The following is a 115,343-nucleotide window of genomic DNA, read 5'->3' as shown; positions in this document are numbered from 1 at the left end:
CCCGTACCCAGAGAACGAATCGAACCGTTCACAGGATCGCTCGAACGCGATTTCACCTGTAAGTTAGGAAAGAATCACCGACTTTCCAAGCACCGTTTCCGTGTCGTGATTCTGAAAGATCCGCAAGGAAATCCGGTGATTCTCGCTACGAATTTGCACTGGCATTCCGCCGAGCGAATTGCGGAAATCTACAAGAAACGGTGGCAGATAGAGGTGTTTTTTCGTTGGATTAAGCAACACTTGAACATCCCTACCTTATTTGGGACGACGCCAAATGCCGTGTATGGACAGCTCTATACCGCCTTGCTTGTTTACGTGTTACTGAAGTTCCTGTTTGATCAAGGAAATGCGATGGTGCATTGGAGCGCAAAATTGACATTTGCTGATTTTGATCGCTTATTTACGTTGCAACTCTTACCCGTGGAATGGATAACCTTTTTAGCTAATGATCTCACGTTTCCATAATTTAGCTAATCAACAGGCGTGTATTTCGTGCAATAGATTCCCGAGGAATCGACGAAAAAGAGGGCTTTGCACTGTTTTGATTGTACAAAGTGTAATCAAATAAGCATTCGCTCTCTTTAAGTAGCGTTTTATTGCACAAAACACAACCGAAACCCTAGTTAGTGAGGTTCATCAACTAACACACACATACAGCACTACTTCTGCCCAAGCGCCTGCAAAGCTTCAGAAAGATCAATATTGCCCGTGTACAACGCCTTGCCAACAATAGCACCGCCCACACCACTGCCGCTATGCACGTTCAGACGCAGCAGATCATCAAGACTGGTAACTCCGCCGGAGGCGATCACGGTTTTGCCGCTGGCCTGCGCCATGGACAGAATTCCTTCCACGTTCGGCCCCTGCATCATTCCGTCGCGGGAAATGTCGGTGTAAATGAACGTTTCGGCTCCTTTTGCAGTCAATTCCTTAGCCAAATCTTCAGCACGTACTTCAGAGGTATTCAACCAGCCATGTGTCGCAACATAGCCGTTACGGGCATCAATGCCGATAGCTACTTTATCACCGTATTTAGCCAATACCGCTTCGGTAAAAGCATGATCGTTAATCGCAGCAGTGCCGATAATAACGCGGCTAACGCCAAGTCCGAGCAATTTTTCCACGTCCGCAAGATTACGAAGGCCACCGCCCACCTGAACAGGCACGTTAGCATTAGCAGCAATAGCACCGATAATCGCATCATTCACAGGATGACCTGCTTTCGCACCGTCTAAGTCCACCAAATGAATGAATTTTCCGCCTTGCTCTTCCCATGATTTTGCCACCTTCAGTGGACTATCATTGTATATCGTTTCCTGACTGTAATCCCCTTGCTGCAGCCTGACGCATTTTCCATCCCGGATATCAATCGCCGGATATACAATAAAAGAAGACATTTGGCGCTCCCCACTTTCGTTACATTATATTTATAGCGTGGCTTACGCCCGCTCTCCCTTAAGCTTCAAGAAATTGCCCAGCAGCTTGATTCCAAGCTCCCCGCTCTTCTCCGGGTGGAACTGCATACCGAATACATTGCCTTGCCCAACAATAGCCGTTACTGGGTAACCATAATCCGTGACAGCCAGTAGATCACTTTCTTTCGCTACAAGCGCGTGATAAGAGTGTACAAAATACACATGTCCCTCATCGAGTCCTTCGAACAGCGGGCTTTGCGGTTGCTTAAAGCTCAGCTTGTTCCACCCCATATGCGGCACCTTATAGCCATCTCTAGGAGCGAAACGCACCACCGAACCTGAGAGAATATCAAGTCCTTCATGGCTGCCATGCTCTTCACTGCTGCTAAACAGCAGCTGCATACCAAGGCAAATCCCAAGCAGCGGCTGCGTTCCGGCAGCTACCTGTTTGACTACAAGATCCAAACCATTTTCCCGCAAATGCCCCATCGCATCGCCAAATGCACCGACACCAGGCAGAATGACACTATCAGCAGCAAGAATTTGCTCAGCTTCACCCGTCACCACACACTCATAACCGAGACGTTCTACCGCCTTGCTCACACTGTGCAGGTTGCCCATGCCATAATCGACGATCGCAACAGTCATGCTACAGCACTCCCTTCGTGGAAGGCACGCCCTTCACACGTGGATCAATCAGTGTCGCCTCATCCAGCGCACGTCCGAGCGCCTTGAATACAGCCTCAATCATGTGATGTGTATTAGAACCGTAGTGTACGATAACATGCAGCGTAATCCGAGCTTCCAGCGCAAACTTCCATAAGAACTCTTGAACAAGCTCCGTCGAGAAGCTGCCCACCTGTTGTGAAGGATACGTCGCGCGATATTCAAAGTGAGGACGATTGCTGATATCGATCACAACTTGTGCCAAAGCCTCATCCATCGGTACAAAAACACTCGCATACCGTTTGATCCCTTTTTTATCACCCAGTGCTTCGTGCAGCGCCTGACCTAGGCAGATCCCAATGTCTTCAACCGTGTGGTGGTCATCAATCTCGATATCGCCACGCGCCTGTACTGACAGGTCAAACTGGCCGTGCTTCGTAAACAGATCCAGCATATGATTCAAAAAAGGAACATCCGTCTCCAGCTCGGAAACTCCACTTCCATCTACGTTAAGAGACAGCTTAATATCCGTCTCGTTTGTTTTGCGACTTAATCCAGCTTGGCGCAAGGCCTGTTCGTTATTGTTCTCCATATCCGTCTCCACCTTTTCCTTCGTTCTCCAATCGAATCTCAATGGCTCGTGCGTGGCCTTCTAACCCTTCGCGACGTGCCAGCTCTATAATGGTCTTCCCATCACGTAGAAGTGCTTCCTTGCTGTAATAGATCAGACTTGATTTTTTTATAAAATCATCCACATCCACTGGCGACGAGAACCGGGCCGTACCATTGGTCGGAATAATATGATTGGGTCCGGCAAAATAGTCGCCCACGGGCTCGGAGCTATACGCTCCCAGGAAGATCGCTCCAGCATTCTCGATGCTACCCACAAGGCCCATTGGATCCTCGACAACAATCTCTAGATGCTCTGGTGCCAATCTATTCACTACGGAGATTCCTTCCTCCATAGATTCCACAACAATGATCGCGCCGTAATTCTCTACGGAAGAACGGGCGATCGCCTGACGCGGCAGTTCTTGTAGCTGACGCTCCACCTCAGCCGCCACGCTATCCGCCAAGCTCTGCGATGGCGTGACCAGAATCGCCGAGGCCATCTCGTCATGCTCGGCCTGTGAGAGCAGGTCCGCTGCGACATAAGCCGGCTCAGCGGTCTCATCTGCCAGCACGACAATTTCGCTTGGACCCGCGATACTGTCGATGTCCACGGCACCATATACCTCGCGTTTAGCCAGCGCAACGTATATATTGCCGGGTCCACATATTTTATCTACCGGCGCTATGCTCTCCGTACCAAAAGCCAAAGCAGCTACCGCCTGCGCTCCGCCCACACGGTAGATTTCATTCACGCCTGCTTCTGCGGCAGCAACCAGGATATAAGGATCAATACCTTCTTTGCCACCAGTGGATGGCGGAGTTACCATTACGATCTCCGGCACGCCCGCGATCTGCGCAGGGATCACGTTCATCAGCACCGAGGAAGGATAAGCTGCCTTTCCACCAGGAACGTATACGCCTACCCGCTTCAGCGGACGAATAATCTGCCCCAGAATCGTTCCATCGGGCTGCAAGTCCATCCACGAATTGCGTTTCTGTCTGGCATGAAACGCTCGGATATTGGCCGCAGCCGCTTGAATAGCGGATACGAAAGATTCCTCTACTCGGCCATATGCGGCCTGAAGCTCTTCCGGAGTAACTCGCAGCTGATTCGGCGTAAGCGTGACCCGGTCAAATTGCTCCGTGTAGCGAAGAAGCGCCGTGTCTCCTTCTTTTTTAATCGCGGTCACAATTTCCTTTACCGCCTTATTTTGCTCCGGTGTTCCATACTCGACTTCTCGCTCTAGCTTAAATTCCTTGCTCGATACAACCTTCACCGCTGGTTCCTCCCTTACCCTTTAACGTCTGTTCCCACCTACCGCAAATTGGGTTCTACTATAACCGCCTGCAGTCTGTCACACAGCTGCTGTATTTCTTCATTCTTCATCCGGTAGCTCACACGATTCGCCACAAGACGGCTCGTAATTTCGAATATACTCTTCATCTCAACCAATCCGTTGTCCCGCAGTGTTTGCCCGGTTTCTACCATATCTACGATACGATCAGCCAGACCAATCAGCGGCGCAAGCTCGATCGAACCATTCAGCTTCACGACCTCGACCTGCTGTCCCTGCTCCCGGAAATACTTAGAAGCTACATTCGGATATTTCGTTGCTACACGTTGCTGGATCCCCGGCTGCCAGTTCGGCAATCCAATGATCGACATCCGGCACCGAGCGATGCCAAGATCAAGCAGCTCGTATACATCACGATCTTCCTCCAGCAATACGTCTTTGCCCACGATCCCAATGTCCGCCACACCATATTCTACATATGTAGGTACATCTACTGGTTTCGCCAATATAAACTCCATCCCTGCCTCAGGCAGCGGAATAACAAGCTTGCGGGATACCTCACCATCCGGTGGAATCGGGAGACCTGCCTGGCGGAACAGCTCAGCAGCCTTTTCATAAATCCGACCTTTTGGCATAGCGACCTTCAAAATCTGTGCCATCGTTAAGTTGCCTCCTTTTCCATCTCCATGCAAAATTTATCTTAACCGCTCTTTTTCAAATTATAAGAAAGTATAAGTTTCACGCTATGCTTTATCCTTATAATTCTCGCATAAACGCTACCGTCCTTATAAGGACACCGAAGGCGTTTTAGCTTGCTAGCGATCTCTCAGCCATGCTCACTTACAAAAGATACGAAAGTGTAGATTTCGCCGTACCGCACACCCTCTGCTTCTACCGTGTCCGTATCCAAACGCTTCACCGTTTCAAGCTCTTCTGGACCTGCTGCCAGTCTAGTCACTACCGCGTGACCTTCCGTCCGCAAGCGTGTTGCCTCTTCCAGACCTTCTTTTCTGCGAACTGCATCATATTGGATCAATATAGGCAGCTCTTCATCTTCGCTTGATCCGGTTACACCGTCCAGTATGCGATTCGTTTTTAAGGAAAAACCTGTGGAAGGGATCGGACGTCCGAACTGCTGCAACAGATTATCATATCTGCCTCCACTGCATACCGGAAATCCTAATTCCGCTGCATAGCCTTCAAAAGTCATGCCTGTATAATAGGAAAAGTCCCCGATCATCGTCAGATCGATCAGCACATGCTGTGATACACCGTAAGAGACCAGCACCTCCCATACCTTGCACAAATGATCTATTGAATTACGGGCAAGCGGATGGCTACTAAGCTCCAGCGCCTGTCCACAAATCTCCTTGCCTCCGCGTAGACGCAGCAGTCCATCCAATTCATTTTTCTGTGCATCCGTCAGATCCAGCCGTCGTAAGGTCTCCCGGAAAGAGACATAGTCACGGCCCAGCAAATGACTTTTCAGTTCCTCCTGAGCATCAGGCAATTCTGGGAGTGCCTCCTCAAATAAACCGTTCAGAAAACCGACATGCCCCATAGCAATTTTAAAAGACTTCACACCCGCAGCCTGCAACGAAGAAATCGCAAGCGCCACTACCTCAGCATCCGCCTCAGGTGAATCATCACCTACCAGCTCTACTCCTGTCTGGAAAAACTCCGCTTCCCGCCCCGCCTCTTCCTCAATGGCACGGAAGACATTAGCGTGATATGACAGACGCAATGGCAGTGGCTCATCCTTCAATAGGGATGCGACAACACGGGCGACCGGAGCAGTCATTTCTGACCGAAGCACCAAAGCCTGACCACGGTTGTTAAGCAATTTATAAAGCTTTTGGTCGGACGTAGAGCTAGCCACACCAACCGTATCGTAATATTCTAGCGTCGGAGTCATCATTTGCTGATAACCCCAGCGACTCATGCAATGCAGTACATCGTTCTCAATTTTGCGCAATTTCGTTACGGCCCGGGGCAGATAGTCCCGAACGCCAGACGGCTTCTCAAATCCCTTTGGTTTGGACATCTTCATTGTTCACCTCGTCAGTTATCATTAAGTACTGTTTATGTTTGCTTTACTATGGTAAAGTGGTAGCAAATTAAAGTATTTTTAGTATCGTATCATGTATACCACTTTTTCGTCAATCCAACGGGGTAAAGCTATAATTTCATGTGAAATACCTTTATGCTTAGAGCTTGTCCATCTGGGTTAAATTCTTCGCAATGAGAATCCTATTCTGAAATAAATACTTATGTACTTCGAATGAAAACTTGGTAATCCCTTTATTTTGCCTCCACGTTTATCCAATACTATAATGAGCTAATATGATTGTACTTCATAATTATGTAATTAGTGTTCTAAAAATCTACTTTCAACTAGAAAGAAGGGCTAACGCGTGACTAAATCCTATATGATTGGTGTTGATATTGGAACTACAAGTACAAAAGCAGTTCTCTTCGAGGAAAAAGGAGCCATAGCTGCACAAGCTAATGTAGGATATCCTTTGCATCAGCCCTCACCTTCTATAGCGGAGCAGGACCCGGAGCAAATCCTAAGTGCAGTCTTCCATACTATTTCTAATGTTATGCGGCAAAGCGGTGTATCTGCGGATAAAATCCTATTTGTCTCCTTCAGTTCAGCCATGCACAGTGTCATTGCAGTTGATAAACTGGGTAAGGCCCTAACTGCCTGCATCACATGGGCTGATAATCGCAGTGCCGGTTGCGCACTTCGTTTGAAGGATGAGCTAAACGGTCATGAATTGTATTTGCGCACAGGAACACCTATTCACCCAATGTCTCCGATCACCAAATTAATGTGGCTTCGTGAAGAGCAACCTGACTTGTTCCAGCAAACCTATAAGTTCATTTCCATAAAAGAATACATATTCGCAAGACTGTTTGGCGAATACATCATCGATCATTCCATTGCCTCTTCCACAGGCATGCTCAATCTAGAGAATCTAGAATGGGATAAAGAAGCTTTGGAGATTGCCCACATTACAACGGATCAACTCTCGCAGCTTGTTCCCACCACGCAGATCATGCAAGGGCTACTCCCTGGTCTGGCAGAGGAGCTTTTTCTGCTCCCTACAACTCCATTTGTTGTTGGCGCCAGTGATGGTGTCCTGTCCAACCTCGGCGTAGGCGCAATTGAGCCCGGTGTAGTTGCCGCTACGATTGGAACCAGCGGAGCAATTCGTACCGTAGTGGATCACCCGCTCACCGATCCCAAAGGACGGACCTTCTGTTATAACTTAACCCCAAAACATTGGGTGATCGGAGGACCCGTTAATAATGGCGGTATGCTGTTCCGCTGGGTACGGGATGAGTTCGCGGCCTCTGAAGTCGAAACCGCCAAACGTCTCGGCATTGACCCATACGAGGTTCTAACTCGCATCGCGGAGCAAGTTCCTGCGGGGAGCGGCGGACTTTTATTCCATCCCTACTTGACCGGGGAACGAGCGCCGCTGTGGAATCCAGATGCCCGCGGCTCCTTCTTTGGCCTTTCTATGAATCACCATAAGGAGCATATGATTCGGTCGGTCTTAGAAGGCGTGATCTTTAACATGTATACGGTCCTGCTCGCGATGGAGGAGCAAATCGGACGTCCCAGCAAAATCCTAGCCACAGGCGGCTTCGCCCACTCCTCATTATGGCGGCAGATGATGGCTGATATCTTTGATCAGGAGGTTGTCATTCCGGAGAGTATCGAGAGCTCTTGCCTCGGTGCGGTTGTACTTGGCCTTTATGCAACAGGTCGAGTCGAGTCCTTTGATGTCGTGTTTGACATGATTGGTTCAACCCATAAGCATACTCCAATTGATGAACATACCAAAATATACAAGCAGCTACTACCGATCTATATTTCTGTCTACCGTAGTCTCGAAAGCCAGTATCAAGCCATTGCAGAATTCCAGCGGCAAGCATAAATGCCTTCGGCGTCCTTATAAGGACTGTAAGCTTTTATGCGAGAAATATAAGGATAATGTATAACGTGAAACTTATACTTTCTTTTATTTGAACAAGCTGGAGAATAAAGGCATAAAAAATCAAAAAGCGCCGGTCAACCCACCCTATGGTGGAAGACCGACGCTTTCTTTGTTGCCATTAGCACGTAAACTAAGTTAGGCGCCTTTAGAATTCGTTTTCGCTTTCTGTGGACCCGATCCGAAGATGATCCAAGTAGATTTGATGTATCGGAAGGATAGAGCCACTATCAGCCATGAACCTAACAACGCAAAGAGCCAACCCCCAGCAATCGCTGCTGTATATGCAAGAGAACCTCCGTGAAACGGTAATTTTCTATAGAAAAATAGCAGTAACGGATGCAGTAAATAGATTCCGAAAGAGCAGGCTCCGGCAGATAACAACAGTCTTGTGAGTAAGCTACGGCCCGCTCCGTACAGTAAGAAGGACACTTGAAGCAATACAATACAAGAGAGCAGCGCATGAAGGTTAGAGAATCCCTCATACCATAAACTATTGATTACTGTTTTCTTCGTATAGTTGTTAAACCACAGTTCCACATGGACAATCCCCGCCACAAGCCATAATAGCCACAGCGTAATCCATACCGGACCTTTACCGGCGCGCCAGCCTTCACGTGAGAGAACTAGCCATTTTTTTAAAGAAGGGTAATACACCGCAATCCCAGCGCCAAGCAAGAAATATGAGAAATAAGTGATCGCCAGACTACCCTTGGACAACTGCCAGTACCCGTGATTAGTCATGTATTTATTCAGCAGCACAAAACCCCACTGTAGCAGCAGCCCGATTAGTGGCGCCCAAGCCGCCAGACGACGAACCTTTTGCAAGCACCACAGAATGAGCGGAAACAACACATAAAACTGAATAATGATAACAATATAATACAGATGCGTGTATGCAGTTCCCGTCCATAAATACTTCCAAAGCTTAGAAGCCATCTCCCCTGGAGGTAAGCTCCATGTATGACCTGCCGTCATTTTTAATGCGAAATATAGCAGCGAAAATAGTACATAAGGCACGATAATATAAAGCAGCCTTCTACTGTAGAACTTCCCTAGCGTTTTCCCACCAAGTGGACGGTCAATATAGTTATAGAACAGCACGAACCCGCTCAAAAATATGAAGGAAGGTACGGCGAACTGACTGAATTTATTAATAAACAAGAACGGATGAAACATGTTCGTACCTAGTGTCTCCGCCAACGTTCGCGAGCTAGCATGAATAGCCAGCACCGCAAAAATAGCAATCGCCCGAAAAATATCAAGCTGCGGAATTCTTTCTTTTTGTCTCATAATCTTTCCTCCTGTTAAACTCCACATCGAAGTGATGCCTTAATCAAGTATTAACTTTCCCCATCTCATCAGAGGCATGTCCCGACTTCAACTTCGGACTAGACTCCAGAGACCGAGGCACGCTCCCCAAGACGATCCATGACTTAGGAACTCGGCGGAATGTAAACTGCACAATGAACCAGCTGCCTCCCAGCGCAAATACAAGTCCACCGTATACTAAGAAAACATAAATCAGCGATTCCGGTGCAATATGATTACTGAACCTGCGGTATATCGCTAGTAAGAGTGGATGAATCAAATAAATCGCAAACGAAAGCTCACCCAGACGAGTCAAAAAGGCAACAATCCTGCGTGGAGCCCTACGATGGATCAAAAATGCAGCATACAGCAGCACCAACGCTGACAATATCGTATGGACATTCCACAGCAGCTCGTACCACAGCGAATCCGTCCACACCCCATAATGGCGGGCCATATACCATAGCTGCACATGGATAAAGGCGGCAATTAACCACAAGGACACCAGTAAAGTGGTCCATCCTTTTTGCCTAGCAGGCTGCTCCCTCCATGGCTTTATCAGCCACAGCTTCACCTTTTCAAAGTGAATGGCAATGTAAGCACCCATCATATAATAAGCCAGGTAGGAGATCGCCAAGCTCCCTTTTTCAACAATGTGCAACTCATATTTATTCCAGAAAATAAAGCCCCACTGAAGTGCAAAGCCGAGCGGAATCGTCCATTTAACTAAGAAGCGGGAACTCTGCAGTAGCTTAAGAAGCACTGGAAAAAGTAAATAAAACTGAATGCTAATAAAGACAAAATACAAATGCGCATATGCGGAACCCGAGAATAACGCTCTAGAAAAGCTTAACAAGTTGTCTCCAAGGTTCTGTGTCAATCGTCCGTTCACATATAGGGTTAAAGCGTAATAGCCCATAGAAACTAGCAAATAGGGCAGTAAGATATACTTTAATCGCCGACGGTAGAAATTAATGACCAAGCTGCGTATCACAGGACGCCCATAATAATTATAAAACAATACGAAGCTGCTAAGGAAAATAAATGAGGGCGTGCCGAATTTAAAGAAAATGTTAATCCAGTTCAGCCAGTAATAATAAGGAGAATGCAGTGCCTGCTCTCCAGCAGCAAAAGATGAGGCATGCACATGCAGCACTCCTAAAATAGCTAGAGCTCTGAAAATATCCAGCTGGGGCAGCCTTTCCTGTCTCACAGTATTCATATGATATTCCTCTTCTCTACTATGATGGTTGTTCATAGAGACGCTAAGCGGAATGTGGAAACTGAATATACCAGGAAGTCTGCACTTGCTGAATTTACGTTCTGATATTTGACGCTGAATGCCTAGCGTGGGATTCGCGTTATCACTAAGGCTAATTATATCGCTTGCATCCGTATAAAAAACTTAAGAAGAACTTAAAGTTTCCTTAATAAGCTTCTCCAAGACGCAAGAAACCCTGCAGATCCTGCGCTAAAAAAACGCAATATGAAACTGCAGGGTTTACAAAGCATCCTTTAAACTTGTTCCGAATGTTCGTCCGTTGAAGCAGGGCGCAGCTCTCGCAGTGGATTGCCTCCCACAAAAGAGCCCGCCGCCACGTTCTTGTGTACTACTGAGCCAGCGGCTATAACTGCCCAATCACCGATGGTCACACCGGGAAGAATCGTTGTATTCGCGCCGATCAATACATTTTCACCAATCACTACTTCGCCCAGGCGATATTCTTTGATTAGATACTCATGAGCCAGAATCGTCGTGTTATAACCGATAATTGAGTTCTCACCAACCGTTATTTTTTCCGGAAAAAACACATCTACCATCGCCATCAGACCGAAGGAGGTATGCTTGCCTACCTTCATCCCGAGAATCCGCCGATAGATCCAGTTCTTTAACGGGAGAACCGGGCAATAACGGGCGATTTGAATAAAAATAAAGTTGCGGACACCCTTCCACGGGCTAACCGTACGGTAAATGTACCAAAGTGAGTTATGACCTTCTACAGGATATCGGGTTACGTTTCTCACGATTCACTCGTTCCTCGCTCCACAATTTCTATAATATCCTTCATGTTATGGATGATATAGTCGGGATGATACTTGCCGAGAGTGTCTTCGCCTTTTAATGACCACGATACTCCAGCCGCATATACACCGGCAGCCTTTGCCGATTGAATATCAACCGTGCTGTCCCCTACCATAAGGGTTTTACGAGGATCAACACCAAGGTTACGGACAGCTGTCAGAACAGGCTCCGGATGTGGCTTTGGTTCAGTAACATCGTTCACTGTCACAATCGTATCCATGTACTTCAGCAAATCAAACATCTCAAGCGATTTAATCGTTGTAGGACGAATTTTGGTGGTTACAATCCCCATTTTAATCCCACGACGTAAGAGCTCTTCCATTGTCTCATTCACCTGAGGAAAGGGACGTACTAACTCATCATGATGTTCATAATTATAAGAACGGTAGGATCTTTCTAGCGCACCACTTACATCCTCAAGTCCAGAGAAGACTCTCATCTGTTGCTGAAGGGTCGTGCCCATATGCGGAATAATCTCTTCCCTAGTGAGTGGAGTAAGACCATTCTCCTTCAGCGCGTACATAAACGAACTAATAATTAGCTCATTCGTATCGACAATCGTTCCATCTAGATCAAAAAGAACGCATTCTATCATAAGTTTTACTGCTCCTTCTTATCTCCATCCGCTGGCTGTCCTTGCCCAGGTTGTGCCCCTTGACGAGCTTTCTGCGGTGTATTTGCTGCACTTTCCGGCACTACGCTATCTGCATGGATCGGTTTAGTGCACACGATGGGATCAGAATAATGTGCTTTAGGCTCACCGGTTACCCGACGAATAATGATAAGAAGTATAGCTACGACGATGATCAGTAGAGAAAGTAGCTGAGAAATACGGATATTTCCATAGCTTGGGTCCAAGTATCCTTGTTCAAAGCCTAACCATTCCATCGGTTTCCACAATCCGTTGATAAAGGATGCCACGCCTGCACTTCCATTAAACGCTAAGCTGTCCGTACGCACGGCTTCGATGAAGAAACGACCGATCGAATACCATATAAAGTAAGACATGAAGATCTCACCGGCACGCACAAATTTCTGGCGACGAAGGACCATAAGTAGCGCGATGCCTAGTAAGCTCCAAAGAGATTCATACAAGAAGGTCGGATGATGAAAAGCATCCCCTATGTACATTTGGTTCACAATGAAGTCAGGTAAATGCAGTTTATCCCGTAAAAAAGACTCTTCAACCACGCTGCCGTATGCCTCTTGGTTTACAAAGTTTCCCCAGCGTCCAATCATTTGGCCCGCAAGTAGTCCGGGTGCACAAATATCAATGATACGCCAGAATGGGTAGCCTTTATAGCGGAAATAAATAATCCCACAAATAATGGCTCCAATTAACGCACCGTAAATAGCGATACCACCGTTCCAGATCTTAAAGATATCTATTAAATTATCCTTATAATCCTCCCATTTAAACGCTACAAAATAAATCCGTGCCCCAATAATGGCCGAAGGCACACCTAGTAGCAGCATATCCATAAAGAATTCTTGTGGTATACCAAACCGTTTGCCCTCGCGGATCGCAAGAAATAAACCTACGAGTGCACCGAAGCCTAGTATTAATCCGTACCAGTGTACTTGTAGTGATCCAATGGAGAAGAAAATAGGATCTAGTGCTAATGGGAACATTCTCTCACACTCCTAATCGAGATCATCCATATCTTCAGATATGGTCGCAGTTAACTTATTCGTGAACTGCAGGGCTGCATTAAAGCCCATTTGTTTCAGGCGATAGTTCATCGCTGCAACCTCAATAATAACTGCAAGGTTACGTCCTGGGCGTACAGGAATCGTTACAAGTGGAACATCTGTATCTATAATCCGTGTCGTTTCCTCGTCGAGTCCAAGTCGGTCATACTGCTTGTCTTGCTGCCAAGCTTCTAATCTAACAACAAGTGTAATCCGTTTATGATTACGAATGGCACCCGCACCAAAAAGTGTCATTACATTAATGATACCTACTCCACGGATCTCCAGTAAATGACGGATTAACTCAGGTGCTGTGCCATGCAGCTGGTTATCTGAAGTCTGACGGATTTCCACCGCATCATCAGCAATCAATCGATGTCCGCGTTTTACAAGTTCAAGGGCTGTTTCACTTTTACCAATACCACTACTACCCGTAATTAGCATACCAACACCATATACATCACAGAGTACGCCATGAATCGTCGCCGTAGGGGCTAATTTCCCCTCTAAGAAGCTAGTCAAACGGCTGGAGAAAATAGTCGTAGCCATAGAGCTACGAAGCACAGGAAGGGCTTTTTCATTACTTATATCAATTAACTCCTGAGGCACATCCAAACCACGCGTAATTACGATACAAGGTGTATTGTCATTACAAATTCCACGAAGTCGACTTTTCCGCTCAGCTTCAGGCAGCATGGAGAAAAAAGCGAGTTCTGTTTTGCCTAGCAATTGAACACGTTCTTCCGGATAATATTCAAAATAACCAGCAATCTCTAGTCCAGGGCGATTCAGGTCATCAACCGTAATAGGTCTCTTTAGACCTTCCTGGCCGGAAATAACCTCTAATTGAAAATGCTGTACCAATTCAGATACTTTTACTTTCTTAGCCATGTAAGTTCGTCCTTTCGTCACCTGCGGTATTTGTCCGCTTACTGCGTCCGGTTGGCAGCGATCTCATTACATTCCGGAGGTAATTCTCCTGCTATCTTAATTGATAACGCTTATGAATGCAATCTTAGCGCCTAACCAAACAGGGTCCATCTAAACAATAAAGCCACCCTTTCGGGTGGCTTTATCAAAAGAGAAAAGATCCAATAATCTTATCCCAACAAAATGTTAGCTTCGGATTCTTTATCAAAGAAGTGAATTTTGTTCATATCGATAGCCAATTTTGGCTTGCTGCCTTCGCGAGTAGTGGAACGTCCATCTACACGAGCGATTACAGTAGATTTACCAAGGCCGCTCAAGTAAAGGAGCATTTCATGACCAAGGTTTTCAGTAACATCAACCAATGAAGTAAAGATTGTGTTCGGGGAAGCTTCCAAGAATACTGGCTCTTCATGGATATCTTCTGGACGAACGCCCATGATTACTTCTTTACCGATGTAACCTTTGTTGCGGATGATTTGAGCTTTTCCGCCTGGTACTTCAACATCAAGGTTCTCAGCACGGAAACGGATAGAACCGCTCACTTCAGACAAAGTACCATTGATAAAGTTCATTGTAGGGGATCCGATAAATCCAGCTACGAATAGGTTTGTAGGTTCATTGTACAACTCTTCAGGAGAAGCAGCTTGTTGAATGATACCATCATACATAACTACGATGCGATCACCCATTGTCATAGCTTCTGTTTGGTCATGCGTTACGTAGATACAAGTGGTTTCAAGGCGTTTCACAAGTTTAGTGATTTCAGCACGCATTTGACCACGAAGTTTAGCATCCAAGTTGGAAAGAGGCTCATCCATCAAGAAGACTTGTGGATCACGTACGATAGCGCGTCCCAAAGCGACACGTTGGCGTTGACCACCGGAAAGCGCTTTTGGTTTACGATCAAGCAAATGCTCAATATCGAGAATTCTAGCAGCTTCGCGAACTTTCTTGTCGATTTCATCCTTCTTCACTTTACGAAGTTTCAAACCGAAAGCCATGTTTTGGTATACGCTCATGTGCGGATACAAAGCGTAGGATTGGAATACCATCGCGATATCGCGGTCTTTAGGTGCAACGTCGTTAACTACACGATCGCCAATGTACATTTTACCTTCGGAGATTTCTTCCAAACCAGCGATCATACGCAAAGTTGTGGATTTACCGCAACCGGAAGGTCCAACCAATACTAGAAATTCCTTATCTTTAATATCAAGATTGATATCGATTACTGTTGCTTTATCTGAACCCGGGTATTTTTTGAAAATATGCTCTAAACGTACGCCTGCCATTGTATTTCCCCCTCGAGTTAATTATTAATTAGTTAAAATAAAAATTCTGTTTCCTTGTACATTTATATTAACCCAGTCGGGACACGATGGCTATTTGTAAGGTTCACAAAAAACCTATTTCCTTTTCGTCACTTTATACAAAAGCATAGTAAGCTTCACAATAGCTGCGTCCCCAAAGCTTCGTACATCTGCTCCAGTCTCTTGTTTTATCTTATCCAGACGGTATAGCAGTGTATTACGATGGATATATAACTTCTTGGCTGTTTCACTTACATTACAGTCCATCTCAAAAAAAGTTTCCAAAGTCAGCAGCATTTCTTTATCAGATAGTACAGAGGAATAGTCACCAATTTGTCCAAGCAACTGTTTGCGGCGTACATCAGGAATACTGTTAACCAAACGTTCCAAATGTAGTTCCCAAGGTAAATGAATATACTCACCTACTTGGAAGATACGACCGAGTACAATCGTCTCCCTGAGCAAAGCCACAGATCCTGTCAATCCCTTAACAGGGACAATAGCCGGAGCTACCGCCAAATGGAATACTCCTACCCACTCACTGGCTATCAGCTCATGTAAACCCATACTAGTCTGTGCTAGAAGATCATCTACGCTCTCTTCTTCATCATCCTTATCATCCCCGCCCGTAAGCAATTCTTTGCGAGCTAAAATTAGCCACTCCTTCTCTTGAAGCGGAATAAGCAGGATTTCGTTCTCAAAATAGCTACGCAGCAATTTCATCAGTGAACGATAAGAGATCTGCGGACTATGTGCAATCTCACTACTAAGGAGGAATGGAATCATGTCTCCGAACAGACGTCCCTTTAGGGTCATCTCATCGGGAATCTCAGAGTCATTTTTTTCTTTCTCTAGCTCCGTGTTCAACCAGGCCCCAAGCTGCCGTGCCTCCACTTCACCTTCTTCTCTAAGCCCTGTAGCTTTAAGTGCAATAGCAAAATTTCGAACTGCATAATTGACCAGTTGTACTTCCAGAGAGGTAAGCCCCTCCATTTCCACCCAAACAGCGGTTACACGTCCATCATTCTCATACAAAGGTGCCCAGAGATGACCCTCATGGATTACCAGCTGATCCTGTACTTCTAATCCCATGCTAAAAAGAGAAGCTGAATGCTGCCTCCCTAACTGCTTGATTCCGGTTCTCTTTCCGGTGAGCTGCTCTAATTTTTTCCGCAATGTCTCACTATCCATAGTCACCATGCTCCACCACTTTTGCTCTTTTCGCCTATTTTAGCATATTCTCTTATATTATGTTAATCGCTACAGTAGCGCGCTACTATAATACAACCATAAAACACAAAAAAAGCCACCACCATAAGGTGATGACTTTCTGTTTGGGATGAGCCATGAAGGACTCGAACCTTCGACACCCTGATTAAAAGTCAGGTGCTCTACCAACTGAGCTAATGGCTCATAAATGGTGGGGGATGATGGATTCGAACCACCGAACACGTACGTGAGCAGATTTACAGTCTGATGCGTTTGGCCACTTCGCTAATCCCCCAGGGAAAAGTGGCTCGAGACGGATTCGAACCGCCGACACGAGGATTTTCAGTCCTCTGCTCTACCGACTGAGCTATCGAGCCATATTAAATTGACATAAAAATAAAGTGGTAGTCTTAAACTTCCCACTCTAATCTTGTGGAAAAAAATGGCGGAACCGACGAGATTCGAACTCGCGATCTCCTGCGTGACAGGCAGGCATGTTAGGCCAACTACACCACGGTTCCGCATTGATAAAAAATGGTGCCGGCGAGAGGACTTGAACCCCCAACCTACTGATTACAAGTCAGTTGCTCTACCAGTTGAGCTACACCGGCACGGTGTGAAATAAATCTTAAAGAGATGAAAATGGTGGAGGCTGAGGGGATCGAACCCCCGACCCTCTGCTTGTAAGGCAGATGCTCTCCCAGCTGAGCTAAGCCTCCAGGTATTATGGTAGCGGCGAAGGGGATCGAACCCCCGACCTCACGGGTATGAACCGTACGCTCTAGCCAGCTGAGCTACACCGCCACAATAATTAGTAATGCTATGGATTGAAAATGGCGGAGAGAGTGGGATTCGAACCCACGCACCGCTTACGCAGTCTAACCCCTTAGCAGAGGGTCCCCTTATAGCCACTTGGGTATCTCTCCAAACGATATCAGTACCACAGCAATCCAAACAGGAATTTGACTCCCTGAAAACTGAATCCGAATTGAATTTGCGTTTTAAGTATAGGATAAGCCCTCGACCGATTAGTATTGGTCAGCTCCATGCATTACTGCACTTCCACCTCCAACCTATCTACCTCGTCGTCTTCAAGGGGTCTTACTAATTGGGAAATCTCATCTTGAGGGGGGCTTCACGCTTAGATGCTTTCAGCGCTTATCCCGTCCGTACGTAGCTACCCAGCCATGCTTCTGGCGAAACAACTGGTGCACCAGCGGTACGTCCATCCCGGTCCTCTCGTACTAAGGACAGCTCCTCTCAAATTTCCTGCGCCCACGACAGATAGGGACCGAACTGTCTCACGACGTTCTGAACCCAGCTCGCGTACCGCTTTAATGGGCGAACAGCCCAACCCTTGGGACCTACTTCAGCCCCAGGATGCGATGAGCCGACATCGAGGTGCCAAACCTCCCCGTCGATGTGGACTCTTGGGGGAGATAAGCCTGTTATCCCCAGGGTAGCTTTTATCCGTTGAGCGATGGCCCTTCCATGCGGTACCACCGGATCACTAAGTCCGACTTTCGTCCCTGCTCGACTTGTAGGTCTCGCAGTCAAGCTCCCTTATGCCTTTGCACTCTTCGAATGATTTCCAACCATTCTGAGGGAACCTTGGAACGCCTCCGTTACTCTTTAGGAGGCGACCGCCCCAGTCAAACTGCCCGCCTGACACGGTCCCCGTACCCGGTAAGGGTACTAGGTTAGAACCTAGATACGATCAGGGTGGTATCCCAACGGCGCCTCCACCGAAGCTTGCGCTCCGATTTCTACGGCTCCCACCTATCCTGTACAGATCGTACCCAAATTCAATATCAAGCTGCAGTAAAGCTCCATGGGGTCTTTCCGTCTTGTCGCGGGTAACCTGCATCTTCACAGGTATTAAAATTTCACCGGATCTCTCGTTGAGACAGCGCCCAAGTCGTTACGCCATTCGTGCGGGTCAGAATTTACCTGACAAGGAATTTCGCTACCTTAGGACCGTTATAGTTACGGCCGCCGTTTACTGGGGCTTCGGTTCATAGCTTCGGGTTACCCCTAACCACTCCCCTTAACCTTCCAGCACCGGGCAGGCGTCAGCCCGTATACTTCGCCTTGCGGCTTCGCACAGACCTGTGTTTTTGCTAAACAGTCGCTTGGGCCTTTTCACTGCGGCCCCCTCGTGCTATTCACACTACCGGGGCACCCCTTCTCCCGAAGTTACGGGGTCATTTTGCCGAGTTCCTTAACGAGAGTTCTTCCGCGCGCCTTAGAATTCTCTTCTCGCCTACCTGTGTCGGTTTGCGGTACGGGCACCTTCTCCTGGCTAGAGGCTTTTCTTGGCAGTGTGAGATCATGACCTTCGCTACTATAATTTTCGCTCCCCATCACAGCCCAGCCTTAATGATGTGCGGATTTGCCTACACATCAGCCTCACTGCTTAGACGGACATATCCATCAGTCCGCGTCACTACCCTCCTGCGTCACCCCATCGCTCATAGCGGATTACGGTGGTACAGTAATTTCAAACTGTTGTCCTTCGACTACGCCTTTCGGCCTCGCCTTAGGTCCCGACTTACCCTGAGCGGACGAGCCTTCCTCAGGAAACCTTGGGCTTTCGGCGGATCAGATTCTCACTGATCTTTTCGTTACTCATACCGGCATTCTCACTTGTATGCTGTCCAGCGCTCCTTACGGTACACCTTCAACCCACATACAACGCTCCCCTACCCCAGATACATACGTATCTAGCCATAGCTTCGGTGGTGTGTTTAGCCCCGTTACATTTTCGGCGCAGAGTCACTCGACCAGTGAGCTATTACGCACTCTTTCAATGGTGGCTGCTTCTAAGCCAACATCCTGGTTGTCTGTGCAACTCCACATCCTTTCCCACTTAACACACACTTGGGGACCTTAGCTGATGGTCTGGGCTGTTTCCCTTTTGACAATGGATCTTAGCACTCACTGTCTGACTCCCGGCAATAAGTATATGGCATTCGGAGTTTGACTGATCTTGGTAACCCTTGCGGGCCCCGCAACCAATCAGTGCTCTACCTCCACTACTCTTATACCGAGGCTAGCCCTAAAGCTATTTCGGGGAGAACCAGCTATCTCCGAGTTCGATTGGAATTTCTCCGCTACCCCCACCTCATCCCCGCATTTTTCAACATGCGTGGGTTCGGGCCTCCAGTGCGTGTTACCGCACCTTCACCCTGGACAGGGGTAGATCACACGGTTTCGGGTCTACGTCCACATACTAAATCGCCCTATTCAGACTCGCTTTCGCTGCGGCTCCGTCTTCTCGACTTAACCTTGCATGTTAAACGTAACTCGCCGGTTCATTCTACAAAAGGCACGCCATCACCCATAGATAGGGCTCTGACTTTTTGTAAGCACACGGTTTCAGGTTCTATTTCACTCCCCTTCCGGGGTGCTTTTCACCTTTCCCTCACGGTACTGTTTCACTATCGGTCGCCAGGTAGTATTTAGCCTTAGCAGATGGTCCTGCTGGATTCATACGGGGTTTCACGTGCCCCGCACTACTCGGGATCCGTCTCGGAGAGAACACAGTTTAGGCTACAGGGCTTTTACCTCTATCGCGGGCCTTTCCAGACCTCTTCACCTACCATATTCCTTTGTAACTCCATGTGAGACGTCCCACAACCCCTAAGAGCAAGCTCTTAGGTTTAGGCTGTTCCGCGTTCGCTCGCCGCTACTGACGGAATCACTATTGTTTTCTCTTCCTCAGGGTACTTAGATGTTTCAGTTCCCCTGGTCTGCCTCTACATCTCCTATGTGTTCAGAGATGAGTAACTGCGAATTACCACAGCTGGGTTTCCCCATTCGGACACCCCCGGATCAAAGCTTGCTTACAGCTCCCCGAGGCAGTTTCGTTGTTCGCCACGTCCTTCGTCGGCTCCTGGCGCCTAGGCATCCTCCGTGTGCTCTTATTAGCTTAACCTTGATTTTTCCGCAGGAAAATATCATACAATGACATTTCTTTTGGAATCATCTCACTAATAACATTTACTTGTTTACACAAGTTGCTAAAAGATGTTCTAAAACGCAAATTCGTTTCGGTATCCAGTTTTCAAGGATCAAGATAAAAAAGTTATTCGTTTTAAAAAGTTATGGTGGAGCCAAGCGGGATCGAACCGCTGACCTCCTGCTTGCAAGGCAGGCGCTCTCCCAGCTGAGCTATGGCCCCATAAAATCCACTCCAAAAAGTGAAGTGTAGCTTTGAAGCTAATTCCGATTACTTTTCGGAGGCCTCATACTTTATAAAGTTATATGGTGGGCCTTGGTGGACTCGAACCACCGACCTCACCCTTATCAGAGGTGCGCTCTAACCAACTGAGCTAAAAGCCCATATAACATTGTGAATCAACCAAATAATTGATTGTTCGCTTGGCGGCGTCCTACTCTCCCAGGACCCTTCGGTCCAAGTACCATCGGCGCTGGAGGGCTTAACGGTCGTGTTCGGGATGGGTACGTGTGGAACCCCTCCGCTATCGCCACCAAACGCATACGAAAGAGACTTGCTCTTTCAAAACTGAACACGAGTGAGTGTTCGAACCCGAGGGTTCTATTGTGGAAGTTAAACTTCCGATTTGAATGTCTTCATTGCAGAAGACGATTCTCCATAGAAAGGAGGTGATCCAGCCGCACCTTCCGATACGGCTACCTTGTTACGACTTCACCCCAATCATCTACCCCACCTTCGGCGGCTGGCTCCCTTGCGGGTTACCCCACCGACTTCGGGTGTTGTAAACTCTCGTGGTGTGACGGGCGGTGTGTACAAGACCCGGGAACGTATTCACCGCGGCATGCTGATCCGCGATTACTAGCAATTCCGACTTCATGCAGGCGAGTTGCAGCCTGCAATCCGAACTGAGACCGGCTTTGATGGGATTGGCTTCACCTCGCGGTTTCGCTTCCCGTTGTACCGGCCATTGTAGTACGTGTGTAGCCCAGGTCATAAGGGGCATGATGATTTGACGTCATCCCCACCTTCCTCCGGTTTGTCACCGGCAGTCACTCTAGAGTGCCCAACATTACTTGCTGGCAACTAAAGTTAAGGGTTGCGCTCGTTGCGGGACTTAACCCAACATCTCACGACACGAGCTGACGACAACCATGCACCACCTGTCTCCTCTGTCCCGAAGGCCGCCACTATCTCTAGTGGATTCAGAGGGATGTCAAGACCTGGTAAGGTTCTTCGCGTTGCTTCGAATTAAACCACATACTCCACTGCTTGTGCGGGTCCCCGTCAATTCCTTTGAGTTTCAGTCTTGCGACCGTACTCCCCAGGCGGAGTGCTTACTGTGTTAACTTCGGCACCAAGGGTATCGAAACCCCTAACACCTAGCACTCATCGTTTACGGCGTGGACTACCAGGGTATCTAATCCTGTTTGCTCCCCACGCTTTCGCGCCTCAGCGTCAGTTACAGCCCAGAAAGTCGCCTTCGCCACTGGTGTTCCTCCACATATCTACGCATTTCACCGCTACACGTGGAATTCCACTTTCCTCTTCTGTACTCAAGCCACCCAGTTTCCAGTGCGACCTTAGGTTGAGCCCAAGGTTTAAACACCAGACTTAAATAGCCGCCTGCGCGCGCTTTACGCCCAATAATTCCGGACAACGCTTGCCCCCTACGTATTACCGCGGCTGCTGGCACGTAGTTAGCCGGGGCTTTCTTCTCAGGTACCGTCACTCCGATAGCAGTTACTCTACCGGACGTTCTTCCCTGGCAACAGAGCTTTACGATCCGAAAACCTTCATCACTCACGCGGCGTTGCTCCGTCAGGCTTTCGCCCATTGCGGAAGATTCCCTACTGCTGCCTCCCGTAGGAGTCTGGGCCGTGTCTCAGTCCCAGTGTGGCCGTTCACCCTCTCAGGTCGGCTACGCATCGTCGCCTTGGTGGGCCGTTACCCCACCAACTAGCTAATGCGCCGCAGGCCCATCCCTCAGTGACAGATTGCTCCGTCTTTCATTCTTTCTTCAGGAGAAAAAAGAAATTATCCGGTATTAGCTACCGTTTCCGGTAGTTATCCCAGTCTAAGGGGCAGGTTGCCTACGTGTTACTCACCCGTCCGCCGCTAAGTTATTTTGAAAGCAAGCTTTCAAAATAACTCCGCTCGACTTGCATGTATTAGGCACGCCGCCAGCGTTCGTCCTGAGCCAGGATCAAACTCTCCAATTAGTATTGAAAAGAGCGATTGCTCATTTTGAAACATCTGACGAGAAAATTAATTCTCTAATTTTGGATTTCACTTTCGTGATTTCCCACTCACTCGTTGTTCAGTTTTCAAAGATCAATGTCTCATCTTTCGTTGTCGTTGCTTGTCAGCAGCGACCTTTATAATATATCACAGCACCTTTGTTTTCGTCAAGCGTTTTTTTAATTTCTTTTTTCGCTTTACCGTTTCAGCAAGTTGTTAATCAACATCTTGTCCAAAGGGGCGAGACTTAATGTATCATATTTTTTAAACCCACGTCAAGCATTAAAACAAAATTATTCTTAATCCTATTAACATTATCACCCCCGGAAGACCAAGAACCGTTACTGCGCCTATAGTTGCGGGGTTCAAGGGAATATGGACCTGTGTGATCAAACCTGAGAAGTTCACTACGTATATCGCGAGCGCAGCTAGTACCAAATGAGTCCCGAACAGACTAAGCCATCCAAAGCCAAGTTTTTTTCTGAATACAATTAGACTCAGTGACACAACCGATAAGACCAATACTCCCATAGCTATCATTCTAAGCATGTTAATCCCCCTTATATTCTTTTGATTAACGTCTACATCTGACTGCTATTTAATCCCATGCTTTTTGCATGCTTGAGATGTATCTGATATTTGCGCTCTGCCGCCTCCAAAATATATATAGCGTAATCAATCTGATCTTGTCCCAACGCTTCATCAAACATTAGGTATGCTCTCTCCCACTCCAAATGTGCCTTACGTACCTCCAACAATGTTTCCCAGCTCTCAGTATCTTTTTGCCCCTGTTCTTTATCTACTCCCCGCCACAACGAGCTCCACCATCCCATTCCAATTCCTCCTCAGAATAATTTCGATGCAAAATCACATCTCGTTATTCTCATTCATATCGGGATAGGGACAAACTTAGAACAAAAAAAGGAAGCCCAAAGGGCCTCCTTTTGAAAAACACAACTTTAGAGCTACTAGAATAGCTCACGACGGCCTTCCAACGCTTTGGACAAGGTAACCTCGTCGGCATATTCAAGATCGCCACCAACAGGCAAGCCATGGGCTATTCTGGTGATTTTAATCTCAAACGGCCGAACTAGACGAGAGATGTACATCGCCGTTGCCTCACCCTCAATGTTGGGATTGGTCGCCATAATCAGTTCGCTCACTCTTTCATCACTCAGACGAGTCAATAATTCCTTCAAGCGAATATCATCAGGACCTATACCTTCCATAGGCGAAATTGCACCCTGAAGAACGTGGTAATATCCATTAAACTCTTTGGTTCGTTCTATTGCCACCAAATCCTTGGAGTCTTGAATCACACAGATCACTGAAGGATCTCTAGTTTTGTCCTGACATATCTTACATGGGTCCGTATCTGTAATATTACAGCAGACGGAGCAATAATGGAGATTACGTTTGACGCTTACTAGCGCTTTTGCAAAATCAATGACGTCATCCTCTTTCATGTTAAGCACATGAAAAGCTAACCGGGCGGCTGTCTTCGGCCCAATCCCGGGCAAACGAGTAAAAGCATCGATCAGCTTGGCTAGCGGTTCGGGATAATACAAATTAATAATTCTCCTTTAGACTAAAGTGGAGTGTTCGATTAGAACAAGCCTGGGATCTTCATTCCACCTGTGAATTTGCCCATATCATTATTCGCAAGATCTTCAGCCTGGGTCAAAGCATCATTTACTGCAGTGATTACTAAATCCTGCAACATTTCAACATCTTCCGGATCAACAGCTTCTGGTTTAATTTGTATAGACAGCAGTTTTTTGTGGCCATTCACTTGAACTGTAACTACACCGCCACCTGATGAACCCTCAATAACCTTGCCACCGAGCTCTTCTTGAGCTTTAAGCATTTGCTCCTGCATTTTCTTAACTTGCTTCATCATTTGGTTCATATTATTCATACATCGTCTCTCCTTTGGAATGCGCAATTAGCGCTAGTATGCTTACATTACTCTTTTATGACAACAAGGTCTTCTCCAAAGAGCTGGATAGCCTCATCAATCCAAGGTTCAGATTTCGCGTCTGCAGTGTCGTGTTCATGCTCTAACCGCAGTTCTTCTTTGCTGGGCTGTCCCACTGACTTCTGGGCTGCTTCGTTCCAATCGCGTAGCATTATGGTTACCAGTCGGTAAGGTTTACCAAGACGTGCTGCAAGCACATTCTCGATGACCTGTCTGTTTGCCGGTTTCTCAGTAGTATCGCGATGGATCGTATTCTTGAATGCAACAAGCACTGCATCATCCATTACTGATACAGGCTCACCGTCTACAAACCACGCATGGACCGTTACCTTCTCCTCTTTTACCCCTTGCAGGACAAGACTCCACTGTTTATAGATAGCTACAAAATCAGGACTATCCTTACCAGCAATAAACTTATCTACATTTGGAGGCATTTTGGAGGTCGACGAGATTCTTGGCGCAGAGCTTGGAGCCGGATGCGATTTCGCAGAAGAAGCACCATCACGCCCACCTCCGGAAATACCACCTGACTGCAATGCCTGTTCCAGCTTTTTCTCCAGTGCAGCAATCTGTCTCTTGAGCAGATCTAGTTCACCAGAGTCGGCCGCAGGAATATTTACACCTGACCCAGCATTCAATGCACCTAACGGAGCAACAGATGCAGTCTCACTTTCCTGTTGCTGCAAGCTACAAAGCTTCATCAGCGCGACTTCAAACAATGTCTGCGGATGAGTAGCATACTTCATTTCACCTAGGTACTTATTAAGTGTATCTACAATCTGAAACAGACGATCCCGAGAAAATGCGGTGGCCATATCTCTAAATTCGGCGGGATTAAGCACTCGCTCTGTTAGTTGATCGGCCCCGGGTACCATCTTAATCATCAATAAATCACGGAAATAATACATAAGGTTCTCTAGACACTTATCAGCACTCTTACCTTCATGCATAAGCTGTTCAACAAGTTCCAGAAGAAGACCCATATCACCTTCCAAAATGGCAGTCGCAAGACGTGCAAATTGCTCAGAGGGTATCCCTCCGGTCATCCCTAGCACTTGTTCGTACGTAACCTTACCATCTGTAAAAGATGAAATCTGATCCAGCAAACTCACTGCATCGCGCATCCCCCCATCAGAAAGACGGGCAATATACTGCAATGCGTTGACATCGGCTGTAATCCCTTCCTTCTCACAAATAGCGTTTAGATGTGCTGTCTGCTCTTCTAACGCTACTCTTCGGAAGTCAAAACGCTGACAACGAGAGATTATCGTCGCCGGTAATTTATGAGGTTCCGTGGTTGCAAGGATAAACATTGCATGTGACGGTGGTTCCTCCAATGTCTTTAATAGCGCATTAAATGCTTCTGTTGTCAGCATATGCACTTCATCAATAATATACACTTTACGGCGCACCTCGGTAGGTGCATATTTGACCTTATCCCGGAGATCACGAATCTCTTCTACGCCCCGGTTTGATGCCGCGTCTATTTCCTGCACATCCATCACATTACCCGCAGTGATCCGCAGGCAGGAAGGACACTCGTTGCAAGGCTCCGGACCTGGACCTCGTTCACAATTGACCGCCTTAGCTAAGACTTTAGCAGCACTTGTCTTACCAGTTCCCCGCGGACCACTGAACAGATAGGCATGCGAAACCCGCTGTTCACGAATTGCGTTCTGCAGCGTTTGGATAATGTGCTGTTGTCCAACCATGTCTTGAAACGACTGCGGCCGCCAAGCACGGTACAGCGCGATATGTTCCACTATGCATTACCCTCTCTTAGGCTGCCTCTTTCCCGGCATTTGTCGCAAATTTATTATACTATATTCATCGGCTATTGACCAAAAACAAAAAGCATCTTTGCTTGTGGCAAAGATGCTGTTATAAACAGAATTATAAACCGTGCACCTGTTATTGATGGCTACGATCCAAGCGGCAACCCTACATGACTGCTCGGGCTAGGCCACCCTCCGGCACAAGAGTAACTTACTTATGGCTGCTTCCTTCCGGACCTGACCAGGTTCATAAGCACTCATTGCGGAGGACCCAACCGTCAACACAGCCCGTAGGAACCAAGGCCTCACATCGATAGCACCTCTAACAGGAATTCAACCTCGCTACAGCGGATTGCGAGTTACAGGGCACCGCTACCTCCCCGTCTAGCACGGCGTAGATAAGTATAGCTCACGCTCGGACAAAAATCAACTATCACGAAGAAACGACGTTGTCGTCCTATAAATGATGACAAACGTTTCTCGTACAAATATAAGGATTAAGTATAGTGTGAAACCATATATTTGGACATAAAATGAGCCCCTCAGCTATAAAGCTGGGGGCTCGATCTAACCATTAAGCCGCTATGCGACTATTCCAATTAGATACCATATTTCTTCTTGAATTTATCAACGCGACCGCCGGCATCCAGGAACTTCTGCTTGCCAGTGAAGAAAGGGTGGCAGCTGGAGCAAATTTCAACACGAAGCTCTTGTTTAACAGAGCCAGCTTCGAAAGAGTTGCCACACGCGCAGGTTACCTTAGTTAAGTTATACTTTGGTTGAATTGCTGCTTGCATTTTGAATTTCACCTCTCATGCCCTAGGCCTCATGCGGACCCAGAGTTATATGATTACACTGTGGTATTTTAGCACGAAAAATTCAATTGGGCAATATGTTTCATTGGTAATTCGTTGGTACATATACTCTGTTATATATTGAGTTGCCGTTGCTTTGCCCGAGCCAAATCCGCTGGTGGTACATGCGTGTAAGAGCCAATAACAACATCCGGCAATTCGTCCCGGAAAATTTCTAGCATAGTCTTCATGCCGAGAATTTCACCCTTAGCAGGGGGAATCAATTCCAAATAACTCTCTGGATCAATGTTCAGATTACGCATCTGAATAAGCTTCAGATCCGTTCGTCTTACGAACTCCACCATCGCTTCAATCTCTTCCTCGCGATCTGTCACTCCAGGGAATATCAGGTAATTAATCGATGTATAGACACCCTTCGAGGCGGCATATATCAAAGATTTCTCTACATTAGCCAATGTGTAACCGCGGGGTTTGTAATATGCATTATAGTGGTCATCAAGAGCACTTATTGTGCTGACACGCATCAAATCAAGCCCAGCATCAACGATCCCACGAATATGATCACTTAATCCGGCATTGGTATTAATGTTGATGTAACCCATGTCGGTAATTGAACGAACTTCTCGAATAGCTTCTATAATAAGCTTAGCCTGCGTAGAAGGCTCCCCTTCACAACCTTGTCCAAAGCTGATGATCGATTCAGGTGTCTTCAAATGTTCCAGCATAACTTGTGAAATTTCATTGACCGTAGGCCGGAAATTCATCCGAGTCTGTGGAGAGACAAAGCCACTATCATCTGGTTGTTCAGATATACATCCAAAACATCCGGCATTACATGAATAAGAGACAGGTACACCACCCTCCCAACGTCCTAAAAACGTATTAGAGGAAGTGAGGCATTCATAGCCAAGCGCACAATTAGAAAGATGCTCATAGAGACGGTTATCAGGATATTTGGCTGTTAGTTCACCAACACTGACTTCTAGGTCTTCTTTATCACAGTTCAGCGGGTTCCATTTCTCCGGATTATCCGTGGGATCTGCTGCAACATAGAATCCCCCATCCTTCCACACTACAGCCGAATAACCAAACAGAGGAAGCTTATAAGACTTGTCCGTCTTAACATAACCAGGAAGACACAGACGAGTGTAACCCTGAGGCAGTAGCGCCCCTACAGCCTGCGAGCCTTCTGGCATCGACATCATTTCACCCGTCTCAGGATCCATTCCCACCGCCCGCGTATTAGGCAAACCCACGAGTGTAGCGCCTTCAGGTAGCGGAATTAACTCTTCCTCCAGCATTTCAACGATCATATCCCCACTACGGGCTAGCCCGTACAGCTCAGAATGATCATATACGTTTCCTTGCCCGTCGGCATATACCAAATACATGTTAGTCTCCTCTTATTATCAATTCTCAAGTTGTAGGTACTGAAGAAGTCTTCGCCCGTGTTGTGCGACGAGCAGCCGTACCACTGTTGGAAGTGCCACCGCTACTTGCGGTTCCATTTGGCGATTGTTTAGCTCCCGCAACGTCAAACGATGCCAAGAATTCAGCATTAGTCTTCGTATCACGCAGCTTTTTAATGAATCCCTCCACGAAATCGTAGGATTCATTCATGTTTTTGCGAATCGCCCAGATCGTATCGAGCTCTTCTTTGCTCAAGAGCACTTCTTCTCGACGTGTACCTGAACGACGAATATCAATAGCAGGAAATATACGACGTTCCGCCAATTTGCGGTCCAAATGAAGCTCCATATTACCTGTACCCTTAAACTCTTCATAAATAATATCATCCATACGCGATCCGGTATCAATTAATGCAGTTGCCAAAATAGTCAGTGAGCCGCCTTCTTCCACATTCCGCGCAGAGCCAAAAAACCGTTTCGGCCGGTGAAAGGCTGCTGGGTCAATCCCCCCACTAAGTGTGCGTCCAGATGGCGGAACCACAAGATTATACGCACGTGCCAGACGGGTAATGCTATCTAAAAGAATAACTACATCCTTCTTGTGCTCAACTAAACGAAGAGCCCTTTGCAACACAAGTTCGGCCACTTTAATATGATTCTCTGGAAGCTCATCAAACGTCGATGCAACCACTTCGCCTTTTACAGAACGCTGCATATCGGTTACTTCTTCGGGACGTTCATCTATCAGCAATACAAAGAGCTCAATCTCAGGATTATTAGTGGAAATACTATTGGCAATTTCTTTCAAGAGGAGCGTTTTTCCTGCTTTAGGAGGTGCTACAATCAAACCCCGCTGCCCCAAACCTACAGGAGCGAGCAAATCCATTATTCGGGTAGACAAATGAGTAGGGGATGTTTCAAGCGGTAGCTTGTCTTGCGGATAAAGTGGTGTTAATGCTGGAAAATGAAGACGTTCCGCTGCGCTAGCAGGGTTCTCACCATTAACGGCATTGACTTGAAGCAGGCCAAAATATCGTTCATTTTCTTTCGGGGTCCGGCATTTCCCAGACACAAGATCTCCGCTTCTGAGATCAAATTTCCGAATTTGTGAGGCTGAGATATAAATATCTTCAGCGCTGGGCAAATAGTTAATCGGCCTTAGAAATCCATAGCCCTCAGGTAGAATTTCCAGTACGCCTTCCATAAACATGAGACCGCTCTGCTCTGCCTGTGCCCGAAGGATCGCAAAGATCAGTTCCCGTTTCTTCAGCTGTCCGTAATAAGGGATCTGGTATTTCTTGGCCAGCTTATACAGCTCGGTCAGCTTCATTTCTTCCAAATCGGAAATTTGAAGATCCATGTAATAACCACCTATTCAATTTTTAAATGAGTTCGCCCTAGTCTATCTACTAGGCAAATTAATGAGTCTATTAAAATGCTCATTAGGATATTAATACCCAATTTGGAAGGAAATATGCGGTAAATTAGCAAATAAAAACTCCTTCCAAACGGGATATCCTAATTTATTCGTTCTCACGCCAAACATGAGCACCAAGTTGACGAAGGTTGCTAACTAAATTATCATACCCACGATCAATATACTCTACACCGGTCACCTCGGTAATTCCATCCTCTACCGTCAACCCAGCAATGACAAGGGCAGCACCTGCCCGCAAATCAGTCGCTTTCACTTTTGCAGCATTAAGCTTACCACCCTCAATAATTGCAGAACGGCCTTCAACGCGAATTTTCGCGCCCATTCGTACCAATTCTGGCACATGCTTAAAGCGGTTGCTGTAGACAAAATCGCTAAGCACACTAACACCTTCTGCCTGCGTCAACATACTTGTCATGGGAGATTGTAAATCTGTAGGGAAGCCAGGATAGGTCAGCGCTTTGACATCTGCGCGCTCATATTTGGTTCTACCTATAACGCGGATACTTTCGTCAAGCTCTTCAATATCAACGCCCATCTCTAAAAGCTTGGCCGTTAAAGCTTCCAAGTGCTTAGGAATAACGTTATCTATTAACACATTACCACGCGTAGCCGCAGCGGCAATCATATATGTTCCTGCTTGAATCCGATCGGGAATAATGGAGTGACGGCAACCGTGCATCTCCGAGACCCCTTCGATTCTAATGGTTTCTGTACCAGCGCCTTTAATAACAGCGCCCATAGAGTTCAATAGGGTTGCTACATCTATAATCTCAGGCTCTTTAGCCGCATTTTCAATAATTGTGGAGCCTTTGGCACGTGATGCCGCCAGCATGATGTTAATAGTGGCACCTACGCTTGATACGTCTAAATAAATCTTCGCACCGCGTAGCTCTTTTGCATATAAGTGAATAGAACCATGTTCGTTGGTAACTGTTGCTCCCAGTGCCTCGAATCCCTTGATATGCTGATCGATTGGACGAGGTTCGAAATTACAACCACCAGGAAGACCTATTGTCGCTTCTTTGAATCTTCCAAGCAGAGCTCCCATCATATAATATGAAGCTCGAAGTTTCTTAACCGGACCATTAGGCATGGGTATAGAGACAATACGCGAAGGGTCAATTCTCATCTGGTTGCCTGACCAAGATACACTTGCGCCAAGCTCTTGCAAGATGTCGGAGTAAACGGCTACATCACTAAGGGACGGTAAATTATCCAGAACAACTTCAGATTCGGCCAAAATCGCCGCAGGAATAAGTGCAATAGCACTATTCTTTGCTCCACTGATGGTTACAACGCCCTCCAGCGGACGTCCACCGCCAATCATTAATTTTTCCATAGATTTATCAATTTCCCCCTACGTGTATTGCAGCTGGGTGGGCAATACGTGCTGTGGACTTTTAGTGATGAAAATGGAAAGACACCGGCTAAGCGGTGTGCTTTCCTCATCAAACTATTCAACTGGGCAGAGCTACACCCTGCCCTTTTACAAATTGCTTGTCCACCTATGGCGGAAGCTAACAATGATTAGGCTTTGTTGTTGGATCCAAATTCGCGAATTTTACCGATAACGGTTTCTTTGATCGCATCGCGACCTGGTACGATAAATGTACGTGGATCGTAAGCATCAGGTTTAGCAGCTAGAACTTCACGAACAACTTTTGCAAACACGATTTGGTTCTCAGTGTTTACGTTGATTTTGGAAGTACCCAGAGAGATAGCTTTCTTGATGTCATGTTCAGGAATACCTGTACCACCATGAAGAACCATTGGGATGTTAGTAGCGTCACGGATTTCTTCCATTTCTTTGAATCCGAGGTTAGGCTCGCCAAGGTAAGGTCCGTGAACGGAACCAAGTGCAGGAGCCAAAGTGTCGATACCTGTTTCTTTAACAATACGTACGCACTCATCAAGCTTAGCATACATGATGCCGCCGATAACGTCGTCTTCTTGTCCACCAACAGTACCTACTTCTGCTTCTACAGAAACACCTTTAGCGTGAGCATATTCAACGACTTTTTTAGTCATTTCAATGTTCTCATCAATTGGGTGGTGGGAACCGTCGATCATTACGGATGTAAATCCAGCATCAATTGCTGCTTTACATTTATCAAAGCTAGATCCATGGTCAAGATGGATAGCTACAGGAACTGTGATATTCATGTCAATAATTAGACCTTCTACCATCTTAACAACAGTAGTGAAGCCGCCCATGTGACGTGCTGCGCCTTCGGATACACCAAGGATTACTGGTGATTTTTCTTGTTCAGCGGCACCAAGAATAGCTTGTGTCCACTCCAAGTTGTTAATGTTGTACTGACCTACTGCATATTTTCCTTCAAGTGCTTTGTTCAACATGTCTGTCATAGATACTAATGGCATGGTTTCATCCTCCTAAGAATGTTGGTTGGCTATGTTTTTAAACCGACATCACATACAGGCTTATTATAACACATCCTGAGTCAAATACTAAATAGGGTAAACAAAAAAATGTCCCGGTGGGACGATTTTCACCCAGCCCATATAGCAATTAACTCAGCCTATTTATAATCACCATCACCAAATAGGATCGATACAGAAATCGTCTCTTTAACTACACTGATCTACAGACTTATTGTGAAGATGCATATTGACCGCTACCCGCATTTCGTCTATGTCAAATGGCTTTGTAAAATGCATCAATGCGCCTAGCTTGGTTGCTTCCTTAATCATATCCAGCTCCCCGTAAGCCGTCATCATGATAACTTTAATGGACGGATTCAACTCTTTCAGATGCTTCAGAATCTCGAGTCCATCCATTCCCGGAATTTTCATATCGAGCAGGACCAAGTCGGGAGACTCGCAGCGAACAATGTCTAATGCCAATTTTCCGTTAGCTGCTTGAAATGTTGTATATCCTTCGCTATTGAACACTTCCATAAGAAGAATCCGGATCCCATTCTGATCATCGACAATTAACACTTTCTTTTTATCCATATAACACCCTCCCAGAGATTAAGGCAGATTGACTATACCGCGCTCTACACAGCTAACGGCCCCTTCAGAAACTAACTCCATACGAAACCTATTATTCGTGCTTCACTGCCCAAATCCTTCTAATTGGATAAAATGGGTAAATAAAGAGTCAAACTGCAGTTATGTCAGTTACAAAACTCTTCAAATGGATAAACAAGCATAAACGCCTTCGGCGTCCTTATAAGGACGGTAAGCGTTTAAGCGAGAAATATTAGACATAAAGGATAGGTGAACAACTTATACTTTCTAATAGTTTAAAAAAAGAGCCTCCAACAGGAGGCTCTTCAGGTTTGTCAAGAACCCATAGGTTCTGATTATGTTTACAAAATTACTGCTGTTCGGAATGATTCAAAGAAGCTTTGACAAATTCGCGGAACAACGGTTGTGGACGGTTCGGACGTGAAGTGAATTCCGGATGGAATTGAACCGACAAGAACCAAGGATGTCCCGGAAGTTCTACAATCTCAACTAAACGGCCATCTGGAGAGGATCCGGAAATGACCAGACCTGCTTTTTCAATCTCATCGCGGTACGTATTGTTGAACTCATACCGGTGACGGTGACGCTCGTATACCAGTTCATCATCGTAGCAAGACATTGCCAGGGAACCCGGAAGAATCTTACAAGGATACAAACCAAGACGCATGGTGCCACCCATATCTTCAATATCTTTCTGCTCAGGAAGCAGATCGATCAGTGGATATGGTGTGTTTGGATCGATTTCGGAGCTATTCGCGCCTTGTAGACCAAGAATAGAGCGACCATATTCGATTACGGAAACTTGCATACCTAGGCAAATTCCGAAGAAAGGTATCAATTTCTCACGGGCATAACGAATTGCGGAGATTTTACCTTCAATTCCCCGATCACCGAAACCACCAGGAACTAGAATACCGCCAACACCACGCAGCATTTCGTCCACGTTCTCATCTGTTATTTCCTCTGCATTCACCCAGCGAAGTTTAACTTCTGCATTGGAAGCAAAACCTGCGTGTGAAAGTGATTCTACAACACTCAAATAAGCGTCATGCAGGGCTACATACTTACCTACAATCGCTATTTCCACTGTCTTCTCTAGCTTCTGAATCCGCTCAAGCATACTTTCCCATTCACGCATATCTGGCGCAGGTGTTGTAAGCTTCAAATGATTGACAACGATCTCGTCCAATCCTTCATCACGAAGATTCAACGGAACTTCATATAACGTTGAAGCATCGCGGCATTCCACAACAGCATTAGCATCAATATCGCAAAAGAGTGCTATCTTCGCTTTCATATCTGCGGAAAGCTCATATTCCGTACGGCACACGATGACATTTGGTTGAATACCGATACTGCGCAGCTCTTTAACGCTGTGTTGTGTCGGCTTCGTCTTCACTTCTCCAGCAGCCTTGATATAAGGAATCAAGGTTACGTGGATATACATCACATTTTCCCGTCCAATATCACTCTTGATTTGGCGAATGGCTTCTAGGAACGGAAGACTTTCAATATCACCTACGGTTCCACCAATCTCTGTGATTACAACATCAGAGTTGGTCTCGCGGCCTGCGCGGAACACGCGTTCTTTGATCTCATTCGTAATGTGTGGGATAACTTGTACAGTTCCGCCCAAGTACTCTCCACGACGTTCCTTGCTAATTACGGATGAATAGATCTTACCTGTCGTCACATTGTTGTTCTTTGACAGATTAATATCAATAAACCGTTCATAGTGCCCAAGGTCAAGGTCAGTCTCCGCACCGTCATCTGTTACGAATACTTCACCGTGCTGATAAGGACTCATCGTTCCAGGGTCTACGTTAAGATACGGATCAAATTTCTGAATCGTTACCTTTAGACCTCTGTTCTTGAGCAGCCTGCCCAGCGAAGCGGCGGTAATGCCTTTGCCCAGGGAAGACACAACGCCACCCGTTACAAAAATATACTTTGTCACTGTAAAACCCTCCTAAATAAAGTCCAGACATAAAAGCGGCGCATGGTGTTTATCGTAACCCGTTTTACTATCATCAAAACAGGGGAAATCAAAAGTTTGATCCACCGAGGAAAACATAAAGCGTCGTCCCTCGAATTACATAAAACTACAGCTACTTTGCATCTAAAAAAACAAAAAAGTGACACCCGTAGAACCGGGGCACTTTTTATTTTAAAAAACGCGTTTATTAACTTACATGATAAGCCCATGCAATAGTTTACTCTGACGATCCCCCACTGTCAAGGGAGGAATTATACCATTGGCAAGACTCTTTGAAATTATTTATCTTACTCGTCAGCCTCGGCATCTTCATCAGAGTCATCTTCTGCATCATCTTCGTCTGTGTCATCTTCGTCTATGTCATCTTCATCGATCACGACATCTTCGTCGACTTCTTCTTCGCTGTCGTCGTCGGAATAGAGGTCATCGCGATCTTCGTCGATAGCGTCGAAATCCTCTTCTTCAGCAGCGTAGTTTTCTTCTTCTTCAGCAAAGTCGTCATCTTCCAAATCATCGTCTTCATCGTTGATGATACGCACGCGTTTGGTGTTACCAACCGGATCATCAGAGCGCTCTAGAGGATACCAGCGTTTCAATCCCCAAAGGTTGGTTCCGACACAGGCAAAACGCCCGTCAATGTTAATCTCGGTATATAACTGGGCAATAGTATCTTGGCTTTGTTGATCAGTCATGCCGCGTAGCTTGGCTACCTCGACCATCAGATCACGGTAATAATACGGCGTATTGGCCGCCTTAAGCACTAGAAAAGCCAAATCCACCATCGGCATTTCTTTAACTTTCTCAGGGTCCAGCTTTAAATTGAGTGGCGTACTCACTAAAGGACACTTCCTCTCACGCATTGTTCACATTACGGTTTATTTCAATAATATCCATTAACAAAACTAAGTAAAACCTATTTGACAACAAATTGCAAGTCAAAAGCAGTAACAGCCCAGCAGAAATAGCCTCTAGGCTGTTATCCATACCAGAAACCTGTCTCCATCTCTGAAGAAAGATAAAATTCAAAGCATATGTAGAGTATGAAACTTATACTTACTTTTTTATAAAAAAAGGCGGAGGAAATCCTCCGCGCATGACTGTATCCACGCCAAGGATCGGCTCCTTACGTGATGTTACAAAGAGAGTGTTAATCTCTTCTGTCTATTTTATGTAAAGCGCCGTCTTTTGACACGATGGGCAGCCCATTTCGTTAAAAAAGGGCAAGTTCCCATTCGGACCCCCTCTTCCACTCATACAATATGGCAGCAGTGCACCGAGGAGGGGACAGCGAAACCTATGGACTATCACAAATTTTGGCACATGCTTCTTGAAGAAATATCGCTTGCCCCCAACAATGGTGAGCGGCGTATTCTTACCTTCAATGATCCCCGCCAGTATGCCGGAGCATTAACACAATGGAAGGCTCTGAAAGCGAAGCAGCCCGAGCTGCGGCAAGTGCAAGTATCTACGCTGATTCGGGCCTTCTTTGTGCCTGCTGCCGGAGCTGGAAAACTAATGAGCCGATTTGCAGACCTCCTAAATGTCGAAGAGGATCTACAAATACAAATCCATTCCATAGCTAACGAAAAGAGCGGAACGGCCACACTCCCTTGGGGGGTGAAAGCCATTCATGCTCCTCAGGCATGGTCCAAATCAACCGGAGTTCATGTCAAAATCGGCGTAATTGACACAGGTGCTGATTACCGCCATCCCGATCTGAAGCATTCATTAGCCACTGGGGTCAACCTACTACACCGCGGAATGTTACCGCTGGATGATAATGGACACGGGACTCACATCGCCGGCACTCTAGCTGCGGCAGGAGGCACACGCGGTATGATGGGGGTGGCGCCGCGAGCGCTGCTATATCCAGTTAAGGCCTTTGATCATAGCGGATCTGCATATGTATCAGATATTGTGCTGGGCATTGATTGGTGCGTACAGAACAGAATCGATATCATCAATATGAGCTTCGGAATGAAGACTAGAAGCAAGGCGCTTCACAATGTGGTTATAAAAGCGTACCGAGCCGGAATCGCTATCATCGCCTCCTCCGGCAATGATGGTAAACGTGGCGGGGACTACCCGGCACGTTATCCTGAGACGATTGCCGTGGGCGCCATCGATAAAAGACATCGTGTTGCTGGATTCAGCAACCGCGGTTCTTATATCGATGTATACGGCCCCGGCGAAGGCGTGCACTCCTGTTGGCTGAAGGAGGGCTACAAAGAGATGAGCGGCACCTCCATGGCGACCTCGCATGTCACGGGAGCCGCTGCACTGCTGCTCGCGCTGCGACCGGGCCTCTCGCCAAGGGAGCTGAAGCTGCTCTTGCGCCGCACCGCGTCCCCGGTGCGGCTACGTAAGGGGCAGCGGCGCGCATCCCTTGGCGGCGGCGCTGCCGATGCCCTACGCCTGCTGAAAGCAGGAGCAAGGGCCAAGCGGGCGGTCTCCGCGAACGTGTAGACCCCACCCGGGCACCGGGTGGGTCACTCTGACGTGAGCGCAGCTTGTGCCGGTGCGAAGAACGGCACAAAATAGAATCCGCCTTCCAGGAAACCGGAAGGCGGATTTTTTGTCGTATGGTGTTGAATTACATGCGATCCGGTGCAGAAACACCGACAAGACGTAGGACATTAGCAATGGTGGTACGCGCAGCTCCAAGCAGCGCAAGACGTGCCACGGTTTGAGCGGCATCCTCAGTGATTACACGTTCAGCTTTGTAATAACTGTGGAAAATAGCAGCCAGCTCATATACATAACGGATAAGGCGATGTGGAGCATAACCTTCAGCCGTAACAGCGATTTCTGCTGGGAGCTCACCAATTTTGCGCAGCAGATCATATTCATGCACTGCTGTCAGCTTGGTGAAGTCAATCTCAGCGTAATCAGGAATGGAGATCCCTTGCTCCTCTGCCTGACGGAAGATACTGCAAATACGCGCATGCGCATATTGAACGTAGAATACAGGATTCTCGTTAGAAGTAGAGATCGCCAAATCCATATCGAAATCAAGATGAGAATCCATGCTACGCATGGTGAAGAAATAACGAATCGCATCGATTCCTACTTCCTCCATCAAATCTTCCATCGTAATCGCTTTGCCGGTACGCTTGGACATTTTAACCTTTTCACCATTCTGGAACAGACTGACCATCTGAGCAATTAGAACCACTAACTTCTCAGGATCATTGCCAAGTGCTGACATCGCCGCTTTCATCCGCGGAATATAGCCATGGTGATCAGCACCCCAAATGTTAATCATTTTATCATAGCCGCGGCCATACTTATCGCTGTGATAAGCAATGTCCGGCGTAAGGTAGGTGTATGTGCCATCGTTCTTAATCAGAACGCGGTCTTTATCATCGCCATACTTAGTCGTTTGCAGCCAGGTTGCCCCATCCTGCTCATATACTTCTCCACGATCACGAAGCTCGTCTAGCGAGCGCAGCACTTCGCCATTCTCATACAGCGAAGTCTCACTGTACCAGATATCAAAGTTTACGCGGAATAGACCCAGATCGCGTTTGATTTTATCGAGTTCTTTATTAAGTCCATAGGTACGGAAAAAAGCTGCACGCTCACTAGGGCTCATCTCGAGCAGTGTGTCGCCTTTTTCAGCCACAAGTTCTTTGGCAAATCCCTTAATATCCTCGCCATGGTAACCGTCTTCAGGCATCTCTGCTTCTTGACCCAGCTCCTGCAGGTACCGAGTCTCAATGGATTTACACAGATTAGCCACTTGGTTACCCGCATCATTAATGTAATATTCGCGTGTGACCTGATAGCCTGCATAATCGAGCACGTTGCAAAGCGCGTCGCCGACAGCAGCACCACGAGCATGTCCTAAATGAAGGCTACCCGTTGGATTGGCGCTGACGAACTCCACTTCAACCTTCTGTCCTTGACCGACGTTAATACGACCATAATCATCACCCTGCTCAGCAACAAGGCTGATGATTGGGTACAAATAGTTCTTGGACAACGTAAAGTTAATAAATCCTGGTCCGGCAATCTCAGCTTTCTCAATAGAAGCGCTGCTAGTATCCAGATGCGCTATAATTGCCTCAGCAATCTGGCGCGGGTTACGCTTTGCAATTTTGGTCAGCTGCATAGCAGCGTTCGTAGCCAAATCACCATGCGCCTTATCTCTTGGTACTTCCAGTACGATATCAGGAACCTCTTCCGGTGCAACAATCCCTGCATTCACAATTGCATCAGCAATGGCTTCTTTTACCCGTTCATTTACAAGCTCCAACGGATTCTTTCTCTGTGTCATAATTTCGGTTCCTCCTGTATATGCAAACTAATAGCAAACTTTCCTGACAATTCCTCGTAAACGTACAAATCATATTCCCATGCAACCGTTAGGGAACGCCCTTCGCGCACCACGTCCAGCTTGTTCGTTTCTGTAGAAAGATTAAACTGTGTATATGGCGAACGATAAAATCCCGGCAGACGCCGTCCGGATTGAAAGCTCTGTTCCGACTGTATCCCACCGTGGCGGATTAGCTTTAGCTGATTGCCTGCAATCTTTATCGTTGTACGAACAGAAATTTCCTCTCCTCGAGGGCCCTGCTCTAACTCTTCATATTGAATATATAGATGCGGTCCTTTGGATACTACCTCTCCATTCGCTTTCATAACATTTCGCTGACCATCTTGAAGGCTCACGAGCGTGATAGAGACGTCATATTTGTCAGACTGTAGTTCGGGCATCACACGTTCCTCCATTCTGCAAGCCTCTGCATTCTGCATAAGAAAAACGTCTATCGTGAAACTTAAACATTTTTATATTTAATCAAAGGCCTATTCGCTTTCCCATTGTACACTATATCCAGTTCAAAGAAGCATTTCAATCTCAGAATCCATTAGATCTAGCTTAGCTCATAAAATTTTACCATATTGATGGATAAAAGCACACTTGGAACATGTAGTAAAACTGTACACAAGTGCAACCAACTTCATAGTCACAAAAAACGGTTCCCTTAGGAACCGTTTAGAGGACTAAACGCTATGCTCACTACCTTTTCTAACTCACCAATTACAAGGACAAAATTTTCAACGAGAATCTAAGTTGCCAAGAAGCACCGCCATCTTTAGTTACATATAACGATGAATAATCGCGTTCGCGAACGGCTAGCCAACCTTCTTTATTACTAGTGAACGAGATTACCCCATCATACCCAGCAATCGCCGGAAGATTGGTCCACTGCTTGCCATCGTTATATGATCGCCCTACCGCTACTTTTTCCGCTGCGTCGGAATACCCCACCAAGAAGGCCGTATTGTTCCCTACCAGCTCCAAATTTCCCGGTCTGCCAGACGCAGGCCCTTTATTTACTACAGCTTTTCCGCTACCCGGAGCAGGCCCTCCCCCAGCAGTTTCCTGAGCAATCACTCTATTCCAGCTTTTACCCTTATTCGTACTTGTATATAAGGAGTATGAGGTTTGACTCATCCCTGAGCCGCCATAGAGAACCACATCAACTTGATCTCCCTTTGCAGTGATTTGCCCATACTCAGGATCGGAAAAGGCTGCCTTCAACGATAAGCTCCAAGTTTTTCCACCATCTATAGTCTTCATTACCCGGTAGCCGGTTCTAGGCACAGTCACAACGGCCCAGCCGGTATTACGATCACTGAAATAAGTACCGCGTGTATTGGATGGGGTTGAAATCTTAATCCAGCTAAGTCCCCCGTCCTTGGTGTAATACGTTGATGCCCTGTTATACCCGAAACCAATCTTACTATCGATAAAATCGATTCTTTCAAAGCTAACAGCTTTATTCGAAAGTCTTTTCCATTCTGAACCGCCATTAGAGGTCCCGATTAAATATCGGGCTTGACCCTCTTCTACAGAAGCAAGGGCAAAACCATGCACGTTATCGGGAAAATCAAACTGCTTAAAGCTCCATTGGCCTTCATAAATCTCTTGAAAATTGCAGCCTCCATTAGAAGTGCCAATCATAAATCCATTGCCTGCTGCTCGTCCGATATCTCCATTCAAAAACTGAACATCAGAAAAGGTAAGCGGTGTGGATACATCTCCTGAATGCTTGTTTTGAAGAGACTGTAGTAGCCCATGATCTCCAGTGCCACAAGCCGTTGGTGTAGCCGATGCCGCAGCATGTACAGAAGAAGCTGATGCTCCCCAGCCTGAAACCATTATTAGCGTCGCCGAAAGGGCGGTTATTGTCGTTCTGTGAATCTTTTTCGTCCAGTTCATAGTGATCCCTCCTAATGTATATATACCCTCACTTTCAATCTCTACTCTTTTATACCGCCTGAAGCGCGCATGATCCACCATTCAATAGTCACAAAATGGAAACAGTTTGTCATCTTCAATTTAAATCACCTTTGGCGATAGTCCCTTTAACAGGTCACCTAGTTATACAATGAATATCCTTCCAGTTCCTTTCCCATAATACAAGGAGAAGGGAGTCTGGTGCCATGACACGTGAATCAACGAATCCACCCAAACGAAAAAGCCGCTTCCGCCGTTTATTCCGGCTGCTGGTAGCCATGATTATATTGTTTCTACTGACCGCGGGAGCTCTGCTCGGTTACCTATACCAAAAGGATCTCCCCCCCATAGGCGATGATGTGCGCTCCAAGCTATATGACTCCAGAGACAATATTCTTGCCACCTTTACCTCAGACGGTCGTAGCCGTGATCCAGTAAAGTTAAATCAAATTTCTCCCCTGCTTATTGAAGCTACACTGGCCGTCGAGGACCGTAAGTTTTATGAGCACACCGGATTCGATATGAAGGGGATGGCGCGGGCCGTGCTCGTCAATTTGGAAGAGGGAAACCGAACACAAGGGGCTAGTACGCTAACTCAGCAGCTCGCGAGAAATCTCTATCTATCCCACGAGAAGACATGGACGCGCAAGGCTAAAGAAGCCTTGTATACGATGCAGCTCGAGATGAAATACAGCAAAGATGAAATCTTGAACATGTATTTAAATAACATCTACTATGGTCATGGTGCCTATGGCATTGAAGCAGCCTCTCAGATGTATTTTGGTAAATCTGCAGCAGATTTAGACTTGGCAGAGAGTACCATGCTAGCTGGGATTCCAAAAGGACCGACCTATTATTCGCCGTACAATCATTTAAACAACGCTAAAAAACGGCAAAAAATCATTTTGACCGTCATGACTAATTTAGGAGAAATCACACAAGAAGAAGCGGGACAGGCTGTTCAGAAGGATTTGAACTTAAAACCACAAGGCCAGAAGGATACCACTGTGGCTGCACCTTATTTCAGGGATTATATCCGCAATCTGGCCACAGAATCTCTTCACATCAGCAGTGATGAGTTAGAACAAGGCGGACTAAATGTTTACACTACCCTTGACCCTGACATGCAGCATGCCGCAGAACATGCGGTCGACCAGGAGATGGATCAAAAGAGTGATCTGGAGACTGCTCTTGTATCTATCGATCCTCGCACTGGCTACATTAAAGCAATGGTCGGCGGAAAAAATTATCGTACCAACCAATACAATCATGCTCTGGCCACCACACGCCAGCCTGGCTCGTCCTTTAAGCCGATCATGTATTTAGCCGCCCTCTCCTCCAAAGAGATGACTGGCCTTTCCGTTTTCAAAAGCCAGCCAACGATGTTCCATTATGATAACAATCGCAAAACCTACCAGCCTCGGAACTTCGGAGATAAGTATCTGGGCGAGATCAACATGCGGCAAGCTATTGCAGCATCCGACAATATCTATGCTGTGAATACGATCATGAAGATCGGCGCGGATAAAGTGAGCGAGATGGCAGCCAAGATGGGTATTGACAGTCCGCTTCAAAGCGTGCCATCACTGGCACTCGGCACCTCACCGATCAGTCCCCTAGAAATGGCTTCAGCTTTCGCTGTTATTGGAAACAGTGGTCAGAAAATGCCAACCACAGCCATTCTAAAAATAACGGATTCAAATGGTATGGTGCTGTACGAAGCACCACAGCCAAAGGGTGAAGCCGTTGTAGATCCATCTGCAGCCTATGTATTGACCCGTTTAATGGAGGGGGTATTTGAGACTGGGGGGACAGGAAATCGCGTAGCTTCTATAATCAAACGTCCGGTAGCCGGCAAGACCGGAACTACGGATACAGACGGTTGGATGGTAGGTTTCACCCCCGAGTTATCCACTGCCGTTTGGGTTGGATATGACAAGGGGCGCGATATCGCAACTACCGACGGTCGACGCGCAGCTCCAATTTTCGCAGAGTTTACTGAAAAAGCGCTGGAAAATATCCCGCCTAAGATTTTTCCCATTCCAGATGGCGTGGTCAGCGTATACATCAATCCGCAGTCCGGCAAGCTAGCTACAGCAGCCTGTCCCGAAAAAGAACTAGAGACTTTCATTAGTGGAACTGAGCCTACCAAATACTGTGATCAACACGGTAAAGGTCCCGCCGTCGATGATGCACAAAGCAAAGTAGATCCTGCTGAAGAAAGTCGTTCCCTGTGGAACAATATTAAACGCTGGTGGTTGAATTAACCTCTTCATTTATTGAAGAGGTTTTTCTTTTTTATTACTTATTTATTGTAGAATCCATAGGATGGGCAAACTCGATTTTCACTTCTCCTGCAAAGGTTGTAACCGCTTTATTTTATGTATTCACCCCATTCTCTTAACTCACAATTACTGCTATAATAGTTAGTAGCAACCAAAATATAAAGATGTAAATGAGGGACATGGGATGAAGGATACAGGCATGATCCGGAGTTTAGACAGTCTTGGGAGAATTGTGGTTCCCGCAGAAATCCGTATGACTCGTAATATCGACATTGGTGATCCTATCGAATTTTTTATATTAAACGATAACACCATCATACTCAGGAAGTACACCTCGACAGAATGTACGTTTTGCAGAAGCCACGACCATGTCACCTACTATAAAGAGCAATTTATTTGCAGTAGCTGTCTAAAAGAAATTGCCGATCCTGAACGCATGTCTCAAGTGCCGGAGGCGCGCCAAGATTTTGCAGGCGAAGTGTCAGAGCACAGTAGCACGATCCGGAAGACGAAGACAGAGGATATGTGCCAACGCCTGGAGCAGGCCATAGAAGATCATCCATATGCCAATCAGAAAGAGCTTGCTGAAATCCTCGGGATCAGTCAAGCCAGAGTAAGTCAACTCAAACGCAAACTTAGTACTGCAGGCAAATCGTAAACTAATTCGATGTATATCCTGTTCAATCAAGAAGAAAGGCTTCGACTCTCCTATTTCAGGATGTCGAAGCCTTTTTTCTGTATCAGGTAATCTTGATCGGGTGATTTGTTCCTACTCGGTCAGCGCAGCCTTAAGCTCATCGGAGGACGCAGTCCACCATACCTCATTATGAGAGATCAAGAGGGATTTCAGGGCAGCTTTTTCAACTGCGCCAAGCCCTCCCACATCGATTTTGCGTTTTAGAGCAGCATCCAACTTATTGACATGCTCGGCGAGAATTTTCCAACCGCGACGCGCTTCCGTATCGATCCACATTTCACAGGCCGTTATTCCACCATAGAATTGACTTTCCTGGGTACGGTCCACTGCTACCCATACCACCCAAACCTGTCTTCCATTAGGTACATCTTCACGGTTCATGGAGAATTTAATACCCTTTTCAACCTTACTCTTGGCATGCATGGCACCGATATCAATGACTGCTTCACCGCCATCAATAATGACAGGCGATACGTTATTGAGCTCTATAGAGCCTGCTCCAAAGCCTTTATGTTTACTTTTGGCATTCACAATATTTAAGGCAATCTGTTTCTTGCCCTCCGGTTGTATGTTGTCCACGAGTGCACACCCTTCCTCTTACGAATAATTTAATTTTAGCTAATAATACGGCGATTGCAAACATATACATCCCGTAGATGCTTGTCACGGGAGGAATCACAGTATGAAGTCACTGTCATTAAGGTACATCATCATCTTTGCGACCCTGGCCGCCCTCGTGCTACTAGGAGGAATATGGGTCTATTCGGGAGATAACTCTACATCTTCTGTTACTAGCTTTGCTTCAAAAGAGGCCAAGTCCTCAAGCGGCACAGCCCCTGCAGCTGCACCACAGCAGATTCTGCCGGATAGCGCCCCCGTTCCTGCAGAGGAGGCATTAAGCCATCGAGTTGTCGAGTATCACATCGATGTTCAGCTTGTTCCTGATACAGAAACCTTAATCGCTTCTGAGACGGTAACCTGGACACACCCCGGATCAAAACCAGTAAGTGATCTATATTTTCATATGTATCCAAATGCTTTCGCTTCACCAGATACTACCTTTATGAAGGAGTCCGGAGGAACTCTCAGAGGGGACACCATGCCAGAGAACGGCTTCGGAAGTATGACTTTAACCGATCTTCGCACGACAGAAGGAACATCTCTAATGCAAAGAGTGCAATTTGTACAGCCCGATGATGGTAACGTCAACGATAAGACACTCCTAAAGGTACATCTCCCACAGCCTGTTAATGGCGGAGAGAGTGTCACACTTAGACTCCAGTTCGAGGTCCAGCTCCCCAAAATATTTGCCCGTATGGGTGCATCAGGGAATTTCGTGATGGCTGGGCAATGGTTCCCTAAGCTTAGTGTATACGAGCCTATGGGCACGCGTGGGGTTAAGGAAGAAGGCTGGGACCTGCATCAGTATCACGGGACCTCTGAGTTTTACAGCGATTTTGGCATCTTTAATGTAACGATTGCCGTTCCTTCCAACTATACGGTGGCTGCGACCGGATTTCCTGTAAAGAATGCCAAGCTGAAACAAGATCAAAAAATATATCAGTTCTATGCTGACGATGTTCACGACTTCGCCTGGGCTGCTTCCCCTGATTTTACAGTAGCAGAAGAAGCCTTCTCTACGCCAGAAGTGCCGGGTGTACGGATTAAGGTGTATCTCGATCCATTGCACAAAGACTTAAAGGAACGGTACCTTCAGGCCGCTAAGGCTGCCCTGACCTACTTCAGCAAATGGTATGGTCCTTATCCCTACTCGACTCTGTCAATTATTGTTCCGCCTAAGGAAGGCAACGGCGCTGGAGGAATGGAATATCCTACACTCATTACAGCCTTTGGGGCAACGGATTCTTCCCCCGACACCTCACTTGAAAGAACCGTCATTCATGAAATTGGCCATCAATACTTCTACGGCATGGTAGCCAGCAATGAATTCGAGGAGGCTTGGCTGGACGAAAGCTTCACTTCCTATGCCGAGGACAGACTCATGGAGCAAGAATACGGCAGCAAGGCTAATCTCCCTCTGCAGTCCAGCTTGGTGACCAAATCAGAGCCGCTAAACTTAGAAACATGGAAATATGCTGGGGCAGATTCCTATAGCCGAAATGTGTATATCCGCGGAAAGCTGGTGCTTAAAGATATTGAACGCCAAGTAGGTACTAAAGCAATGAACAGCATCATGTCCACTTACACACGTAAATTCCGTTTCCAGCATCCCACTACGTCTGATTTTCAGAAGGTCGTTGAGAAGGTAACCAAAAAATCGTGGCAGCCTTATTTCGAAGATTATATTTATGGCGGTGGTGCTCCTGATTTCTCAGTAGATACGATTACCTCTAAAAAGAACGGCAGCAGTGATGCTCAAAGCTACGAATCATTAGTGAAGATTACAAACAAAGGGAGCCATTACGTTGACGTTCCCATTAAATTCACATTATCGGACGGCTCTTCTGTGCAGCGGGTCTGGAACGGCGAAGGGGCAGAGACTATGTTTCAGTTGTTAACTGATAAGCCTCTACTCTCTGCTGAGATTGATCCTGAGCATTCCATTCTTTTGGAGAGCAAACATCTCAACAACTTCAGACTAGCGGAAATAGAGCCTAAAGCGCTCTCTCGATGGACATTAAGCGTGACAAAACTGCTTGAAACCGTGCTCGGAACTCTTGTCTGGTGAGGTGAATGATTGTGAGAACATCGATAACCCGCGGCTGGCAAAGCATGAAGGAGCAATTTTATATTCTAATTCTGCTCTTCATTTACCGGCTGCTCTGGGGCTACTTTTTGTACGGTTTTGTCCGGTCTGCTATCGTTCCAATCCTACTACGCTATCCCGATAAAAATGCCGGAGGCAGCGGAATGGGCAGACTACTCTATTATGTCGAAGGGCAGTTCAGCTTGAACACAGATCCTGCGATACGTACTTGGTTATGGATGTTCCTAGGGCTTGTTGTCTTGCGACTGCTACTCTCCCCCTTCATAAGAGCTGGATTGTTGCATGAACTCCATCAGGAGCGAAAGGGAGAGCGTGGCCTCTTCTTTTTTCCCGGTATGAAGCTTTATGGATTTCCAGTGTTGATCTTCAGTCTAATCGAATGGGTGCTGGCTCTACTGCCGTTATACTGGCTTGCTCCAAAAATGTACGGGCTGTTCTTATCCTCCTTTATGAACTACTCTTTGTTACTTCATCTAGTTCCATACGTATTGGCATGGCTTATATACATTTTTATCGTGCGTCTGTTCCTTCTATATATGCAGTTTGGTTATACCAGTGGTACGGGGATGTTCTCCTCACTGTTCATCTGCTTGAAGTCGCTGATTCCTGCTATAGGCATTTCAATCGTACTTGGTGCAGGAGGCCTGGTCCTTCTGCTGGTGTGCGGACTAACCGGTATCTTCTGTCCTGGCCTGCCGGCACTTCTTATTCGTCAAATCTCATCACTCCCCTCAACACTCTTCAAAATGTGGGAGATCTCCGCTCAATATCATCTATGGCGCAGTAAAGCATTTCCACAATAATTTAAAGCCTCACAGAACATAATATAAGAGTCCCGGTTCCTGAATCAGGAGCTGGGACTCTTTCGCGTTATAGATAAATTATGAGGATTTGCAAAATCGTAAAGACTTTGTTACAATAGGTCCTGTTCCATTAGTAACAAGTTTGTAATCATTTGAAACGATTTCTACATAACTTCATGTATTTGTCGTAGTCTTGTCGACAAGTCACTATCTGGTGCATAAAACGCCGAATTCCTTGCACCGGGAAGTGGGGGAACCATATTTTGGGTGAATTGATCTCGCTTTGCAGTGATCATAGGGGAACCTTCTACCGAATCCTTAAGCTAACCTCACAGGCATTGGAAGGGGTACATTTTTTTGAAGAACTTAAGAAAAGCATGCGTCGCTGCGGCGCTAGGACTAGTGATGGCATTCTCTATTGGTGGAGGAAGTGCCTTTGCAGACTCTAAAATGGACAGTGTTATCTCAAAGACTATTGGAGTTGCCTATAAAACCGGAGGCACTAGCACTGCCGGATTTGACTGTTCTGGATTTACTACGTATGTATTCAAGAATATGGGTCTTTCTTTGCCCCGCACCTCAAAAGCTCAATATAATATCGGAACTCCTGTAGCCAAAAGCAAACTGCGTTCAGGTGATCTGGTTTTCTTTAACACATTGGGCAGCGGCGTATCCCATGTCGGGATTTATGTTGGAAACGGTAAATTTGCACAATCTTCTTCTTCGCGTGGTGTGAACATCTCTTCACTTAGCCAGTCCTACTGGAACAATCGCTACGTTGGCGCTAAAAGAGTAATGAGTACTTCATCATATCAAGCAGTAGCCTACGATTAATACTTCCCCACAACTATAACCTCACAATTAACTATATAGGCCTGGATTTGATTATTGCCGTAATCGAATCCAGGTTTTCTTTTGCCTTATTATATTCTTTACACCACTAGAACAGGATCGAAACATATTTATTCGATAAATATTTCAATAAATAGAAAAAATAGGTCATTATTAGCGCTTACATATGCGTTTTGTCCTTAAAAATGCCAATTATTCTGCATTAATATGTTAAAAACGATTGCCAAGCGGCTCACTGTTTGTTACAATTAGCGCAGTGAGATTTTAGTAACATTTTTGTAATCATTAAGTTGTTATTTACAAAGGTTTTGTCATGTATTGATTACGAGCTATTCCTAATCAACAGTCTGAGCCGAGTTTCCTAACTATTAGGGAAACGGGGGAACCAACTTTGGGTGAATTGACCTCCATTCTTAGAGGGGTCATAGGGGACCTTCAACCGAACCCTTAAGCTAACCTCGTAGGCATCTGGAAGGGGTATAAACTTTTGAAGAAGAAGTTAGCAGCAGCAGTACTTAGCTTTTCCATTATCTTCACCATCGGAGCAGGAAGCGCTTTCGCGGATTCCAAAATGGATAAAGTGATCGATAAGACCATCGGAACTAAGTACGTATCCGGCGGCATCTCCACAAATGGATTTGATTGCTCCGGATTTACAATGTATGTGTTTGATAAAATTGGTATCAACCTACCACACCAATCAGGTTCCCAGTATCAAATGGGTACAGCTATCTCCCAAGATGATTTAAGATCTGGAGATCTTGTATTCTTCAATACAAGTGGTAAGGGTGTCTCCCATGTCGGCATTTATGTCGGTGAAGGCAAGTTTGCACACGCCTCCTCCTCACGCGGTGTAACGATTAGCGCCCTGAGTGATAGCTACTACGTGAAACGCTACATCGGTGCTAAACGGATTATGAGCACAGATGCTTATCATTCTGTTGCTTCTGAGACAGAAGATAATGATGATGTTCAATAAGTAAATCGTACATAAGCTCTTTTCCAAGATGTTAATTCTTGGGGAGGGGCTTGTTTTTTTGTCTTATTTATTACTTCCCCCTCTCGGAATTTGTAAAACAATAATCCTCATAAAGTTTCTGAGTCCAACATCCCTCTTATTGTATATAATTAGTTACAAGCATAAATGCCTTCGGCGTCCTTATAAGGACGGTAAGCGTTTTAAGCGAGAAATATAACACATATAGTATTGTGTGAAACTTATACTTTCTTATATTTTAAAGTATGACCCTCGTGAAAGGAGGTCGTTGACCTTATGATAAATCCCTCGGTTACTTTTCATGTTGCTCTTATGGAGACTACTCATGCGGAAGATATTTGCAAGTGGAACTACACACCCCCTTATAATATTTACGGCTGGATGCCGTGGGAGCAAATGCAGGCTCTTGGAATCGAGTTCGGTGACCCTCAGCTACGGAATGAGCAATATATCTCCATATTAAATGGGCAAGGGACTTTATGCGGATTCGCGCAGCTGTTCCCAATGGAAGGTGTCGTTCGTTTGGGAATTGGCATGCGCCCCGATCTATGCGGCCAAGGTCTAGGGAAATTATTCGTAGATGCAATCGTGCAAGCAGCCTTGATTCGTTATCCTGAGCGTGAGATTGATCTAGAGGTATTGACCTGGAACCAGCGAGCCATCCGAACATACCAAAAGTGTGGATTTACGATTACGGATACGTATGAGCGCCTAACCCCCACAGGAAACAAACCATTTTATTGCATGGTCTATGACAAATGATATTATATTCCATATATTTCTATGGATTGATTGTATTATCGTTCATTTTTTTGTCACAAACCCTATGATAACGCTTCACATTGAGCTATAATGTAGGGAGCAGCTTACATAGAAGGGACGAACTGGGATGCAGAAATGGATCATGAGCGGTTTGTTTTTTGCCGCCTGTGCCTTTGCGGTAGTACTTATGTTTACACTTCCAGGTAAAGAAGAGGTAGCTGAACAGAATAAGCCCACGATGCCAGTAGTTCAATTAGATGCGGCAAAGGCGGAGGCAACCGTGAAAGCCAGCTGTATTACCTGTCACGGCGATCAGCTTCAAGGTGGAGTTGGACCAAGTCTTCAAAATGAAGGTAGTCAGCATGACGCTGAAGGAATCTACAGCATCGTCACTAAAGGACGCGGTCAAATGCCTTCCTTTAAGGAGAAGCTGGCCCCTGAAGAGATTGCTAACGTCGCCCTCTGGCTCTCGGAAAAAAAGTGATCTACCTAAGCAACTAAAAACGCCCGTGCCAGAAGATAGGTTACTATCTGCGCACGGGCGTTTATTCATGAGCTTGGGTTACACTAATGATTTTTCTCAAAGGCTTCATTAAATTCATGTGCCTCTCGAATATCAAGAGCCGTAATACCGTCTTCCTCATTTGATTTCAGTCGTAGGGTAACTGTCTTATAATCAATCGTAATATGTGGATGATGATCAAAGGCTTCTGAAATGGTGGCTACTTCATCAACGAAAGCAATACCTTGCATATATTGGCTGAACATATATTTTCGCACCATGATATTCTCTTCCAGTTTCCAACCTTCCAGCTTACTGATCTGCTCACGCAGTTCTTCTTCCGTAAATAACAATTCGTTTCCTCCCTTACTAAAAATTGCAGTAAATTCCGCAGGCCCTTTACTTGTCTTATTCGTTAAACAAAACATCCCTTAGCTTCTGAGGTCCAAGGGATGTGCCAGGATAAAGGCAATATTTTCGATTAAATGTATTCAAGAATCCCAGCGATTATAACTCGGCTATACCAATTTTACCACGGGCTACTAACTACGGGCAAATTACGTCCCGCCATTCCCTCTTCTTAAATCAAAACAACAGAGGCTAAATCCTCTTCTCCAACTAAAATATTAATGCGGTACGTGTCCTTGTCGTATATGATAACGCCGCTCCCCACCTCAATCATCGGTTCATTACCCAGCGCGAAGAAAAGATCCTCGGCCAGCGCTTCCCATACCTCCAGCTTGGATTCCTGCGGCAATTCTTGCCACTCTACTGGATCCATTTCAAAAAATAAGTACCCATCGGAAATTCGTCCGACAGCCTCGGTCAAATCAGTTAGGATTTCACCGTAATCTCTACCATGCTTTACACCCACATGTATCACTCCGTTTTCTCCACAGATGAATAATTACTTACCTTATCCATTATAGCCGAAAAAATGACTTCACAAAAAACGGAATGATGTCGATAAATAAGAATATACGTTATTCGGTTTCGTACAGAGTGCCCTGCCGCCGTTTCAAGGATGATATACGCGGCTTTGTCGAAACACATCTTATAATCTCATGGACGAGGTGCATAATGGAAATTTCAACAATACTCGGTTTAATTTTTGGTCTAGTTGCAGTAATTTGGGGCATGATCCTCAAGCACGCTCCTCTTCACGCTTTGGCTACACCCGCTGCTTACGTTATTATCTTAGTGGGTACAGCGGCTTCCATCTTCATGGCCTTTCCATTCTCGGAGGTCAAAAAGATTCCAAGTCTGTTTAAAATGATTTTTATCAAAAAGAAATTAATCAGTAAACCCGAATTAATTACTATGTTCATGGAATGGGCTTCTATTACACGGCGTGAAGGTCTGCTGGCTCTTGAGTCTAAAGTCGATGAAATAGAAGATAACTTCCTCAGAAATGGCATGCGGATGATTATTGATGGGAATGATCAGGATTTTGTCCGCGATGTTCTCATGGAGGATATCCACGCCACAGAAGATAGACATAAAGCAGGGGCACTCATTTTCTCACAGGCAGGTATGTACGCTCCTACACTTGGTGTACTCGGGGCAGTTATCGGACTTATCGCCGCTCTGGCTGATATGAGTGATATGAACAAATTGGCTGCAGCAATCGGGGCTGCTTTCATCGCGACACTACTCGGTATCTTTACAGGTTACGTATTATGGCATCCTATTGCCAATAAGCTAAAACGACTTTCCAAACGAGAAATTGAAGTTCGAATGATGATGGTCGAAGGTCTCTTGTCCATACAATCCGGTGTATCCACTATTGCCATCAATCAGAAGCTTGCTGTCTTCCTAACACCTTCGGAACGAGCTAAGTTAAATGATAAGAAGGAGGGTGGATCGGGTGAGCAAAAAGACTAGACGACACGAAGAGCATGAAGAACACGCCGATGAATCGTGGCTACTGCCTTATTCTGACCTTATGACCCTTCTGGTAGCATTGTTTATCGTAATGTATTCTATGAGTGCAACGGATGCCAAAAAATTCGAAGAGATGAGTCAAGCCTTCAGTTCCGCTCTTAATGGCGGTACAGGTATTCTTGAAGAGCGGGCGGCAATGCCATCTAAGAGTCAAGAGGATTTAGGAAAAAATGATCAAATGGATAAATCAGTAACCAAGAAAAACGAAGAAACAGAAATGGCTAAACTGCGGCAAAAGGAACAAGAGGATTTAGAGAAGCTTAAGAAGCAGTTTGATCAATATATCAGCAAGAACGGCCTTACGGATCTGCTCAGTACTAAGCTCAATCAGTCTCAGCTTATGATTACGATAAGTGATAACGCATTGTTCGCTTCCGGACAGGCTGTAGTTAAAGATGATTCTCGGCAATTAGCAAAGTCCATCTCAACCATGCTGCAGCAATTCCCGGATTATGATGTAGTCGTACAAGGACATACCGATAATATTCCTATCTCTAATAGCAACTATTCTTCCAACTGGGACCTGAGCGCGGATCGCGCCCTTCAGTTCATGAAGATTTTGCTAACGAATACGAACCTGAATCCACGGAAATTTAGTGCGATTGGATACGGGGAGTACCACCCCATTTCTGAAAATACTACAGCTGTTGGACGAAGTAAGAACCGCCGTGTTGAAGTATCCATTATTCGTAAATATCAAGAAACCAAAGAGTTCTCAGGTATTGCTCCTTCCGATGAATGATGGTTATCCTATTACAAGCATAAAGAGCTGTCCCAAGGTCTTAGACCGATGGAACAGCTCTTTTTTGATAAATAGTATTCACGCCTAGGCCAGTATCTCTTCTAGACTATAGAAGTTTGTAGTTCAGGGTAGCTCCAAGTTCTTGTTTCTCTTCAGCAGACAACTCACGCCATTCTCCTGTTTGTAATGCTCCTAGACGAATATTCATAATCCGAATGCGTTGCAGCTTTCTAACCTCGTAGCCAAAAGCACTACACATACGACGAATCTGACGATTCTTACCCTCAGTCAAAATAATACGGAATACACGCTCTGTAATACGAGTGACCTCACAAGGCAGCGTCTTCTCACCTAATATCTTTACGCCGCTAGACATGCCGGTAATAAATGATGGCGTAATCGGTCTGTCCACAGTAACTACATACTCTTTTTCATGCCGGCCTTCAGCCCGTAAAATCTTGTTAACGATGTCTCCATCATTGGTAAGCAAAATCAATCCTTCCGAATCCTTATCCAATCGTCCAATCGGGAATATTCGCTCATGATGACCTACAAAATCGACAATATTCCCTTTAATATGCTGCTCTGTGGTTGAAGTAATACCTACTGGCTTGTTTAGCGCAATGTAAACCGTCTGGCTTGATGTTTCAAGTGCTACACCATCTATTCGCACATCATCGCCTGGAACGGCCTGACTGCCAAGCACAGCAGGTTCTCCGTTGATCGTAACTCTACCACCTTCCACCAGCTTGTCTGCTTCACGGCGTGAACAGTAACCTGTCTCACTGATGAATTTATTAATTCTCACGTTGTCCTTCACTCCGTTCATCCTTAATATTAAGCCAAGGGGTAAACGTGCCGGCTGCAGGCAGCTTGATCATAACGGTTGTCCCTTGACCCACTTCACTTTGTATTTCCAAATGCCCCTTATGAGCCTGAATAATACGTTGGCTAATCATTAGCCCTAAGCCTGTTCCCGACTCCTTATTGGTGAAGAAGGGTTCACCTAGCTTAGGCAACATATCCTTAGGAATTCCTTCGCCTTGATCTGAAATAAGAATGAAGACAGAATCCAAGGTATTTCTTAACTCCATTGAAATCACACCACCATCAGGCATAGCTTCAATTGCATTTTTGACGATGTTAATAAACACCTGCTTTAGCTGGTTCACTTCACAATGTACAGTAGATGGATGTTCAGAGAACGCAGCACTAAACTGAATCCCAAACAAATGGGCTTGACTGTCTAATAGAGAAACCACATCGCCAAGGATGTTCCGCACATCTTTTTCCTGGAAATGAACAGCTTGAGGCTTGGCCAAAATCAAAAATTCACTTACGATCAGATTAATCCGCTCGAGCTCGGATAACATCAGCTCAATATGGAGTGGGACCAAAAGCTGCTTCTCTTGTTGAAGTTGCAGAAATCCTTTTAGCGTCGTAAGAGGATTACGAATCTCATGGGCTACTCCCGCGGCCAATTGACCTACTGTAGTCAGCTTCTCAGAGCGTCTAAGCAGTTCTTCCATACGGTTACGTTCCGTCATATCACGTGAAACGTGAATAAAGGAATGTGGATACCCCTCTTCATCACGAATCACCGAGGTACTAACACTAACTTCAACTATTGTTCCGTCACGTTTAAGTCTTACTGTTTCGATCGGCGGCAGAACCGCGCCACTCCTTAACGCATTAAGCCTCTCTTCCTCTTGCTTAAGCGCTGGCGCGGGCACAAGGTATGGCATATTGCCTAGCACCTCTCTAGCACTCCATCCATACAGTTCTTCGAAGGCTCTGTTCGTGCTAGTGATTCGGCCGTCCATATCCATCGTATGAATAGCATCGGAGGTTCCGTTAATCACGGATTCCAGATGCTCCTTAACCGCTCGGTTCTCTTCCAGTGTCTGTTTGAGCCGATTGGTGCGCTGCATAAGGTGAGCGGTCATAGCGTTGATTCGCAGTGCCAATTGGCCTAACTCATCCCGACTAGTTACCTTTAGCGGAGGCTCGAATTTACCTTTGGCTACATCGTTCACTTTAGCAAGTATTGCCTGAATAGGACGAGTAACAAATCCAGACAGTATGTAACTACATAACAAGAATAATGTAAGTAATAACAGTGACGTTATCAGATTATTGATTAGTTGTTCATGAACCACAGATGAAATCACAGAGTAATCCAAAACGACACCGATCACATAAGCTTTCAGTCCAGGAGAATGGATAGGAATGAAGCTTTTGAGTACTCTTGTCCCATGTACTCTCGTCTCCAGTGTAACCGGCTTCTGCTTCTCCTGAGCCAATAGAATCGCCGCTCTATCCTGCTCCACATTACCATAAGTATAGGTGCCATACTTAATGGGGCGGTTACCAAGTTTCTTATTCATTGTGTCACTTCCGTCAGCCTTCATACTTACTGAACCAAATGTTACCGGGTTAAATCCAGTGAGTTCTAAAATCCCAGGATTAGCTTCTTTGGTCCGCGCTACAATTTGATCGGGATTAGTGATTTTGACATAATCGCTGGCTTCCGTGTTGACAATAACAGGATTAATGATGTAGTTACTTGCTTCATCACGATAATAACCCCACTTCTCAATGAAACCGGGATTGTAGGTTGAATATTCAAATGGGCCTGACCAAAAATGGTTCAGGGACTGTCCCTGACCCACGGATACTTCCTGATTATCGAATAACTCCAAAAAGGCTAGATACCAGTACCCCCAGTCTTTTGTGGACATCCCAATATCACTAGGTACCGAAGACCTTGCTACTACGATATCGTTATCAGTCTTTACCAGAATTGAAATATTAGACACGCCCACCTTGGAAGTTAGGGCCCTAAGTTCTTCATTCGTCACATTCTTATAATCTGGATCCAGTTCCTCGGAGGCAAAGATAGCCGCCATCCTTAAATTATGCGCAATTTGATATTCTACATAGTTAGAGCTATAGTTACTTTGTTCTACAGAAACGGCCATTTGCATAGCGGTTAGTTGCATATTATTAATGCTTTCATTCCGTAGATTGTTTTGGGCGGCATAAAGGTTAAATGTCAGGTTCAGTGCTAAAATTAGCAACACCGCCCCAAAAATAATAGCAGATAGTTTTGTCTTTATGGACAAACTGTTTGTTCACCTCTTATCCACTGGTAAATCCTTGCGGGCCCTTCAATAAACATCATACCTTTTGCCCTCACATTTGAAAAGACATTTCAATGAGCATTCCAATTCAAGGAATATTGAAATTCAAAAGGTCTTTCTCTACAATATACAAGTATAAATGCCTTCGGCGTCCTTATAAGGACGGTAAGCGTTTAAGCGCGAAATATAAGGATAAAGCATAGTGTGAAACTTATACTTTCTTATATTTTAAGAAACCATCCACATCTTATGCACATATAAACATTTTATTATAGAGCGATGTGCACAAAAATGTGTATAAGTAGGCTGTTATCCACAGAGTTATACACATTTTGTTAAGAACGAATATTTGTTCGTTGTACAATGGATATAAAGGAAGGGAAGATGATCTTGAATATTAAAGCAGGTGAATCGCTAGATGATATGGGAGCGGTTCATGAACATTGGATGAGGCAGGCGATAGCAGAAGCCCGCAAAGCTGAAGCATTAGGAGAGGTACCTATTGGGGCGGTCATCGTACGGCATGGTGAAATTATCGGACGTGGATACAATTTAAGAGAAACAACAATGGATTCTACAGCTCATGCAGAAATGGTTGCCATTCGCGAGGCCAGCAATGTCATGAACTCATGGCGACTGCTGGATTGCCAGCTGTATGTTACTTTAGAGCCTTGTCCGATGTGTGCGGGAGCGATTGTGCAATCCAGAGTACCCCTCACTGTGTATGGCACTCCTGATCCTAAGGCTGGATGTGCTGGGACCCTCATGAATTTGCTTGAAGAGCCGCGGTTTAACCATCGTACCGAAGTCATTCAGGGGATTCTACAAGAAGAATGTGCAGACCTACTGACCTCATTCTTTCGTCGTTTACGTCAAAAACCATCGAAAGAAGCATAAACGTCTTCGGCGTCCTTATAAGAATGGTAAGCGTTTAAGCGAGAAATATAAAACATAAAGTATAGGTGCTAAACTTATACTTTCTTATATTTTAAAAAAGGAGAACCCTGAAATGACCCTTACTTTATATCATACCTCACAAGGCATCTATATTTCTCCACTAGAGCTAAAGGATGCAGAGAACTTACTGGAGCTACGTTTGAATAATCGGTTGACACATGAACCGTTTGAACCAACACGCGATGAGCAATTCTACACCTTGGAGAGTCAACAACGGATCATCAATCAGCGACTGGAGGATGCCCAGCAGGATAAGGCCTATATGTTCGGCATCTATCTGCTTGATGGACAACTAATAGGTCAAATCACGCTATCTAATGTCTCAAGAGGTGTAGCTCAGTATGCTGATTTAGGATATTTAATGGATCATCGGGTGCAGGCAAAAGGTTACATGACCGCTGCGGTCGGATTAGTTCTCGGCTACGCTTTCCGGGCCTTAGGTCTACATAGGGTTCAGGCAGCCATATTATTGCATAACGAGGCTTCCCGGAGGGTGCTGGAGAAGAGCGGATTTAGGCCTGAAGGCGTCGCCCGCCAGTATCTCAAAATAAATGGACAGTGGCAGGATCATCAAACCTACGCAATATTGGTCGAAGATGTGCTACCGGATGAACATAAATAGCGTTCTTACTCTTCTAATAAAAAGACCCGCATGGGCGTATATCATACGCTACATGCGGGTCTTCTCACGTGACTTCTTATTAATAAGTTCCCAAACTACCGAATTGCTCCTCTAGTTGATCCATTGTAATTACATCATCGCCTTTAGGAATGCCAATCTTAAACTCTGGCTTCTCGTTAATCTTGCCATATTGACCCGTTCCGTTTATAGAGAAGGCTACGTCTATGCCATCTTCCGGATCGTTTACTTTAATGTCCATCAATAAATCCTGATACACAGGGAATCCGTCTTTATTGATCGCCGTATTGTAGTGGAACTTGTTAATCGTAAGATACTTATCAAGATCGGCCAAGCTCTTATCGAATTCAGTTCTAGTTTCACTTGATGTGATCTCTTCTTTAGCCTTAGCCAGATCAGCATCATTAATCTGCAGCATATCCTTGTATTCTTCCTTGCTCACAATATCAATGATTTTAGGTAAGGCATTATTCACAAAGATGGTGATTGCTTCTTTAACATTATCGTTCGTCACTTGGAACTGAACGACCTGTTTAGCATCTACACCCTCTGGTAAATTAGCGTCCTTTAGACTAACCTCATTAAAATACTTTCCTTCATCATATTCAGCTAGTACAGTGTCCACCACTTCATTAGAAAACTTTTGCATTTTCTGTGTATCAAGAGAGCTAGGATTAAACTCAGCACCCTCTTGCTCTGCCAACGCCTTCAGATCAACCTCTACAAACTTATTAACGATGGTCTCCGGAAGTGGTAAGAACGGAATCGATGGAATCTTAACATACAATTTCTCAGTGGTCATCACCATAGGGACATTGAAGCTCATGCTCATATCGCCCTTGAGATTGAGAACCATTGTTAGCTCTGTCTGCATTGGATCAGCCTGATAAACCCCATCAATGGTTATATCAGCGTTCTTAAGCATGCTGAGCACCTGTGTGGTCATTCCAGCAGATACACCTTCAGCGGTCCCGATGGTTAGATCGTTGATCGTAAACTTACTCTTCATCTCATATGAAGACATCGTTGTCGCTTTTGTAGCGGCTGATTTTAAGGCCTCTTTTGGCGCCTCCTGTTTACTTCCACATCCCGGCAGAATTACTGCTGCTGTAAGCAACAGTGCCGCAGCCGATAAACCCCATTTTTTGTTCATTATTTTTCTCCTCTCCCATGTAAAAAAAATTCTCCCCTCCTTATGATAAACGATTTGTAAAAATCAAGAAACACTTCTTTATAATTTTTATTGTTTTTATTTGTTATCCTTGCGGATTATGATGGTTTACATGATTAGCTTGTTTCACCTTTTTAGATCCAGAAAGTGGCTCTGGTGCAGATGAATTATGCTCCTTTCTACGCTCGCCATCCGTGGGCTGCGCCCCAGGAACTGGAATACTTTTTGGCTTTGACATTGTTCATTCCTCCTAAGGATTAGTCATGTTTTGTAGAGCCTGTGCACATTCATGAATTTGCCGTGTATATTGCTGTGCTAATAGCTGCACTGCATCACTACGCTCATCAATATGAATCCCACTTTTCTCCACATCAAGCAGATCAACAGCAACCTCCCTGCTATCTACGTACTTGCAACGAAAATCAAGTGAATAACCTTGACGTCCCGCAGCATTAAAGTGTATAAGCAGACTATTCGGATCGCCTTCATCCGCCAGTACATTGAAGCTGTCCCCTTCCTCCATTAACGTAGGCAGGCGTTCTTGCCAGGCAGAGACAAGATTATGCTGATCTACTTCCAATTGTCTGTCCATGATTATGATCATCCTCCTTCTCTAATACATTGCGGAGAAATCAATCTTTTTATTCTCATTGGAACTAGGTTCATCAAACAATAACTAAAATTGTACTAGTTCAAACACAACAAAAAAACCGCCCCCCCAAAGGAGACGGTTTCTATCTGCTTATTTCTTTAAGTTCATAAAGGAATGGCGGAGAGGATGGGATTCGAACCCATGTGGGCTTGCACCCTAACGGTTTTCAAGACCGCCCCTCGTTGTAAAAGCCCGCCATCCCTTATGCTGATTGACTTTATGGCACTTTATTGTTAAACCGCTACAGCGGTCTGAATTAAAACGTTCAATTCGGTACGTGACCGTTGGATAACTTCATCATATTATTTTCGCATGTATGAGTCAACCTGTAAAAACAAACGATATCTTATATCACCTTATTGATGAATTGGCTATTAGTTAGCTTGCAGTAGCTGATGCTAAATATAAATAGAGTCCCATTGTAGGAGGCACACTCAGAAGCAACATTAAGTTCTTCCACTATTAAATTTAACAAGCTCTTCCCACTCGATTGTTGCAGGTGGTTTCGAATTAATGTCATACACTACGCAGTTTACGTTTTCCACTTCGTTGACGATACGTACGGAGATTTTCTCCAATACGTCCCACGGGATACGTGGGATAAGAGCCATGATTAAGACTTAAATCATTAAAAATCCAACCACTATTACTAGCTTCAAATGCATGAAATTACTATTCAATTATTGCGTTTTTTTGTATATCAATTGAAGCGGGTGAAGTAACTAATATCAACCACTTAAACTACAAAAAATGAGAATCCTCATAATTAGGACTCTCATTAAATATCAATAATAAATAAAACTTTTCCTTAAAACGCATCCATTTTAAAAAGTCTTCCGTCATTTCCTTCATCATGTAAAATTTTAACTATTACGTGGCGTTTCTTTAATTCATCAATTTTTTCTGTTTTTTGAATTGACTCTGGAAGTTCGTCTTGGATGGATGATAAAATACTTTGAATGTTATATTTTTCGCAATATTCTTCAATAATATTATAAAAATTGTTTTTTTGCCTTGAATCTAGTCCATCAAAAATTCCATCGTGGTAAGCAAAATGAATAAACTTTTTATTAGAATACGTTGCTAATAACGCTAAATCCAAGGCACAGCACATCAGCTTTTTATATGTTGTTCCCTTATCTTTACTGCTAACTTGACTTGTGTTCATGTCTATAATTTCTGGAATAAATTCTATATTATTATTTTTATTTAAAGGTGTGCTGATTACTCCCGCATCCCCTAAAATTTCCATGAGTATATAGTTAAAATGCTTTCTGATTGTTTCAATATATGCATTGTGTTCGCCAAAAAAATCTTGCTTTATTGAAACCACAATATTAGAAATTTCGGTTTCAAGTCGGCTTTTCTTTTCAGTAAGTCCAGTTATTATATCAATACTATTTATTTTCACTTTAATACTTTCAATTTGTGTTTTTAATTCAGTTATCTCTTGTTGAAGAAGCTTGAATTTCTCAAATGAATCGGTTGTATTAATATAAGAAAGTAGTTCAGCTTTTTGTACATTTAAATTCTTAATTGTAATTTTGTTTTCCTCATAAATTTTATTATATTCTTTTAACATTTCTTGGACAATTTCGTTTCTCTCACTTAAAATTTCTTTGTTAAACTGTATTAAATCAGAGTAATCTTTATTAAGTTGATTTTCAAAGTAAATACCGATTTCCTTGTAAAATTGTTTAATTTCTTCTAAATCAAAGTTATAATTAATAATTGATTTATTTGCATGTTCAATTTTATTCTTCAAATAATAATTATCTTTTATTAAAACTGAAATTTTCTCGTCAATTTCTGTAGCGAGTATTTCAGGTTTTTCTATATCTGCTTTAGTGAAATCAAAGCTGTCATATTGCTGTTCTTTTTTTTCTACTTCTTCGATTTTGAGCGACAATACAACTTTTAATCTTTCTTCTTGCATACTTGTTTCATACTCATTCTCAACAGACGCACTCAGTTCATTATTAATAGAATCTAATTGTTTATCTTTTTGATATTTAACTATAATATTTTTTGATTTAAATCCAAGTAATTCTGCTACAACAGGTTTCCAATCAACATCGTTTGACTGCAAATACTTTGGTAATCTAAAGACATTACTAAAGCCTTCTGGACTTCTAAGAAAAAAAGCAATTGTATCCCTATAGGTATGATTAGGTAGTATTTCAAAAGATAAAATATCGTTCACGAGTTTTTTGGATTTTTCAAAACCACCAACAAAGTCCCAATCCTTATCTGGTAAATCTCTATAATTTTTTGCTCCAATGGAATGAGTTTTTATGGCTATTTTTGATTTTGCTTTTACTGCTCTTCTAATCGTTACAAATTGAGATTCACTAACCATGATTTCTATATAAAAGATAAAATGGTCAAATAGTTTTGGATTCTTTTTCAAAAAAAATTCTTTTCCTACTTTTTTTAAAAGGCAGAAATCAATCAATGCAGCCAGCATTGATTTCCCCAGACAATGGCTAGATTTTTGTTTATTTTCTGGATTTCTTATTTCTGCAAGAATAATATTTAAACCTTTATTAAAAACAATGTCTTCAAATATCTTTTCCTCAGAACAATAAATTTTACTAATCTTCATTTATAATCATTCCTATTGTATCATTATTTTTAAAATAACGAATTTTACCTAAAACAAATAGTAAGTCTAACGCAAGTATAAAGGTTTTATAATCATTTTCTGAGTTATTGGCATGATACTTTCGATACAATTCATCGAATTTAATATATGGCTCCGATAACATAATTTGAATGATAATTGTTGTCTTAACAAGAACTGACTTTTGTATATTGAAATGTTTATTAGGCGTCAATTTCATCGTTCTCACCTACATCACAAAAGTAGTACATATACGCAATAAGAATAGGTATTAATTCTTTTTTATGAAAATCCAATTCGAATTTTTGACTTGCTTCTGAGGTAAACTTAGTTACTACATGTTCAAAAGTTTCATCAAATGCGCCGAATCTTTTTTTGAATGCTGCAATTTTCCTATTTACATCACGTGCAATAAATCTATATCGCTTGTTTTCCTGTTCATTCGTTGGCTCACTCAAATAATCATCAATTTCATTAAAGTAAACTATATAATCTCTAACAGCGGCTCCGTAGTATTCTTTTGTCATACCATTAATTTGATTCTTCCTTTTAATATTTGTTCTTCTAAGTTTTTCATTAAATGTAGCAGTCGAAATCTCTCTTAGTCCATCTATCTTTGAGAAGAATATGTTAATTAATGCTCCCAATTCATCAGGGTCAATCATAATTGGACTTGAAAAATGATTTATAACCATATTTTCAGATGAATAGATTGGGGAGTTTTCACCATTGGTTTGGAAACTCATGTTTTCACACCTACTTATTAATATTCATGTCTCTTTTTGAAGTATATATTGGTGAATTGGTTCCGCTAGTAGTTTGTGAAATATTATCACTATTTACCTTGTTAATTTGTTTCTTGATATTGAATACACTTTTGGCTGCATATAAAGATAGAAAAAAAGAAATTATTGAAATTACACTTGCCGAAATATTAAAGATATCAAGATTACTCAAATCGTTTCCTCCCTAGTTCTAATTTCCTATATTCCAATATTCTACAATTCTACAATAATCCCTCACTTATATCTATACAAATTCAGGAAGAATTAATACTAGAATTATCAATCTGCTATAAATGTAAATTATTCGTTGCAATTTAGGAGTATCAATCTTCAATGACTCCTCAATGTAGGCAACGAATTTTTGATATGAAAAACTATAGTAAACCACCCACATAAAATTAAAGAAGCATCAAAATGATGCTTCTAATGAAGTCAGCTATACGCTATATCTGTTTCTGATATTCCCTCGCAATTTTATAGAATGTGTTCTTTTTAAGCCCTAACATTTTTATGAACTGCACCGCTGTTATCTCTTTACATTGCCATTTCTGATAATTTGAATCCAGAATCGTTTTTTGTTCTTTGCTTAAAGTATCAATATTCTTTTGCGGTCTGCCTAAGTGCTTACCTTTTGTTTTCGCAACAGAAATGCCTTCCGCTTGTCTTTGTCTAATATTCTCACGCTCTCGTTCGGCAACAAAAGAAAGTACCTGTAATACCAAATCACTTACGAATGTCCCTAATGTATCCTTGTGCTGTGTAGTATCAAGCAAAGGCATATCCAGCACTTTAATATCTGCTTTAATCTCCTGTGTAATGTGTTCCCATTCCTTCTTAATCTCTTTGCTGTTACGTCCAAAGCGGTCTATTGACTTTATGTACAGCAAATCCCCTTGACGTAAGCATTGCTTCAATGCTTGATACTGAGGACGGTCAAAGTCCTTACCGCTCTCTTTATCAATGAATATATCTCGTTCATTTACTCCAAGCTGCTTCATCTCATGTAACTGTCTATCGGGATTCTGGTCTTTTGCAGAAACTCTTATGTAAGCAAATATTTTAACTGTCATTAGTAGAGCATCCCTCTTTTTTTAAAGTGATGACCTAATTATATCATAATTGTTTATAAACGTATCCATGTATTTATAAACGTTTATATAGTCAAATCAACATCTTTACAACCATGAAAATCCACTTTAAATTGTCGTTTACAAAGGTATACGTTTAAAAACAATTGAAACTACTTCAAATATCCAGCCAACCACTGCGGTACATTGTCCTTTTATTACTGTGCTGTCGGGGTACTTTACAGTTTGAAAAGTACTTTTTCTGATTGGAGCGGGGCGAACACTCACACACACGAACTCTACGATTAAAATTTGCGATACGAAAGCCTTTTTTATCAAGTAGGATTGCATCCATACATGAAAATGATTAATGAAATCAAGCTCAGATAAAAATATTGTCCGTCTCTGTGTGTTTTTCCAACCTAGCTGTATAACTATATATGTAGGACTTAACTCATTAATCGCCTGCCAAATTACTAAAAGGCGACCTTCTCTAAAAACTATTAGAAGTGAACCAACTCTCTGAGTCACATCGGGGAGTTTTTATTTTTGCTCATGAAATCACACTTTAGTGAGGAGGTGAAATGAAAAATGAACGATACAGAACTACGACAAGCCGTGAATCAATTCCGCGAAAAATACGGAACATCCATAACATTTATTGCTGCGACAAGCGGCATGTCTCGCGAGCATCTAAGTAGATGGCTACATAATGATTCATATCTACTCTCACAAGAACTAAAAGTTAGCATTAGACAAGTTATTGAAAAATGAATCAACTAAAGGAGATGATAATATCAAATGAATTTACTGGAGCTAAAGGATATGCTTTGTATAGACAGATTACGTGTCCATGATAAACTACCTACTATTTATATGCCAAACGAAATTTTTGAAGATATTACAAACAATGTTACAGGGTCTTCTTTGTTCGTATCAAGTGTGTACGCTTGTTATTATCTTGATACATTTTTATATAGGTATGCAATATACGGAAAAAATGAACTGACACTAAAAGTTCCAATTAGAAAACAATTATTAGGCTTCTCGGGAAAAAGTACATTTCTTGACCCTATTATTAAAAAAGGGGGAATACTGAACTTGATGGGATATACGAAACCCGACTCAAATTATCCTATTCAATGGTACTTAAATGAAGATAGATTGGTAATCTTTGATTACTTGAAAGATAGGAGCATAGACGAAGAAAATAATATTGATTATGGGTATTACTATTCTGAAATCGTAAAGAACACTCCTCCCCGAACCACTATTTCTTATCCAATTAAAGCCTTTGATAGATTACATGTCAGCTCGGATGGCGAAGAGAGTAAATGGGGTACATTTGATGACATTTCACAAACACACGGTATTGAAGTAGAAACCTTCTTGAAGTGTATGTCTAATAAAGAGCTTGGTGTTGAAGGTTTTTATTTGTACTCGTTAATTAAACATAAATATGATTTCTATAAAGGCTATTGGAATATATCACTAGAGAAGTTAATTGAGGTTTCTGGTATGAAGCCTACAAGAATGAAAAAGGTTCTTCATACGCTGCGACAATACGAAATGGTCGATGTCTTACCTATGCCTTGGGTAATCGATAGACCTCATAATGTTTCAACTAAAGCCAACGGGTATCGTGCTTATAAAGCTGAATTTTTCTCTGTCACCAAAAAGCAAGTTGAAAAGCCTATAAAGATTAATTGGGCTACCTGTCAGGAACGTTACTCTTATGCGATTATCGAACCTCAAAGTGAAAAAGTGTCTTTTGACGAATACGAAGACTTGGTATTACCTTTTTAGTCAAAAAACCAAAAACTTGTTTCAGCGTCCTATATAGAATATATAAATATAGAGTATACAAGTTATCTATATAATTATCATTGGGTGTGTATATATTCTATATAGGACGCATAGCGCAGTTTTTGGAAATGCAGCGTAGTTCGCGTCATAAACTCGAAATGAACCTTTAAAATAAATAGTACTTTCTTTAGCATTCTATTACTACTTTTGTGGGTTCTTGATAATTTGAATATATTTCTGTGGATTGCACACTATATAAGCAACTTACAGGCTAAATAGGTGATTCATATGAAAAGAAAAGAAAAAGTAGAAGTAAATTGTTACACCTGCAATGACCCAGTTATTATTCAACCATATCGTTTAAAGAAGACTAAACGATTCTTTTGTAAGAAAGATTGTCAAATCGAATGGCAAAAAAGTACTGAATACAAAAACATACATGCTAGGAAGGAGTGCTACACACAAGTAATATGCAGCTATTGCACAAAAGTAATCAGTAAAAAAAAGTCACTACTTAGAGAACATTATAATTTTTGTAATCATGAGTGTAGAAATGGTTTTATGTCTAAATCTAACGATAAGTATAATCCCAATCCATCTAAACCACATGTTTCCACTAAATGTTTGGATTGCGGCTATTCAATTTCTATACCAATGAGTGTATTTAAGAAAAATATAAACGGACACTTTTGCTCACCTGATTGTTATTGGACTTGGAAGTCCAAAAATCTATCTGGAGAAGCAAGTCCTTATTATAAGAGAACTATAATGGAATGTAGTGAATGCAAAAAAGAATTGGCAGTTACTGATTTCGAACAGGAAAGAAATAATCATCATTTTTGTTCAAGAAATTGTTATTCCATATTTAGAAGTAAGTTTTATGTTGGAGATAAATCGCCTATGTTTGGTAAAAAGCGACCTGAGTTAATTGAACCATCAAGAATAAGAATACTTCAAATGTTACAGAATGGGATTATTAAAAAGGAATCCAATATACAAAAAAATGTAGAGAGGTTTTTAAAGGATTTACATATTGAGTCTGAAGCCGAGAAAACCATGGGATATTACTCTATAGACCACTATTTAATTCTACTTCATTTAGCTATTGAGACTATGGGGGATTACTGGCATGCTAACCCTCAAAAATATCAATTATCTAATGTAAATGCTACTCAATTAAAAGGTATCCATCGTGATAAAAGAAAACAAACATATATTTCAAGACATTTTGGTATCAATATCCTCTATTTATGGGAAAGGGATATTCTAAAAAGGGATATAGTATGTAAAATGCTATTATCTCTTTATGTCAGAAACAACGGAATACTAAAGAATTATCACAGTTTCAATTATAGTATCGTTAATAAATCATTGGAATTAAACAAAGATATCATCAATCCACTTTGGGTTAATAATATCTCTCAATAAAATCTGAGTTTTATTAGATGAACTTTCCCCTTAGAATTTGTAGTGATTGTAGCTAAAGAGAATGAAGAAGATGACTGACAATAACACAAAGAAGACTACTTAGATTCTTATGAAGTAGTCTTCTTTGTGTTATTGCGCAAGTTTTTTTGTTGGTGTCATGCAATAATTAAAGTTAATGATAGTGACACTTACAATCATCCTTGAATTGATATGACCGTTCCAACTTCTAAATACACATTCCTATCACATAACCTTAATAACTAATCAACTTCCACTTTCAGATGCTCAATTTCAGCTTGTATGGCTCCTCTGCGTTCAGGAATAGTGTCTTTGCTGCCATGCTCCTGAGCAAGCTAATAACGCACTCATACCAGTTCTACAAGTTTGGTAGCGCTAACTTTAGCGTCCTTAGCCAACCATACAGTTCGTGTAGTTACCATTGCTCAATTCCTCTTTTCACGAACTTCTCATATTGCTCACGAACATCGGTGGCATCCTGATTAACGTAACGATTGACCATCTCCATTGAGGAATGCCCAAGTAATCTTCGTAATGAAAATGGGTCACCTGTTGCCTTTATATAACGAGTTGCAAACGTATGTCGGAATGTGTGAGGACTTATACGAACTCCCGTAATCTTTGCCTTCTTCCCGATGTAGCTAATACATCTGGTTGCCCAATTCTTATCTAATGGCTGACCATATTCATTTAGGAATAAGTTTGGAGCTTGTCCGTTCATCTCATGCCAAGCGAGATAAATAACCAATAGCTCTTGGGTTCTTACTCCAAAGTAAACTGTCCGCGCTTTTCTAGTTTTAGCTGATTCTGCACGTACGGAAGCAGAGCGATTCTGTAAATCAACTTCCTCTACAAAAATTCTCATACACTCCCCAATACGTACCCCTGTATCAAGCAGAAAAGACATCAATAATGCATCACGCAATCCCAAGAAGGTAGTCAATTCACAGCAATTGAAGAGCTTCCTCTCATGTGCCTTTGAAATTACTTGGAAATCTTCCTCAGGTACCTTCAATAACTCTACATTCTCAAATGGAGATTCTTTTATGATTCTTTCACTTATAGCCCAATTGAACATTGCCTTAACTGTACGTAATCTGATATTTATTGTTGAGGGCTTCAACCTCTGCACCGTCAACATAGATGAAATCCATACACGGATGACATCACGGTTAGGTACAAAGTTATCAAGACCGCTGTACTCCGTTGCTAAGAAACGCCGAAACCAGTTCATATGCTTCCTGTAGTCTTCTAAGGTGCGCTCTGCCGCCCCTGCCGCTTGCCTTGCGGCATAGTAGCGGTTAAACAACTTGTCCAGTGTTAACGTCTCAGAACGAGGTTTCTCGGCTTCTTGAAGTGTGGAGCGAGGCGTTTCCAAGACCGAAGAAGTCAGACGGTCTAACAACCGTTGTGGTAAATCTAAATTATTCTTTCTTCGCCCTCTTTTATGGGCTGTTTTTCCTGTGTTCACATTCATATTGAGTACCTCCCGTTAGATTTTCCTCTAACGGTCATGAACACAAAAAAACGCACTAGACCGCTGTTCAACAGTCAAGTGCGTTTCAATCATAATCGCCATAATATCTTATATAGCGGACATTTAAAAGAATGGCGGAGAGGGTGGGATTCGAACCCACGTGAGCTTGCACTCTAACGGTTTTCAAGACCGCCCCGTTATGACCGCTTCGGTACCTCTCCAAATGCATATAAATTTCACATGCATTAGGAATTGTACCATACAACGCAAAGAAAAAGCAACTATATTCTTAAATATTTTTAGGTTGGATCGATTTTACATTGCGCATATACGGTTGTAGACATTCCGGAATCAGAACACTGCCATTTTCTTGTTGATAATTCTCAAGAATTGCAGCAACAGTGCGTCCAACAGCCAAAGCAGATCCGTTCAGCGTATGAACAAATTCAGGCTTGGATTTTGGGTCCTTACGGAAACGAATATTTGCCCGACGCGCTTGGAAGTCCTCCGTATTTGAGCAAGAAGAGATTTCACGGTACATTCCACTCTCAGGTAGCCATACTTCCAAATCGTACGTCTTAGCCGATGTAAAGCCCATATCAGCCGTACATAGCCCTAGTACACGATAAGGCAATCCCAGAAGCTGCAACACACGTTCAGCATCTGCTGTCATTTTTTCTAACTCCTCGTAAGAGGATTCAGGTGTGGTAAGCTTCACCAGCTCTACCTTGTTGAACTGATGCTGACGAATCAAACCACGAGTATCACGACCCGCAGAGCCCGCCTCAGAACGGAAACAAGAGCTGTATGCAACATGATACTTAGGTAAGTCTGCTGCCGTTAAAATCTCTTCGCGATAGTAGTTCGTTACTGGTACTTCCGCTGTAGGAATCAAATAGTATTCGGTATCACGTAGCTTGAACAGATCTTCTTCAAACTTAGGAAGTTGTCCTGTTCCGTATAAGCTGTCTTTATTCACAATGTAAGGTGGCAGCATTTCCTCGTAGTTATGCTCACCACTGTGAAGATCCATCATAAAGTTAATTAGCGCCCGCTCTAGACGTGCTCCGAGTCCTTTATAGAAAACAAACCGAGATCCCGTAACCTTAGCTGCAGCTTCAAAATCAATAATATCGAGCTGCTGCGCAAGCTCCCAGTGTGATTTCGGAGTAAATCCGAATTCTTTTGGCTCCGACCAGCGACGCAATTCAACATTATCATCCTCGGACTTACCTACTGGAACTGAATCATGAGGAATATTCGGAATACTCATAGTAAGTTCAGCAATCTGAACTTCCAGTTCACGTACTTCGTCATCAAGCTCTTTAATTCGGTCAGATACCGTACGCATTTCTGCAATTAGGTCATCTGCTGGCTCACCATTCTTTTTCTTCTTCGCTACTTCACCCGATACCGTATTGCGACGGTTCTTAAGACCTTCTGTTTCTTGCAGTAATTCACGTCTGCGCAGATCAAGTTGTGGAAAATCAGCAATCAAATCCAGTGATTTACCCCGTTTCTCTAAAGCTTGTTCAACTCGAGCATAATCACTGCGTAATACTTTTACATCTAACACAAAGTTTCCCTCCTGAAAACAGCCTAAACTCTTTCAAATTGCTGCTTACAGCTTTGAAAGAGTCAGGATGTTCTTATATGTGATTCTGTTGTTGCACTTGCCTAGTAGCCTCTACCATATCAGCAAAATATTGATGCAGTCTGAAATCATCGGTCAATTCTGGATGAAAAGAAGACACCAGCAGGTTACCCTCCCGCGCAGTTACAATCTCATCATTATAGACTGTAAGCACATCTACTCCCGGGCCTACCTCGTTGATAAGCGGTGCACGTATAAAAACAGCACGCACTGGCTCATCAATTCCTTTAACATCCAGATCACATTCAAAGCTTTCCCGTTGACGACCGAATGCATTCCGGGCCACTGTAATATCCATTAGCTCCAGATGCCCTGGTTCCCCACCGGCGATTCGTTTGGCCAGAACAATCATACCCGCGCATGTTCCAAAAATCGGCTTTCCCTGATTGGAGAAATCACGTATTGCTTCAATGAAGCCGTATTTTCGCATCAGCTTACCAATCGTTGTACTTTCACCGCCGGGGATAATTAGGCCATCCACCTCCTCAAGCTGCTCTACACGCTTGATAGGCACGCCCTCTGCTCCGGTCTTCTCTATACTAACAATATGCTCCGTAACAGCGCCTTGAAGCGCCAACACTCCTATTTTCATCCGGGCAACCTTCTCTCTATTAACGAACACGCTCCGACATACGTTCAGCCGGGGTTAGAGTTGCAATATCAATCCCCTTCATTGGTGCACCAAGGTTCTTGGATACTTCAGCAATCAGTTTGTAATCAGTATAGTGTGTAGTAGCTTCAACAATCGCACGCGCAAATTTCTCAGGATTGTCCGATTTGAAAATACCCGAGCCTACGAATACACCATCCGCACCTAGATGCATCATCAGGGCAGCATCGGCAGGAGTTGCTACACCACCAGCAGCAAAGTTAACAACCGGCAGCTTACCAAGCTCATGTACTTCAAGCAGCAGCTCGTAAGGAACTCCCAGGTTCTTAGCTTCGTTATAAAGCTCGTCCTTGGACAAATTGGTTACTTTGCGGATTTGACTGTTGATAAAGCGCATATGACGCACTGCTTCAACAATGTTACCTGTTCCTGGTTCACCTTTCGTACGGATCATGGATGCACCTTCATTAATACGTCTCAAGGCTTCTCCCAAGTCTTTTGCTCCACATACGAATGGAACGGTGAACTCACGTTTATTAATATGGAATACTTCATCAGCAGGAGTAAGAACTTCACTCTCATCCAAATAGTCAACACCCAAGGATTCCAGGACCTTCGCTTCTACGTAATGGCCGATACGAGCCTTAGCCATAACAGGGATACTTACCACTTTGATAACCTCTTCTACAATTGTAGGATCGGCCATCCGTGCTACACCGCCAGCTGCTCGAATATCAGAAGGCACGCGTTCCAAAGCCATAACAGCTACTGCACCCGCAGCCTCAGCAATCTTTGCTTGTTCTGCATTCATGACGTCCATAATGACGCCGCCTTTTTGCATTTCCGCCATGCCTCTTTTAACCCGCGATGTTCCTGTTTCCATGTCCTAGCCCCCCGAATGATCTATCTTAATCTAACTTGTAATTTTACCCCAATGAAGGGAAATATACAATCCACTTACTCGTTAAATTCATTAGAACAAGTTTTTGATCCCAGTAAACAAATCGCCGAAGAAATCTCCAATGGCTCTAAGGAATAGCTTAAACCAACCAGCCTTCTCCGCTTCTTCAGCAGTAATCAGATTTACCGTCTTCTGCTGAACATCAGACATGCCTTCAACTTGGTAGGAATAAGTGACCTTACCCACTTTAGCAGATTGTGCTATAGGAGCAACTAAAGTTGCTGGATCATTTATTTCAACAGTTGTTTTAATTTGAGGGGCGGTTGTTCCCTTAGGGACGATAAAAGATACTGCTTCATCCGTAACTACAGGCACCTCTTTATTTTTCCCTTTGAGGACTGGCACAGTTTCGTTGCCGGCTATCACTGCTTTAGGGGCTACAACCTGTTTGATTTCAAAATTATTAAATCCGTAATCTAGTACTTTTTTCGTTTCAGTAAAACGATGTGCCTCAGAGTTAGCGCCCATAACAACACTAATCAATCGCATTCCATCCCGTACAGCGGTTCCTGTAAAGCAGTTACCTGCACTTGAGGTATGACCCGTCTTCAAACCATCCAAGCCTGGATAAGCATAAGCCTTGAAGTTGGCGATGCTCTTGTTAGCTTCCAGCATCCAGTTATAGTTGATGATTGGAGCTTTGTCCCGTTCACGGAATTTATAAGATTGAATCGTAGTAAATCTAGTGAAATCAGGATGCTCAGTAACGATAAATTTAGCAAGGATAGCTGCATCCATTGCTGACATTACAGTTTCTCCATCCTCAGCAGGCTGAAATCCCTTCGGCATATCGGCCTTATCAAGTCCTGTAGAGTTAATAAAGTGAGCAGTCTTCATACCCATCTTCTGCGCTGTCTGATTCATAAGTTTTGCGAATTCGAGTTCTGAGCCGGATACAAGCTCTGCCAGTGCTACTGTCGCATCATTCGCAGATCCAACAGCCATCGCAATATACAATTCTTCTACTGTGTGTACGTCACCTGCTGCTAAATAAATACGCGATCCGGTTTGCTTAGCGGCATTTTCTTGTATTGTCACTTTTTGATCCCATGAGAGTTGTCCGTTTTTCACTGCCTCTGCCACAAGATATTCCGTCATCATCTTGGTCATACTTGCAGGCGGCAAAGGTACATCTGCATTCAAGGACATCAATACCTCACCTGTTGTTGGCTCGATCAACACCGCCGATTTCAATTTCAAACCGAGTGTGTCCACAGAAGGTATCTTCACTGCATTGGTTGCTTTAGTTGCTGTAGCATTAGTTGTAGTACCGGATTCTGTAGTTGTTGGAGTCTTACCTGCCTCAGCCAATGCTGGAATTGCAGGATTCATTAACATATTTAAAAGTAGACCTACTGTGGCTGTCTTAATCATAAATTGCTTACCGTTAAATTTCTGCTTGTGCTTCAATGATTACTACTCTCCTTTAAACCTCATATCAATAGCTTGTTCTATTCTAACACAGGGGTACACGCAAAAAAAGACAGACAGGACGAAATAGTCCTGTCTGTCCAAAAAATAGTCTTTCTAGTCCATTACACGGAATAGTTTGGCGCTTCTTTCGTAATTTGCACATCATGTGGATGGCTTTCGCGAAGTCCAGCACTTGTGATGCGAATGAAAGAAGTGTCATTCCGAAGTTCTTCGAGCGACTTGGTACCACAGTAGCCCATACCCGAACGCAGTCCGCCAATCAATTGATGAACGGTATCCGAAAGAGGCCCTTTAAAAGCGATACGACCCTCAATTCCTTCAGGAACAAGCTTCTTATCGTCATCCTGGAAATAACGATCCTTACTACCTTGTTTCATGGCACTCATACTGCCCATACCACGATATACTTTAAATTTACGGCCTTGATAAAGTTCCGATTCTCCTGGGCTTTCTTCTGTACCCGCAAACATACTTCCCATCATTACTGCATGGGCACCAGCGGAAATAGCCTTGGTAATTTCACCGGAGTACTTGATTCCGCCGTCAGCGATGATAGGAACTCCGTACTCACGAGCAACCGTTGCACAATCATAAATGGCTGTAACCTGCGGAACACCGATACCAGCGATAACTCGTGTTGTACAGATAGATCCCGGTCCAATACCTACTTTAACTACAGAAGCACCAGCTTCAATTAGTTCACGGGTTGCTTCGCCTGTAGCCACGTTACCAGCAACAATCGTAAGATCAGGATACAACTCACGAATTTGGCGAACGGCTTCAATAATATTAATATGGTGACCATGTGCTGAATCAACGACGATCAGATCTACGCCTGATTTCACTAATGCAGCAGTACGCTCGAATGTATCTTTAGAGATACCAATAGCTGCTCCAACTAGCAAACGGCCATGTGCATCTTTCGCTCCGTTAGGGAACTGAATAGCCTTCTCGATATCTTTAATTGTGATTAGGCCCTTAAGAACGTTATTCTCGTCCACCAGCGGCAATTTCTCAATCTTATGACGTTGTAAGATGCCTTCTGCTTCTTGAAGTGTCGTACCTACAGCAGCAGTCACGAGATTCTCATGAGTCATAACTTCTTTAATTGGAATATTAAAGTCATGAATAAAACGTAAATCTCTATTAGTTAGAATGCCGACCAGTTTGTTGTCACTATCTACAATCGGTACTCCGGAAATGCGATATTTACCCATCAGTAGTTCAGCATCAGATACTAAATGTTCTGCCGAAAGAGAGAAGGGGTTAGTAATAACTCCGCTCTCTGAACGCTTCACACGATCCACTTCTTCCGCTTGCTGCTCTACAGGCATATTCTTGTGAATAATCCCGATACCACCCTCACGAGCAATAGCAATGGCCATAGCCGCTTCTGTGACTGTGTCCATACCTGCACTCATAAGCGGGATGTTCAACTTCACATTCTTACTTAGAACTGTAGTCAAATCTACTTCCTTCGGCAGTACCTCAGATTTACGCGGAACCAGTAGCACATCATCAAAAGTTAGACCTTCTTTACCAAACTTATCTTTCCACACCTGGGTCATTCCTCCTCGGTTGATTTTAAATTATACCCGCTTACAAACTTTATAAAAGAAGAACCTTCGACTTTTAGTCCATTCACGACAGACAACTCTGTACATCTGGAAGTAGAACAAGTTCATATCTTCAATTTAGGTTTGTGATGCTTATCCAAAAATATATTATTGCCATCTTAGCAAAGGGTATTTGGACTGTCAAGAACATTACATCATCAGAGTAGGTATTCAAAAAACGACTCCCGAGTAAGCGAATTATTGGACTATTGTCCATATACAGTGGACATTGGTTGGTTAAATTATACATTCTACCATTGTCATCACCTACGCTTACACGCTTACCTCTAATGTAGTATCTCAAAATAAACCCTAATGAATTCTTCAATAATACAACAAAAAAACCACTGTCGATTACTCAACAGTGGTCTTACGTGCTTGGCAACGTCCTACTCTCCCAGGACCCTTCGGTCCAAGTACCATCGGCGCTGGAGGGCTTAACGGTCGTGTTCGGGATGGGTACGCGTGGAACCCCTCCGCTATCGCCACCAAACATGCGTCTGTGAAACAGACGCTGTCCGCGTGAAATTTCGTTCATCACCAGAAGTGTGAATGAATTTCTTAGCGTGTTACAGGCTTGATGCCTGAAAACTGAATCCGAATTGAATTTGCGTTTTAAGTATAGGATAAGCCCTCGACCGATTAGTATTGGTCAGCTCCATGCATTACTGCACTTCCACCTCCAACCTATCTACCTCGTCGTCTTCAAGGGGTCTTACTAATTGGGAAATCTCATCTTGAGGGGGGCTTCACGCTTAGATGCTTTCAGCGCTTATCCCGTCCGTACGTAGCTACCCAGCCATGCTTCTGGCGAAACAACTGGTGCACCAGCGGTACGTCCATCCCGGTCCTCTCGTACTAAGGACAGCTCCTCTCAAATTTCCTGCGCCCACGACAGATAGGGACCGAACTGTCTCACGACGTTCTGAACCCAGCTCGCGTACCGCTTTAATGGGCGAACAGCCCAACCCTTGGGACCTACTTCAGCCCCAGGATGCGATGAGCCGACATCGAGGTGCCAAACCTCCCCGTCGATGTGGACTCTTGGGGGAGATAAGCCTGTTATCCCCAGGGTAGCTTTTATCCGTTGAGCGATGGCCCTTCCATGCGGTACCACCGGATCACTAAGTCCGACTTTCGTCCCTGCTCGACTTGTAGGTCTCGCAGTCAAGCTCCCTTATGCCTTTGCACTCTTCGAATGATTTCCAACCATTCTGAGGGAACCTTGGAACGCCTCCGTTACTCTTTAGGAGGCGACCGCCCCAGTCAAACTGCCCGCCTGACACGGTCCCCGTACCCGGTAAGGGTACTAGGTTAGAACCTAGATACGATCAGGGTGGTATCCCAACGGCGCCTCCACCGAAGCTTGCGCTCCGATTTCTACGGCTCCCACCTATCCTGTACAGATCGTACCCAAATTCAATATCAAGCTGCAGTAAAGCTCCATGGGGTCTTTCCGTCTTGTCGCGGGTAACCTGCATCTTCACAGGTATTAAAATTTCACCGGATCTCTCGTTGAGACAGCGCCCAAGTCGTTACGCCATTCGTGCGGGTCAGAATTTACCTGACAAGGAATTTCGCTACCTTAGGACCGTTATAGTTACGGCCGCCGTTTACTGGGGCTTCGGTTCATAGCTTCGGGTTACCCCTAACCACTCCCCTTAACCTTCCAGCACCGGGCAGGCGTCAGCCCGTATACTTCGCCTTGCGGCTTCGCACAGACCTGTGTTTTTGCTAAACAGTCGCTTGGGCCTTTTCACTGCGGCCCCCTCGTGCTATTCACACTACCGGGGCACCCCTTCTCCCGAAGTTACGGGGTCATTTTGCCGAGTTCCTTAACGAGAGTTCTTCCGCGCGCCTTAGAATTCTCTTCTCGCCTACCTGTGTCGGTTTGCGGTACGGGCACCTTCTCCTGGCTAGAGGCTTTTCTTGGCAGTGTGAGATCATGACCTTCGCTACTATAATTTTCGCTCCCCATCACAGCCCAGCCTTAATGATGTGCGGATTTGCCTACACATCAGCCTCACTGCTTAGACGGACATATCCATCAGTCCGCGTCACTACCCTCCTGCGTCACCCCATCGCTCATAGCGGATTACGGTGGTACAGTAATTTCAAACTGTTGTCCTTCGACTACGCCTTTCGGCCTCGCCTTAGGTCCCGACTTACCCTGAGCGGACGAGCCTTCCTCAGGAAACCTTGGGCTTTCGGCGGATCAGATTCTCACTGATCTTTTCGTTACTCATACCGGCATTCTCACTTGTATGCTGTCCAGCGCTCCTTACGGTACACCTTCAACCCACATACAACGCTCCCCTACCCCAGATACATACGTATCTAGCCATAGCTTCGGTGGTGTGTTTAGCCCCGTTACATTTTCGGCGCAGAGTCACTCGACCAGTGAGCTATTACGCACTCTTTCAATGGTGGCTGCTTCTAAGCCAACATCCTGGTTGTCTGTGCAACTCCACATCCTTTCCCACTTAACACACACTTGGGGACCTTAGCTGATGGTCTGGGCTGTTTCCCTTTTGACAATGGATCTTAGCACTCACTGTCTGACTCCCGGCAATAAGTATATGGCATTCGGAGTTTGACTGATCTTGGTAACCCTTGCGGGCCCCGCAACCAATCAGTGCTCTACCTCCACTACTCTTATACCGAGGCTAGCCCTAAAGCTATTTCGGGGAGAACCAGCTATCTCCGAGTTCGATTGGAATTTCTCCGCTACCCCCACCTCATCCCCGCATTTTTCAACATGCGTGGGTTCGGGCCTCCAGTGCGTGTTACCGCACCTTCACCCTGGACAGGGGTAGATCACACGGTTTCGGGTCTACGTCCACATACTAAATCGCCCTATTCAGACTCGCTTTCGCTGCGGCTCCGTCTTCTCGACTTAACCTTGCATGTTAAACGTAACTCGCCGGTTCATTCTACAAAAGGCACGCCATCACCCATAGATAGGGCTCTGACTTTTTGTAAGCACACGGTTTCAGGTTCTATTTCACTCCCCTTCCGGGGTGCTTTTCACCTTTCCCTCACGGTACTGTTTCACTATCGGTCGCCAGGTAGTATTTAGCCTTAGCAGATGGTCCTGCTGGATTCATACGGGGTTTCACGTGCCCCGCACTACTCGGGATCCGTCTCGGAGAGAACACAGTTTAGGCTACAGGGCTTTTACCTCTATCGCGGGCCTTTCCAGACCTCTTCGCCTACCATATTCCTTTGTAACTCCATGTGAGACGTCCCACAACCCCTAAGAGCAAGCTCTTAGGTTTAGGCTGTTCCGCGTTCGCTCGCCGCTACTGACGGAATCACTATTGTTTTCTCTTCCTCAGGGTACTTAGATGTTTCAGTTCCCCTGGTCTGCCTCTACATCTCCTATGTGTTCAGAGATGAGTAACTGCGAATTACCACAGCTGGGTTTCCCCATTCGGACACCCCCGGATCAAAGCTTGCTTACAGCTCCCCGAGGCAGTTTCGTTGTTCGCCACGTCCTTCGTCGGCTCCTGGCGCCTAGGCATCCTCCGTGTGCTCTTATTAGCTTAACCTTGATTTTTCCGCAGGAAAATATCATACAATGACATTTCTTTTGGAATCATCTCACTAATAACATTTACTTGTTTACACAAGTTGCTAAAAGATGTTCTAAAACGCAAATTCGTTTCGGTATCCAGTTTTCAAGGATCAAGTTTAAAAATGAGAGCTTAAACTCTCAAAACTGAGCAACGAGTGAGTAACAGGCCTAAACCCGAGATTTGGAAGTTAAACTTCCGATTTGAATGTTTCCATTGCAGGAAACGATTCTCCATAGAAAGGAGGTGATCCAGCCGCACCTTCCGATACGGCTACCTTGTTACGACTTCACCCCAATCATCTACCCCACCTTCGGCGGCTGGCTCCCTTGCGGGTTACCCCACCGACTTCGGGTGTTGTAAACTCTCGTGGTGTGACGGGCGGTGTGTACAAGACCCGGGAACGTATTCACCGCGGCATGCTGATCCGCGATTACTAGCAATTCCGACTTCATGCAGGCGAGTTGCAGCCTGCAATCCGAACTGAGACCGGCTTTGATGGGATTGGCTTCACCTCGCGGTTTCGCTTCCCGTTGTACCGGCCATTGTAGTACGTGTGTAGCCCAGGTCATAAGGGGCATGATGATTTGACGTCATCCCCACCTTCCTCCGGTTTGTCACCGGCAGTCACTCTAGAGTGCCCAACATTACTTGCTGGCAACTAAAGTTAAGGGTTGCGCTCGTTGCGGGACTTAACCCAACATCTCACGACACGAGCTGACGACAACCATGCACCACCTGTCTCCTCTGTCCCGAAGGCCGCCACTATCTCTAGTGGATTCAGAGGGATGTCAAGACCTGGTAAGGTTCTTCGCGTTGCTTCGAATTAAACCACATACTCCACTGCTTGTGCGGGTCCCCGTCAATTCCTTTGAGTTTCAGTCTTGCGACCGTACTCCCCAGGCGGAGTGCTTACTGTGTTAACTTCGGCACCAAGGGTATCGAAACCCCTAACACCTAGCACTCATCGTTTACGGCGTGGACTACCAGGGTATCTAATCCTGTTTGCTCCCCACGCTTTCGCGCCTCAGCGTCAGTTACAGCCCAGAAAGTCGCCTTCGCCACTGGTGTTCCTCCACATATCTACGCATTTCACCGCTACACGTGGAATTCCACTTTCCTCTTCTGTACTCAAGCCACCCAGTTTCCAGTGCGACCTTAGGTTGAGCCCAAGGTTTAAACACCAGACTTAAATAGCCGCCTGCGCGCGCTTTACGCCCAATAATTCCGGACAACGCTTGCCCCCTACGTATTACCGCGGCTGCTGGCACGTAGTTAGCCGGGGCTTTCTTCTCAGGTACCGTCACTCCGATAGCAGTTACTCTACCGGACGTTCTTCCCTGGCAACAGAGCTTTACGATCCGAAAACCTTCATCACTCACGCGGCGTTGCTCCGTCAGGCTTTCGCCCATTGCGGAAGATTCCCTACTGCTGCCTCCCGTAGGAGTCTGGGCCGTGTCTCAGTCCCAGTGTGGCCGTTCACCCTCTCAGGTCGGCTACGCATCGTCGCCTTGGTGGGCCGTTACCCCACCAACTAGCTAATGCGCCGCAGGCCCATCCCTCAGTGACAGATTGCTCCGTCTTTCATTCTTTCTTCAGGAGAAAAAAGAAATTATCCGGTATTAGCTACCGTTTCCGGTAGTTATCCCAGTCTAAGGGGCAGGTTGCCTACGTGTTACTCACCCGTCCGCCGCTAAGTTATTTTGAAAGCAAGCTTTCAAAATAACTCCGCTCGACTTGCATGTATTAGGCACGCCGCCAGCGTTCGTCCTGAGCCAGGATCAAACTCTCCAATTAGTATTGAAAAGAGCGATATGCTCATTTTGAAACATCTGACGAGAAAATTAATTCTCTAATTTTGGATTTCACTTTCGTGATTTCCTACTCACTCGTTGTTCAGTTTTCAAAGATCAAGTTCTCGTTGACGCCGTTTAATGTCTCAGCAGCAACTCTTATACTATATCATGTTCGGCTATTTAATGTCAAGCTCTTTTTTTAACTTCTTTTTCGAGCTCGGCATGTGTATTTCTTGGCCGGACTTAGAATATATCATGTATAGAGATTCATTGCAACACTTTTTTTTGAAACAATATAGTATTAAGCTGTATATCCGCAAAACAATGCTACGAACCTTTACTTTCTGATCAACAGTAGCCAAGGAGAACCGCCCTCAGACAGCCCTCCTGTGCTCATTGTTGTATAAATACTATTCGTTTGTACGGTTACGCATATGCGGAAACAGCAGTACATCACGAATAGATGCAGAATTGGTAAGCAACATGATCAAACGGTCTACACCGATTCCCAGTCCACCCGTAGGAGGCATACCATATTCCAAAGCACGGATGAAGTCATCGTCCATTTCATGAGCTTCGTCATTACCTTGCTCTTTCTCCTGGATTTGCGCTTCAAAGCGTTGACGCTGGTCGATCGGATCATTCAATTCACTAAATGCATTCGCATGCTCACGACCCACAATAAACAATTCAAAACGATCGGTGAAGCGTGGATCCTCATCGTTTTTCTTAGCGAGTGGTGAGATTTCAACCGGATGTCCCATTACAAAGGTCGGCTGAATCAGTGTTTCCTCTACAAATTGCTCGAAGAAAGCATTAAGGATATGACCGAAAGACATGTGCTTCTCTACAGGTACACGGTGCTCTTTAGCCAGAGCCTGTGCTTCCTCATCTGTCATATGAACACTAAAATCAACACCTGTTACTTCTTTAACAGCATCAACCATAGTTACTCGACGCCATCCTGGTGACAGATCTACCGGCTTGCCTTGATAGTCAACCTGTTGAGTTCCTAATACCTCTTGGGCAATATGAGCGATCATATTCTCCGTAAGATTCATGATGTCCTTGTAATCAGCATAAGCTTCATACAGCTCAATCATAGTAAACTCAGGATTGTGGCGAGTCGAGATTCCTTCGTTACGGTAGACGCGTCCGATCTCGTATACTTTTTCCAATCCGCCAACAATAAGACGTTTCAAATGAAGCTCAATAGCAATCCGCATATACAGCTGCATTTCAAGCGTGTTGTGGTAAGTGATGAATGGACGCGCAGCAGCTCCGCCGGCAATCGCATGAAGTGTCGGTGTTTCAACTTCAAGATAGCCAAGTGAATCCAAATAACGACGCATTGATTGAATGATTCTTGAACGAGCAATAAATGTCTGTTGAACTTCTGGATTAATAATCAAATCAACATAGCGCTGACGGTAACGCAGCTCTACATCTTTAAGACCATGATATTTCTCAGGAAGTGGCAACAAGGACTTGGACAAGACTTCGAGATTATGCACTTTGATGGAGGTCTCGCCTGTTTTGGTTTTGAATACTGTTCCGCGAACGCCGATGATATCTCCTAGATCGAGAACATTGAACGCTGCGTATTGCGTTTCAGGAATGCTGTCTTGACGAACATAAAGCTGAATTCTTCCACTGAGGTCTTGGATATGTGCAAAACTGGCTTTACCCATAACGCGTTTTGCCATAATACGACCCGCTATGCTGACTTCAACGGATAGCTCGTCCAATTCTTCTTTAGAAAGTCCATCATACTTCGATACTAGATCGCCAGCGTTAGCTGTACGCTCATACTTTTTGCCGAAAGGATCGATGCCAAGTCCTCTTAGCTCGTCCAATTTGGCGCGGCGGATCTGCAAAAGCTCACTAAGTTCGTTCTCTGCATTGTCCACATTATTCATTTCCTCGGTCATGCTATTCATCCCCTTGCAGATATAAATCCCTTATATTTTGAAAAAAAGCTTCCCTAAGGAAGCTTTCCCAAACAATGTTCCCTTATCTGCCCACATACAACGAAACTGTTTATACATTTGGCAGCACATCTATTTACAGACCATGAGGTCTGTACACTACTTCATTCTGATATCGAGAATTTTATATTGAATAACGCCTGCAGGTGTATTAACGTCAACAATCGTGCCAATTTTCTTCCCGATGATGGCTTTGCCTACTGGACTTTCGTTGGAAATCTTATTGTTCAGTGGATCAGACTCCGCTGTGCCTACGATTGTGTACTCCATAGTGTCACCGTACTCCAAATCCTCAACACTTACAGTAACACCGATACTTACCACGTCAGTAACGATCTCGTCGCTATTAATGATGCGCGCGTTGCGAAGCATCTTCTCCAAGGTGATAACGCGTCCTTCGATAAAAGCCTGCTCATTCTTCGCGTCTTCATACTCCGAGTTCTCACTGATATCTCCGTAGCCAATCGCTACCTTAATCCGTTCAGCAACCTCGCGGCGTTTCACAGATTTGAGGGTCTCCAGTTCATCTTCCAGACGCTTTAGCCCGTCCGGCGTAAGGATGACTTCTTTATCGCTCATCTCAACCGATTCTCCTGTCGTATACAATTATTGAAAACACCATACTATATGCTAATCTAGGAGGATAAGAACCCTCCCTGCTGCATTGCTCTTACTGTAACGGCGATTTTATACTGTGAAATTATATTGGAACCGCTACAAAATGTCAATGACACTACATATAAAGTGGGATGTATCAAAAAGCATTAGGACAATAACGTTTATACTGCAGAAGAAGACATTCCAGTACCCTTATTTTCTTCATCATGCATTAGTTGAACGACAAAATCATTCAAAATCTTCACCATTCCATCACGTTTCGTTTCTGCCATGAGCACATCCTTCACACGTGCGGCAGCCTTCAGGCCTTTTAAATACCAAGCCATATGCTTACGCATCTCACGTACGGCCACGGCTTCTCCCTTAAGAGCAACCAGTCGATCCATATGAAGAATGGCAACCTTAATTTTCTCTTCTAACCCTGGCTCAGGCATCAATTCCCCGGTGCTTAAATACTGAATCGTACGATACAGCATCCATGGGTTACCCAGCGCACCACGCCCGATCATCACGCCATCACAACCGGTCTGATCAAGCATAGCCCGAGCATCTTCAGGTGTATTGACATCACCATTGCCGATAACCGGAATGGAGACCGCTTCTTTTGCCATCTTGATATAATTCCAATCCGCACGCCCCGTGTAGAGTTGCTCCCGTGTTCTTCCGTGCACGCTGACAGCCTTGCCACCCGCACGTTCTACCGCACGCGCATTATCTTCGACAAAAATATGCTCGCTATCCCAGCCAATCCGCATCTTCACAGTTACTGGTTTATCCACGACGTCGACAACCGCAGATACCATTTCATAGATCTTGTCGGGATTCAAAAGCCAGCGGGCCCCTGCATCACATTTCGTTACCTTTGGCACTGGGCATCCCATATTGATATCGATAATATCAGCATTGGTCTCTTTATCAACCACTTTAGCCGCTTGCACCAGTGACTCTCTATCTCCACCAAAAATCTGCAAACTAAGCGGTTTTTCCCGTTCATCCACGAACAACATTTCGCGAGTACGCGTATTTCCGTGAATAATAGCCTTGTCGCTCACCATTTCCGCACAGACTAAACCTGTACCAAACTCTTTAGCGATTAGACGAAAGGCTGGATTGCACACACCAGCCATAGGAGCCAGAACAACTTGATTCTTCATTTCAATGTCGCCAATCTTCAGCATTCGTATCACTTCCATTATTCCTATTTATATTACTTAAAAATTATGAGTTAGGGTTTACCAATTCCTCAGTTGTAACCCCTAGGACATTCGCAATTTTATCTAAAATTTGATCTTCCAAACGTCTGTTGCCCCTCTCAACTGCGCCAAGCACAGCCAAGGAAATTCCAGTCAGATCCGCAAGCTCCTGTTGAGTATAGCCTTTTAGCTTGCGGAATGCCCTGACCCTCCGTCCCATACGCTTGTTGTCCACAACCGAATTCCTTCCTTCCCGTCTATGTCTTGAAGCGCTGCTGTAATCAACTTGTGGAGTCCGGAAGACTGTTCATCCTGTGGAACGATATCACTGAGCGGAAGCATTACAAATGCGCGCTCTAGCATACGTGGATGCGGCAATGTTAAATGCGGGGTATCAAGTGTCTGGCCCTCTACCCACAATAAATCTAGATCCACCGTTCTGGGTCCATAGCGGATATCCCGGATACGACCCAGCTGCGTTTCGATCCCCAGCATTACTTCCAGCAAGGTCTCTGGCGCAAGCGTCGTGCGTAAAACTGCTGCCATATTGAGAAACTGCGGCTGATCTAAATAACCTACTGGCTCTGTCTCGTAGACTTTGGAGCAGCGAACTACCGATATTTGATCATGATTATTCAGTCTGTTCAAAGCCTCTGACAGCGTGCCCTCACGGTCGCCCAAATTAGCCCCTAAAGCAATATAAGCCTCTGATTCTTCAGAGGTGGAATGTATATTCATGGACTTTGTTCTCACTTTCTAGTTCTGCGCAGCTCTACAGTCACTCCCTGAAAATGAATGTCGAATGGCGGATGCGGTTTAGTTACCTTTACCGTCACTGCATTGATAATAGTATAAGTGTCCAGTACGGAGGATGCAATATATTCCGCCAAAGCTTCGATCAACTTAAAAGACTTTATTTCGACAATATTTTTGACCAGTTCATGCACTTCGGCATAATTCACGGTTTGGTTCAGGTCATCATTCTTGCCCGCTTCCTGCAGATCAAGCTCTAGCTCCAAATCAATGTAAAAACGTTGACCTAGCTTACGCTCTTCTTCAAACACACCATGATATCCGTAATATTCCATTCGGTGCAGCGTCATTTTATCCATTTTTAAACCCGCCCTTTTTGTAAAATATCTTTATTCACGCACCACTGGAGGAGCAGCATACAACATCGCGTCACACATCTTGACCGTTCGGTTAATTAGAGATACATCATGCACACGTACGATCTGGCAGCCCTGAGCAATACCAAAGGCTACTGTAGCTGCGGTACCTTCCACAACATCATCAGAGGGTAAATCAAGCACCGTCCGGATAAATTTTTTGCGTGAAGTCGCCAGTAACAGTGGATAGCCAAACTCAGTCAACCCGTCCAAAAGCATCATTGCCTGCAAATTTTCATTAGAATCCTTAGCAAAGCCTATCCCTGGATCCAAGATGATATTGGCTGGCTTCACTCCTGCGGCTAAAGCAAGATCAATACTTTCCTTAAAATCTACCGACATATCCGCACTTAGATTGGTATACTCACGGTCCTGTCGGTTATGCATCAAAATAATGGGACAGTCCGCAGCTGCTGCCACTGCCGCCATTTCTGGATCAGCCTTACAACCCCATATATCATTAATGATATGAGCACCGGCAGCAATAGCTTGGCGTGCCACTTCAGCTTTGTAGGTATCTATAGATAACGGAATATGCGGTGCCGCTCGATGAATACTCTCGATGACAGGCAATACACGAGCTAATTCCTCTTCAAGCCCCACCGGTTTATGACCAGGACGGGTAGATTCTCCACCAATATCTATAATATCAGCACCGTCAGCAGCCATACGTAACGCATGTTCTACTGCTTTGTCCGGATCATCCCAAAGTCCTCCATCTGAAAAAGAATCAGGGGTTACATTCAGGATGCCCATAATCAGCGTTCGATTTCCCAATTGCAAATCTGTATTTCCACAGCGGTACGTCCGTTTGAATATGACTGGTCTCATTTCGATATTCCCGTCCTTTCTCTATATGATGAGATCAAATCTGAAGTTATTCTGCCGCAAAGGCCATCGCTTATAGTGAATCTTTTATCGTTTTGCAACAGTGTAGTAACAGGGACAATTTCTTGGACCGAATTGGTAAGGAACACTTCATCCGCGGCTTTCAACTGCTCCCACCGGTATGCGCCTTTCTCTACTCTAATCCCAGTGCTGCGAGCTAGCTCCATTACCATTTCCCGGGTAATTCCTGGGAGAATCCCTGTGGAAATATCCGGAGTGTGGAGAATATTATTTTTTATAAAAAAGATATTGCTGACAATGCCCTCTGCTATGATTTCTTGTGCAGTCAACATCAGTCCTTCAGCACCATTCGCCGCAGAGGCATAACCTCTAAGCTCACGCTTGGCTAAAACATTATTCATATAATGCAGCGACTTGAATCGCACTGTTCCCTCCGGAGTATTACGCCGCAAGGACAACAGCTGTAGCTCTTTACCTTCACTGTATAACTTATCGGGTACTTTCGGCAGCACTTTGATGTACAGCAAATGATTGGGTTCACGATAATCGCCCGCCGGTAATCCGAGAATATCCTCGCCGGCTGTTACGGTATAACGTATATAGGCTTCCTTTAATTCATTTTTGTCCATAACACGCTGAATCCAGTCCTGCAGATGTTCAACTTCCTGCTCAAATGGAATGCCAAGCTCCTTGCACCCCTCTGCCATACGCTTCAAATGACGTTCCAGCAGAAAAGGCACTCCCCCGTACGTCCGAAAGGTCTCGAACAATCCTATGCCGTATAAAAAACCGTGATCCAGGGCGGAAACCACGGCTTGTCGTGCATCAATGACACCATTGTTAAATCCTATATATTTCATGCCGTTTCTCCGGCTCTCCGTTTCAAGAAATTACGCAGCATCGTATGACCATGATCCGTAATAATCGATTCTGGGTGGAATTGCACACCTTCGATAGGGTATTCTTTATGGCGCAGTGCCATAATCTCCCCTTCTTCGGTCTCCGCTGTAATCTCCAGACAATCCGGCAGACTCTCACGTTCTACAATCAAAGAATGATATCGAGTTGCTGTAAAAGGAGACTCCAGACCTTCAAAAACCGACGTACCTTTGTGATGAATCGGGGATGTCTTTCCATGCATCAAACGCTCTGCACGAATAACATTGCCACCAAATGCTTGACCAATCGCCTGATGTCCAAGACATACGCCGAAGATCGGAATAACGCCTTTGAAATGATGCAACAATTCCAAACTTATCCCCGCTTCATTAGGTGTACATGGACCTGGAGAAATTAGAATATGGTCAGGAGCCATCTTTTCAATCTCTTTAATGGTAATTTCATCGTTGCGGTGTACCTTAACCTCTTCCCCAAGTTCACCCAAATACTGTACGAGGTTATACGTAAAGGAATCATAATTATCGATGACCAAGATCACAGTGTTTCTCCCCCTTCGGCGCCGCTGGTAGTTTGGGATTCCTGCTGTAATTCACTACAGAGTACTGCCTTCACTACCGCTTTGGCTTTATTGTGGCATTCACGGTATTCACGGTATGGATCAGAGTCGATCACGATGCCCGCACCTGTCTGAATATATCCGACTCCATCCTTTACAGCCAGTGTTCTTATAATAATATTTAATTCCATATTTCCGTTATAGTCAATAAAGCCCATGGATCCTGTATATGGTCCACGCCGAACCGGCTCCAGTTCTTCGATGATTTCCATTGTTCTTACTTTGGGCGCACCTGTAATCGTCCCACCTGGGAACAAGGCTGCGATAACAGCGTAAGCATCCTTATCCGGTGCGACTCGGCCCTCTACCTGCGAAACGAGATGCATCACATGAGAGTAGCGCTCCACCGTCATCAGCTCAGGCACGCTGACGGACCCATATGCAGCGACACGCCCGATGTCGTTGCGCTCCAGATCGACAAGCATGATATGCTCGGCGATCTCCTTCTCGCTCCCGCGAAGCTCCGCCTCCATGGCGGCATCCTCCGCGGGAGTCAGGCCTCGGCGCCGGGTGCCGGCGATTGGCCGGGCGCTCACTTTGTCCCCGTGCAGCTTGACGAGCAGCTCCGGTGAAGCGCTGGACAGCGCGAAGCCGGGCGACCGCAAGAGCCCCATGTACGGGGACGGATTGAGCTTGCGCAGCCAATCGTAAACCGCCTCCGGCGAGGACTTCAGCTGCGCCTCCTGGCGCAGCGAGAGATTCACTTGGAATACATCGCCTTGGCGGATGTATTCCTGAACGTCCAGCACGGCCTGCTGAAATTTTTCAGGCGAGAAAGCCGAGGTCATGCCCGGCCACTCTCCTGATGAGTCTGTGAGAGCTTCAATGCTGCCTGTGGCCTCTTCGTTCAATCCCGAAGCTGTGGATATCAACTGCCACTGCTCTACCATTCGCCCAGCCTGTTCTATAGCACCAAGATAAAGGTTCTGTAAATCCTCCATCACACATTCTGCTGGAACCGAAACGTGAACAGCACAATAAAGCACATGCTCTTCGTGATCATAAATCCATACCTCTTCCATCCTCATAAAAAGATAATCAGGAAAACCAGGATCATCTTGTGCAAGAGACGGCAAACGCTCCAATGAGCGAACCACATCGTACCCTAGAAATCCAATACATCCACCGGTATATGGAGGAATGCCCTGAACGTTTAGACTTGGCGAGGTGAAGCCTGACATCCATTGCTGCAGCAGTTCCAGCGGCTGTCCGAGCAGTGTTGTTACCTCATGTGTACCCTCATCAGCTGTCTGACCTAATGATTGGGGAGAAAGGCTAAATACCTCAGCGCTGTCCTCCTTGCCCTGTAAAATAGATACAGGGTTTAAACCTAAGTACGTATAGCGGCCACCCTTGCCACTCTCCAACACTACGGAGTATTTAGAAGCTAATTCCCAGGCCTTCTTCCAGGACGCGGGCAATCCTCCCGCGCACATGGGTGATTTTATAATCAAGGGGAACATGCTCCAGTCTTCAGCTGCCCATTGTTCCCACTCATGCCATGTCGTTATGATTTCCAAAGCCATCCTCCTAAAAGTTTTGTCTGGAATTATATTACAGTACATTCATCGGGACAAAACTTACTTCGTAAGCGTATGCCTAGTTTTATGAAGCAAATACTTCTCTGAACTTACATCGCAATAAAACTCGCTTCGTAAGCGTATGCTTGGTTTTATGAAGCATTCCCTTATTTTTAATCATCAGTAGTATATTGCCTGTCAGTATACTGTACTTAAGGCATTATTGAAAAGCCCCCAGCTATAGGAAATTATTATGACGTTTCAGTTCTCAGTAAAAACCATAGCATTTTTCAAAAATAATAAATTGTCACGTCTAGGTCTCCGTATATGCACAGAACCTTTTGCCCTCTTGATCAACGAAAAGAGTCTCCATCACCACCAGAAAAGTGGTATGAAGACTCTTGTAAAATTACGTTATTAAAAACAATTACGCTTCGAAATTGTAAAGTGGTGTGCTAAGGTAACGTTCACCATTACTTGGGATAATGACAACTACCTTTTTGCCAGGGCCCAAATCTTTTGCAACTTTAAGTGCTGCAAATACTGCTGCGCCTGAAGAAATACCAGACAAGACACCTTCTTCTTTAGCTACACGACGTGCAGTTTCGAATGCCTCATCGTTCTCAACATGGATGATCTCATCATAAATGTCTTGATTCAGGATCTCAGGAATAAAGTTAGCTCCGATACCCTGAATTTTGTGAGGGCCTGGCTTGCCTCCTGCCAAGATTGGAGAAGCAGCAGGTTCCACAGCATAGATCTTCACGTCAGGATATTTGCTCTTCAGCACTTCGCCTGCACCAGTGATCGTTCCACCTGTTCCGATACCTGCAATAAAAGCATCCAGTGGGCCACCGATGGATTCAATAGCTTCAACGATTTCAGGTCCAGTAGTCTCACGGTGGATCTTCAAGTTTGCTTTATTCTTGAATTGATCAGATGGGAAATAGCTTGGGTTCTCTTTCAGAATTTCCTCTGCTTTCTTAACCGCTCCATTCATACCTTCCGATCCTGGAGTCAGAACCAATTCCGCTCCGTATGCACGAAGTAGATTGCGGCGCTCCATGCTCATGGTTTCCGGCATTACGATTACTGCCTTATAACCCTTAGCTGCAGCTACAAGTGCCAATCCAATACCAGTGTTGCCACTAGTAGCTTCTACAATCGTGCCACCCGGTTTCAGAAGACCTTCACGTTCAGCTTCTTCCACAATGCTGATTGCAATACGGTCTTTCACGCTCGATCCCGGATTCTGATATTCCAATTTCAAATAAATATCTGCGGAGCCTTCCTGTGCCAGACGATTCAAACGAACGAGCGGAGTACCTCCGATCAATTCTGTTACGTTATTAACGACTTTAGCCATGAGCAAAAACCTCCTTAGAATGATAAATGCGATATAAGAACGTAAATTGTGACTTTACTTGTATGTGAGTCCCTATTACGCAGTTATTACTGCTATAAAGGGATGAAGATGATTGACCACCGTCAGTTATTTCCGACTAAAACGGTAGGTTTTACGTTAATATCATATTATCAATCTTGCAGGCTGTTGTCAATATTTATTGATACATCATATTTGGTGCGCAAATCACTTTCCACTTGTTGTAGAGGAGGCACTTGCTCCAAAGCCAGCTCTTGACGTATCAGCGCCCTAATTTCCTTCTGGTCCGGCTTTGCTGGAGAGCGAATGCTCTCTAGTCGAATGATAGTGAAGTCTTTCCCCGCCTGAATCGGACCCGCTATATCACCCGCATCCAAACTAGCAGCGGTCTTAAGCATCCCCTCGGGCCAAAAAGGATCGTCTTCCTCTACTTTACCTAAGCTGCCTCCATGCTGCCGACTCTCTTCATCAATGGACACTTCCCTAGCCAAGTCAGCAAAATCCTCGCCCTGCTCCAAGCGATCCATTACTTGCTCGCCTTCAGCATAAGATGAAACCTTGATCATGGAGAGTTCCAATTCTTTTTTCGGAGTGAAACGCTCAGCATTTTGATCTAAGTAAGCATCGATATCAGCATCGCTAATCGTAATCCCAACTGTGGCTATCGCTTGTAAGGTCAGACGATAAGCCGTCTCTGCGAACACTTCCTGACGAGATAACCCCAGCTGAGACTGCATTTGCGCAAAGTACTGTTCTTCCGATCCGTATCCTACCATAGTTCGTGCAAGTTCCTGCTCAACCTCATCGTCTGTCACAGTAATTCCTAGAGCCTTTGCTTCCATATCCACAACAATATGATTGAGCATCCCGACTAGCACTTCTTGGCCATGCTTTTTTTTGAGCTCATCCATCCATTGCTTATCTGTTATCGGTTGTCTGCCTGCAGCAGCTATCTCCGGTGTTTCATTCTCTGTTGTATCTCCTTTAAGAAGGGCCATGGCGCGTAAACTCCAGAATAATAGACCCCCGAGCATTAAAGTTGCAACAGCCAGAATAACAACCGTATTGCGAAGTGCGCGTTCCTGTCTCGTCATCATCCCATGCCCTACGAGTTCGCTTGTTCTAAAATGACCTGTAATTCGTCCTTATTAAAAACATAAGCCTCATTGCAAAAATGGCATACAACTTCAGCCTGTTCATCTTCTGCAATTAATCTCTCCAGTTCATCCTGCCCTAGGCTAACCAATGTCTGCTCTACCCGCTCACGCGAACATTGACAAGCAAAGTTAATATCCAGTTCATCCATAACCACCGCATCCGGCAAAAGAAAACGCAGCATTTCTTCTGGCTCCAGCCCCTGATCGAGAAGTGCTGTTACGGAAGGCATAGCCCCTACAGCTTTTTCAATCTCAGTAATCTCCGCATCCGTAAGTCCTGGAAGAAGCTGTACGATAAACCCTCCGGCTACAATCACCGACTCATCGGTATCAACTAATACACCTAGGCCAACTGCTGCTGGAGTTTGCTCAGAAACAGCGAAATAATAAGTAAAGTCTTCGCCAAGTTCTCCTGAGATGATAGGAATACTACCCCGATAAGGTTCTTTCATACCCAAATCCTTTATAATATCAATGAACCCTTCAGTTCCTACTGCTCCAGCTACATCCAGTTTGCCCATACTATTGCTAGGTAAGTGAATATGAGGATGGTGCACATAACCGCACACTTCTCCTAACGCATTGGACTCCGCGACGATTTGTCCAATCGGTCCATCCCCTTTGACCATGATGCATAGCTTCTCTCTACCTTTGAGCATAGCGCCCATCATGGCTGCAGCGGTAACTGTACGTCCTAGCGCGGCTGTAGCCGTCGGATACGTATCATGTCTGCGCCGCAATTCCTCGACCAATTCAGTTGTGCGAACAGCAAACGCTCTCACTTTACCATTCATAGCCGTTCCACGGATAAGTCGATCCTTCTTTTTTTCCATTGGGTGCATAGCCCTCCTATCTCTTCGCCCTTTAGGCTTCTTTATCTTTATTGGTTACGGTCATAAATAATTCGTAATCCTTCTAGTGTTAACATAGGATTTACTTCGTCGATACAGTCCGTCTCACCCGCAATTAGCGACGCGAGGCCTCCCGTAGAAATAACCTTCAGTTCTGGAGCATTCATTTCGATTTTGATGCGCTTAACGATCCCCTCAACCTGGCCTGCATACCCAAAAATAATGCCAGCCTGCATAGCGTGCACCGTATTACGTCCGATGACCTTTTTAGGCTTCTCTAATTCAATCCGTGGCAGCTTCGATGCTCGCTGGTATAATGCCTCTGTAGAAATTCCAAGGCCTGGGACAATCGCCCCTCCGAGATAATTAGCCCCTGCATCGATACAGTCGAAGGTCGTAGCCGTACCAAAGTCAACGACAACAAGCGGACATTTGTATTGTTCAATCGCCGCAACCGCATTAACAATTCGGTCCGCGCCAATCTCACGCGGATTCTCATAGCGAAGATTAAGCCCCGTCTTTATTCCTGGTCCCACGAGTAATGGATCTTTGCCTATATATTTTATACACATATCTACAATAGTCTTAACCAGAGGTGGAACTACTGAAGATATTATTACACCCTCTACATCTTTTACAGAGATACCTGACATCTGAAAAAGATTGTGTATCAGTACTCCATATTCATCCACGGTCGATTGGCGCGCAGTACTTAGCCGAAAATGATGCAACAATTCGCGCTTTCTGTATACACCGAGAACAATATTGGTATTACCGATATCGACAGCAAGCATCATGATGAGGACCCTTCCTTCTTGGCATTAAGGTCCAGACTAATATCCAGACTGGAGAAGGAGTACGTAAGACGTCCTACCGAAATCACATCGACACCCGTTTCTGCAATCCCGCGAACCGTTTCCAACGATACATTGCCAGAAGCCTCTGTCTTGACATGGGGAGCTTTGGATTTGATTCTACTCACAGCTTCCTTCATCATATCGTTAGACATATTGTCGAGCATGATAATATCAGCACCTGCTACCAGTGCCTCTTCTACTTGCTCTAAATTTTCAGTCTCCACTTCAATGCTCATCGTATGTGGAATGTTCTTTCGAGCACGCCCTACAGCCTGCCGAATACCACCCGCACCTTTAATATGATTATCCTTGATCATAACTGCATCATATAGACCAAAACGGTGATTAAATCCCCCACCTATTCGGACTGCATATTTCTCCAGCATACGATGGCCAGGGGTTGTCTTACGAGTATCCACTAGGCGAGTCGGTAATCCATCCAGCGCCTGCACGAAAGAAGCCGTACGTGATGCAACACCCGAAAGGCGCTGCATCAAGTTAAGTGCAAGCCGTTCACCTGTTAGAATTGCGTGTGTGCTGCCCTCCACCTCAATAATTACAGTCCCTTTTGTCACTGCTTGACCTTCTTCTACAAGGGCTGTAAAGCTAAGCGTGGGATCAACAATTTCAAAAACTAGCTCTGCAATTGGGATACCACAAATTATACCGTCCTCCTTGGCATGAATAATCCCTTTAGACTCATGGCCGACTGGAATTGTCATCTGTGTTGTTACATCCCCGGAACCAACATCTTCACGCAGCCAAGACTTGATGGATTGTACTAGCTCTTCATTGTAACCATTAAACATCATCGCTTAATTCCTCCACTATTCCCAGTTCCCGAATTTGAAGCAGGTGCTTACGCCACTGATCATCATTTCGCTGCGGATAATCCTCACGGTAATGCGCCCCGCGACTCTCTTCCCGTGCTATAGCAGACTCTGTCACGAGCAAACAGCAGGTCAGCATATTAGCGAACTCGTATTCCTCACGTTTAGTCAATACTGATCCAAAGATGGGTAGCTGTCGTTTTAATTCCTCTATTCCCTTAGATAAGGTCTCTTCATTACGACGTAGTCCGGCGTACCGAACCATTATCTTTTGTAGCTTCAAACGGCGTTCCACAATAGCTTGAGTTGACGAATCAACACGGCCCTCGTTGCAGCTAACTGACAAAACATCACGTCCAAGTGGGGATAATTTGCGAATCCGCTCAATAATGCGACTTCCAAAGACAAGCGCCTCCGATAAAGAATTGCTTGCTAATCGATTAGCCCCATGTAAGCCTGTGGAAGAGACCTCCCCGCAAGCAAATAAGCGAGGGATCGTACTCTCCCCATTCAGATCGGTCTTAATGCCCCCCATCATATAATGCGCAGCAGGAGCCACTGGAATCCAATCACTTGTAATATCCAGTCCATAGCCCATACATGTCTCATATATTGTAGGGAAACGATTCTTCACCATTTCTGGAGATTCATGCGTAATATCCAAATAGACGAATGTTGACTTAGTGATCTCCATTTCACTTACAATGGCCCTAGCTACAATATCTCGTGGGGCTAGCTCAAGTAGTTCATGATAGCGTTCCATGAACCGCTCTCCATTAATATTGCGCAATACTGCCCCTTCACCACGCACAGCTTCGGAGATTAGGAATCTAGGAGCTCCAGGGTAACATAGTGCTGTAGGATGAAATTGAATGAATTCCATATCTCGTATATGAGCCCCGGCTCGATAGGCAATCGCCACACCATCTCCTGTAGCTACTTCAGGGTTGGTAGTGTACCGAAATAATTGTCCTGCTCCACCGGAGCACAAAATAGTCGCATCCCCTTGCAGGAATAACCGTCCACCGCCGGGCCGCTGCAGTAATGCGCCTACACATTCTCCACCTTCAGTGATGAGATCAATGACATAATGATCATCCCACACCTCAATATTCTCATGTTCAGCTACCTGTTCAGATAGTGCACGAACAATCTCATAACCTGTAGCATCTCCATTAGCATGCAAAATACGACGGTGGCTATGCGCTCCTTCCTGAGTCAAAGCCAGTACCCCATCTTTCTTATCAAAAAGAGTGCCTAACCGAATTAGCTCATGAACTCCATCTGGCCCTTCATTAACAAGTGCATCGACAGCTGTTGATGAGCAAAGACCTGCTCCAGCCATTAAGGTATCCTGCCGGTGGTAAGCAGGGGAATCATCCTCAGCTATAACAGCTGCGATCCCCCCCTGTGCGTAGCGAGTATTACTCTCCATTACTGATTTCTTTGTGATCATTATGACACGCCGATCTTCACTAGCTTTAATAGCCGTGAATAATCCAGCAATCCCTGAACCGATAACAATACAATCTGTCTTTACTGTAGGAATATCCCGAAGATCAAAATCAACCAAATATTGTGGAATCATGACCGCTTTTCACCTGTTTCAACGAAAGAGTAGCGCATACTACCGGACTTGTAGCATGCGCTCTAGGGAAGTTCTGGCTTTGTCGGCGACAGCAGGCGGTACATAGATTTGTGGCTTCATCGTCTCCAGGCATTTCACCAGTTTTTTTAGATTGTTAACTTTCATATTAGGACAAACCAGAAATTTTGTAGCAAAATGGAACTCTTTATCCGGACTATCCTTACGGAGCTGATATCCTGTACCGTCCTCGGTCCCAACGATAAATTGCTTGCGGTCCGATTTCCGGCAATATTCGAGAATGGATGTGGTACTACCTACATAATCACCCATGGCTACTACTTCGGGACGGCACTCTGGATGTACTACAAATTCCGCTTCTGGGTATTTCGCTCTCATTTCTACTACATCTTTAACAGTTAACATGTCGTGAGTGTTGCAATAGCCTTCCCAAATGATCAGTTTTTTGCCGGTCTGATCTTGTACGTATTGGCCAAGATTCTTATCGGGTACCCAGATTATTTCCTCAGCATCAAGGGACTCGATTACTTTCACGGCATTGGCAGAGGTGCAACAGATATCGGTTTCTGCTTTAATCTCCGCAGACGAGTTGATATAAGTAACCACTTTAGCATTTGGATGTTGAGCTTTAAGCTTACGCAAACCGTCTACATTGACCATATCGGCCATTGGGCAGCCTGCACGTTCATCAGGAATAAGGACGGTTTTGTTCGGGGCCAGAATTTTAGCACTCTCCCCCATGAAATGAACACCGCAAAATACGATAACTTCTGCATCTGTCTCTGCAGCTTTCTGTGCGAGTAAAAAAGAGTCGCCACGGAAATCGGCAACCTCCTGAATTTCATCACGTTGATAATAATGTGCCAAAATGATTGCATTCCGTTCCTTTTTGAGCTGTTCAAGACGTATACGAAGTTCTCGATTCTGTTCCTGCTTGCGCTCAAGCGCCAGAGCTTCCACCGATTGTTCTCCCCCTTAAATCTTCGCGGCTTTACGCCGGCACAATGTTGATCAAATGGCATGAGCCATCATCTGAAAAAATGAATTAGCTGATGATTAAAGTAAGTAATATTAATCACTAATGTACACAACGTTCCAGCCTCTGTCAATGTAACTGGACAGGCCTCAAGGCATGAAATTCACTAAAAATTGAAATAAAAAATCCGGAGAACAGTTACGTTCTCCGGATAAATTTACGTCATATGAATAGTTGGTCTGCTTAGGTAAGGCTAGTGCCGCCGCCTTTATTCTCATCATCGGATTCGTCATTACCCTCAGATTCAGGTTTATTCGGAACTTCCTTAGATAAGTTTGGAAGCGTGGAATCAGTGTCTTCAGACTTGCCTTGAATGCGAACACGCACATCACCGATATTATCAATGACAGGTTCACCAACTTCAAGTGCAACGCCTTCGCCACCCTCAGCTTTACCATCTTCGGAAAGGAATCCTTGTTCAATCAGCTCTCTAATCTGATCAAGCTCAAGTGTTTCCTTCTCAAGTAACGTATTGGCAATCAGGTGCATTTCTTTAGAGTGTTTGAGCAACAGCTCTTTACAACGTTCGTAGCTCGAAGTAATAAAGTTCTGCATTTCTTGATCAATCTCATAAGCAATGGAATCACTATAATTCTGCTCGTGCCCAATATCACGACCCAAGAATACTTGACCTTGAGAAGATCCGAACTGCATAGGTCCAAGCTTATCGCTCATACCGTACTCCATAATCATAGCACGCACAATGCGCGTAGCCTGTTGGAAGTCACTGTATGCGCCCGTACCGATCTCACCAATAAATAATTCTTCGGCAACACGTCCACCAAGTAATCCAGTCACTTTATCCAATAGCTCCTGCTTGGTAACGATCATCCGATCTTCCTTCGGAAGCATAATAACATATCCGCCTGCACGTCCGCGTGGGATAATAGTAACTTTATGCACCATATCGGCATGTTCAAGGAAATAACCAGCTATAGTATGGCCTGCTTCATGGTAAGCTACAATACGTTTCTCGCGGTCACTGATAACACGACTGCGTTTCTCAGTACCTACGATAACACGGTCAATAGCTTCATCCACTTCAATCATGGAAATATCCTTGCGGTTACGACGTGCAGCTAGCAATGCTGCTTCATTTAGCAGATTCTCTAGATCAGCACCCGTGAATCCGGTTGTGCGTTTAGCGACAACATCCAGTCTTACATCTTTCGTAAGCGGCTTGTTACGAGCGTGAACCTTAAGTACAGCTTCACGACCTTTTACGTCAGGGCGGTCAACCGTAATTTGACGGTCAAAACGTCCTGGACGAAGTAATGCAGGATCAAGTATATCCGCGCGGTTAGTTGCCGCAACAATAATAATGCCTTCGTTACCACCGAATCCATCCATCTCAACCAGCAATTGGTTAAGTGTCTGTTCGCGTTCGTCATGTCCGCCACCGAGTCCGGCACCGCGTTGACGACCCACAGCATCAATTTCATCAATGAAGATAATACATGGCGCGTTCTTCTTGGCGTTCTCGAACAAATCACGTACCCGAGAAGCACCGACACCCACGAACATTTCCACAAAATCAGAACCGGAAATACTGAAGAAAGGAACGCCGGCTTCACCTGCTACAGCACGGGCAAGCAATGTTTTACCTGTTCCCGGAGGACCTACAAGCAGTACGCCTTTAGGGATACGTGCACCGACAGCTGCAAATTTGCGCGGATCTTTCAGGAACTCAACGACTTCGACAAGCTCTTGCTTCTCTTCGTCCGCCCCTGCAACATCCTCAAAGCTGATTTTCTTCTTCTCTTCATTATATAACCGAGCCTTGCTCTTGCCGAAGTTCATGACTTTACCGCCGCCACCTTGCGCCTGGTTAAACAGGAAGAAGAACAAGATGAACATAATTACCAATGGGATAATGGAAGAAAGGAATGTTATCCAAATGCTGGTGCCTTCCATCTTCTTCTGAGTTAATTCAATCCCATTAACATCACTGGCTTCAATTAATTCATTAAGAGCTTGATCTGTAGGAGGAATATATGTGGAGAAGCTTTTCGATTTAGTATCGGCAGGCAACTCTCTATATTCGCCTGTAACTAAAAAGGCATTACCCTCAAACTGAACCGTCAAATCCTTCACATTGTTGTCCTTGATCTCCTGCCGTAACTCGTCGTATCTAGGGAAATCGGCGGCTTCATTTCCATTGCTCACAAACTGGACAATACCCACCACGACTAAAAATAAAATCAAATAAAAACCAGAATTCCGGATGAACCGATTCATCCCCTACCTCCTCTCGCAACACTCAAGTTATTGTACCATAGCCTCTTGGGACACCTCAAATAAAGGAAGCCAAGGGTGCCCGATCCGTATGATCAAGGCAATCAATAGTTCAATTGGAATAAATCTCAGGCTTCAGTACTCCCACATATGGGAGGTTCCGATACCGCTCGGCATAATCCAATCCGTAGCCCACTACAAATTCGTCTGGCAACACGAAGCCTGTGTATCTGGCTTCAAGATTAACCGTACGACCTGATGGCTTATCAAACAAGGTAACCACATTGATAGAAGCAGCATTGCGGTTGCGGAGCAGCTCAATCAAATAGCTGAGCGTAAGGCCACTGTCAATAATATCTTCAACGATCAAGATATCGCGGCCTTCTACCGATACATCCAAATCCTTAATAATTTTGACAACACCAGAGGACTTGGTGGATGCTCCATAGCTGGATACTGCCATGAAATCCATCTCAACAGGTACTGTAATGGCTTTAACCAGATCTGCCATAAATATAAACGCGCCTTTTAGTACACAAATGACTAAAGGGGTACGACCTGCGTATTCTTCGCTCAGTGTTCGACCGAGCTCCTTAATTTTCTGCTGAAGTTCCTCTTCGGTGATCAAGACTTCTTGAATATCATTTTGCAACTTGCGAAACCTCCTAAGTTATACTATGAAAGACTTACTTCGACCATTAAGTTCCTTCGCGGTCATCCAGCTCTGCTAGAGACAATAGAAGTACCGAGGTCGTGTGCCGCCCTACTGCGGCATGCATCGAGCGTCTTACGCCCGGAATCCAGACGATATTGCCCAAACCATCACAAACGAGGGGGATCATTGAGCGTTCAGCAGCAGGTATTTTATCATCAATATAAATATCTTTTACCTTTTTGCTTCCGTTTAATCCCATGACTCTTATGGTATCTCCAGGCAATCGGGAACGAATCGTCAGTGGAAAGACCAGTTCATCACGGTCAAACCAAGCCGACATCTTCCCATAATCCTCCCCCTGTACAAAAAAGTTTTCTCTCTCCAGCACCGCCATCGACATCACCTTACCTATTTCCTCCAATTTTAGCTTGGATTCCGGTAAAAACAGACGATATGTATAGCTTGCCTGTTGCTGCGTGGGCTTGGACGAGAACAAGATGATATCATATTGCCGCACACAAGTCAGGCCTCCACCTAAATCCAAACTCCAGGTGGTGGGATAGCTCTGCAGCGTTCCCCGACGTACAGATTCAATCTTGGAGAAATCAAGAGCGGATAGATCCGCCGACAGATAATTTAATATTAGTTTAATCAAACGCCGTTGTAAAGCGGAGGGTATGGCCGCAAATGAAGCTCTGTTAAAGGTATATTTCCCTTCCCCTTCCGAAACCAGCTCCTCAAAGCATTTTACCGCAGATGCCTCCATAAATTCATCCTCAGCTCCCGCAATTTCCGCAAGCTGAACAAGTGACTGCCTCACTCTGCCATTATACCTTTCAAGAAAAGGAAGAACTTCCAATCGAACAGCATTCCGCTTGTATTTCGTCAGCAGATTAGTGGCATCCTCGGCATAGGTGAAACCTTCATTCTGACATAACCCAAGAAGAGCCGTTTTGTTAATACGTAGGAATGGACGAATGAGTTCCACCTTTTTTTCTGTTCTTTTCCACTTGATACCGGACAGTCCCGATAAACCGCTTCCTCGCAATAGACGCATAATCACCGTTTCTGCCTGATCATCCGCATGATGAGCCAGAGCAACGGAGCGCGCCCCATACCGGTGTGCGGTATCAATCAGAAATTCGTATCGCTTCTCGCGTGCTGTCCCTTCAGGACCGAGTCCACTTTCTTTGACCAAAGAGGGAATATCGAATTCGGCTAACTCAAAGGGCAGTCCCAATTGTTCAGTCATACCACGTACTAGCTCTGCCTCTTCCTTCGACTCCGGTCTAAATCCATGATTCACATGAGCGCATATTAAGGTAAGTGGCATAACGTTTAAAGATATTTCATGCAAAACATGCAAAAGAGCCACAGAATCCGGGCCGCCGGAAACTGCGACTACAATGGTGTCATGGGGCGCCCACAGCTCATGCTCAGCTGCTGACTCCAATACTGACTCCACCAGTCCATTCATTTGCTCCATATGCGCCCCCCCTTCTCTCTAACTATATGTATGAGTTCAAAAACGAAATACCCAATAAATCGTAAAGGCAAGCACGAACAAGGATAATGCAAAAGCATTTTTGAGCCAGCGAGGTGTGTCCATACTGTCAGGTCGCTTTCGACGCGAACTGTAAATATGGTTTCGCCAGACCTCTGTAGCATCCGCTGAACCGGAGAATCCTCCTTTTAACGCCAAACAAATCCAAGAAGATAGTTTCTTATCGGGTAGATTTCTAGCCAGCTTAAACAGTTCATCTACACTTCTTGTCTGCGGCAGCTGTAGCGCAGCTTTCTTGAGCCCCTCTTCATTGAGAAGACGGAGGCACAGTACAGCAAAAGCGAATAGATCATAACCCTCATCACTCGTACGACTACCTGCATTCCAAAAGCCACGGTCATGCCATTCGGTAAACTGCTTCACACTGCGGCCTTTAGGGCTTGCGCCTCCAAAATCGATCAGCTCCACTTTACCGTAATTGGATACCATCACATTCTCCGGCTTTAAATCTCCAAACACAAATCCGCATTCATGCAATGTTCGCAGCTTCTCGAGTAGGCCAAGCCCTACCAATCCTAGCCAATCCGGTCCGTTCTTCGATAGGAAATGATGCAAAGGCTTGCCTTCAACATACCGCATGACATAAAAGGGTACATTATTTCCATTCGCAAAATCATCCGCTTCCAAAAAATAAGAAGATAATGGAGTCTCACGGCGAGCACGGTGTTCGTTGCGCTTCCGACGCGATTGCAGCGACGTCAGTACATTGATCTCCGATTGGAGATCAAGTGTATCGTATCCGATTTTTAGCGCGTACCTTTCCCGTCTGCCTTCTCTTTGCACAAGATATACGGTTCCGTTCGCGCCCCTTCCCAGCATCCGCTCCACGACATAACGGTTTCCACGCCATTTGCCGGTAATTAAGGTGCCAGTAGGATAGGACGGATTAGACGACATACCCACCAATCATCCCTTCTCTTTCGTCGTGGTCATCCATTCGGCGTCCACGATGTTCATCCAGTGTATCATAACGATAATGTTCAAGCACCTTGAAAATAGCTGGACCCGTCGGTGTTGCGCCTCTCATGTGTAATTTGGAGAATAGCGTACGAATACCTGACATATCCTTGGTCCAATCTAAATCAAGCCTAGCATCTTCGCTACTGTTATTTCCGGGAAAATGAAACACAGCGATCTCACTCTTTCCTTCTCTTGCTTCCAGACTGAGCGCCAAATCGCGAATCGCATCTTCCACAGCACCCAGTTTAGGCTTCATACTAGCACTGGCATCGATAAGGAGCGCAATGCGTAGCGGCGATGTTTCTGTTAGTTCATCTACAACTGTAACGACCTGCGAGCGCTGAACAGGTGGTAGCTGTTCCAGCGACCCTTCGCCTAGTATCTTTTTTACCTCTTTATTAACCGCCTGCTGGATCGTCTGAACCACAGTCTTGCGTGTCATCATCTGGATCGTCTGCGCCAGCTGTGGCGTTCCGACTATACGACTAAGACCCCCACCGGCCTTAGCGATGTCAGCTATTTCCCGACTCCCAAGCTCCCCAATCGTTCCATAATCAACCACACCGACTACATTTACGGTGATTCCCTCCTGCAGGGCATGCGCCGCTGCCATCACCGGACTTTCCCCTACATTTGAACAACCGTCAGTAATGAGCAAAATCTGCTTCATAACTCTCCACTCCCCCTTGTTTGGAACCTCTGTTTCTAGCATATCCAGAAATGAGAGATTTCAAACGGTCGCTTTTGTGGGGGAAATTTAAGAGCCAAACTGCAGGGGATAGTGAATAGGGGAACTGCGAGAAATGTTTGGGCTTTCGATCGCTGTTGTCCTCAGATTCCTTGATTAGAACCGCCTGTTGCGGTTGGAATCCGAGGACAAAGGCGAACGCTCCGCTTCTACAGCTCCAAAATTTCTCTCCGTTCATACTTTCACTAGTAAACAGTTTGGATCTAAAAATTACGCCCCAAAGTCAGCCTCCATTGAAACGAGAATAGTAGGGGCCGGCGAGTTACACATCACAGACTCGCCTCGAGTACCACCAACAGCACGACGCTTCGCGCGTGCTTAAACCTATAGAAGCACGACACTTCGTGCGTGTTACAAACATATACAAGCAACACGACGCCTTGCGCGTGCTACAAACACACAAGCAATACGACGCTTCGCGCGTACCCAACATTAAAACCTAAACCTAAAACAACTAACTCACCGTACGCGGACGCTCCATTCGGCCGACACCAGGCATATGCAGGCTGGACCATTCCGGATGGAAGTGATCTACACGACTGACGACAATCGTCATGTCATCATGGATCTCATTGCCCTGATAACGGATTACCTTATCTAACAGGCTATCCGCCAAATCTTGAGGGTCATCCCCTTCAAGCTCTTGGATCAACCGTTTCATCCATATCTCCTTATTAACGGCATATCCAGGCGCATCATAAATACCATCGGTCATCATAATCAAAATATCGCCCGCCCGAAGCTGCATGCTGATCAAATCAACATCGATATCCTTAATGATGCCTATAGGCAGATTGCTAGAGGTTATTGGAATGACCTCACTGCCCCTCCGGATAAAGCTCGGGGCGGAAGCAATCTTCATAAAGGTTGTCTGCGCAGAATATTGATCAATTAAAGCCATGTCGACAGTAGCATAGAACTCGTCAGGGGAGCGTAATAAAAGAATTGAGTTGACCGACTTTACAGCCAGCTTCTCATCCATTCCGGATTGCAGCAGCTTTTCTAACATGCCGAGTGCGGCACTGCTCTCCATCCTCGCCCGTTCACCATTTCCCATTCCATCGCTAATGGATACTGCAAAGGTGCCATTTCCAAGCTCAACAGTACTGAAACTGTCGCCAGATAGCATATCTCCGCCTTTAGAAACTACAGCCACCCCCGTGTTTACCTCAAAGGCTTTGGCTGAACCGAAGGTAACCATCGACAAGCCTTCCCGAGGATGGACTGCCGTCTCGCTCATGACAGCAATATTCTCATCTAGAATGTCAGAGAGGAGAGGGGCGATCATTTTGCGGCATTCATCAAAACCACGAGTATAGGCATGCACCACCTCTATTTCTACACGCCCAGGATCCAGACTTAAGATTTCGATACCATGGATAGACAAGCCCAATTTCTCCAACGTCTCACGGATTTGAGCTTCCTGACGATACATGGCCTGTCCTTCACGTTTTATTTCACGAGCCAAGTCCTCCATAACCTGTGACACGCCTGAGAGCTGCTCTGCAACAAATTGACGACTATCGTATATTTGTCTTTTCCATCGCATATCATGTTGATAAAGATCATATTGTCCTTTCATGACTTCAAGCACTTCGCCAGTTTTACCGCAGATCCGGCTCCATTCCGGAGGCAGCTGAGCTGCCGTAATATCAGGGCATTCCTCAACAGTAGTCATCATATCGGTCATATACCTATACGTCTGATAGAATTTTGCATCCCAGCAGTGGGAACGCCGAATGCATCCTGCGCAGGCGCCCTCTGTTACCGTATTCATGAAATCTTCCATTTCACGGTCCGACTTACCCACTTCTCCAGCACGTGGAATCTGCCCGAAGCTGCTCGAGAGCTGCTGGAACACCTGTGAGAATTGTGTCACCCTTTCCGCCGTTAGATCCCTTACCCTTCTCGCATATTCATGTTGAGATCGGCTATGATCCGACGTGCCCGGCACATATTTAGCTATAGCTGATATCATCGCCTTAGGCGTTAAAAGAAAAAGTACTACCGCTACGCAGGTCTCCCATGTTGAGGCCATCATATCACCCGGGCCCGTAAAATATACGGAAAGGATCGTGGATCCTAGCAACATACCGATAGACACCGCACCCTTTCGACCACCCTGCATCATTCCCGCTAGCATTCCCGAAAAAGCAAGTAGGCTCATCTGATAGATGGCACTGATGTCCGCCAGACTGAGAATCAATCCGGTCACAACCCCAACAGCAGCACCAAGAGGAGCACCTCCTGCCATGGCGAAGAGTAGAATCAAATACCGTGACAATATATGTTCCAAAGACAAACCATTAAGGGTCCAACCCACAAGGCCTGTCATTACTGAGGCAAGCAAGATAATAAGGCACAGAATCTCCTCGTTCCTGAGCGCTCTACTCTTTTGCTTATAGGTTAGTAGAGGCAACGCTTGAATGAACACCAGTGTAAGTACAAAGCCAAGTAAAGCATCTAGTGTTGTCATCGTAAGCGGATACCAAGAAAGAGAAGGTCCAATAACGATCTGGAACAGGCCAACCATAAACGAAGACACGAACACCATAAGTGGTGCATAGGATAAATCTATTCGTTCATAACTTTCCAGCCCTTTATAAACTAGAAAGAAAATAATCAGCTCAGCAGTAATAACCAAAGCTCCAGGGAATGGAGTGAAGAGACTTCCAGCTATAATAGCTGCAGCTACAGGTAGAATAGAGTCGCGACGCATAAACACAATGACGGCAAAATATGCGGCAGCAAAAGGGGATAGTTCGTCCAAAATCATGGCTCTACCTAGCAGAAAGCCCATGAAACTGAGCAAAATCATCCATTTCTTCGCTGCTATAAGCTGAACATACCGCTGCTTCTGACCCCAAGCTGTAATACGCGTGCGTAAGGCTTGCCTCTGCTTCTTATCTTCACTTCCCACTCTTGTCCACTCTGGCAAATTTACCACGTTGCTTTTATTCATTCCTCTACACCACCCGTTTAAGAATTTATGGTACTCATTATATAGCCGGGCAATTGAGAAAGTTTGTCAGAAATGGAGGGACACACACAAGAAATTTCCGACAAAAAAGCCTTCATCCATGATCTCTAAAAAAGCGGTTCTATCCCTTGCGGGACGGTAGGTTGATCGGTTTCAAGATTGTTTACAACGCAGTTTCACGCGCTGATGCGGCGGTCATTCGTCAGCGATTGCCCTAGAGTTATGTGAGAATGACATGGATGCTGTCGGCAATTTTATATGACATGACAAAAAAACCGCAAGGGCGAAATGCCCTTGCGGTTATTTATGATGTACAGGTATTGGATTATACGCGTTTGGCTCCACGGCCTCCGCGCTTTCCTTCTGTGTTCTTCTTAATCGAAGATATCCGTTCTTCGCTGTCTTTCAGGAATCGCGACATTTTATCCTCGAATGAAGGTTTACCGGCTGCAGGCTTAAATGGACGCCCACCCCGTTCACGATTGAATCCACCGCCGCCTCCACCACTGCCGCCTCCACCGCCGAAACGGTCTCCGCCGCCGCCGCCGCTAGGACGTTCTGGTCTTGGAGCTCTAGGCGGACGTACTTCCGATGCCGGCTTGTCAACAGCCTGCTTAATGGAAAGTCCGATCTTGCCGTCCTTATCGACGTTGATCACCTTGACTGTTACTACATCACTAATCTTCAGATGATCGTTAACATCCTTGACATAATTATCGGCGATTTCCGAGATGTGAACGAGACCTGTGACACCTCCTGACAGATCCACAAATGCTCCGAAATGCGTGATGCCTGTCACTTTGCCTTCTAACTTGGTGCCCACTTCAATTGCCATAGAATAAAATGATCCTCCCTTAAAAATATACAGACGAATATTAAGGTCATCCTGTCTGCGGTGATTTGATTATACAGTAAAGAGCAAAGCAAGGCAACAGAGTAAAAGCCTCTTTTAGCCTCTATTATTGCTCCGATTGCTCTGTTCGAATAGGTGTTTCCCCTTGAGGATAGATATTGTACCATTTACGTGCTAATTGGCCAATATACTCGTCATCATTAAGTCTGGATAATTCATATTTTAATTGAGTTAAAGATGCAATGACAACCTCACTGGTCTCCTGCTTCTTGGCAAGTTCCTCGCCCTTGTCCGCAATAACCGCGCTTTGATCGAAGTAAGTATAACCCGCCCAGCCGAAAAATACTGCCACAAAGACAATCCACATAAATCTTCTTCTCTTCGCGCCTGCGGCCGAATTTTTGCTATGATTACTTTTCTCTTCCGCAGTGAATCTGTTCATGCAACGTACCCCCTAATTCAAGGTCAGCGTTTCCGCCATTTGGTAATCCATTCAGTAATCTTCACAATCCAGGCGCTATGTGTAAGCCGCGTTAGCCGTGGAGAGATCCACCTTACAGGTAATACCCAAATTGGTTTCGTCAGACGCAACAGAAGCTTAAGGATGAACCGTAGAATACGACCAAGCAGTATTAGCAGTCCTAAAAAAAGACGCCAAAGCCAGCGAAGAGGTGTACCTATCAGAATCTCCACAAGTCTCCATAACAACCTGCACATATACTGAACCGATTGAATTAACATTAACACAAAACGCCGCACCGTAACACTGAAGATTAAAAAATAAATCCATACTCCTAAAAATAAACCTAGAAAGACATAAAATCGTAGTTGACCTTGATTTCCGGCATACAGCATTCGAAATACAAGCAAAGCAGCCCAAAGCCAATATAGTAGATCTAGCATGGCATTCAGCCATTTGGGAAAATTGAACTTCAGCGACAGCACCCGGTAGCTGTCATAGGCCAGTCCCATTGCCACTCCGGCCATGATCATGTAGAACAGCGTCACCCACTGAACTGCAGGATTCATTTAAATAGCTTACCGAGTAGACCCTTGTTTTTGCCCTGCGATCCGGGATCTAGATAAATCAGGGAATGTACATTGCCCTCTAAGGACAACATTCCGTTCTCCAGACTTAAATTTTTGATATGTAAATGATTCCCGCGAATGGTGAGATGGCCGAGTTCTGTACGAAGCAAAAATTCCTCGCTGTCGAAGCTCTCCACATTTTGCACGCCCGTCAACTCTAACTGCTTCCGACTGCGCATATGCAGATCATGCTGTTTATTTACCTTTCCTGGCTCGATCATAGCATGTACCCCTCCTTCTTACCTCTAATCTATGGCAGAAGTAGAAGTTATAGAACATCCCGTCCCACTAAAATAAGAGAGAAAAAAAGAAAAAGAAGGCACAACTCTACATAATGTAAAGTCATACCTTCTTATTCACTATAATACTCTTACCAGTCCAGTCCGCTGCTTTTGGCAACAGGCTCTTCCCGAACTAGAGTATACATACCAGCGGCCTCGTCCTTGCGAGTCGTTTCGACCAGCTTTTCTACTTTGACCGTTACAAGCTTTTGTCCAAATTGTACAGTAATCTCGTCACCGATCTTAACTGCACTACTAGGTTTAGATTCCCGCCCGTTAATTAGCACCCGACCTTGTTCGGACACATCCTTGGCCACTGTACGGCGCTTAATTAAACGGGACACTTTCAGGAATTTGTCAAGACGCATTAGTTAACGGCTTCTTTAAGCTTGTTACCAGCTTTGAAAGCCGGTACAGTCGATTCAGGAATTTCAATCGTTGTGCCCGTTTGCGGGTTGCGACCAGTGCGTCCTGCACGTTTACGAGTTTCAAAAGTTCCGAAACCGATCAGTTGGACTTTATCACCTTTTGCCAAAGCTTCTGTAATCTCACCCAAGAACCCGTTCAATACTGCTTCTACATCTTTTTTTGCCAATCCGTTTTTCTCGGAAATGTTGTTTACCAAATCTGTCTTGTTCATAATTTAAAGTTCCTCCTAGGATACGAAAAAATAAATGAAACGAGAATCACCACCATAATATGGGGCGAATCGCCATTTCGTCTTTATGATATTCTTGATGCCACCTTAAAATCCTGCCACGATTCGTCGTTTTTTAAAAAAGAAACAGTTATTTCTCAGAAATCGTCGCAAAATCTATTCTATAGCACTATTAAACTACTGGCATTTTCTAAATCAGAAATAAATGCTACATTCACAGCATTGCCCCATTTTGAAGTCGATATACCGTATAGGAGGCTGTGAATTGCTAGACTTTTCGCTCCTCAGCCTTAGCTTCTTGCCACAGTTCTTCCATCTCTTCCAAACTACTATCCTCTACGCTCTTTCCTTTACGCTGCAGGCTTTGCTCAATATATTGAAACCGGCGCACAAATTTGCGATTGGTCCGGGTTAATGCCTCTTCCGGATCTGCACCGATAAAACGGGCGACATTCGTAACTGCGAACAATAAATCTCCGAGCTCCAAAATTTGATCGTCTGACGCTGCATCCGTATCAATTGCCTCCTGTAGCTCATCAATCTCCTCACGAACCTTAGCTAAGCAATCCGTAGCGTTATCCCAGTCAAAGCCCACCTTGGATGCTTTTTTCTGAAGCTTGTACGCCTTCATAAGGGCAGGCAAGTCACGTGGAACACCACTAAGAACGGATAATTCCTCTGGCTTCACACCTTTACGCCGCTTCTCTTCTACCTTCATGCCCTCCCAGTTCTTCAGAGCCTCTTCAGCGTCATTCGCATTGGTATCCCCAAATACGTGGGGGTGACGGAAGATAAGCTTATCATTCAGCCCTTCAATGACGTCAAATACGTTAAATGTGCCGAGCTCCTCCTCCATTTGAGAGTGAAGCATGATCTGAAGCAAAAGGTCACCCAGTTCCTCTTTCATATGGTCAGGGTCATCCTCATCAATCGTTTCAAGGACTTCGTAGGTTTCTTCGATTAAATTTTTGCGCAAGGATTCATGTGTCTGCTCCCGATCCCATGGACAACCTTCTGGGCTACGAAGAATATCGACAATTTCATGCAGACGAGCGAAGGTACGATTTCTTAGATTATCATCGCAATTAGCAGGTACATAGACCAGCGACAGATTTCCATAACCGTTAAGACGATCCAGTTCGTATAGGGGGACTCTTACAATGCTTTCTTCGTTCTCCACACCGAGTGCGTGACCCACAACAACTTCATATTCAGGTGGGTACAGCTCCATCAGACATAATTTCGTCTCCGAGGCTGTAAAGCTATCGTACACCTGACCAATCAGGGTGTGTAGTTCAGGCTGAAGCTGAGCACTACGAATTCCTGAAGCATCTAGTAACTGGAACCCTTCGATGGGATCAAACCCCAGTCGAACAAACGCCTCATCGAGAAAGCTCTCGCCGCCCAATATTTGCAATTCAATTCCTTCTTCAGGGCAACGTTGACGCAACTGCGAAACCGCTGATTCCGCAACCATTGGATGACCCGGAACCGCGTAGACAATATCTGTACCGTCTGCTGCTGATCGAGCCTCTTCAATCAGTTTTGAAGTTATCGCTGCATACACCTCAGGAAACGAGGATAAAGACTCATACAATCCGTCAAAGGACTCTGAAGCTATTTCAAGCTCGGAGAGTGCAGCCATGACTGGATGCTCTTTTGTGCGCACGTAGACAACGGATGCTGCCTTCAATTTCTTTATAATCCCTAGCGTCAATCGATCAGGGTTGCCTGAACCCAGACCGACGACCGTTAATGTTGCACTCATGTCTGTTCCTCCTCTTAAGCGGCTGTCTACTTCTAGGCAGACCGTATTTTTATATTGTGATGTAAACGTTGATTAAGGGAATAAGCGCAGCTTCTTGAGCTTGTCCGCCAGGGACGGGCCGAAGCCCGGAAGCTGGCGAAGCTCGCTCTCGCTAAGGAGCCGCAGGGCTATAGCCCCTACGGCAAAGACCACGCAGCCTGCGAGCACCCCGAGCAGGCTCTGCGCCAAGCTGGCGGTGCGCCCGCCGCCGATGCCAGCGGCCGTAGCTGCAGCGCCCACGCCCCAGCTGGCGGCTGCGGCGGCAAGGGCCAGGCCCGCTGTCAGCAGCGCGGGCCGTGCCAGGGCATCTGCGAGGCGAAGCCGCAGATGCCCCCGGCGGTACAGCAGCAGCACGTTCAGCGCTGCTGCGAACGAATGCGCGGCCACGCCAGCGATGGCCGCGCCGGTAATGCCCTGCTGCGGAACTAGCAGCAGGTTCAGGGCCGCCTTGAGCAGCGCGGCGGCCAAAAGGTGCAGGGCCGGCGCGCGCACGTAGCCGAGGCCCTGCAGGAGCGCAGCCGAGATGATGCTGACCGTACCGCCAACAGCGGTTAAGGCCAGCCAAGTCATAGTGCTACTGCCGGCGGTATCGCCATAAAGAGCCATATTAATCGGCTCAGCAAGTACCGCTAGGCCAGCTGAGGCCGCAAGACCTAACAGCCAGAACCAACGCAGCGACAAGCTGCAACGGTTCTCAATCAGCTTCGTGTCTCCTTTGTACTTCGCCTCTGCCAAGGCTGGAATGAACACGACAGACAAAGAGGTGGCAATCATCGTTACAATCTGCACTAGCGGCAAACCACGATTGTATACACCAAACTGTGTCATCGCCTCCACTTCACTTCCTACAGGTGATAGCAAGCGAGGTACAGTGAACACATCTACAAGACCGATAAGAGGCATTGCCAGCGCGCCAAGCATCACGGGAATTCCATAAGCCAGTAAAGCACCCGTTTTAACGCCCATAATCCGTTGATTGGAACGCCCCGCATTTTCCGCATTGAGCGGCTTTAAACCCTGACTTTCGACAGAAGCAGCAACATCTGCAGTAGCGCCCTGTCTTACCAGCCGCCGATGACGTCGCAAAAATAGCAGCATAACCACAAGCCCTGCTACCCCTCCCCCGGCCGAGCCGAGCAATGCGCCGGCAGCGATACTCTCAGCACCTGCACCCTGCGAGGTCAGGTATAACAGCAGCACAATCATTACCGTAACGCGTACGGACTGCTCTACAATTTGTGAGACAGCAGTCGGTACCATATTATGAAGACCCTGAAAGTAACCGCGAAAAGCTGACATGATTGGAACGACCGCTAGTCCCCAAGCGCTTGTCCGTAAGGCAGGCATCACATGCAAGTTGCCAACCCATTCAGCTATAATCGGCGCACCTGCATAAGTGATTGCTCCGATAACCAAACCGCTAATTCCCGTAATTACCGCAGATAACAGCAGAATCCGCCGACCCTCGTCATCGCGTCTTCCAGCAGAGGTTTCAGCGACAAATTTGGATATGGCCGCTGGCAGACCCAGCATCGCTACCGTTAACAACATCGTGTACAAGGGATAAACTGTGTTGTATATACCAAATACCGCATCTCCACCCAGATTTTGCAGCGGGATTTTTTGGAGTGTACCTATAAGCTTTGAAATAATCGCTGCTGCACTTAGAATAAATGCCCCTTGCAACAACCGTGATGTTTGTGTGTTAGATTTCATAAAATACCTGCTTCTACAACTTTGATGGGATGAATTTCTATATTATAACGTATGTATGCCCACAAGTAGAAACGGTTTTGTATGAACGACAAAACCCCGTTTGCCCTTTGTATATCTTACCAAAGGGAAAGCGGGGTCTACATTACGATTACTGCTCCATTTGCTTGCCAAGGAATGCGGCAGCGGTCTCGGCCATTTTCACTTCCATTGTCGACATTTTCGCCGAATCATCCTTGCTTACCATCACTACACAACCAATAGGATCTCCACCGGAAATGATCGGTGAGGCTACATATGAGGACACCAAATCCGGATGATCTTTAGCGATTTCATAACTGCCTTCGTTGGTTTCCAGTACAGTCTTACGACTATCCATGACCTTCTCCAAGAGAATTCCTACTTGTTTCTCCAAATAGTCCTTCTTGGAGCCCCCAGCAAGGGCAATAAAGGTATCACGATCAGCAATCATCGTAATATGCCCAGTACCTTCGAACAATGACTCCGCGTACTCTTTTGCAAAGTCACCGAGCTCGCCAATCGGGGAATATTTCTTGAGTATGACTTCACCGTCCCGATCGACGAAAATTTCCAGTGGGTCGCCTTCTCTAATCCGTAGAGTACGTCTAATTTCTTTGGGAATAACCACTCGTCCGAGATCATCAATACGCCGAACAATTCCAGTAGCTTTCATTTCACATGTGCCCCGCTTTCTTAAGAAGTATGGTCTTACTACTGTCCATTATGGGAAAGGATAATCCCAGTGATTTATCGTAATATCTGACCATAGTATTCATCTCTTCCCAGATCCTTATACATAAGCTGACATGTATTAATATCTGTATCAAGATAAAGCCCGTTCTACAAATGTTTCTTCGAACAAGCATTAAACGCCTTCGGCGTCCTTAATAAGGACGGTAAGCGCTTAAGCGAGAAATATAAGGAAAAAGTATAGTGTGAAACTTATACTACCTTATATTTATAAAAAGCCATCTTCACATTAAGTGAGGATGGCTTTTTATAAGGTAAGCTTGTCCATTTTTACCGATGTTTATTCAGCAGCTTTTGTAGCGCTTGGGGATGCACTTGGAGCTGTAGTGGCTTCTGTTTCGCTATTTTTTGTTCCGGATTCATCTGCAGCAGCAGAGCTTTTCGGCAGATTGATGCTCTCAATAATGCCCTCCAGATCTTTCTCCATGAACGCCTCTAGGTTCTTGGACACAATAGAGCTCTTGATGCCTTCTTTTTGCTCATCCGTTAACTGGTCAAATGTTTTATCTGTACGGGACTCCACCTTGATAATGTGGTAACCGAAAGAAGTCTCTACAGGATCACTAATGGTGTTTAGAGGCAACGTTTGAGCAGCCTTCTTAAACTCATCTACATACGTGCCTACAGCTGTATCTTTATATTCTCCGCCTGTTTCCTTAGAGCTTGTATCATCAGAGTATTCCTTAGCGATTGCTGCAAAATCAGCTCCGCCATCTAGCTTTGCCTTAACTTCCTTCGCGATTTTCAGTGCTTCTTCGCTAGTGCGCTCTTTGTTATTAGCATCTTTCAGACCGATTAGCACATGACGCAAAGTGGCTACCGTAAAATCACCTTTTGTAGCTTCAAATTCTTTGACAACCTGATCGTCTGTCACTTTAAGCAGCATATCCTGATAGACCGTCAACACACGCTCCATATAATTATGGATATCGCCCTCAGTAACGTCAGCGTCTTTTAGCGTTTTCTTATAATTGTCGCCCAGAGCTTTCTTCAAGTCTGCGATTTGGCTATCTGCCTCTTTCTTCGCCTGCTTCTTCGCTTCATCCGTTGCTTTGGAAGCTAAGTATTCAAATCCCACTTCCTGTTTCAAAATAGATTCCTTAAAAGCCTCAATCTCTAAATATTGCGCTTGTTGTGGGGAGAGCAATTTCATGATTTTTTGATCTGTTGAGAATTCCTTCTCTGTAATTGTTCCACCTTTATAAGTCGCTACTGCCTTACTGCTATCTTCGGCATTACCGCATGCTGCTAGCATAGAAAAGGAAACCGCTGCTGCTAATGAAACGAGCAGCACTTTCCATGATTTTGATTTATTTAACGACATTGTGTAGTTCTCCCTTCGATTTAAA

General features: G+C 45.0%; 102 protein-coding genes, 11 tRNA genes, 6 rRNA genes, 1 other RNA gene and 2 riboswitches (3 of these 122 running past the window's edge). Of the genes, 20 read left to right on the top strand and 100 right to left on the bottom strand.

From position 1 onward, the window contains the following. Positions 1-67, top strand: partial view of a transposase gene (locus MHH52_RS00855; protein WP_340006045.1) — the 3' end only. 638 nt of this gene lie to the left of the window's left edge; 67 of the gene's 705 nt are visible here — the last part of the coding sequence; its start codon lies off the left edge, out of view; it ends in the stop codon at positions 65-67. Continuing rightward, a protein-coding gene (locus MHH52_RS00850) for a transposase (protein WP_340009432.1) crosses the window boundary here: on the top strand, positions 1-465 show its 3' portion. 42 nt of this gene lie to the left of the window's left edge; only the last 465 of its 507 coding nucleotides appear in the window; its start codon lies off the left edge, out of view; its stop codon occupies positions 463-465. The genes MHH52_RS00855 and MHH52_RS00850 overlap by 109 nt, the downstream gene beginning before the upstream one ends. Positions 466-659: 194 nt before the next feature. Here the strand turns inward: MHH52_RS00850 and hisA are convergent, their stop codons facing one another. The 6 genes from hisA to MHH52_RS00820 form a co-directional block, all read right to left on the bottom strand. Beyond that, on the bottom strand, positions 660-1,397 hold the full coding sequence (gene hisA / locus MHH52_RS00845) for a 1-(5-phosphoribosyl)-5-[(5-phosphoribosylamino)methylideneamino]imidazole-4-carboxamide isomerase (protein WP_340006043.1): 738 nt from the start codon (positions 1,395-1,397) through the stop codon (positions 660-662). Between the two features lie 42 nt (positions 1,398-1,439). Continuing rightward, the gene (hisH, locus tag MHH52_RS00840; protein ID WP_340006041.1) at positions 1,440-2,063 is read right to left on the bottom strand and encodes an imidazole glycerol phosphate synthase subunit HisH; all 624 of its coding nucleotides are present in this window, start codon (positions 2,061-2,063) and stop codon (positions 1,440-1,442) included. A 1-nt stretch (position 2,064) separates the two neighbouring features. Beyond that, entirely contained in the window at positions 2,065-2,673 is a 609-nt protein-coding gene (hisB, locus tag MHH52_RS00835) for an imidazoleglycerol-phosphate dehydratase HisB (RefSeq protein WP_036687073.1), read from the bottom strand. Beyond that, complete coding sequence (gene hisD / locus MHH52_RS00830; protein ID WP_340006040.1) at positions 2,660-3,970, bottom strand: histidinol dehydrogenase; 1,311 nt, start codon at positions 3,968-3,970, stop codon at positions 2,660-2,662. Before hisD ends, hisB begins: the two co-directional genes overlap by 14 nt. A gap of 38 nt (positions 3,971-4,008) precedes the next feature. Continuing rightward, positions 4,009-4,647: an ATP phosphoribosyltransferase gene (gene hisG / locus MHH52_RS00825; protein WP_313639144.1), complete on the bottom strand. Its 639-nt coding sequence runs from the start codon at positions 4,645-4,647 to the stop codon at positions 4,009-4,011. 167 nt (positions 4,648-4,814) lie between these two features. Continuing rightward, positions 4,815-6,032, bottom strand: a complete 1,218-nt coding sequence (locus MHH52_RS00820; protein ID WP_340006039.1) for an ATP phosphoribosyltransferase regulatory subunit — start codon at positions 6,030-6,032, stop codon at positions 4,815-4,817. A gap of 385 nt (positions 6,033-6,417) precedes the next feature. Between MHH52_RS00820 and gntK the strand changes: the two genes are divergently transcribed. Further along, complete coding sequence (gene gntK, locus MHH52_RS00815; RefSeq protein WP_340009431.1) at positions 6,418-7,938, top strand: gluconokinase; 1,521 nt, start codon at positions 6,418-6,420, stop codon at positions 7,936-7,938. 195 nt (positions 7,939-8,133) lie between these two features. Here gntK and MHH52_RS00810 read toward each other — a convergent pair whose 3' ends face one another. From MHH52_RS00810 to MHH52_RS00660, 31 genes are all read right to left on the bottom strand, one after another. Next, positions 8,134-9,288, bottom strand: a complete 1,155-nt coding sequence (locus MHH52_RS00810; RefSeq protein WP_340006038.1) for an acyltransferase — start codon at positions 9,286-9,288, stop codon at positions 8,134-8,136. 43 nt (positions 9,289-9,331) lie between these two features. Then, complete coding sequence (locus MHH52_RS00805) at positions 9,332-10,528, bottom strand: acyltransferase (protein WP_340006037.1); 1,197 nt, start codon at positions 10,526-10,528, stop codon at positions 9,332-9,334. A 293-nt stretch (positions 10,529-10,821) separates the two neighbouring features. Then, a complete protein-coding gene (locus MHH52_RS00800) occupies positions 10,822-11,331 on the bottom strand; it encodes an acyltransferase (RefSeq protein WP_340006036.1) in 510 nt (169 codons plus the stop codon). Continuing rightward, positions 11,328-11,984, bottom strand: a complete 657-nt coding sequence (ppaX, locus tag MHH52_RS00795; RefSeq protein WP_340006035.1) for a pyrophosphatase PpaX — start codon at positions 11,982-11,984, stop codon at positions 11,328-11,330. Before ppaX ends, MHH52_RS00800 begins: the two co-directional genes overlap by 4 nt. Positions 11,985-11,989: 5 nt before the next feature. Beyond that, the gene (lgt, locus tag MHH52_RS00790; protein WP_313639151.1) at positions 11,990-13,021 is read right to left on the bottom strand and encodes a prolipoprotein diacylglyceryl transferase; all 1,032 of its coding nucleotides are present in this window, start codon (positions 13,019-13,021) and stop codon (positions 11,990-11,992) included. Between the two features lie 12 nt (positions 13,022-13,033). Then, positions 13,034-13,972: an HPr(Ser) kinase/phosphatase gene (gene hprK, locus MHH52_RS00785; protein ID WP_042123257.1), complete on the bottom strand. Its 939-nt coding sequence runs from the start codon at positions 13,970-13,972 to the stop codon at positions 13,034-13,036. Positions 13,973-14,181: 209 nt separating this feature from the next. Continuing rightward, the gene (gene ugpC / locus MHH52_RS00780; RefSeq protein ID WP_060626414.1) at positions 14,182-15,303 is read right to left on the bottom strand and encodes a sn-glycerol-3-phosphate ABC transporter ATP-binding protein UgpC; all 1,122 of its coding nucleotides are present in this window, start codon (positions 15,301-15,303) and stop codon (positions 14,182-14,184) included. A 114-nt stretch (positions 15,304-15,417) separates the two neighbouring features. Continuing rightward, positions 15,418-16,521 (bottom strand): helix-turn-helix domain-containing protein, encoded by a 1,104-nt coding sequence (locus tag MHH52_RS00775; protein ID WP_340006034.1) that lies wholly within the window; start codon positions 16,519-16,521, stop codon positions 15,418-15,420. 140 nt (positions 16,522-16,661) lie between these two features. Continuing rightward, positions 16,662-16,734, bottom strand: a tRNA-Lys gene (locus MHH52_RS00770). A gap of 5 nt (positions 16,735-16,739) precedes the next feature. Next, positions 16,740-16,825, bottom strand: a tRNA-Tyr gene (locus tag MHH52_RS00765). Positions 16,826-16,834: 9 nt separating this feature from the next. Beyond that, positions 16,835-16,907 (bottom strand) — tRNA-Phe (locus tag MHH52_RS00760). A 66-nt stretch (positions 16,908-16,973) separates the two neighbouring features. Then, positions 16,974-17,051 (bottom strand) — tRNA-Asp (locus tag MHH52_RS00755). A 14-nt stretch (positions 17,052-17,065) separates the two neighbouring features. Continuing rightward, positions 17,066-17,141: transfer RNA gene (locus tag MHH52_RS00750), tRNA-Thr, on the bottom strand. Positions 17,142-17,173: 32 nt separating this feature from the next. Next, positions 17,174-17,249, bottom strand: a tRNA-Val gene (locus tag MHH52_RS00745). 8 nt (positions 17,250-17,257) lie between these two features. Continuing rightward, positions 17,258-17,334: transfer RNA gene (locus MHH52_RS00740), tRNA-Met, on the bottom strand. Between the two features lie 30 nt (positions 17,335-17,364). Further along, positions 17,365-17,456, bottom strand: a tRNA-Ser gene (locus tag MHH52_RS00735). Positions 17,457-17,538: 82 nt separating this feature from the next. After that, positions 17,539-20,467, bottom strand: a 23S ribosomal RNA gene (locus MHH52_RS00730). Between the two features lie 170 nt (positions 20,468-20,637). Beyond that, positions 20,638-20,713, bottom strand: a tRNA-Ala gene (locus MHH52_RS00725). A gap of 84 nt (positions 20,714-20,797) precedes the next feature. Then, a tRNA-Ile gene (locus MHH52_RS00720) sits at positions 20,798-20,874 on the bottom strand. 37 nt (positions 20,875-20,911) lie between these two features. Further along, positions 20,912-21,028, bottom strand: a 5S ribosomal RNA gene (rrf, locus tag MHH52_RS00715). 124 nt (positions 21,029-21,152) lie between these two features. Beyond that, positions 21,153-22,710 (bottom strand): 16S ribosomal RNA (locus MHH52_RS00710). The 16S, 23S and 5S rRNA genes sit together here with 10 tRNA genes alongside, the layout of an rRNA operon. Positions 22,711-23,011: 301 nt before the next feature. Beyond that, complete coding sequence (locus tag MHH52_RS00705; RefSeq protein WP_340006033.1) at positions 23,012-23,278, bottom strand: pro-sigmaK processing inhibitor BofA family protein; 267 nt, start codon at positions 23,276-23,278, stop codon at positions 23,012-23,014. A gap of 32 nt (positions 23,279-23,310) precedes the next feature. Next, positions 23,311-23,562 carry a hypothetical protein gene (locus MHH52_RS00700; protein ID WP_340006031.1) on the bottom strand — a complete coding sequence of 84 codons (252 nt, stop codon included), beginning with the start codon at positions 23,560-23,562 and terminating at the stop codon, positions 23,311-23,313. Positions 23,563-23,697: 135 nt separating this feature from the next. Continuing rightward, positions 23,698-24,297 (bottom strand): recombination mediator RecR, encoded by a 600-nt coding sequence (recR, locus tag MHH52_RS00695; RefSeq protein WP_042123249.1) that lies wholly within the window; start codon positions 24,295-24,297, stop codon positions 23,698-23,700. Positions 24,298-24,335: 38 nt separating this feature from the next. Continuing rightward, a complete protein-coding gene (locus MHH52_RS00690) occupies positions 24,336-24,647 on the bottom strand; it encodes a YbaB/EbfC family nucleoid-associated protein (RefSeq protein WP_042183982.1) in 312 nt (103 codons plus the stop codon). A 47-nt stretch (positions 24,648-24,694) separates the two neighbouring features. Next, positions 24,695-26,470, bottom strand: coding sequence for a DNA polymerase III subunit gamma/tau (gene dnaX, locus MHH52_RS00685; protein ID WP_340006030.1), 1,776 nt, complete (start codon positions 26,468-26,470; stop codon positions 24,695-24,697). A gap of 137 nt (positions 26,471-26,607) precedes the next feature. After that, an RNA gene (gene ffs, locus MHH52_RS00680) (signal recognition particle sRNA large type) lies at positions 26,608-26,875 on the bottom strand. Positions 26,876-27,081: 206 nt separating this feature from the next. Continuing rightward, a complete protein-coding gene (gene rpmE / locus MHH52_RS00675; RefSeq protein ID WP_042123239.1) occupies positions 27,082-27,279 on the bottom strand; it encodes a 50S ribosomal protein L31 in 198 nt (65 codons plus the stop codon). Positions 27,280-27,410: 131 nt separating this feature from the next. Continuing rightward, a complete protein-coding gene (locus tag MHH52_RS00670) occupies positions 27,411-28,688 on the bottom strand; it encodes a radical SAM protein (RefSeq protein WP_340006029.1) in 1,278 nt (425 codons plus the stop codon). A 25-nt stretch (positions 28,689-28,713) separates the two neighbouring features. Beyond that, positions 28,714-30,066, bottom strand: a complete 1,353-nt coding sequence (gene rho, locus MHH52_RS00665) for a transcription termination factor Rho (protein ID WP_042123234.1) — start codon at positions 30,064-30,066, stop codon at positions 28,714-28,716. A gap of 163 nt (positions 30,067-30,229) precedes the next feature. Further along, positions 30,230-31,483, bottom strand: coding sequence for a UDP-N-acetylglucosamine 1-carboxyvinyltransferase (locus tag MHH52_RS00660; protein ID WP_340006028.1), 1,254 nt, complete (start codon positions 31,481-31,483; stop codon positions 30,230-30,232). Between the two features lie 48 nt (positions 31,484-31,531). Between MHH52_RS00660 and MHH52_RS00655 the strand changes: the two genes are divergently transcribed. Continuing rightward, entirely contained in the window at positions 31,532-31,675 is a 144-nt protein-coding gene (locus MHH52_RS00655; protein WP_340006027.1) for a hypothetical protein, read from the top strand. Here MHH52_RS00655 and fba read toward each other — a convergent pair. The 4 genes from fba to rpoE all read right to left on the bottom strand — a co-directional run bounded on the left by fba (position 31,672) and on the right by rpoE (position 35,970). Then, complete coding sequence (gene fba, locus MHH52_RS00650) at positions 31,672-32,526, bottom strand: class II fructose-1,6-bisphosphate aldolase (protein WP_313641713.1); 855 nt, start codon at positions 32,524-32,526, stop codon at positions 31,672-31,674. The genes MHH52_RS00655 and fba overlap by 4 nt on opposite strands. A 207-nt stretch (positions 32,527-32,733) precedes the next feature. Continuing rightward, entirely contained in the window at positions 32,734-33,120 is a 387-nt protein-coding gene (locus tag MHH52_RS00645; RefSeq protein WP_313641719.1) for a response regulator, read from the bottom strand. A gap of 367 nt (positions 33,121-33,487) precedes the next feature. Continuing rightward, on the bottom strand, positions 33,488-35,095 hold the full coding sequence (locus tag MHH52_RS00640; RefSeq protein ID WP_340006026.1) for a CTP synthase: 1,608 nt from the start codon (positions 35,093-35,095) through the stop codon (positions 33,488-33,490). A gap of 326 nt (positions 35,096-35,421) precedes the next feature. Further along, a complete protein-coding gene (rpoE, locus tag MHH52_RS00635; protein ID WP_042123225.1) occupies positions 35,422-35,970 on the bottom strand; it encodes a DNA-directed RNA polymerase subunit delta in 549 nt (182 codons plus the stop codon). A gap of 460 nt (positions 35,971-36,430) precedes the next feature. On the opposite strand from rpoE, the gene MHH52_RS00630 reads away from it, so the two are divergent. Next, positions 36,431-37,600, top strand: a complete 1,170-nt coding sequence (locus MHH52_RS00630; RefSeq protein WP_340009429.1) for a S8 family peptidase — start codon at positions 36,431-36,433, stop codon at positions 37,598-37,600. 127 nt (positions 37,601-37,727) lie between these two features. Here the strand turns inward: MHH52_RS00630 and argS are convergent, their stop codons facing one another. The 3 genes from argS to MHH52_RS00615 all read right to left on the bottom strand — a co-directional run bounded on the left by argS (position 37,728) and on the right by MHH52_RS00615 (position 41,363). Further along, positions 37,728-39,413: an arginine--tRNA ligase gene (argS, locus tag MHH52_RS00625; protein WP_340006024.1), complete on the bottom strand. Its 1,686-nt coding sequence runs from the start codon at positions 39,411-39,413 to the stop codon at positions 37,728-37,730. Beyond that, entirely contained in the window at positions 39,410-39,853 is a 444-nt protein-coding gene (locus MHH52_RS00620) for a DUF1934 domain-containing protein (protein ID WP_340006023.1), read from the bottom strand. Before MHH52_RS00620 ends, argS begins: the two co-directional genes overlap by 4 nt. 325 nt (positions 39,854-40,178) lie before the next feature. Continuing rightward, positions 40,179-41,363, bottom strand: coding sequence for a hypothetical protein (locus tag MHH52_RS00615; RefSeq protein WP_340006022.1), 1,185 nt, complete (start codon positions 41,361-41,363; stop codon positions 40,179-40,181). 224 nt (positions 41,364-41,587) lie between these two features. On the opposite strand from MHH52_RS00615, the gene MHH52_RS00610 reads away from it, so the two are divergent. Together MHH52_RS00610 and MHH52_RS00605 are read left to right on the top strand one after the other, a co-directional pair. After that, on the top strand, positions 41,588-43,648 hold the full coding sequence (locus tag MHH52_RS00610; RefSeq protein WP_340006020.1) for a PBP1A family penicillin-binding protein: 2,061 nt from the start codon (positions 41,588-41,590) through the stop codon (positions 43,646-43,648). A gap of 202 nt (positions 43,649-43,850) precedes the next feature. Then, positions 43,851-44,324: an AbrB/MazE/SpoVT family DNA-binding domain-containing protein gene (locus MHH52_RS00605; protein WP_313640218.1), complete on the top strand. Its 474-nt coding sequence runs from the start codon at positions 43,851-43,853 to the stop codon at positions 44,322-44,324. Positions 44,325-44,435: 111 nt separating this feature from the next. Here the strand turns inward: MHH52_RS00605 and MHH52_RS00600 are convergent, their stop codons facing one another. After that, on the bottom strand, positions 44,436-44,942 hold the full coding sequence (locus MHH52_RS00600; protein ID WP_313640219.1) for a YwhD family protein: 507 nt from the start codon (positions 44,940-44,942) through the stop codon (positions 44,436-44,438). A gap of 103 nt (positions 44,943-45,045) precedes the next feature. On the opposite strand from MHH52_RS00600, the gene MHH52_RS00595 reads away from it, so the two are divergent. From MHH52_RS00595 to MHH52_RS00570, 6 genes are all read left to right on the top strand, one after another. Then, positions 45,046-47,052, top strand: coding sequence for a M1 family metallopeptidase (locus tag MHH52_RS00595; RefSeq protein WP_340006019.1), 2,007 nt, complete (start codon positions 45,046-45,048; stop codon positions 47,050-47,052). A gap of 11 nt (positions 47,053-47,063) precedes the next feature. Beyond that, positions 47,064-47,894: a hypothetical protein gene (locus MHH52_RS00590; RefSeq protein WP_340006018.1), complete on the top strand. Its 831-nt coding sequence runs from the start codon at positions 47,064-47,066 to the stop codon at positions 47,892-47,894. Positions 47,895-48,108: 214 nt separating this feature from the next. Further along, positions 48,109-48,247, top strand: a riboswitch (cyclic di-AMP (ydaO/yuaA leader). A 52-nt stretch (positions 48,248-48,299) separates the two neighbouring features. Further along, positions 48,300-48,728 carry a C40 family peptidase gene (locus tag MHH52_RS00585; RefSeq protein WP_313640238.1) on the top strand — a complete coding sequence of 143 codons (429 nt, stop codon included), beginning with the start codon at positions 48,300-48,302 and terminating at the stop codon, positions 48,726-48,728. 358 nt (positions 48,729-49,086) lie between these two features. Further along, positions 49,087-49,228, top strand: a riboswitch (cyclic di-AMP (ydaO/yuaA leader). 5 nt (positions 49,229-49,233) lie between these two features. Continuing rightward, entirely contained in the window at positions 49,234-49,725 is a 492-nt protein-coding gene (locus tag MHH52_RS00580; protein ID WP_313640222.1) for a C40 family peptidase, read from the top strand. Positions 49,726-50,019: 294 nt separating this feature from the next. Continuing rightward, complete coding sequence (locus MHH52_RS00575; protein WP_340006017.1) at positions 50,020-50,505, top strand: GNAT family N-acetyltransferase; 486 nt, start codon at positions 50,020-50,022, stop codon at positions 50,503-50,505. Positions 50,506-50,632: 127 nt separating this feature from the next. After that, positions 50,633-50,989, top strand: coding sequence for a cytochrome c (locus MHH52_RS00570; protein ID WP_340006016.1), 357 nt, complete (start codon positions 50,633-50,635; stop codon positions 50,987-50,989). Between the two features lie 83 nt (positions 50,990-51,072). Here MHH52_RS00570 and MHH52_RS00565 read toward each other — a convergent pair whose 3' ends face one another. Next, positions 51,073-51,360, bottom strand: a complete 288-nt coding sequence (locus tag MHH52_RS00565; RefSeq protein ID WP_313640225.1) for a 4a-hydroxytetrahydrobiopterin dehydratase — start codon at positions 51,358-51,360, stop codon at positions 51,073-51,075. 227 nt (positions 51,361-51,587) lie between these two features. Next, on the bottom strand, positions 51,588-51,881 hold the full coding sequence (locus tag MHH52_RS00560) for a hypothetical protein (protein ID WP_340006015.1): 294 nt from the start codon (positions 51,879-51,881) through the stop codon (positions 51,588-51,590). Between the two features lie 206 nt (positions 51,882-52,087). On the opposite strand from MHH52_RS00560, the gene motA reads away from it, so the two are divergent. Together motA and motB are read left to right on the top strand one after the other, a co-directional pair. Further along, complete coding sequence (gene motA / locus MHH52_RS00555; protein WP_313640226.1) at positions 52,088-52,891, top strand: flagellar motor stator protein MotA; 804 nt, start codon at positions 52,088-52,090, stop codon at positions 52,889-52,891. Continuing rightward, positions 52,875-53,693: a flagellar motor protein MotB gene (gene motB / locus MHH52_RS00550; protein ID WP_340006014.1), complete on the top strand. Its 819-nt coding sequence runs from the start codon at positions 52,875-52,877 to the stop codon at positions 53,691-53,693. The genes motA and motB overlap by 17 nt, the downstream gene beginning before the upstream one ends. A gap of 106 nt (positions 53,694-53,799) precedes the next feature. On the opposite strand, the gene rluF is transcribed toward motB, so the two are convergent. Both rluF and MHH52_RS00540 read right to left on the bottom strand, forming a co-directional pair. Further along, positions 53,800-54,501 carry a 23S rRNA pseudouridine(2604) synthase RluF gene (rluF, locus tag MHH52_RS00545; RefSeq protein WP_076121365.1) on the bottom strand — a complete coding sequence of 234 codons (702 nt, stop codon included), beginning with the start codon at positions 54,499-54,501 and terminating at the stop codon, positions 53,800-53,802. Next, complete coding sequence (locus tag MHH52_RS00540) at positions 54,491-56,818, bottom strand: ATP-binding protein (protein WP_340006013.1); 2,328 nt, start codon at positions 56,816-56,818, stop codon at positions 54,491-54,493. Before MHH52_RS00540 ends, rluF begins: the two co-directional genes overlap by 11 nt. Positions 56,819-57,259: 441 nt before the next feature. On the opposite strand from MHH52_RS00540, the gene tadA reads away from it, so the two are divergent. Continuing rightward, positions 57,260-57,733 carry a tRNA adenosine(34) deaminase TadA gene (gene tadA, locus MHH52_RS00535; RefSeq protein WP_340009427.1) on the top strand — a complete coding sequence of 158 codons (474 nt, stop codon included), beginning with the start codon at positions 57,260-57,262 and terminating at the stop codon, positions 57,731-57,733. A 112-nt stretch (positions 57,734-57,845) separates the two neighbouring features. Continuing rightward, positions 57,846-58,415, top strand: coding sequence for a GNAT family protein (locus MHH52_RS00530; protein ID WP_313640230.1), 570 nt, complete (start codon positions 57,846-57,848; stop codon positions 58,413-58,415). A 79-nt stretch (positions 58,416-58,494) separates the two neighbouring features. On the opposite strand, the gene MHH52_RS00525 is transcribed toward MHH52_RS00530, so the two are convergent. The 7 genes from MHH52_RS00525 to MHH52_RS00495 all read right to left on the bottom strand — a co-directional run bounded on the left by MHH52_RS00525 (position 58,495) and on the right by MHH52_RS00495 (position 64,734). After that, positions 58,495-59,586 (bottom strand): hypothetical protein, encoded by a 1,092-nt coding sequence (locus tag MHH52_RS00525; RefSeq protein WP_340006012.1) that lies wholly within the window; start codon positions 59,584-59,586, stop codon positions 58,495-58,497. Between the two features lie 103 nt (positions 59,587-59,689). Next, the gene (locus MHH52_RS00520; RefSeq protein ID WP_340006011.1) at positions 59,690-59,842 is read right to left on the bottom strand and encodes a small acid-soluble spore protein P; all 153 of its coding nucleotides are present in this window, start codon (positions 59,840-59,842) and stop codon (positions 59,690-59,692) included. A gap of 12 nt (positions 59,843-59,854) precedes the next feature. Then, the gene (locus MHH52_RS00515; RefSeq protein WP_313640233.1) at positions 59,855-60,196 is read right to left on the bottom strand and encodes a hypothetical protein; all 342 of its coding nucleotides are present in this window, start codon (positions 60,194-60,196) and stop codon (positions 59,855-59,857) included. Positions 60,197-60,702: 506 nt separating this feature from the next. Next, positions 60,703-60,867, bottom strand: coding sequence for a hypothetical protein (locus tag MHH52_RS00510; protein ID WP_340006010.1), 165 nt, complete (start codon positions 60,865-60,867; stop codon positions 60,703-60,705). Between the two features lie 197 nt (positions 60,868-61,064). Continuing rightward, on the bottom strand, positions 61,065-62,861 hold the full coding sequence (locus tag MHH52_RS00505; protein WP_340006008.1) for a DUF2326 domain-containing protein: 1,797 nt from the start codon (positions 62,859-62,861) through the stop codon (positions 61,065-61,067). Positions 62,862-63,082: 221 nt separating this feature from the next. Continuing rightward, complete coding sequence (locus tag MHH52_RS00500; RefSeq protein ID WP_340006006.1) at positions 63,083-63,625, bottom strand: ABC-three component system protein; 543 nt, start codon at positions 63,623-63,625, stop codon at positions 63,083-63,085. Between the two features lie 482 nt (positions 63,626-64,107). After that, the gene (locus MHH52_RS00495) at positions 64,108-64,734 is read right to left on the bottom strand and encodes a recombinase family protein (RefSeq protein WP_340006004.1); all 627 of its coding nucleotides are present in this window, start codon (positions 64,732-64,734) and stop codon (positions 64,108-64,110) included. A gap of 588 nt (positions 64,735-65,322) precedes the next feature. On the opposite strand from MHH52_RS00495, the gene MHH52_RS00490 reads away from it, so the two are divergent. The 3 genes from MHH52_RS00490 to MHH52_RS00480 all read left to right on the top strand — a co-directional run bounded on the left by MHH52_RS00490 (position 65,323) and on the right by MHH52_RS00480 (position 67,965). Further along, positions 65,323-65,505, top strand: a complete 183-nt coding sequence (locus MHH52_RS00490) for a hypothetical protein (RefSeq protein WP_340006002.1) — start codon at positions 65,323-65,325, stop codon at positions 65,503-65,505. A 27-nt stretch (positions 65,506-65,532) separates the two neighbouring features. Then, entirely contained in the window at positions 65,533-66,537 is a 1,005-nt protein-coding gene (locus MHH52_RS00485; RefSeq protein WP_340006000.1) for a hypothetical protein, read from the top strand. A 288-nt stretch (positions 66,538-66,825) separates the two neighbouring features. Beyond that, the gene (locus tag MHH52_RS00480) at positions 66,826-67,965 is read left to right on the top strand and encodes a hypothetical protein (protein ID WP_340005998.1); all 1,140 of its coding nucleotides are present in this window, start codon (positions 66,826-66,828) and stop codon (positions 67,963-67,965) included. Between the two features lie 433 nt (positions 67,966-68,398). On the opposite strand, the gene MHH52_RS00475 is transcribed toward MHH52_RS00480, so the two are convergent. From MHH52_RS00475 to mfd, 44 genes are all read right to left on the bottom strand, one after another. After that, entirely contained in the window at positions 68,399-69,460 is a 1,062-nt protein-coding gene (locus MHH52_RS00475) for a tyrosine-type recombinase/integrase (protein ID WP_340005996.1), read from the bottom strand. A gap of 132 nt (positions 69,461-69,592) precedes the next feature. Continuing rightward, positions 69,593-69,681: transfer RNA gene (locus MHH52_RS00470), tRNA-Ser, on the bottom strand. A 68-nt stretch (positions 69,682-69,749) separates the two neighbouring features. Next, positions 69,750-71,036: a serine--tRNA ligase gene (gene serS, locus MHH52_RS00465; protein ID WP_340005994.1), complete on the bottom strand. Its 1,287-nt coding sequence runs from the start codon at positions 71,034-71,036 to the stop codon at positions 69,750-69,752. Positions 71,037-71,109: 73 nt separating this feature from the next. After that, positions 71,110-71,706 carry a pyridoxal 5'-phosphate synthase glutaminase subunit PdxT gene (gene pdxT / locus MHH52_RS00460; RefSeq protein WP_340005992.1) on the bottom strand — a complete coding sequence of 199 codons (597 nt, stop codon included), beginning with the start codon at positions 71,704-71,706 and terminating at the stop codon, positions 71,110-71,112. Positions 71,707-71,725: 19 nt separating this feature from the next. After that, the gene (gene pdxS / locus MHH52_RS00455; protein WP_340005990.1) at positions 71,726-72,607 is read right to left on the bottom strand and encodes a pyridoxal 5'-phosphate synthase lyase subunit PdxS; all 882 of its coding nucleotides are present in this window, start codon (positions 72,605-72,607) and stop codon (positions 71,726-71,728) included. 90 nt (positions 72,608-72,697) lie between these two features. Next, positions 72,698-74,059: a D-alanyl-D-alanine carboxypeptidase family protein gene (locus tag MHH52_RS00450; protein ID WP_340009425.1), complete on the bottom strand. Its 1,362-nt coding sequence runs from the start codon at positions 74,057-74,059 to the stop codon at positions 72,698-72,700. Between the two features lie 161 nt (positions 74,060-74,220). Continuing rightward, positions 74,221-75,678: an IMP dehydrogenase gene (gene guaB / locus MHH52_RS00445; RefSeq protein ID WP_340005988.1), complete on the bottom strand. Its 1,458-nt coding sequence runs from the start codon at positions 75,676-75,678 to the stop codon at positions 74,221-74,223. 433 nt (positions 75,679-76,111) lie between these two features. Next, a 5S ribosomal RNA gene (gene rrf, locus MHH52_RS00440) occupies positions 76,112-76,228 on the bottom strand. 129 nt (positions 76,229-76,357) lie between these two features. Next, positions 76,358-79,286, bottom strand: a 23S ribosomal RNA gene (locus MHH52_RS00435). A gap of 263 nt (positions 79,287-79,549) precedes the next feature. Further along, a 16S ribosomal RNA gene (locus tag MHH52_RS00430) occupies positions 79,550-81,107 on the bottom strand. Between the two features lie 409 nt (positions 81,108-81,516). Further along, a complete protein-coding gene (gene lysS, locus MHH52_RS00425) occupies positions 81,517-83,037 on the bottom strand; it encodes a lysine--tRNA ligase (RefSeq protein ID WP_340005986.1) in 1,521 nt (506 codons plus the stop codon). Between the two features lie 156 nt (positions 83,038-83,193). Continuing rightward, a complete protein-coding gene (greA, locus tag MHH52_RS00420; RefSeq protein ID WP_042123182.1) occupies positions 83,194-83,673 on the bottom strand; it encodes a transcription elongation factor GreA in 480 nt (159 codons plus the stop codon). 200 nt (positions 83,674-83,873) lie between these two features. Then, positions 83,874-84,890: a tRNA dihydrouridine synthase DusB gene (gene dusB, locus MHH52_RS00415; protein WP_340005985.1), complete on the bottom strand. Its 1,017-nt coding sequence runs from the start codon at positions 84,888-84,890 to the stop codon at positions 83,874-83,876. A 40-nt stretch (positions 84,891-84,930) separates the two neighbouring features. Continuing rightward, a complete protein-coding gene (locus MHH52_RS00410) occupies positions 84,931-85,125 on the bottom strand; it encodes a helix-turn-helix transcriptional regulator (protein ID WP_340005983.1) in 195 nt (64 codons plus the stop codon). After that, positions 85,092-85,643 (bottom strand): 2-amino-4-hydroxy-6-hydroxymethyldihydropteridine diphosphokinase, encoded by a 552-nt coding sequence (folK, locus tag MHH52_RS00405; protein ID WP_340005981.1) that lies wholly within the window; start codon positions 85,641-85,643, stop codon positions 85,092-85,094. The genes MHH52_RS00410 and folK overlap by 34 nt, the downstream gene beginning before the upstream one ends. 11 nt (positions 85,644-85,654) lie before the next feature. Continuing rightward, entirely contained in the window at positions 85,655-86,017 is a 363-nt protein-coding gene (folB, locus tag MHH52_RS00400; RefSeq protein ID WP_340005980.1) for a dihydroneopterin aldolase, read from the bottom strand. Between the two features lie 30 nt (positions 86,018-86,047). Then, on the bottom strand, positions 86,048-86,905 hold the full coding sequence (gene folP / locus MHH52_RS00395) for a dihydropteroate synthase (protein WP_340005978.1): 858 nt from the start codon (positions 86,903-86,905) through the stop codon (positions 86,048-86,050). After that, a complete protein-coding gene (locus tag MHH52_RS00390) occupies positions 86,902-87,783 on the bottom strand; it encodes an aminotransferase class IV (protein ID WP_340005977.1) in 882 nt (293 codons plus the stop codon). The genes folP and MHH52_RS00390 overlap by 4 nt, the downstream gene beginning before the upstream one ends. Next, entirely contained in the window at positions 87,780-88,361 is a 582-nt protein-coding gene (pabA, locus tag MHH52_RS00385; RefSeq protein ID WP_340005976.1) for an aminodeoxychorismate/anthranilate synthase component II, read from the bottom strand. Before pabA ends, MHH52_RS00390 begins: the two co-directional genes overlap by 4 nt. Continuing rightward, positions 88,358-89,902: an anthranilate synthase component I family protein gene (locus tag MHH52_RS00380; RefSeq protein WP_340009423.1), complete on the bottom strand. Its 1,545-nt coding sequence runs from the start codon at positions 89,900-89,902 to the stop codon at positions 88,358-88,360. Before MHH52_RS00380 ends, pabA begins: the two co-directional genes overlap by 4 nt. 484 nt (positions 89,903-90,386) lie before the next feature. Continuing rightward, positions 90,387-91,325, bottom strand: coding sequence for a cysteine synthase A (gene cysK, locus MHH52_RS00375; RefSeq protein ID WP_340005974.1), 939 nt, complete (start codon positions 91,323-91,325; stop codon positions 90,387-90,389). Positions 91,326-91,495: 170 nt separating this feature from the next. Further along, positions 91,496-92,440 (bottom strand): peptidyl-prolyl cis-trans isomerase, encoded by a 945-nt coding sequence (locus MHH52_RS00370; RefSeq protein WP_340005972.1) that lies wholly within the window; start codon positions 92,438-92,440, stop codon positions 91,496-91,498. Between the two features lie 8 nt (positions 92,441-92,448). Continuing rightward, complete coding sequence (gene hslO, locus MHH52_RS00365; RefSeq protein ID WP_313640933.1) at positions 92,449-93,333, bottom strand: Hsp33 family molecular chaperone HslO; 885 nt, start codon at positions 93,331-93,333, stop codon at positions 92,449-92,451. 47 nt (positions 93,334-93,380) lie between these two features. Further along, positions 93,381-94,148, bottom strand: coding sequence for a type III pantothenate kinase (locus tag MHH52_RS00360; RefSeq protein WP_234540316.1), 768 nt, complete (start codon positions 94,146-94,148; stop codon positions 93,381-93,383). Continuing rightward, complete coding sequence (gene nadC / locus MHH52_RS00355) at positions 94,145-95,020, bottom strand: carboxylating nicotinate-nucleotide diphosphorylase (protein ID WP_340005970.1); 876 nt, start codon at positions 95,018-95,020, stop codon at positions 94,145-94,147. Before nadC ends, MHH52_RS00360 begins: the two co-directional genes overlap by 4 nt. Then, positions 95,010-96,626: an L-aspartate oxidase gene (nadB, locus tag MHH52_RS00350; RefSeq protein WP_313640930.1), complete on the bottom strand. Its 1,617-nt coding sequence runs from the start codon at positions 96,624-96,626 to the stop codon at positions 95,010-95,012. The genes nadC and nadB overlap by 11 nt, the downstream gene beginning before the upstream one ends. 39 nt (positions 96,627-96,665) lie before the next feature. Next, positions 96,666-97,604, bottom strand: a complete 939-nt coding sequence (nadA, locus tag MHH52_RS00345; RefSeq protein ID WP_042183878.1) for a quinolinate synthase NadA — start codon at positions 97,602-97,604, stop codon at positions 96,666-96,668. 259 nt (positions 97,605-97,863) lie between these two features. Then, complete coding sequence (ftsH, locus tag MHH52_RS00340; protein WP_340005968.1) at positions 97,864-99,918, bottom strand: ATP-dependent zinc metalloprotease FtsH; 2,055 nt, start codon at positions 99,916-99,918, stop codon at positions 97,864-97,866. Between the two features lie 109 nt (positions 99,919-100,027). Further along, a complete protein-coding gene (hpt, locus tag MHH52_RS00335) occupies positions 100,028-100,567 on the bottom strand; it encodes a hypoxanthine phosphoribosyltransferase (RefSeq protein ID WP_060621456.1) in 540 nt (179 codons plus the stop codon). A 46-nt stretch (positions 100,568-100,613) separates the two neighbouring features. Further along, positions 100,614-102,056, bottom strand: coding sequence for a tRNA lysidine(34) synthetase TilS (gene tilS / locus MHH52_RS00330; protein WP_313640928.1), 1,443 nt, complete (start codon positions 102,054-102,056; stop codon positions 100,614-100,616). 36 nt (positions 102,057-102,092) lie between these two features. After that, positions 102,093-103,031, bottom strand: a complete 939-nt coding sequence (locus MHH52_RS00325; RefSeq protein ID WP_340005966.1) for a serine/threonine protein kinase — start codon at positions 103,029-103,031, stop codon at positions 102,093-102,095. Further along, entirely contained in the window at positions 103,021-103,764 is a 744-nt protein-coding gene (locus MHH52_RS00320) for a vWA domain-containing protein (protein ID WP_042123149.1), read from the bottom strand. The genes MHH52_RS00325 and MHH52_RS00320 overlap by 11 nt, the downstream gene beginning before the upstream one ends. A gap of 532 nt (positions 103,765-104,296) precedes the next feature. Further along, on the bottom strand, positions 104,297-106,804 hold the full coding sequence (gene spoIIE / locus MHH52_RS00315; protein ID WP_340005964.1) for a stage II sporulation protein E: 2,508 nt from the start codon (positions 106,802-106,804) through the stop codon (positions 104,297-104,299). A gap of 343 nt (positions 106,805-107,147) precedes the next feature. Further along, entirely contained in the window at positions 107,148-107,657 is a 510-nt protein-coding gene (locus MHH52_RS00310; protein WP_340005962.1) for a S1 domain-containing RNA-binding protein, read from the bottom strand. 124 nt (positions 107,658-107,781) lie between these two features. After that, the gene (locus MHH52_RS00305; RefSeq protein WP_340005960.1) at positions 107,782-108,117 is read right to left on the bottom strand and encodes a septum formation initiator family protein; all 336 of its coding nucleotides are present in this window, start codon (positions 108,115-108,117) and stop codon (positions 107,782-107,784) included. 23 nt (positions 108,118-108,140) lie between these two features. Then, on the bottom strand, positions 108,141-108,704 hold the full coding sequence (gene yabQ, locus MHH52_RS00300; RefSeq protein ID WP_313642097.1) for a spore cortex biosynthesis protein YabQ: 564 nt from the start codon (positions 108,702-108,704) through the stop codon (positions 108,141-108,143). After that, positions 108,701-108,985 carry a sporulation protein YabP gene (yabP, locus tag MHH52_RS00295; RefSeq protein WP_042123140.1) on the bottom strand — a complete coding sequence of 95 codons (285 nt, stop codon included), beginning with the start codon at positions 108,983-108,985 and terminating at the stop codon, positions 108,701-108,703. Before yabP ends, yabQ begins: the two co-directional genes overlap by 4 nt. A gap of 149 nt (positions 108,986-109,134) precedes the next feature. Beyond that, positions 109,135-109,413 carry an RNA-binding S4 domain-containing protein gene (locus MHH52_RS00290; RefSeq protein WP_042183857.1) on the bottom strand — a complete coding sequence of 93 codons (279 nt, stop codon included), beginning with the start codon at positions 109,411-109,413 and terminating at the stop codon, positions 109,135-109,137. Next, entirely contained in the window at positions 109,413-109,685 is a 273-nt protein-coding gene (locus tag MHH52_RS00285) for an HU family DNA-binding protein (RefSeq protein ID WP_036678778.1), read from the bottom strand. Before MHH52_RS00285 ends, MHH52_RS00290 begins: the two co-directional genes overlap by 1 nt. Positions 109,686-109,971: 286 nt before the next feature. Then, positions 109,972-111,471, bottom strand: coding sequence for a nucleoside triphosphate pyrophosphohydrolase (gene mazG, locus MHH52_RS00280; protein WP_340005956.1), 1,500 nt, complete (start codon positions 111,469-111,471; stop codon positions 109,972-109,974). Between the two features lie 72 nt (positions 111,472-111,543). After that, positions 111,544-113,226, bottom strand: coding sequence for a polysaccharide biosynthesis protein (locus tag MHH52_RS00275; RefSeq protein WP_340005955.1), 1,683 nt, complete (start codon positions 113,224-113,226; stop codon positions 111,544-111,546). Between the two features lie 148 nt (positions 113,227-113,374). Then, entirely contained in the window at positions 113,375-113,917 is a 543-nt protein-coding gene (gene spoVT / locus MHH52_RS00270) for a stage V sporulation protein T (protein WP_094877222.1), read from the bottom strand. 357 nt (positions 113,918-114,274) lie between these two features. Further along, on the bottom strand, positions 114,275-115,318 hold the full coding sequence (locus MHH52_RS00265) for a peptidylprolyl isomerase (RefSeq protein WP_340005953.1): 1,044 nt from the start codon (positions 115,316-115,318) through the stop codon (positions 114,275-114,277). Then, positions 115,305-115,343: the final stretch of a transcription-repair coupling factor gene (mfd, locus tag MHH52_RS00260; protein ID WP_340005951.1), read on the bottom strand. The gene runs 3,486 nt beyond the window's last position; the window shows 39 of its 3,525 coding nt (coding positions 3,487-3,525); the start codon falls outside the window, past its right edge; the stop codon is at positions 115,305-115,307. The genes MHH52_RS00265 and mfd overlap by 14 nt, the downstream gene beginning before the upstream one ends.

Origin of the sequence: Paenibacillus sp. FSL K6-0276 (assembly GCF_037977235.1) — a bacterium.
GTDB lineage: Bacteria > Bacillota > Bacilli > Paenibacillales > Paenibacillaceae > Paenibacillus_AQ.
This window is presented reverse-complemented; position numbering and strand designations above follow the sequence as displayed.

Coding starts and splice junctions, on each gene's coding strand:
- MHH52_RS00820 (WP_340006039.1), bottom strand. CDS start 6,032: ATGTCCAAACCAAAGGGATTTGAGAAGCCGTCTGGCGTTCGGGACTAT.
- MHH52_RS00360 (WP_234540316.1), bottom strand. CDS start 94,148: ATGATGCTTGCTGTCGATATCGGTAATACCAATATTGTTCTCGGTGTA.
- argS (WP_340006024.1), bottom strand. CDS start 39,413: ATGACACAGAGAAAGAATCCGTTGGAGCTTGTAAATGAACGGGTAAAA.
- MHH52_RS00410 (WP_340005983.1), bottom strand. CDS start 85,125: ATGGGACGGAGGGTCAGGGCATTCCGCAAGCTAAAAGGCTATACTCAA.
- MHH52_RS00310 (WP_340005962.1), bottom strand. CDS start 107,657: ATGGCAATTGAAGTGGGCACCAAGTTAGAAGGCAAAGTGACAGGCATC.
- folB (WP_340005980.1), bottom strand. CDS start 86,017: ATGGATAAAATGACGCTGCACCGAATGGAATATTACGGATATCATGGT.
- nadC (WP_340005970.1), bottom strand. CDS start 95,020: ATGATGTTTAATGGTTACAATGAAGAGCTAGTACAATCCATCAAGTCT.
- MHH52_RS00775 (WP_340006034.1), bottom strand. CDS start 16,521: ATGGTGACTATGGATAGTGAGACATTGCGGAAAAAATTAGAGCAGCTC.
- hisG (WP_313639144.1), bottom strand. CDS start 4,647: ATGGCACAGATTTTGAAGGTCGCTATGCCAAAAGGTCGGATTTATGAA.
- pdxS (WP_340005990.1), bottom strand. CDS start 72,607: ATGGAAACAGGAACATCGCGGGTTAAAAGAGGCATGGCGGAAATGCAA.
- lysS (WP_340005986.1), bottom strand. CDS start 83,037: ATGACCGAGGAAATGAATAATGTGGACAATGCAGAGAACGAACTTAGT.
- MHH52_RS00450 (WP_340009425.1), bottom strand. CDS start 74,059: ATGATTAAGACAGCCACAGTAGGTCTACTTTTAAATATGTTAATGAAT.
- ugpC (WP_060626414.1), bottom strand. CDS start 15,303: ATGGCAGGCGTACGTTTAGAGCATATTTTCAAAAAATACCCGGGTTCA.
- MHH52_RS00505 (WP_340006008.1), bottom strand. CDS start 62,861: ATGAAGATTAGTAAAATTTATTGTTCTGAGGAAAAGATATTTGAAGAC.
- MHH52_RS00515 (WP_313640233.1), bottom strand. CDS start 60,196: ATGGACAGACAATTGGAAGTAGATCAGCATAATCTTGTCTCTGCCTGG.
- hisA (WP_340006043.1), bottom strand. CDS start 1,397: ATGTCTTCTTTTATTGTATATCCGGCGATTGATATCCGGGATGGAAAA.
- MHH52_RS00605 (WP_313640218.1), top strand. CDS start 43,851: ATGAAGGATACAGGCATGATCCGGAGTTTAGACAGTCTTGGGAGAATT.
- MHH52_RS00265 (WP_340005953.1), bottom strand. CDS start 115,318: ATGTCGTTAAATAAATCAAAATCATGGAAAGTGCTGCTCGTTTCATTA.
- MHH52_RS00595 (WP_340006019.1), top strand. CDS start 45,046: ATGAAGTCACTGTCATTAAGGTACATCATCATCTTTGCGACCCTGGCC.
- MHH52_RS00810 (WP_340006038.1), bottom strand. CDS start 9,288: ATGAGACAAAAAGAAAGAATTCCGCAGCTTGATATTTTTCGGGCGATT.
- MHH52_RS00305 (WP_340005960.1), bottom strand. CDS start 108,117: ATGAACAGATTCACTGCGGAAGAGAAAAGTAATCATAGCAAAAATTCG.
- MHH52_RS00320 (WP_042123149.1), bottom strand. CDS start 103,764: ATGAAGCAGATTTTGCTCATTACTGACGGTTGTTCAAATGTAGGGGAA.
- MHH52_RS00645 (WP_313641719.1), bottom strand. CDS start 33,120: ATGGATAAAAAGAAAGTGTTAATTGTCGATGATCAGAATGGGATCCGG.
- MHH52_RS00325 (WP_340005966.1), bottom strand. CDS start 103,031: ATGTCGTCTAATCCGTCCTATCCTACTGGCACCTTAATTACCGGCAAA.
- MHH52_RS00475 (WP_340005996.1), bottom strand. CDS start 69,460: ATGAATGTGAACACAGGAAAAACAGCCCATAAAAGAGGGCGAAGAAAG.
- MHH52_RS00380 (WP_340009423.1), bottom strand. CDS start 89,902: ATGTTCCCCTTGATTATAAAATCACCCATGTGCGCGGGAGGATTGCCC.
- yabQ (WP_313642097.1), bottom strand. CDS start 108,704: ATGAATCCTGCAGTTCAGTGGGTGACGCTGTTCTACATGATCATGGCC.
- spoIIE (WP_340005964.1), bottom strand. CDS start 106,804: ATGAATAAAAGCAACGTGGTAAATTTGCCAGAGTGGACAAGAGTGGGA.
- mazG (WP_340005956.1), bottom strand. CDS start 111,471: ATGAGTGCAACATTAACGGTCGTCGGTCTGGGTTCAGGCAACCCTGAT.
- MHH52_RS00390 (WP_340005977.1), bottom strand. CDS start 87,783: ATGAAATATATAGGATTTAACAATGGTGTCATTGATGCACGACAAGCC.
- MHH52_RS00480 (WP_340005998.1), top strand. CDS start 66,826: ATGAAAAGAAAAGAAAAAGTAGAAGTAAATTGTTACACCTGCAATGAC.
- folK (WP_340005981.1), bottom strand. CDS start 85,643: ATGAATATACATTCCACCTCTGAAGAATCAGAGGCTTATATTGCTTTA.
- dusB (WP_340005985.1), bottom strand. CDS start 84,890: ATGCTGAAGATTGGCGACATTGAAATGAAGAATCAAGTTGTTCTGGCT.
- MHH52_RS00285 (WP_036678778.1), bottom strand. CDS start 109,685: ATGAACAAGACAGATTTGGTAAACAACATTTCCGAGAAAAACGGATTG.
- spoVT (WP_094877222.1), bottom strand. CDS start 113,917: ATGAAAGCTACTGGAATTGTTCGGCGTATTGATGATCTCGGACGAGTG.
- nadB (WP_313640930.1), bottom strand. CDS start 96,626: ATGATTCCACAATATTTGGTTGATTTTGATCTTCGGGATATTCCTACA.
- ftsH (WP_340005968.1), bottom strand. CDS start 99,918: ATGAATCGGTTCATCCGGAATTCTGGTTTTTATTTGATTTTATTTTTA.
- MHH52_RS00290 (WP_042183857.1), bottom strand. CDS start 109,413: ATGCGTCTTGACAAATTCCTGAAAGTGTCCCGTTTAATTAAGCGCCGT.
- MHH52_RS00500 (WP_340006006.1), bottom strand. CDS start 63,625: ATGAGTTTCCAAACCAATGGTGAAAACTCCCCAATCTATTCATCTGAA.
- MHH52_RS00485 (WP_340006000.1), top strand. CDS start 65,533: ATGAATTTACTGGAGCTAAAGGATATGCTTTGTATAGACAGATTACGT.
- greA (WP_042123182.1), bottom strand. CDS start 83,673: ATGAGCGATAAAGAAGTCATCCTTACGCCGGACGGGCTAAAGCGTCTG.
- MHH52_RS00630 (WP_340009429.1), top strand. CDS start 36,431: ATGGACTATCACAAATTTTGGCACATGCTTCTTGAAGAAATATCGCTT.
- tilS (WP_313640928.1), bottom strand. CDS start 102,056: ATGGAGCAAATGAATGGACTGGTGGAGTCAGTATTGGAGTCAGCAGCT.
- rpmE (WP_042123239.1), bottom strand. CDS start 27,279: ATGCAAGCAGCAATTCAACCAAAGTATAACTTAACTAAGGTAACCTGC.
- MHH52_RS00705 (WP_340006033.1), bottom strand. CDS start 23,278: ATGCTTAGAATGATAGCTATGGGAGTATTGGTCTTATCGGTTGTGTCA.
- MHH52_RS00520 (WP_340006011.1), bottom strand. CDS start 59,842: ATGTCAAAGCCAAAAAGTATTCCAGTTCCTGGGGCGCAGCCCACGGAT.
- hisB (WP_036687073.1), bottom strand. CDS start 2,673: ATGGAGAACAATAACGAACAGGCCTTGCGCCAAGCTGGATTAAGTCGC.
- MHH52_RS00275 (WP_340005955.1), bottom strand. CDS start 113,226: ATGAAATCTAACACACAAACATCACGGTTGTTGCAAGGGGCATTTATT.
- MHH52_RS00805 (WP_340006037.1), bottom strand. CDS start 10,528: ATGAATACTGTGAGACAGGAAAGGCTGCCCCAGCTGGATATTTTCAGA.
- MHH52_RS00615 (WP_340006022.1), bottom strand. CDS start 41,363: ATGAACTGGACGAAAAAGATTCACAGAACGACAATAACCGCCCTTTCG.
- MHH52_RS00525 (WP_340006012.1), bottom strand. CDS start 59,586: ATGAACAAAAAATGGGGTTTATCGGCTGCGGCACTGTTGCTTACAGCA.
- gntK (WP_340009431.1), top strand. CDS start 6,418: ATGATTGGTGTTGATATTGGAACTACAAGTACAAAAGCAGTTCTCTTC.
- ppaX (WP_340006035.1), bottom strand. CDS start 11,984: ATGATAGAATGCGTTCTTTTTGATCTAGATGGAACGATTGTCGATACG.
- MHH52_RS00700 (WP_340006031.1), bottom strand. CDS start 23,562: ATGGGATGGTGGAGCTCGTTGTGGCGGGGAGTAGATAAAGAACAGGGG.
- rho (WP_042123234.1), bottom strand. CDS start 30,066: ATGGATCTTCAAATTTCCGATTTGGAAGAAATGAAGCTGACCGAGCTG.
- hslO (WP_313640933.1), bottom strand. CDS start 93,333: ATGGAAAAAAAGAAGGATCGACTTATCCGTGGAACGGCTATGAATGGT.
- folP (WP_340005978.1), bottom strand. CDS start 86,905: ATGAGACCAGTCATATTCAAACGGACGTACCGCTGTGGAAATACAGAT.
- hprK (WP_042123257.1), bottom strand. CDS start 13,972: ATGGCTAAGAAAGTAAAAGTATCTGAATTGGTACAGCATTTTCAATTA.
- tadA (WP_340009427.1), top strand. CDS start 57,260: ATGGGAGCGGTTCATGAACATTGGATGAGGCAGGCGATAGCAGAAGCC.
- MHH52_RS00575 (WP_340006017.1), top strand. CDS start 50,020: ATGATAAATCCCTCGGTTACTTTTCATGTTGCTCTTATGGAGACTACT.
- hisH (WP_340006041.1), bottom strand. CDS start 2,063: ATGACTGTTGCGATCGTCGATTATGGCATGGGCAACCTGCACAGTGTG.
- motA (WP_313640226.1), top strand. CDS start 52,088: ATGGAAATTTCAACAATACTCGGTTTAATTTTTGGTCTAGTTGCAGTA.
- MHH52_RS00490 (WP_340006002.1), top strand. CDS start 65,323: ATGAACGATACAGAACTACGACAAGCCGTGAATCAATTCCGCGAAAAA.
- MHH52_RS00510 (WP_340006010.1), bottom strand. CDS start 60,867: ATGGCTCTTATCCCACGTATCCCGTGGGACGTATTGGAGAAAATCTCC.
- MHH52_RS00370 (WP_340005972.1), bottom strand. CDS start 92,440: ATGATGACGAGACAGGAACGCGCACTTCGCAATACGGTTGTTATTCTG.
- MHH52_RS00670 (WP_340006029.1), bottom strand. CDS start 28,688: ATGTATTTGGTATATGCCGACGGGCAAGGAAACGTATATGATCATTCT.
- lgt (WP_313639151.1), bottom strand. CDS start 13,021: ATGTTCCCATTAGCACTAGATCCTATTTTCTTCTCCATTGGATCACTA.
- yabP (WP_042123140.1), bottom strand. CDS start 108,985: ATGATCGAGCCAGGAAAGGTAAATAAACAGCATGATCTGCATATGCGC.
- cysK (WP_340005974.1), bottom strand. CDS start 91,325: ATGGCTAAAGTCGTTAATAACGTAACAGAATTGATCGGAGGTACTCCG.
- MHH52_RS00585 (WP_313640238.1), top strand. CDS start 48,300: ATGGCATTCTCTATTGGTGGAGGAAGTGCCTTTGCAGACTCTAAAATG.
- MHH52_RS00570 (WP_340006016.1), top strand. CDS start 50,633: ATGCAGAAATGGATCATGAGCGGTTTGTTTTTTGCCGCCTGTGCCTTT.
- pdxT (WP_340005992.1), bottom strand. CDS start 71,706: ATGAAAATAGGAGTGTTGGCGCTTCAAGGCGCTGTTACGGAGCATATT.
- MHH52_RS00495 (WP_340006004.1), bottom strand. CDS start 64,734: ATGACAGTTAAAATATTTGCTTACATAAGAGTTTCTGCAAAAGACCAG.
- MHH52_RS00530 (WP_313640230.1), top strand. CDS start 57,846: ATGACCCTTACTTTATATCATACCTCACAAGGCATCTATATTTCTCCA.
- MHH52_RS00610 (WP_340006020.1), top strand. CDS start 41,588: ATGACACGTGAATCAACGAATCCACCCAAACGAAAAAGCCGCTTCCGC.
- MHH52_RS00660 (WP_340006028.1), bottom strand. CDS start 31,483: ATGGAAAAATTAATGATTGGCGGTGGACGTCCGCTGGAGGGCGTTGTA.
- fba (WP_313641713.1), bottom strand. CDS start 32,526: ATGCCATTAGTATCTATGACAGACATGTTGAACAAAGCACTTGAAGGA.
- MHH52_RS00690 (WP_042183982.1), bottom strand. CDS start 24,647: ATGAATAATATGAACCAAATGATGAAGCAAGTTAAGAAAATGCAGGAG.
- MHH52_RS00620 (WP_340006023.1), bottom strand. CDS start 39,853: ATGCCCGAACTACAGTCTGACAAATATGACGTCTCTATCACGCTCGTG.